Consider the following 115,343-nt stretch of genomic DNA (forward strand, 5'->3'; position numbering starts at 1 on the left):
CTCTGTTCGCAAGAATCCCCCATCTCAGCGCCATTAGCGCAGGTGGTGGGAGTGTTCAAGACTAGGATTAGTTCATGCTCCTTGAGAGCTCGTTTCTCCGTTACCAATGCTTGACGTCAATCGAGCCCAATCCTGCCACAGCCGTTATTTCCGACCCGGAAGATGTCGTGATCCGTTTCGTTCGGGGCAAAACACCCTCATCGTGAGCGACGAATTCGACCGCGGGCAAGAGCAAGTCCACCCCGCCGAACCCGCAATGAACGTGAATACGATTCGGGCCTTCCAGCTCGGTCCATCCCAGCGTAGCGCTTCCTACGTTCAGCCGGATATCCGCCTCCCCCTGCAGTTCGTTCAACGAAACATCTCCCGTGTGCAGCTTGATCCGCATCTTGGAAGAGTGCGTGATCCCGGACACTTCACCGAATGTCCCCCGGATGTCAATGTCGCCTCTGCCTCCGTCCAAGATTACAACACCCGCCGTGAATTTTGCCAGAACCTTCGTTTCCGGGGGCACATGGGCTTCAATGAGAATTTTTTGCTTTTGTCCGTTTTTGAGGTAAGAGACAAAGTTGCTACCCTCATACCGCAGCGCGCCGCCGGAGCAGAATAACCGTTGAGGCAGCAGATGGGATTCGCCGGCAGCCACAACGCTAATCTCATCCTCCGCATCAAAACAAATCAGCAGGTTGCCCAGCGTATGCACGTCGATGCGAAATTCCCGGATCCCTTCGGCGGGAAACCGCTGATTGATTTGGGCATTCCGGATCGCTCCTTTTGGAAAAGTCGACAGGGATTTAGGCGTTCTTAAAGCCATGGTACCTCACTCCTTTGTAGAACGGGATCCACGAAACTACAGGATTCCTTTATATGTCATTTATACCAAAACAAATTGATCGAAACAATGAGCAAACCGCCCCGTAAAGCAGCATGCCTTACGGAACGGCGGTCCAGCTCCCGCTAGCCGAACGAAAGCTCCAATTCCTCGGCAATCGTCTGCTGAAGGTCCAAGATGTTCTTTATATGCTCTTCCGTCGTTAACGGATTGGCCAGTATGACCCGTAATACGACGATGGATTCCGGCAGCCCTTCGATACCGGACAGCGTAGTCCGGGAGACGAAAGACTCCCCTTGTCGTCCCTGCAATTCCTGAAGACGCTCATTGAACCGGTTAATCCGGTTGTGCTCCTCGGGGGTCAGAGTGCCGGTCCGTACCGCTTCACGCAGCGGCGCGGGGATGTAACGATAAGTTAAAATATTGATTTCGGGCTCCCCAATCAGCTCAAAGGCGTGATGATCGGCAAGCAGGCCGGCCAGCCAACGGGTTTTGCGAATGCCTTCATCGAGCAAATAGCCGTAACCTTCCCGGCCCAGTAAATGGAGTCCTGCATGCAGAAACACCGACATCGCCGGACGGGACCCTTCCAGAGATCGACGCCCCAAATCGGAGGAGCCCCCGCGGATGATGTACTGCGCTTTTTTCTCGATCAAGGCCGCGGCTAACGGATCCTTCAACAGAAGCAGACCCGTGCCCATCGGCAAATACATCTGCTTATGCCCGTCGATGGTGACGGTGTCCGCCCATTCGATCCCCCGGAGCTTATGGGCGTGGGCGTCCGACAGCAGCAGCGGACCTCCCCAAGCAGCGTCTATATGAAAATGAATACGTTCCGCACGGGCCATCTCTGCCAATTTTTGCAGCGGATCGATGGCTCCGCTTTCCGTTGTGCCGGCGATGCCTACGATGGCGAGGATCCGGTCCCCCCGTTCGCGGCAAGCGGCCATCTCCTTCGCCAGCTTCGACAGATCGATCCGGCCGCGGGAGTCGCAGCCGATCCGGATCACGCCGTCGCTCCCCAAGCCGAGAATATCCGCGGCTTTGTCGATCGAGTAATGCATCAAGGACGAGCCTATAATGACGCCCCGCCGGTATCCGTTCTTGTGCAGCGCCAGCGCGTACCCGTCCCGCTTCACGTCGTCATCCGGCGAAAGCAGCGCCGCGTTGCGCGCGATCCATAGGGCGGTCAGGTTCGAAACCGTCCCGCCCGAAGTCATCATGCCCAGCGTGCTTTCGGGATTTTGCCCGTGCTCGGCATAAAAGGATTCGGCGCATCCATAAACCTGATGGTGCATGAACGCAAGCGTTTGCCGCTCGAGTGCAGTGAACGACTTGGACGTTTCCACTTTGACCACGTTTTGGTTTAAAGCCGTAAGCAGTCGGCTAAGCGGCCTGAAAAACATCGGCAGCGCCGAGGTCATATGGCCGATAAAGTTCGGGGATGACGTATTGATGGAATGAGGCACGACCTCATGAACCAAGCGGCTCATATACGCTTCGGGGTGTACCGCGCTCCCGGGAACGGCTGCCTCCTGTCGGAGCAGAGACAAACGCTCCAATGCCGTATCCGTCGTGACACGCGGAGCCCCGTACAACCCTTCAATCACTTCCGTAATGTACCGGTCCAGTCTCTCCTCCACGGCCTGCTGATCCGCAGACGGCTCAAACGCCAAGCGAAGATACTCCCTGATTTCGAGAAGCGGCTGGATGTACAATGGTTCCATAGCTTTCCTCACGCTCCCTGATGGTCTGTCTTTCCGCTGCTAGGCTGCGGCAGGAACCCGGTTTGGACAAAATAAGTAAGGTAGGTGCTCATTAAGGACCTATCCAGCTTCGTACAAGTCACACCGCTTCCCTGCAAGCCCTGATGAAGATGGGTGCAATCGTAGACAACCTGGAATTCTGAAATGCCATCCCCCCAGTCGCCGTCGAGGAGCGGCAGAACCGCCTTCGCCGCCTGATCTGCGGACTCGGCCGCCGCCTGTAGAATCCGTTCGTGCCAAATCCCGTAAGGCACCGTCCGAAGAGCATACCCGTAGTCGGCCAGGCTCTCGATCACCTCGCTCCACGTAGTCCGCGTCGGATTTACAAGATGGTACGCGCGACCGTCTGGCGTTTCCGCCCCCGACAGATGCACAATCGCCCGAGCCGCAAAATCCGCCGGCACGATCTCCAGCTCCGCTTCCATAGCGGGAATGAGCCCCAACTGCAGCGAGGCTTTGATGATCAGCCACATAAAATCGCTCGATTGGCAGCGGCCCGTTACGCTGTCTCCCCAGATACGGCCCGGTCGGTAAATAAGCGCGGGCAGCCCGGAGCGAGCCGCTTCCAGCACCATCCGCTCCGCTACCCATTTGCTCTGGGTATAACCAAGCCTCAGGTCCTCGGGATGCTGCGGCAGTTCCTTCTCCATCAAAACGCCATCCTTGATATCGCGTCCCGAGAACACGTGCGTGGTCGAGACGTAGTGAAGCGTTTTGAAACGCCCGGTATTCGCCAGCCGGATCATTTCCCGGGTTCCCAGAACATTCGCCGCCTTGTGCTCGACATAGGGCGCTATAAAATGCACCATGCTGCCGTTGTGATAAAGGGCGTCCATCTGCCCGGCCAGCCGCTCGAAGGCCGCTTCGGACAACCCCAGCCTCTCCTGCCCGAGATCGCCGGGAATGACCCTGACACGCTCCGAGACTGCTTCGTCGCGAATCCCGTATTTGGCAAGGTTGGCTTGCAGCCGCCGCATGGCCTCCTCTTCGGTACGGCCGCGGACAAGGCAGAAAATATCGGCCGTCGTGCTTTGCAGCAGCTCGCGCAGCAGGAAGGCTCCAAGGAAGCCCGTGGCCCCTGTCAGCAAAATGTTTTGCACAGGTCTGCTCGCCTGACCGGCCGTTCCCGGATTGCGGATGGCAAACGGAAGGCTGCTCTCGCTCCATAGATCAAGCCGCGAAGCAACAAGCTCTCCCTGACCGCTCTGGATCGCTTCAACGGCGGCGCTCATCCACTCGATGGTTGGCGTCTCAAACAGCACGCGCAGCGGAATTTCGATGCCGAGTTCGTCGCGCAGCTTGAAAATAAGCTGGGTTGCGAGCAAAGAGTGGCCTCCCAGCTCGAAGAAGCTGTCCATGACGCCGATTTGCGGGATACCCAGCACGCTGCTCCAAAGCTCGGCAAGCCGCCGTTCCAGAGGAGTACGGGGTTCGACATACGGATTTTCCAGCTCCGGACGTTCGCGGCCCGGTGCCGGCAGCGCCGCCCTGTCGATTTTGCCGTTGGAAGTAAGCGGGAACGAACGTACGGTAACGCAGGCGGACGGAATAAAATAATCCGGGAGCCGCTCCTTCAACAGGCTGCGCAGCTCCGGGCTGAGTCCGCCGGGAGACGCAAGCTTCACGGGCCGGTTGGCATATGCGCCCCATTCTTCGCTTCCCTCCGAATTCCCACTTCCCGTCTGGACGATTCGTTTGTCCGGTGACAAGCCCTGACGGGTGCAGATCACATCGAAGCGGTCTTCCCGGCCGGGGCCCGCCCAATGGATCGCGATATCGTAAGGAAGGGAACACTCCAGCTCGACAAAAGCCATAGGATCGACGGCGTCTTCGCCCACCTCTTCCAGAAAGTCCCGCAGCCTGGCGTTGGGGACGCTTCGGATCGCAACGGCTTCCGCGCCCTGTCCGGCCAGATTTTGCAGCGCGCTCTCCGCATCCCGAACGGAGGTCCAGGGAAGCATTAACGGTTCAACCGTCCGCTGTTCCGAGGCGTTCACGCGCAGCAGGACATCGTAGCGAAACCGTGTCAATTCGTTCCAGCGGCTTCCTCGCTTCCACTGAATTTCGGCTTGGGCAATCTGCGGCTTGCTCTCGGCCAGCTTGACAAAAAGCTGCGGATCGAGAAGCAGCTCATGCTCGCGTTCCATTCGTTCCTTCACCCGGGAGCTTCGTTCTTCCGGCGTGAGCGCCCGTCTCGCCTTAAACTGCTCCACCGAACAATAAAAAGCTTCCTGCAGCGGCAAGCTCCGCACATCCCCGATAAACACCGTGCCTCCGGGACGAACGGCTCGCACGGCGGCATCGAGCACCTCCAGGAAATATTCCACGCTTGGGAAATACTGAATGACCGAGTTGAGTATGACCAGATCATAAGAGCCCGGCTCTATGCCCTCCGTATGATGGGCCGGCTGCTGCCGGAGGCTCACTTGCGGCAGCTTCTCCGTCAGCGTCTCCAACCGCCGGATGGCCGTTAACGAAATGTCGGTTCCCATGTAATGCTCGCACGCCGGCGCTACCCGGAAAAGCAGCAGCCCCGTTCCGCAGCCCAGCTCCAGCACACGCTTCGGCCTCGCGTCGAGCAAGTGCTTTACCGTCGCGTCCACCCACTCCCGCATGTCCTCCGCAGGAAGAGGCCGGCCGTCGTACAGGCTGTTCCACCCGGTGATATTGAAATCGGCGGCTTCCGCATCCGCTCCGTTCTCGTAAGTTTGATCAAATACATGCTCCCATTGCTTGGTTATTTCCACATCGTGGTCATCCGCTTCCTTCTCGATGAGATAGGCTACCAGTTGTGGATGGCCCATGGCATCCTGCTTTACGGCCACCACGGCATCGCGGACGGCGGCATGCTGTTTCAGCGCCGCTTCGATTTCTCCCAATTCGATGCGGAAACCGCGGATTTTAACCTGATGATCGTTGCGTCCGAGGAACTCCAGCTCTCCAGACGGCAAGAGCCTTGCTTCATCGCCGGTTTTGTAGAGAGTGGCGCCCGGGATACCGGAGAACGGGTCCGGGACGAACCTCTCGGCCGTCAGCTCCGGACGATTCAGATACCCCCGCGATACGCCCGCTCCTCCCACATACATCTCGCCGGCGATGCCGATCGGCACCGGCTCGCGGTTGCGGTCCAGCAGGTACAAGCTCAGATCGGGGATGGGAATCCCGATGGGGCTGCTTCGCGCATCGAGATCGGCCAGGGTCAGCGGTCTGTAGGTGACATGCACCGTAGTTTCGGTTATGCCGTACATATTGACCAGTTGGGGCCGGGCATCGCCATGCCGGTCAAACCAGCATTTGAGCGTATGCATCTCCAACGCTTCCCCGCCGAATACAACATATCGAAGGGCTTCGAGCATCTTCGGCGGCTGCCTCTCCTCGTGCTGCGCCAGCTGGCGAAAAGCCGAAGGGGTCTGACAAAGGACGGTCACCCCTTCCGAATGCAGAAGCGCATGGAAGCTTTCCGGCGAACGGCTGACCAGATAAGGAACGACGACAAGCTTGCCTCCATAGAACAAAGCGCCCCACAGTTCCCACACCGAAAAATCGAAAGCGTGCGAGTGGAAAAGCGTCCATACGTCGCTCCGGTCAAACCCGAACCAGGCATGCGTCTCATCGAACAAGCGGACGACGTTCCGGTGCTCCACAAGCACGCCTTTCGGCTGGCCGGTCGAACCGGAGGTGTAAATCACATAGGCCAATTGAGCGGGATCGGTCCCGAGCTCAAGCGGGGCTTGGCTCTCCGCATCCGCGTCGAAATCATCCACCGCAACGGTCGGCGCATCGAGATCGGGCAGCGTATCGAGAAGCGAAGCCTGCGTCAGCATCAAGGACAACCCGGCATCGCCGGCGATATAAGCGATCCGCTGCCTTGGATAGGCAGGATCAAGCGGGACGTAGGCGCCGCCCGCTTTGAGCACAGCCAGAATCGCGACGACAAGCTCAAGCGAACGCTCCAGATAGATGCCGACTCGGACTTCCGCCTCGACACCCAGCTGCCTGAGCCGGCGGGCCAGAGCATTGGCCCTTCCATCCAGCTCGGCATAGGTCAATGACCTGCCTTCATACGTAACGACAACAGCCTCCGGGGTAAGAGCGGCCACCTGTTCGAAGCGTTCATGAATGCAGCTTGTGACGGGCTGCAGCGATTGGGCCGCGGCTCCCCACGTCAGCATCCGCCGACGCTCCTCCTCCGGCAATAAGGCCAGGCGCTTCACCGGCAGCTGGACATTGGAAAGAATGCTGTCCGTCAACATCCGAAAGTGGGATGTCATGCGGACAACGGTTTCTGCGTCAAACAGCTCCGTCGAGTACTCGAAGAACCCGATCAGCTTGCCCTCGCTTTCCGTAAGCGAAAGCAGCAGGTCGAAGGGCGCCATCCCGTTGTGCACGGTAATGGGAGCCAGCTCCAGTCCGTTCAGCTGCGTCTTCGGAAACGGCGTGTTCTGAAAGACGAAGCCCGTCTGAAAGAACGGCGACGAAACGCTCAGATCGCGGTCGGGTTGAAGAGCCTCCACCAAACGCTCAAACGGCACATCCTGCCGGGCGTACGCTTCCAGCGCCACACGCTTCACCTGGCGGAGAACCGCCGGAAAATCGTCGTCCTCGCCAAGCTGCGAGCGCATGACGAGCGTATTAACGAAGAAGCCGATCAAGCCTTCAATCTGCGCCTGATTCCGATTGGCAATCGGACAGCCTACCGAAATGTCCGGCGACTGGCTGTACCGATAAAGCAGCACCTTCCACACGGACAGCAGCGCCATATAGAGGGTAGCCCCTTCTTCCTGGGCAACTTGGCGCAAGCCCTCCGTCTGTGCTTCGGACAGCTCGAAGTAATGCCGCTCCCCCCGATAAGTCGGCACCGCCGAACGCGTTCGATCGTACGGCAGAGCCGCATCGGACCGCAGGCCGGCAAGCTGGTGCTTCCAATAAGCCAGCTGCTCCTCGTATTCCCCTGCCTCCATTCGCTTCCGCTGCCACTCCGAGAAATCCCCGTACTGAATCGGCAGTTCCGCCAGCGGTGAAGACTTGCCCTGGGAATAAGCTTCATAGAGCAAAGCGAGCTCCCGCTGGAAAACCCCGAGCGACCAGCCGTCGGAAATAATATGGTGCATGCAGATCACGAGAAGGTGATCGTTCTCCCGCAAACGGATCAGCCGGGCGCGCAGAAGCCACGAACGGGTCAAGTCGAATGGCGTCCTCGCCTCTTCCGAGAGCAGGCGGGCGGCTTCCGCCTCCCGTTCCCCTTCCGGAAGGCGGCTCAAATCCACGACCGGCAGCTCGCAGGCTCCGAACTCTTCGATTTCCTGGTAGGGGATGGCTTCCCAAACCGTAAATCGGGTGCGGAACACCTCATGACGTCGAATGATCTCGCTGAGCGCCAGCTTAAGCGCGTCCGTATTCAATTCGCCGCTTAAACGAACGGCTCCCGGAATGTTATAGACCGGTGTCCCCGGAACCAACTGCTCCAAAAACCATATTCGCCGCTGAGCAAACGACAGCGGAAGCGGCCCCCGCCGCTCGCGCAGGCCCATTTTCCCCGCCGCGGCGTTTCCCTTCTTCCACTTTTCGAGCAGGGCCCGTTTGGCATCGGATAGATTGCCGCCAGACGGCGATGCGCTTTCATTGGACACCTTCTATCACCCTTTCTCTTTCATGATCGGAGCCCTATAAAAGCTCGCTGACTTGTTCCTCCGTCATCGATTCCAGCTTTTCGATCAACAGCGCTTCAATGGCCTCGGCAACCTCGGCGACCGTCGGATACTCGAAAAAGAGCTTCAGCGGAAATTCGATCGGAAAATGGCTATTCACCCACGAAATCACTTGCGTGGCCAGCAGAGAATGGCCGCCAAGATTGAAGAAGTCGTCATGAATGCCGATCGGTTCCATGCCGAGCAGCTCGGACCAAGCGTCCGCAAGCTGCTGCTCCATGTCATGGCGAGGAGTAACCAGCGGTACCGTCAGCGCCGGACGGGGGCGGAGCGCCAGATTGCCCTTACCCGGGCCTGTCTGCTCTGCCTGCCGGTTCTGGCTCTGTAAAGCATAGGCCCGCCGAGCGGCAAAATCCGCCGTGGAGACAAGGCATTGAGAAATCGTATCGCAGGCCATCAGCTTCGTCCATAACCGGACTCCTTCCTCAGGACGAATGGCCAGTCTTGCCAACTCGCTCACTCTTCCTTCCCGATCGGAGGAGACGGGTCCAGAGGTCCAGGCATCCCATTGAATGCAGCGCCAGCGTGAATCCGTCAGCTCGTTGTGCCTGCGCACGAACGCCTCCGTATAAGCTGCCGCGGCGGCATGAAGCGATAAACCCAAGCCTCCGAGCTCGGAAGCAATCGAGGACTGGATGAGGCAAAAATCCGGCCGATGCGGCGCCAAAGCCCGCGCCAGCTCGTCCAAACCCTGCGCCGTCCGGTCAAGCTCGGCTTCGACGGCCTGCCCATCCAATTCGCTCGCGGCTGTAAAAGTCATTTCTTCCGAGGACCAATCAGTGTAAAGGACGCCCGTAACCTCTCCGTACAGAGCTGCCGCTTGGTCGACAGCCTCTGCCAGTGCCCTCTGCTTCGGGAAGGCAATTGGGACAAAATGAACCTCCGCCCCCAGCTCCTCCAGCCGTAGAGCATGAGCCGCAGCCTGCCGAGCCTTATCGCCGGCGGGTATTTCGCCGTTCACAATCGAAGGCCAGACGGCCTTATCCGGCATGACCGGCTGCTCGTTTATGATGACGATCCGCGTAAGCCCCAGATCGGGCGACGGTTGAACCAGATATTGAGCGAAGGCTTGCATTTTTCGATCGAACGGGCCGATGAGAAGATAGGTACCGGCGGCCTGCGCGATTTCATTTTCCTCCTCAGGCCGCTTGGCATGTACAGGCTCGTATTCGAGCATCCACCGCTGATTTCCGCGATAGATACGCGGACTTCCTGCCGGGGCGGACATAAAGTCCTCCAAGATGGCGTCCGCCATGGCTGCTGCCTGAGAACGACGGCTCGGCATGAGCGCATCCGCCAGATGAAACGCGGCCAGCGCATGCTCCTGCATCCAGACTTGGCCCAGCCCGGCGACCGTCATCCGTTCGGGACGAATGTCCGTTTCGCCCGCAATATTGTAAAGCCCTTCCGCAACGATGCATAAATGGGCAGAATTTCCACTTTCGCCGGCATGAGCCTGCAATGCCCTGGACAACTGCAAAAAGCCGCTCACGCCGCCAAAAGGCGAATCCGGTTCCGCCCATGAGCAGAGAACCCGCATCGGCCCTTCACCCGCAGCCAGAGCATCGAAGAGCAGCGCGTACTGTTCAAGCCGGGCCGGGTTCAAACCGTACACCCGCTCGCTCAGCTGTTCGAAGCCCGAAGCCTCCCGGATCCGAACGACAGGCTGGCTGGCATGCTCAAGCCGCTCCGCCAGTACATCCATCCAGCCTCCGCGCTCCTCCTCGAAGACAACCCACAGCCCGCTGCACTCCTTGGGATGCCACGTGGAGATAGCCGTCGTCGGACGGAATACAGGCTCGTAGAGCCATTGCTCCGGCTCCAATCGCTCCAACCCGCGGCCGCGAACCGCAGCGGCTGCCGCAGAGGTTAGGCGCGGCTCGATCCAATACCGCTGACGCTCGAACGGATACGTCGGCAGCTCGACCCGGTTGCGTACCCGGCTGCTGTGCAGTGCTTTCCAGGCGATGCTCTGACCGCCGCTCCACAGCTCCGCTACGCCTTCCAGCCACTGCCGCCGCTCTCCGGCTCCGGTTCCGCCCGGCGGCAGCGTGCGCACGCCGCGGTGCTCCGCTCCCCAGCGGACCGACTGCCGCATCAAGCTCGTCAGCGTCTGGCCCGGGCCGACTTCGATCACCACCGCGTTCGGGTACCGCTCCAGCACGTGCTCCACATTTTCCGCAAACCTCACCGTATGCCGCGCGTGGGAAGCCCAATACGCCGCGCTTCCTGCCTGCTCCGCCGTGATCCAATCCCCCGACTCGTTAGATACGTAAGGAATGCGCGGTGCGCTCAGCTTCATCCGTTTTAGCGCTTCTGCCAGCTCGCCCAGCGCCGGCTCCATCCGCGAGGAATGGAACGCACCGCCTGTCCGCAGCCGCCGGCATTCGATGCCTGCCGACTGCAAACGGGCCATCAGCTCTTCCACCTCTTCGGCCGAACCCGTTACCACGCACATCTTCGGACCGTTGACTGCCGCAATTTCCAGCGTTCCTTTTAATTGCTCCGTCAGCTCCTCCGGATTCGCGCCGACCGCCGCCATCGCTCCCGCCTCGCACCGCTGCATCAGACGGCCGCGGACGCTCACCAACTCCAGCCCTTCCTCCAGGCTGAATACTCCGGCCAAACACGCCGCCGTATACTCGCCCAGACTGTGTCCGATCAGCGCGGCCGGCTTCACGCCTACGCTCATCCACAGCCGTGCCAGCGCATATTCCGCTACGAACAGCGCCGGCTGCGTCAGCCACGTCTCCTCCAGCCGCTCCGTTTCGAAGCCTTCCCGTCCCAGCAGCGCATCCCGCACGTCCATTCCCAGATGCGGCAGGAGCAGCTCGGCGCAGCGGTCCACCGTTTCCCGGTACACAGGCTCCTGCGCGTACAGCTCCGCGCCCATGCCGGCATATTGACTCCCTTGCCCCGGAAAAGCGAAGACGATGGGACGCTCCCCCGCATCCGCCAGACCGGTGCGCACCGCTCTCGCATCTTCACCTCGCAAGGCGCTCAGCGCCTGCTCCGCGCTGCCGCACACGGCGCTCCAGCGGTGAGCGAACGCCTTGCGGCCCTGCTGCAGCGTGAACGCTGCATCGGAGAGCTTCACCGACGGTTCCGCCTCCAGATGCGCCGCTAACCGCTCGCGCATCGCCTGCAGCGCCGATGGCGTCCGGGCCGACAGCACCAGCACTTCCTCGGCCGCCGCAGCGCCCGAGACCCGCTGTGCAGGCGCTTCTTCCACGATGACGTGTGCGTTCGTCCCGCCGATGCCGAAGGAACTGACCCCTGCCCGACGGGGCTGTTCCGGACTGCCGCTGGTCCATGGCCGGGCCCGGTCTACGACGTAAAACGGGCTGTTTGCCCAATCGACCGCCGGGTTGCCTTTCGTATAATGCAGGCTTGCCGGCAGCAGGCCGCTCCGCAGCGACAGCGCGACCTTGATCAGGCTCGCCACCCCGGCTGCCGCATCCAGATGCCCGACGTTCGTTTTGACCGAGCCGATCCCGCACCGGGGCCCGTCCGCAGACAGACCGAACACTTCGGTCAGCGCCGCCAGCTCGATCGGATCGCCCAGGGGCGTCCCTGTCCCGTGAGCCTCGATGTACGAGATGCTCTCCGCTCCGACGCCCGCGGCATCCAGCGCCATCCGGATCACTTCCGCTTGTCCCCCGATGCTTGGGGCCGTATATCCGACCTTGCGCCCTCCGTCGTTGTTGATCGCCGATCCTTTGATCACCGCATGCACCGTATCTCCGTCCCGCAGCGCCTCGTCCAGCCGTTTGAGCACGACGACGCCTGCACCGTTGGCAAAGACCGTGCCATCCGCTTCCGCATCGAACGCTTTGCACGAGCCGTCCGCCGAAACAATGGAGCCTTCCCGGTATATATATCCCGTCGTCTGCGGCACTTTTACCGTAACGCCTCCCGCCAGCGCCATATCGCATTCGCCTGCAAGCAGCGCCTGCGCAGCGGTATGTACGGCGACCAGAGACGTCGAGCACGCCGTCTGCACAGTGACCCCAGGGCCATGAAGATCCAGCTTGTAAGCTACCCGGGTCGCAAGGTAACTCTCCTGGTTCGCCGTGCTCGCCGCAAACATGCCTGCCGGGTCTGCCGGGTCGAGACGCGGAAGAAGCGAACACAACAGATAGGTGCTCTGCGTCGTGCCCGCGTAGACGCCGACTGCCCCTTCGCTGCTGCCGGGAGCATACCCGGCCCGTTCCAGCGCTTCCCATGCGCACTCCAGAAATACCCGGTGCTGGGGATCGAGCATTTCCGCTTCGCCCGGCGTGTATCCGAAAAATGCGGCGTCAAACGACTCGATCCCTTCCACCGTCCCGCCGCAGTTCACAAAATGCCGGTCATCGCGCATCTTGGCGGGTACTCCCGCGTTCTCCAGCTCCTCCTTCGAGAAGCTGCGAATTCCGCACTCGCCCTGGAGCAGATTCGTCCAGAACGTCTCGATCCCGTCTGCGCCGGGAAATCGCCCGGACATGCCGATAATCGCGATATCCGCCGAATCGTTCGGCAGGCCCGAATACCCCACCGAGGCCGAGCTCTGCTTGCGTGCACGGCGGGAGCCGCTATCGGAGTTATGACCCGCCAAATGGCTCGCAAGCTCGGCAACCGTCGGGTATTGAAACAGCTCGACGACGCTCAACTCGCGGGACAGCTCCAAGCTAAGCCGATCCCGCACCTCGATCAGGAGCAGGGAATGGCCGCCGAGATCAAAGAAATTATCGTGAAGGCCCACGCGATCCGTTTGAAGCACCTGCCGCCAGACCAATGTGATGCGCCACTCCATGTCCGTGGCCGGAGGAACGAATCCGGGGGAAGCCGAGGCCGAAGCTTCCGTCCAAGCCGGAAGCGCCCGGCGGTCGATCTTGCCTGTAGCCGTAAGCGGCAAAGCCTCCAGCGGAACGAATAGCGCAGGAACCATATGCTCAGGCACATACTCGCGCAAATATTCGCGCAGCCCGGCCGGGTCCCATCGTTCGTCTTCTTGCACCACATAGGCGACCAGGCGTTCGGCTTTGCCGTTCTTCTCCGCAGCGGCAACCACGGCGTTACGCACGGCCGGGTGGCGGATCAGGACCGACTCGATCTCACTCAACTCAACGCGCATGCCGCGAATTTTAATTTGCTGATCCCGTCTGCCTTCGAAAAGAAGCGTACCGTCCGGAAGCCTCCTGCCAATATCCCCGGTCCGGTACAGGCGTTCACCGGGACCCGCACTGAACGGATCGTCGATAAACCGTTCTGCCGTCCAATCCGAACGATGGAGGTACCCTCTCGCCAAGCCGGTGCCTCCTACGCAAATTTCGCCGGCCACTCCGGGTGGCACGAGCTGAAGCCGCTCATCCACAAGACATATCCGCATGTTGCGCAAGGGCCGTCCAATCGGCACGCCTGCGCCTTGGGGTGGCGATGTCATCGCGTGAAAGGTCGCATCCGCCGCCACTTCCGAGGAGCCGTAAATATTGATTAGCGTTCGTCCCGGCAGCAGCTCGAAAAATCGCTCGCACAAGGCTTGGGGAAGCGCTTCTCCGCTGACGGACCAATAGCGCAGACGCTCCAGGAACTCTTTTCGACGGGCGCAAGCTTCGAGCACGACCCGCAGCAGCGAGGGAACCATGACGATGCGCGAGATGCGGTGCTTGGCCAAGGCATCCACCAGCACCTCCGGATCCTGAAGAGCTGTCTGCGGCAAAATAACGGCCGGCACTCCGCGCAGGAGCGGGCCGAACGTCTCGGCCACCGCATCCACAAACGTAAGCGCCGCCTGGTGGCAGCAAACCTCGTCATCGGCATACGGATACGTTTCCCACCCCCAACGAAGACGGTTCAGAATTCCCCGGTGCAGACCCACGACACCTTTGGGAGCTCCCGTAGACCCCGAGGTAAAAATGACGTAGGCCGCGCTATTCCCATGAACATCGGGGGCTGGAGGATTGTGATCGTATCGTTCCGGAAGCCCCCCTAACGAATCCGCCGTCAAAAGACGGTAATCCGCCACGGGCACCTTCGCCGCGAGAAACGATTGAGTCACCACCAAGGGCGCTCCGGTCTCCTGCAAAATCAGCCGCATCCGCTCGGCGGGATATCCCGGATCGAGCGGTACATAAGCGCCTCCTGCTTTGAGAATGCCCAGCAGCGCGGCGGTCCGCTCGATTCCCCGCTCCATGCATACGCCGACGAAAACCTCGGGAGCGACGCCGGCGGACAATAGCTCCCATGCGATCCGGTTCGCCATCCGGTTTAGCATCCCGTAGGAGACGCGCCGCCCGTCTTCTATTAAGGCTGTGCGGTCTTCGCCGGATTGAACCTGCCGGTCGAACAGCTCCAGAAGGGAGGCTTCCTCATCCTCGGCTGCTGTCAGCGGGCGGTGCCAGTCTTCCAGCGCCTGACGTTCCTCTTCCGATGTCAAGAGCGGCAGAGTTCCGATCGGGCGAAGCGGATCGGACGAAGCGGCAGCCAACAGAACGAGGTAACGCTCCATTAGCCTTTCCACCGTTACCGCGTCAAACAGGTCCTTACCGTATTCCAGCACAACGGATAGCTCCGATTCTGTCTCCTCCACATAGAGGGTCATATCGAATTTGGCGGACGTTCCCTGCACGCCCACCGGGGATAACCGCAGTCCGGGAAGATCCGGGAGCGCCGCCGGGACCGTCTGGACCGCCATAACCTGAAACAGCGGGGACGCATCTAAAGAACGCTGCGGCTGAAGCTCTTCGACGATCCGCTCGAAAGGCACGTCTTGATGAGCCAAAGCTTCGACCATCGTATCCTTCACCTGCGAGAGCAGGCTCTGGAAGCTAAGCTCCCCGGAAACGCGCACTCGCAAGGCAACCGGGTTCACAAAAAGTCCGACGACACCGGCCGTTCCGCTTTCATTGCGGTTGGCCGCCGGACAGCCGAGCACGATATCCTCTTGGCCTGTATATCTGGCAAGCAGAGCGTAAAATCCGGCCAAAGCCGTCATAAAGACGCTCGCTCCCCGGTCTCTGGCCAATCCCTTGAGCTTTTCGCTCACCTCCCGGGGCAGCTTAAGCGTCACCATGGCGCCGCAGGTCGACTGCACGGCCGGCCGCGGACGGTCGGTAGGCAGAGCCAGCAAAGACGGGCTGTTGCGAAGCTTCTCGGTCCAATAAGACAGCTTCCGCTTGAATCCGTCTCCGTCCAGCGCTTCGCGCTGACGCTGAGCATATTCTCCATAGGTAAACGGTAGAGGCGCCAGCTTAGGCGTTTCTCCCCAGACGTAAGCCCGGTAGCACGTCTCGATTTCCCGGATGAGCAGTCCAAGGGTCCAGCCGTCGGAGATCAGATGGTGCAGGGTCAGCAGGAGTACGCCTTCCTCTTGGTCCAGCAGCACCCAATGGGCGCGCACCAGCCGATCCCGGGCGATGTCAAAAGGCTTATCCGTTTCGGCCAGCAGAAGCCGGGATAGCTCCGCTTCCTTTTCTTGCGGGCCCCATGAACTCAAATCCGTTTCGGGCATTGGAAAGGAAACGATGTCGGCAGGCGGGTCCACATGCTGTACCGCTTTTCCGTTCTCGTTCCGAAACCGGGTACGCAAGCTCTCGTGCCGCCGGATGAGATGCCGCATGCACTTTGCGAACGCCTCCCGGTCGAAGGCTCCTTCCATGCGGATGGCCGTTGTGATAAGGTAAGCCGTATTGCCAGGTGCCATCTGTTCCAAAAACCACAGCCGCTGCTGCGGCAGACTAAGGAGGTACTGCCGCGGTTGCGTTTCCCGTTCCTGCAGCAGACGCGCCAACCGAAGACGCTTCTCGTCCATACTGCGTTCCATAGTTCCCACTTCCCATCCATTCGTCTCCCACAAAAATTGAGGCAAGTCACTCCGTGTCGAACACGGCAGTTCCTTTGCCGGGCTCCGCTTCCATCCGGTTGAGCAGCGCATCGATCTCTTCATCGCTCATGCTGTCCATCCGCTCCAGCAAATCCGCAGGGTCTTCCAGCTCCAGAGCATTCACAATCATCTTCTCTTCTGCCGCCGCTTGATGCTCCTCAACCAGAGAAGCCAAATGAGCGACGCACGGATGCTCGAAAAATCGGGGCGATTGGATGTCGACCCCCAGACTTTGCTTTACCTCCGCCGCCATTTGCACGATCAAGAGCGAATGACCGCCCAAATCGAAAAAGTCATCGAACGTTCCAATTTGTTCAACCCCGAGCAGCTTCTGCCATATGCCCGCCAGCCGCTTTTCCAGCGCATTTTCCGGCGGCTTGTACGGTGTCGCCAGTTGAGGACGCGGATACAATTGCTCGACCGCTTCCGCAGCCGGTTCTGTATTTGCCGCCCCCGCCGTCGCCACCTCTTCCGCCGCGCCGTGTAACGCGTGCCGTCCGATTGCAGCTCCCTGTGTCGCTACGGAGAGGCGCGGCTCGATCCAATACCGTTGACGCTCGAACGGATACGTCGGCAGCTCGATCCGGTTGCGTACCCGGCTACCGTGCATCGCTTTCCAGGCGATGCTCTGCCCGCCGCTCCACAGCTCCGCCACGCCCTCCAGCCACTGCCGCCGCTCTCCGGCTCCGGTTCCACCCGGCGGCAGCGTGCGCACGCCGCGGTGCTCCGCTCCCCAGCGGGCCGACTGCCGCATCAAGCTCGTCAGCGTCTGACCCGGGCCGACTTCGATCACCACCGCATTCGGGTACCGCTCCAGCACGCGCTCCGCATTTTCCGCAAACCTCACCGTGCGCCGCGCATGGGATACCCAATATGCCGCGCTTCCTGCCTGCTCCGCCGTGATCCAGTCCCCCGTCTCGTTAGATACGTAAGGAACGCGCGGTGCGCTCAGCTTCATCCGCTTTAGCGCCGCTTCCAGCTCGCCCAACGCCGGCTCCATCCGCGAGGAATGGAACGCCCCGCCTGTCCGCAGCCGTCTGCATTCTACGCCTGCCAATTGCAGACGGGCCGTCAGCTCTTCCACCTCTTCGGCCGAACCCGTTACCACGCACATCTTCGGGCCGTTGACTGCCGCGATTTCCAGCGTTCCCTTCAACTGCTCCGTCAGCTCCGCTGCACTCGCGCCAACCGCCGCCATTGCTCCCGCCTCGCATCGGTGCATCAGACGGCCGCGGACGCTCACCAGCTCCAGCCCTTCCTCCAGGCTGAATATTCCGGCCAAACACGCCGCCGTATACTCGCCCAGACTGTGCCCGATCAGCGCGGCCGGCTTCACGCCTACGCTCATCCACAGCCGGGCCAGCGCATATTCCGCCACGAACAGCACCGGCTGCGTCAGCCACGTCTCCTCCAGCCGCTCCGCTTCGAAGCCTTCCCGTCCCAGCAGCGCATCCCGCACATCCATTCCCAGATGCGGCAGGAGCAGCTCGGCGCAACGATCCACCGTCTCCCGGTACACCGGCTCCTGCGCGTACAGCTCCGCGCCCATGCCTACATATTGGCTCCCCTGCCCCGGAAAAGCGAAGACGACGGGACACTCTCCCGCTTCCGCCAGTCCGATGCGTACCGCTCTCGCGTCTTCGTCCCGCAGGGCGTTCAGCGCCTGCTCCGCGCTGCCGCACACGGCGCTCCAGCGGTGAGCGAACGCCTTGCGGCCCTGCTGCAGCGTGAACGCCGTGTCGGAGAGCTTCACCGACGGTTCCGCCTCCAGATGCGCCGCCAGCCGCTCGCGCATCGCTTGCAGCGACGACGGCGTCCGGGCCGACAGCACCAGCACTTCCTCGGCCGCCGCAGCGTCGGAAGCCCGCTGTGCAGGAGCTTCTTCCACGATGACGTGCGCGTTCGTCCCTCCGATGCCAAAGGAGCTGACCCCTGCCCGGCGGGGCTGTTCCGGACTGCCGCCGGTCCACGGCCGGGCCCGGTCTACGACATAAAACGGACTGCTTTGCCAATCGACTGCCGGATTGCCCTTCGTATAATGCAGGCTTGCCGGGAGTAGGCCGCTCCGCAGCGACAGCGCGACCTTGATCAGGCTCGCCACCCCGGCGGCTGCATCCAGATGCCCGACGTTCGTTTTGACCGAGCCAATCCCGCACCGGGGACCTTCCGTGGACGGGCCGAACACTTCGGTCAGCGCCGCCAGCTCGATCGGATCGCCCAGCGGCGTCCCTGTTCCGTGGGCCTCGACATACGAGATGCTCTTCGCTCCAACACCCGCAGAATCCAACGCCATCCGAATCACTTCCGCTTGTCCCCCGATGCTTGGGGCCGTATACCCGACCTTGCGCCCTCCGTCGTTGTTGATCGCCGATCCTTTGATCACCGCATGCACCGTATCTCCGTCACGCAGCGCCTCGTTCAGCCGTTTGAGCACGACGACGCCCACGCCGCTTCCGGCGACTGTCCCCTTCGCCTGGGCGTCAAACGCCCGGCAGTGTCCGTCCGGGGAGAAAATGCCTCCCTCGCGGTAAACATAACCCTGCTCGTGGGGAACGGTAATCGTCGCGCCGCCTGCAATCGCCATCCCGCATTCATCACGGGACAACGCTTGGCAAGCAAGATGAACCGCCACCAGGGAAGTTGAGCATGCCGTCTGTACCGAGAAGCTCGGTCCCGTTAAATTCAATTTGTAGGCGGTACGCGTTGCAAGGTGATCCTTATCGTTAGCGATGAGCGCCTGATAACCGGTTACCGGATCTGCGGGATCGATATGGGGAAGCAGCCCGAACAGCAAGTACGTGCTAATGCCTGCACCTGCATAAACGCCTACGGGAACGCCTCCTCCGGACGGATCGTACCCCGCCTTTTCCATTGCTTCCCAGGCGCATTCCAGGAACAACCGCTGCTGCGGATCAAGCATCTCCGCTTCCCTCGGACTGTACCCGAAGAAACCGGCGTCAAACCATTCGATGCCATCAACCGTCCCGCGGGCAGGCACATATTCGGGTTGGGCAAAAAGTTCCCGGGGAAGGCCACTCGCTTCCAGCATGTCCGGCGTAAATCGGCGGATCGATTCGACTTCGTTAACCAGATTGTCCCAAAACGACTCGAGATCAGATGCCCCCGGAAGTCTCCCCGACATGCCGATAATGGCGACCTCTTGTCCGCTTGGGTCAACCTCCGCTTTTGGGGCTGTCTGCTCTGCCCGATTTTCCGCTTCCTCCGTATTTTCCTTTGAAGAAGCAGTCAACCGCTGCGCCAACAAACGAACGGTCGGGTACTCGAACAATTCCAACAGTTCAATATCGGCGGACAGCTCGCTTCTTAGCCGGGCATGAACCTGGGTAAGCAGCAAGGAATGGCCTCCGATATCGAAGAAATTATCGTCAAGCCCGACGCTGCCCGCTCCCAGCAAATCCTTCCAGATGGAAGCTACCGAACGCTCGACGGCGGTCCGAGGAAGCTGCTGCGTGGCGGCCCCTTGTGCCCGAACCTCCTCGGGAGCCGGGAGCCGATGGCGGTCAACCTTCCCGTGCGGTGTCAGCGGCAGACGATCCAGCAAGACGACGTGCGATGGAACCATATACCGCGGAAGTCTTTGCTCGGCATATACGCGAACTTCCTGCGCATTCATCGGGGGTAGCGGAGTCATCCAACGTCTCACTGCGGTTTCTTTGGGCTCGCGGGTCGCATAAAGGTAGTAAATGTTCTGCGTCACGTCGAGGGACCAGTCTTTCTCCGCAATCACTTGAAACCCGTGCCGCTTCAGCAGCTCCATGACCCATTCGAGGCGGTCGTCCACGTCATGAAGCTCCAAGACGACCTGCCCGATTTTCGGCCAATCTTCGGCATCGATCCCCTGAAGCACGGCGAGCTCCGCCTTCTCCACGTTGATCTTCAACAGGTCGATTCGCTCCACCCGATGCTCGCGGATCACATCCGACAGCCTGCGGACGGGAACGGTCAGCTGTATGCTTTTCAAACGGTCGTCCAGAATAGCCTCGACGGCTTCGTCCAACTCCTGCGAAGGCTTCTCGTTACGCCGGATGAAGGAGCGGACCAGCTCCTTTTCTTCCTCCGTGTCCGTATGCAGCCCCGATAAGAAAGAGAATTTGGGATAAAAAGTAAACTCCGCCTCTCCTTCCTCCGCAGCGAGGGCGCAATCCATGATCGTGGCCTCCGCCCCATACAAGCGGGCGTTTAGAATCGTCAATTCCCGCACGTACGGATTCGGTTCAAAGGCAAAAATGCGAACGCCCGGCGCTTGCATATGCGCCTGCAGAGTAAACAATCCGATATTAGCGCCTACGTCAAAAATCACGTGACCTTCGTCAACCGAAATGCCGTGACGAAGATAAGCCAGATTTTCAAAAATATCGCGGTACAAAAAATTCGTCTCGTTTTTATTCAGCTGCACCACGGCCAAGCCGTTATTCAGCAGATGGCGCGTATGCCCGGAAGCCGTGGGCGCCCGCTCGGCCGAAGGCACGACATAGGCGGCCAAAGCAGGCTGTCCCGCTTCGTCTTCGCGGACCATGACGCACGCTTGCTCGATATCCGGATGACCGGCAAGCACGGATTCGATTTCCTCAGGCTCGATCCGAAATCCCCGGATTTTGACTTGGAAGTCGGTCCGTCCCAAATAAGCGAACGATCCGTCGGCCCGTCGTTTTCCGATATCTCCGGTCCGATACATCCGGGCGCCTTCCTTAGCGGAAAAGCGGTCCGGCCAAAATTTCTCCGCTGTCAAATCCGGACGGCCCAGGTAGCCTTCGGATACGCCGGAGCCGCCGATCCAGATCTCGCCGGGAACCCCTAGCGGAACCGGCTTTTGACGGGAATCGAGCAAATAAATCGCGACGTTGCGCAGCGGGCGGCCGAGCGACGGAAGCTCGCTGTCCCGCACCCGGCAAACGGTGGCATCTACCGTACATTCCGTCGGTCCGTATAAGTTGTAAAACTCGATGCCTTTGGCTTCCCGCATCGCCTGCCATGTCGATTCCTCGATCGGCTCGCCGCCGATCAGCCCCAGCAGCGGGCGCGTACCCTGATGCTCCAGCAACCCGAACTGCATCAGCAGGCGGCATTGCGAAGGGGTGCAGTCGAAAGCGTCGATCTCTTGTTCCCGAAGGTAATCCACGAAAGCCCCGCCGTCCAACCGAATTTCCTCGGGGATGATATGCAAAGTGCGGCCCCGGAGCAACTGTATGATCTGTTTCACCGACGTATCGAACGATAAGGAGCCGTTCACCACAATTTGCTGTACTCCCGGATGATGGCGGTAAATTGCTTCCTCCAGGGCCTCGCTTAAATGAAACAAGGAACGGTGCGTGACGACAACCCCGCGGGGCTGGCCCGTCGAGCCCGAGGTATAGATCACGTAGACCGGATCTTCCGACTTAGCCAAGCTTTCCGGGTTAACCTCCGGTTCTTCGGCCAGCGCGGCTTCCCCTGCCCCCAAATAAATCCGGACCGCCAAACTGCCGTCAATCTTGCCTACCGAAGCCTCGTCGGTCAGGATCACGCCCGGGGAAGCGTCTTGAAGCATGTAGCGGATGCGGTCCTCCGGGTAAGCAGGATCGATCGGCACATAGGCGCCGCCGGCTTTGACGATTCCAAGCAAGCCTACGATCGCTTCGATCGAACGTCCGATGCACAGGCCTACCCGCACTCCGCGTCCCACGCCATGCTTGCGCAAACGATGAGCCAAGCGATTCGCGCGGCAGTTCAGCTCCCGGAACGTCAGCCGCTCGTTTTTGCAGACGAGTGCCGTTCTGTCGGGGGTTGCTTCAGCCGCCGCTTCAAACAGATCCAGGAACGTACGTTCCCATTTCCAAGCACCTCCGGTCGCATTCCATTCCTCCAGCATCCGGTGCTCGACGGATGTGAGCAGCGGCAGCTCGGAGAGAGGAGCTTGCGGATTGTGCACAATTCCCTCCAACAGCACTTCCAAATGTCCGATCATTCGGCGGATGGTGGACGGATCGAACAAATCCGTCGCATACTCAAGGGCCCCCTCCAATCCGCGCTCCGTGGAAGTCAGCAGCAGCACTATATCGAAGCGGGAAGTGCCGAGCGGAATATGGATGGACGAAGTCCGCAGCCCGGGCAGCCGGATCAAGGAAGACGCCACCGTCTCGAACAAGAAAAGCACCTGGAAAAGGGGCGAATGGCTTCTGCTCCGCTCCGGCTGGACTTCCTCCACCAGCTTGTCGAACGGAAACTCCTGATGGTCGAACGCTTCGACCGCTGTGTCACGCACCCGTTCCAGCAATTCAAGAAAAGTCGGGTCCTCCGATACTTTCGTCCGCATAACCAGCGTGTTCATAAAAGTGCCGATTACTTTTTCCAGACCGTTGATCCCGCGCGTGGACACCGGAGTAGCCAGCACAATTTCATCCTGCGACGTATATCTTGCCAAGAGCACGTTCACGGCTGTTAACACGGTCATGAACGTTGTCACGCCCTGCCGGCGGCTCAAAGCGGTCAGCGCTTCGGCCAGCGAAGCCGGAAATACGAAAGTTTCCATGTCCCCCTTGAAGCTCTGCCGGGCCGGACGCGGATGATCCGTAGGCAGTTCCAGGGGCGGCAGCTGGGCCAGCTTTTGATGCCAGTACGTCCGCTGGGCCTGCAAAGCATCCGTCTCCACCCAGCGCCGCTGCCAATAAGCGAAATCCGCATATTGAACTTCCAGCTCGGGCAGCGATGACGCCTCTCCCGTCGAAAATGCCCCATACAGCTCCGAAAGCTCGCTGCCCAGAATGCCCATCGACCATCCGTCGGTTACAAGATGGTGCAGGTTTAACGCAAGGATGTACGCTTCGTCCTCCAGCCGGATCAGCTTGGAACGAATGAGCGGTCCTGATGCGATGTCAAAAGGGCGGCGCGCCTCTTGTACGGCCAATTCCAGTGCGCGGCGCTCCCGCCGTTCCGCCGGTTCCTTTCTGAGGTCCGTACGCTCCAGTTTCAAAAGCATCGACTCCGCAATATGCTGTACCGGCTTCCCGTTCGAAGACGGAAACGTCGCCCGCAGCGCTTCATGCCGCCGGATGATTTCGTTCAAGCAGCGCTCCAGCATGTCGGCATCCAGCGCCCCTTCAACCCGGACGGTCATCGGCACGTTGTATGAGATATTGGTAGGATCCATCTGCTGCATAAACCACAGCCTTTGTTGAGCGAAGGAAAGAGGCATTTCGCCATGACGGGCTATCGGGGCAAGCGGCAGGCCCGACAGCCCGCCGCCGCCTTTTTCTTCGTGCAGATAGGTCAGCAGCATATCCTTATGAGCCTGAAGCTCGGTGCGCAGCTCCGGTGTTAGCGTCCCTTTGGGCGCGCGAAACCGCAATTTTCCTTCTTCGGCCCACAGCTCGATACCCCGTTCGCGGAACCGGTCTACTATGGCGCGTATATGGCTTGTATTGGTATCGTTCATTCCAGCACGCCTTCCTCCCAATCGTTTTCGTCCCCGTCCTCTTCCGGACGGCCGGTCCGGGCTTCCGGCACACCGCCGAGCAGGGAATGCACCAGCACATGCCGGTCTTTCAATTTGAACATCCCGCGAATGGAAGCAAAATCGATCGTGCCGACCGGATGCAGACCAAGCCCTTCCGCCGCCGCCGCAGACATGAGCAGTTGGCCCATATAACCTGCTTCCAGGGTGCATAGACGCTCGGCCTGATCTCCGTACATCGGTCCGATCGCGTCCAGATCGGCGATCAGGAATACCGAGAAGGACGCCTGCTCGAATACGGGCTGGTAGACGAACGGAACGTGAATGTCTTTGCTGAACCGGGCCTCCGGCGACAGGAGCAGCAGCCTGTTTTTGGAAGGATCGTAATAATACACGCCCTCGTCCAAGCCTTCCACGCGTCCGCCGTGAATATATAAATACGCCTGGACCGCATAAAGCTCACCGAAGGAAGGATGCTGCCGGACGCCTTTACCATGCGAATCATCGTGGCGCAGCGCTTGCAGCAATCGCGCCAATCGTCCGAAAGGCATCGGCTCCTGAGCATAATGGCGGCACGGCTCCAGCGTAACGAATTCGGCCGCTGGTTCTTCGCTATCGCAGGCCGTCAAGTCAATCGCCGGGGCGTACGGTTCCGAACGCAGCCAGTGGCGGCGTTGTTTGAAACGTTCGCGTTCTTCGGGATCCACGATCACTTCGTACGAAGCGGCGAAGGATTCCATTTGGGTCCGCTCGACGGCCGGCCGGGGCATTTTGATTGCGTCCGCTACATGTTTATGCATTCGGGTCACATACGATTGCGTCACATCGCCGACCGTCGGACGACGGTAAAATTCATCGAATTTCATTCGTAAGCCGAACGCTTTCTCCAAAGCATTGGCCATTCGAACGACATCCATAGAGGTAACGCCTATCTCCAGAAGATTGGTGTCCTCCGTCAAATCGTCGATTTGCAAGGACCCTTTGACAATCGTCATAATTCGTTCTCGATCCGTTACGTTCTCCCCGCGCGCTTCCATTCCGGAGGTCTGACCGGACATTTCGGGCGCAGGCAGCGCCTTGACATCCAACTTCCCGTTTGCGGTCATCGGCCACTGCTCCAGGATGAAGACGGCAGCAGGAACCATATAGTCCGGAAGCTTGCCGCTAAGGAATGACCGCAGGCGTTGGCCGTCGATCTTATTCAGTTCGCTGGAGTGAAGCAGCACGTAACCTACAGCCGCGGCATCGCCGGACGGCCCCGGTTTCACCGCTACAAGCGCTTCCTTGACGGCCTCGTGCCCCCGCAGCGCTTGCTCGATCTCGCCAAGCTCGATCCGGTAGCCTCGGATTTTGACCTGGGCATCCTCGCGCCCCAGAAACTCAAGATCGCCGCTTGGCAAATAACGCGCCAGGTCTCCCGTCCGATACAAGCGTTCCCCCGTTGCCGGATGCCGAATGAAGCTGGAAGCCGTTTTGTCCGCATCGCGCCAATATTCGCGGGCTAATCCGACCCCGCCGATGTACAGGTCCCCCGGCACCCAAACGGGACGATGCTCCAGCTTTTCGTCCAGAACATAGAGCCGCTGATTCGCCATCGGACGGCCGTACGGGATGCTTCGCCAAGCCGGATCGACCGTTCCGATAGGATACAGAACCGACCAAATCGAAGCTTCCGTCGCTCCTCCCAAGCTCACGATCTCCACGCCCGGCGCGGCAATTTCACGAATTCTTTCCGGCAAACCAACCGGAATCCAGTCACCGCTCAGCATAATCAATCTCAGACAGTCCGGCAGTCGCCGCGACGTTGCAGCCGCATAATCGACCAGAAGCCCCATCAAGGCCGGTACCGAGTTCCAGACGGTAACCTGACATTCATGCATCCGCTCCAGCCAATCGGCCGGATCTTTCAAGCCTCCGACAGACGGATAGACGACCGTGCCGCCCGCAAGGAGCAGGCCGGCCAGATCGAACACCGATAAGTCGAAGCTTAACGAAGAGAGTGCCAACACCCGGTCTTGCGCCCCGATCCGTAAGCGGGAACGTAAATCCTCCAGCGTATTCCTGGCGCTTCCGTGCGTAATGGCGACGCCTTTAGGCATCCCGGTCGATCCCGACGTGTAAATAATGTAGGCCAAATCATCTTCCGAGGCCGCCGTAATCGCCTCAGGTTTGGAAGCTTCGTCCGCTTGAGGCTTCGGTCCGTCCACACAATAACGTTCTATCCCGTCCGGCCATTGGACAGCGGTATCTACCTTCGATTGCGTGATCGCAAAACGAATTTCGCCGCTCTCCAGCAGCAGACGGATACGCTCCGTCGGCAGCCCCGGATCGATAGGCAAATAAGGGGCATGTGCGCGCAAAATTCCAAGGACGGCCGCCGCTTGCTCCCACCCCTTCTCCATCACCACCGCCACGGGACGATTCGGCCCTGCCCCGCGACCGATAAGCCAGTCAGCCAAGCTGTCCGCAAGTCGCGCCAGCTCGCCATAGGTCAGTGTCATTCCCGGCGCCAGCACGGCCGCGTCTTCCGGGCGTAGGGACGCCTGCTCGAAGAACGGCTCGTGAAGCAGGCCGCGGGGCAGTTCCGTCTCTGTTGCATTAACGCTGCCAATCCGTTCCAATTGATTCGCGGGTGCCAATGGCCCGACAGGCTCGTTCCATGCTTCCACCTCATCCGTCAACCGTCTGAGCAGCGAACAGTAGGCTGTAAACATGTCGTCGATCATTTCCGGCGGGAACATGTCTTCCGCCACGTCCCAATGGAAGCGCAGCATGCCGGCATCTTCGTATACCTGATGATCCAGATAAACTTGCGGGGTTTGGCTGACCCCGTACACCACTTCGCCCAAGCCCCTCATCACGGAGGCATCCAGGCCATCCGTCTTCGTCAAGGTGCTCGTAAAAACAACCGGCATCGCCACGCTGGAGCTGTCGAGATTGGCGCGCGCGTAATCGCGCAGCACTTGAATGCCGCTGTAGGAGCGATGCTCAAGATCCTCCCACAGCTGCTGCTGAATGGTCTTCACCCTCGCCCCGAACGAAGCCTGGCCTGAATAGTTCACCTCAAGCAGCGTTAAAGTCGTAAAATCGCCGACGATTCGGTTCACATCCGGATGGATGGGAAGTCGGTTGAACAGCGTTAAATTAATCGTAAACCTCGGTTTTTTACTCCAGACGGCCAGCACTTCGCTGAAGGCCCCCAGTAAAATCGCCGAAGGCGTAACGGCAAAACGTCCGCCATACCCGCAGAGCCTGCGCCAATCTTCCGGGCTAAGGAAAGCGGCGAGACGGCGAAACCTCGGCGCCTGCAAGGAATCGGCCGAGCGGGCAAGCGGCAGCTCCGGCGCCGGCGACAGCTCGGAGACCCGGGCTGCCCAATAAGCTTTTGAGCGCGTATACGCTTCGGACTCGAGCACCTGCCGTTCGGCCAGCACGTAGTCGCGGAACGTCAGCCCCAGCGGAGGTAGGGTCGCTTGCGGATCGCGCATAAGCTGATTGAGCTCCTGAAGCATAACGTACCAGCTCTGCGCGTCCCCGATTAAAAGATCCACGCTGAAATGCAGACGGAGTCTCTCGTTGGCAAGAAGCGTCGCGCTGATATCAAAAAGCGGGTAGCGATCGGCCGGGGCATGGCGATGCGAAAGCTCGCTCCGGATCTCGAGAAGTTCGCGTTCAGCCTCTTCCGGATGCAAATGGCGCAAATCCCGGCAGTTGACTTCATATGGCGGGACTTCCTGAAGAATCTGCTGCATGCCATCGCTGCGAACAATCGCCCGCATCATCGGATGACGGCCGATCAGCACGTTCAAGGCTTGATTCAAACGTAAAATGGAATGCGCCGAGGCATCGATTTCGATATAAAGGTGCGCTCCTACATTGCCCAGCTCAAAGTCTGCGCTGCGGCCGATCCAATAAGCCTGCTGCACCTCATTGAGCGGGAACGGCTCGTACAAATGCTCCGCATCCGGAACAGCCGGTTGCCAAGCATCTCCCCCGGAAGGCTCGGGCAACCCGGAGCAAGCTCCTGCAGCCGCAGCCGTATCCAAGCAGGCCGACAGCTCGGCAATCGTCGGTGCCGCGATCAACTGGCGCAGCGGGCATTCGACCTTCAAAACCTCCCGAATTTGGGCAACGAGCCGAATGGCCAGCAGAGAGTGTCCGCCCAATTCAAAAAAGCTGTCCTCGATTCCGATCTCCTCGGTTCCGAGCAGTTCGCTCCAGATGCGGACCAACGTCCGTTCCAGCGGTGTCCGCGGAGCTGTCCGAGCCTTGTCTTTGTCCCATTGCGCGGCGTCGGGCGAAGGCAGGGAGCCGCGATCGGTCTTTCCGTTGCTGAGCAGCGGAATGCGCTCCAGCTCGATGAACAAGGAAGGAATCATATACACCGGCAAAGCTTGCCGGATATGTTCGCGCAGGTCGGAGACCGATGCCGTTGCGCCCGGCTCCCGCACCCAATACGCGATAAGTCTGGAGCTGCCCGAGGCATCGGGCTGGGCGATCAGGACGGCGTCGCGCACGCTCTTATGCTGTCCCAATACAGCTTCGATCTCTCCCAGCTCAATTCGGAATCCCCGGACCTTCACCTGATAATCGGTGCGTCCGAGGAACTCTAGCGCACCGTCCGCCCGAAAGCGAGCCAAATCGCCGGTACGATACAACCGGGCTCCCGGTTGGTCCGTATACGGATCGGGCAAAAAGCGTTCCGACGTCAGTTCTTCCCGATTCCAATAGCCACGGGCTACCCCTACTCCGCCAATGTACAGTTCCCCGGTCACCCCAACCGGCACACGATGGCCTTGGGCATCCAGCACGTACATCTGCATATTGGCAATGGGCCGTCCGATCGGCACTTCGGATTCACCCTTCGCACATTCCCACCAACTGGCTTCGACGGCGGCTTCCGTCGGTCCGTAAAGATTGACCAAGCGGACGCCGAGCCTTTCCATACACTCCTGCGCGATGTCCGGAGCGAGCGCTTCGCCTGTGCAATAGACCTGCTTCAGCGAGGCGCAGCGGCTCAAATCCCGTTCTTGCAGGAAAATCCGTAGCATGGATGGCACGAAGTGAGCCACGGTGATCCTATGTTTTGCGATGAAATCAACCAAGTACGCGCTATCGGCGTGTCCGCCCGGCCTGGCGATCATCAGCCGCGCACCCGTAATTAACGGCCAGAACAATTCCCAGATGGAGACGTCAAACGTGTACGGCGTTTTTTGGATGACCCGGTCGTCGGGCTCCAGCCGAAACGTTTCAAGCATCCAGTGCATTCGGTTGCAAATTCCCCGATGTTCGTTCATGACTCCTTTGGGCTTGCCCGTCGAACCGGACGTATAAATGACATAAGCCAAATGCTCCGGCCTCACACCGGCGTCCGGCGGCAGTACGCTTTCCCGCGAAATCTTGTCCTTCCATTCGACATCGAGCGCAACTACGGGCACTCCCGTTTCCGGCAGTCCGGTTAGCAAATGCGATTGCGTAAGAAGGATAGGCACTTGCGAGTCTTCTATCATAAAGCGGATACGATCCGGAGGGTAATCCGGGCCGATCGGCACATATGCTCCGCCCGCCTTAAGCGTGCCTAGTATGCCGATCACAAGCTCGATCGAACGGTCCAAAAGCAGCCCTACCGTCCGTTCCGGTCCGATCCCTCTTCCTCTCAGATGGTGGGCCAACTGATTGCTTCGCTGCTCCAGCTCCAGATAGGTGAGCCGCTTGCCTTCAAATTCAAGGGCGACGGCATCCGGCGTGCGGCGAACCTGGGCCTCGAACAGTTCATGAAGCAGCCAAGGGCCGTCATAATCGGACGATGTGGCGTTCCAGGCGTGAAAATGAAGCAGTTCCTCTTCGCTTAGCAGCGGCAGTTCACTTATATGCAGATCGGCGTTCGATGCAACCGCCGTAAGCAGCGTTTGCCAATGGCCCGACATGCGGGCCACCGTAGATTCGTCGAACAGATCGGTGTTGTATTCGATCTCCAGCTCCATCCCCTCATCGCGGGGCGTGAATTGGAAGGTGAGATCGAATTTGGAGGTCCCGCCGTCCACCGGATTTTGCCGTATGGTCAGGTCAGCCAGCTCCAGCGGGGGCATCGGCACGTTTTGGAAAAAGAAGGCTACTTGAAAAAACGGATTGTGGCTCATATGCCGTTCCGGCTGCAGCTCCTCAACCAATTTTTCAAACGGCACGTCTTGATGCTCAAAAGCTTCCAGCGCCGTCGTGCGAACCTGATTCAGCAATTCGTTGAAGGAAAGCTCGGGCGAAAGTTCGGCACGCATTACCAGCGTATTCATAAATACGCCGATCAGGTCTTCCATTTCCGGGTATTTCCGGTTTGCGACCGGGCAGCCGATCCGGATTGTGCTTTGATTAGAATAGCGGTACAGCAGCGCATGTAGACCGGCCAACAGGATCATAAACAAAGTGGCGTTTTTTCCCCGGGCGGTATCCTCCAGTTTTTGCTGGAGGCTGGCAGGCAGCAGCATGCGGTATTTGGCGCCCCGATACCGTTGGAACGGCGGCCGGCGGCGGTCGGCGGGAAGCGCAATGGAAGCATTGTCGCGACCCAGCTTGTTTTTCCAGTAAGCCAGCTGCCCCTGCAGTTCGCCCGCTTCATACTTGCGCCGCTGCCAATGGGCATAATCCGCATACTGGATGGGCAGCTCGACTAACGGCGATTCGTTCCCCTGTTTCAACGCATCGTAGAGTGAGGCCAATTCCTTCACGAATACGCCGAGCGACCATCCGTCCGAAACCATATGGTGCATAACCACGACAAAGAGATGCTCTTCCGGGGCCATTCGCACGACCAGCCCCCGAAGCAAAGGCGCTTCCCCCAGGTGAAACGGACGGCTGGCTTCCTCCTGCACGATCCTCTCGGCTTCCTTGGATTTATCAGGCTCCGGCAGTGCGCTGAAATCGATAAACGACAGCCGGAAATCCCCTGCTGACACGAGACGCTGAACCGCTCGGCCTTCTTCTTCAATAAAGGCGGTTCGAAGCACTTCATGGCGGCGGACAATCCCGCTCAAGCTGCGCTCCAGCGCTCGAAGGTCCAACGTACCGGTTAAATGCAGCACTCCCGGAACGTTATAGAACGGATTGTCCGGATCAAGCAGCCACATAAACCACAGCCGCTGCTGAGCCAAGGAGAGACCCGTCTCGCCTTCCGTATGGTCACGGCGCGGAATGGTGGTAGTCCCCTTTTTCTTACTGCCGATGCGCTCCAGCACCCGATTCAGCTGCGCTTGCGACAATGACTTCATTTTCTGTGAGGAATCGTTCACGGTTCTCCCCCCTTCTCATGCTTCTTCCGCCAGTGCAATTTCTTCCACAAACTCGCTTCCTAATTCCTGAACCAGCAAGTCCACAACGTGTTCAGACAGCAAAGCAATCGTGGGAGCGGTAAATAGTTCAACCAAACGTACTTCAATCATAAAGGCCGCGCGAACCCGGCCCACGAATTGCGTCGCGAGCAGCGAATTGCCTCCAAGCTCAAAAAAGTTGTCATGCACGCCGACCTGCCCGATCCCCAAAACCTCGCAAGCCATATCAACCAGCATCATTTCGATCGGATTGCGCGGTTCCACGTACGCGGTTTCGATAGCGGGCCGGTCGGTATCCGGCGCAGGAAGGGCCCTGCGGTCGAGCTTCCCGTTCGCGGTAAGCGGCAGCCGGTCCAAGATGACGAAAGCCGACGGCACCATATGAGCAGGCAGCCTCTCCGACGTATAGGAACGCAGCTGCGGCGCAAGCTTTCTGGCCAACGTGCCGAAGGAAGGGTCGTTCGTATAGGAAGCCAGCGGTTTATCCTCCAGTGTCGGTTCGGGAAGAATCGCCCGTCCGCTCTTTCCATCCGTCCCCTGGCGGCGCAAGGCCACTTGAAACGTAGGAAGGCCGTTCGCTGTGCCGCCCCAACCAACGTGAACGGAATAAGGCAGCTCCTTCTCCCAAGCCCAAAGCAGCCCGGGATCGACAGCTTCTTCTGCCCAGAGAAGGTCGTGAGACGCTATTTCCGCTTTAGTCCGCTGCTCCGCTCCTCCCTTCACCTGTTCCCAAATGGCCAGCTCGCCGGTCAATCTTCGGTTCGGTATCCCCTTAACGATCACACGTTCGGGTTTCTCCCGTTCCAGCATGCTCCGAAGCGAAGCGAGGGAAAGGCCGTCATTCCGCCAATCGAGCACAAGCGGATCGGATTCGATCGCCTCTGCGGGACCGGAATCGGACGCATCCGCAATATGCAGCAGCACATCGTAACGGTAACGCGTCAATTCGTTCTCGCAGTGTCCGCGTTTCAGACGAACTTCCACCTGTCCAATTTGCGGTATCCGGCGCTTGAGCGCGTAAAACAGCTCCGGTTCGGCAAGCAGCTCGTTTTCTTCCCGAACGACACGTTGGGCGGCAGCATAAATGCCCGACAGCTCCGTCTCCTCCGACGCCCGGAAAAATTGTACCGAGGTATGAAAAACCTCAAGCAGAGCGGCATTCCTGATATCGCCGATAAACACGGTTCCGCCCGGTTTTACCCGCCTTACGACTTGCTCCAGCATATGGATAAAATACGAGATACTTGGCAAGTACTGCATCATGGAGTTGATGACAACCGCATCATAGAAGCGGTCTTCCAATCCGGACAAGTCGTCTGCCGGCCGGTGGAGCAATTCTATCTTGGCCTCCTCCAACCCTGCGGCTGCCAATTGGCTCCGCACATAGTTCAAGGCCACGTCAGACAGGTCCAACGCCGTATAACGTGTACAATCCGGAGCGAGCCGGAACAAAAGCATCCCGGTTCCGCAGCCGATTTCCAGTATCTCTTTGGCATTCAATTGGGCAATTTGCTCAACGGTATGTTCGACCCAATCGTGCATTTCGCGATCGGGAATCGGTTGACCGGTATAACTGCTGCTCCAACCCGTCGTATTCAGGGTAGGATCACCCTGGTGTTCGCCTTGGCTATAGGTCGTGTCGAACACAGCTTGCCACTGGAACACCTGCTCCGGACCCGCCACGCTTTCGGGCAAATCGGCCTCGACTCGTTCGGGCCTCGCGACGACATACGCCACCAGTCTGCGGTCCTCCGGGGCCGGTTCCCATACTTGCAGCACGCAATCCTGAACAGCCATGTGTTGCCTCAGCACGGCTTCAATTTCGCCGGGCTCGATCCGGAAGCCGCGAATTTTGACCTGTTCGTCCGCTCGCCCGACATATTCAAGCAAGCCTCCCGGCAGCATGCGTCCCCAATCGCCAGACCGGTACAGCCGTTCTCCCTCGCCTGAACGGAACGGATTCGGAACGAACCGGGAAGCCGTCAGCTCAGGACGATTCAGATAGCCTTGGGCTAAACCCGCGCCTCCAATGCAGATTTCCCCAACGGCGCCGGGCGGCACCGGCCGCAGACCGGCATCAAGAATGTAGATCTCCAGATCGGGGATCGGCACTCCGACCGAAGCCGGATGAAGCATCGCCTCCTCGATGGAACGGATTGGGGAATACGTCACATGCACCGTCGTCTCCGTAATGCCGTACATATTCACCAATTGCGGAGCGTCCAATCCGTATCTTTCCACCCAAGGCGCAAGCAGCGCGGGGTCGAGCGCCTCGCCGCCGAAAATCACATACCGTAGCGAAAGAGGAACGGGATCGGAGCATTGACCGTCCGCATAGATCAGCAGCCGGAAGGCCGAAGGCGTCTGGTTCAACACCGTCACCTTCTGGTCACGCAGCAGGTTCAGGAACAATTCGGGAGAACGGCTGACGGAATAAGGAACGACAACCAGCTTTCCGCCATGGAGCAGAGCTCCCCACAGCTCCCATACGGAGAAATCGAAGGCATACGAATGAAATAGGGTCCATACGTCCTTCTCTCCAAACCGATACCAATCGGCCGTTGCCTGAAACAACCGGACCACGTTAAAATGCGTAATCAGCGCTCCCTTGGGCTTTCCTGTAGATCCCGAGGTATAGAGGACATAAGCGGTATCCTGCGGCCGCACCTCGATGTCGAGGGGCTTTCCGTCCTCGTGCCGGGGTTCCGGCTCGGCATTTATGCAGAGAACCTGCACTCCCTCCAACCGGAGCGCGCGCTCCCGCGTCGCCTCCTGCGCGATCACCACCGCAGCGGAAGAATCGCTGAGAATAAAGTTTAGCTGCTCTTCCGGATATACCGGATCTAAAGCGATATATCCCGCCCCTGCCTTCAAAACGCCGAGAATGGCAATGACCATCTCAAGCGAGCGTTCGGTGCAAATGCCGACCAATGCTCCTTGTCCGACGCCCCGAGCGACAAGCCTGCGTGCCGTGTCATTGGCCCTTGCTTCCAACTGCCCGTAAGTCAGCTGCTTGTCTCCGCAAACGACGGCCACGTTGTCCGGACGACATTGTGCCTGTTTCTCGAAGAGGTGATGCAAGCAAGCTTGCGGCGCAAACTCAACGCGCCCCCGGACCGCCTCCGCTACAAGCTCTCGCTCCTCGTCTTCCGTTAGGAGCGGCAAATCCTTCACCGCACACGCCGGATCGTCGACCAATCTGCGCAGCAATGTTCCGAAGCTTTGAATAAAGCGTTCGATGGTCGCAGCGTCGAACAGCTCCGTATCGAACTCGCATTCGATCAACAGCCCCTTGGGGGTCTCCAGCAGATCGAAAATCAAATCCAACTCCGACGTCCCGTTGTCGATCTGTGCCACCGGAGCGATGAAGCCGGCCTCCAGCGAGGACCCGATTTTTAACGAGGACGCCCGCCCGGAGAAGGTATGCATCACGACCGCAATGTCATATAACGGATTGCGGTTGCCATGACGGCTCGGATTGACCGCTTCGACGATTTTTTCAAATGGACATTCGCTATGAGCAAAAGCGTTCATCACCGTGCTTCCGACCGAATGAATGAACGAGAGTGCACTCTCATCGGCTTGAACCTTCGTACGTAAAGGCAGATGATTCGTAAAATCGCCCATCATCTGCTCAAGCTCCTCCGTCGTCCTGCCGGAAACGGTAGTGCCGATAATGAGGTCCTCACGACCGGTCCAGCGGTACAGCAGAGCTTTCATGGCTGCCACCAGCGTCACGAAAGGCGTGACGTTCTGATTGCGGCTCAGCGTATTCACCGCTTTCATCAATTCCGTGGGCAAGTAAGCGTGTATCCGCCGGCCCAAGTGCTTTGTAAAGGCTTGTCTCTGCCGGTCGGCCGGGAAGCAGGGATGAAACGACGCCCCTTCCAATTGCTCCTTCCAATAGTTTTGCTGCGGAGCTAAATAAGAGTCGTTCAATCGCGTCCGCTGCCACTCAGCGTAATCGATATATTGAATGTGCTGCTCGGAAAGCGGAGATGCTTCCCCCTTCTCGAAAGCGGCGTACAATAAATCCAGCTCGCGCATAAAAACACCGACCAAAGACCAGCCGTCCGCCACAATATGGTGGAACAGGAGAAGCAAGATGTGATCCTCGTCGCCAAGCTTAATAAGGAGGGCCCGCATAGGCGGATCTTGGCTCAAGTCCAGCGGCCGTCTGGCCTCCTCCAAGGCAATGCGGTTCGCTTCAAGCTCCCTCGACTCCGGGGCGAGATGGCGGAGATCGACGAGCGGAAGCGGCATAGGCTCGGAGACAAGCACCCGCTGACGCGGTTCCCCTTCGATCGCATCGATACGTATCCGAAGAACCTCGTGTCGGTTCAGAAGCTCCTGAAGGCTTCGATGCAAAACGTCCTGCTTCAGAGGTCCCTTCAAGCGCAATCCGGTGGGCAAATTGTAGGCTGGCGTTGACGGGTCCATTTGCTGAAGCAACCAAAGCTGGCGTTGCGGGATGGACAGCGCATACGATTCTTCTCCCCTGGAGAGCTGCAAAATCGGCGCCTGCTCCCCTGACGAACCCGCGTTCATCGAAGGATCGAGTACCTGCAGGCAAACTGCAGCAATGCTCGCCAAGGTCGCCTCTCCCATGAAAGAAATCATCGGCACAATCACCCGAAGGTCTCTTTGCATTCGGTTCCGCAGCTGTATGGCCATCAGCGAGTCGAACCCCAGCGTCCCTATGGCTTGCTCGCCTTCCAGAGACGATTCGGAGAGCATAAGCATGGAAGACAGCTGCTTCCGAAGATAGGCAGTCACAGCCTCAGCCTGCTCCGGTCCCCCCCTCAAGATTCGTCCGAGCTCGTCGGTGCCTTCTTGCAAAGCATGGTCATCGCGACTTTTATCCGTCATTGGCGGATGGTTTGAAATTCCTGTCTCATCCGGCAAGACTTCCGATCCGGTCTTCATTTCTCCTACGTACCTATTCCTTGCCTGAAAGGCCGTCACCGACGGACTCCAATACCGCTCTTGGTCAAACGCATAGGTCGGAATTGCTATCCTTCTTCCCGTCTCGTGCGATTCTTGCTCGCTCTCGACGGTCCAATTCAAGGAAATTCCATAACAATACAGCTCTCCCATTGTCTCCAAAAGGGTTCTTCTATCGTCTTTCCCTTTCCTCAAGGAGGGAAGACAACCGGCTTGAGGCAAAGACTGGGATGCTAAATACGTGAGCGTTGCTGTCGGACCGATTTCGACGAATACTTCGCAGCCCAGCTCGCCGAGGGCTTGGACACCCGCTGCAAACTGTACCGGCTGCCGAAGATGGTCGCGCCAATACCCGGCATCCGGCTTTTCCCCGGACTGCCAAGCGGTCCCGGTCAAATTCCGGATCAGCGGAAGCTGAGGCGCTCCATAGGCGTACCTTGCCGCAGCAGCCTCGAACGGCCCCAGCACGGCATCCATGTTCGCCGAATGAAAGGCGTGCGACACCCGCAAAAAGCGGCAGTCCACTTCCTCGGCCTTCAGGCTCTCACACAGCCGGTCTAGGGCTTCCGGATCGCCGGCCACCACCGTATTCCCGGAGCCGTTAACGGCTGCTACGGATAGCCGATCCGAATACGGCTCCAGTAGTGCCTCAACCTGCGGTAATGGCAGCATCACGGCTGCCATACGGCCGGGTTCCGTGAGCGACTGCATCAGCTGCCCGCGTTCGGCAACCAACCGCAAGCCGTCCAGCCAGTCCAGCACTCCGGCGGCACAGGCAGCGGCAAATTCTCCCACGCTATGGCCGCACACAGCTGCAGGCCCTATCCCCCAAGCACGATAAAGCTCGGTCAAGGCGTATTGAAACGCAAAGAGAAGCGGTTGGACATAAGAAGTGTCTTCCATCCAATTGTCCGCACCCTCTTCCTGAAGAATCGCCGCCTTAAGCGAGCGTCCTTCAAACGCAGGAAAGGTTTGAAGCGTTCTGTCGCAAGCATCCATCGTCCGCCGAAATACCGGCTCCGTCTCATATAGTTGCCGCCCCATTCCGGGGTAGACCTCCCCCTGCCCGGCAAAAAGGAACGCAAGCTTGGGGCTTTTTAAAGTCCGTCTCAAGGCGGACACTTCATCCGTTCCTTGGCCAATGAGCCGCAGTTGCTCCAACATTTCCTCGGGGGTTCCCCCTACCGTAGCGGTACGGTATGGCAGCTGAGCTCGCGCCGTATTCGCCGTGCAGCAGAAATCGGCAAGCGAGACGGACGGCTTTTCCGCCAAGAACTTCCCGTAACGTTCGGCCAAAGCCCGCAGTGACCGCTCGCTGCCTGCCGACAAAGTCAGCAGTCGCAGCGGGGAAACGGAAGGCTCCGCAACCGGCTTGTCCGCAATCGGCGGCGCTTCTTCCACAATCACATGCACATTGGTTCCGCTAAAGCCGAACGAGCTGACCCCTGCGATCCTTCGAGAAGAAGGTCCGGTCGGCCAGGACGTGCTTTGCGTGGGAATGGCAACGGGAAGCGAGCTCCAATCGATGTAAGGGTTAGGCTGATGAAAATGAAGATGCTTGGGTATGCACCGGTTTTGCAGCGAGAGGACCGTTTTCACCAAACCGGCAATGCCGGCCGCAGCTTCCAAGTGACCTATATTCGTCTTCACGGAGCCGACCAGGAGGGCATGATCCGGGCCGCGTCCTTCGCCTAGCGCATCCGCAAGCGCATGGATTTCTATCGGGTCGCCGAGCACGGTTCCTGTCCCATGCGCTTCCACGTACTGAACCTCCTGCGGCTTCACGCCCGCGCTGCCGATCGCCTCGCGGATGACCGCAGTCTGGGAAGCCTTGTTCGGCGCGGTGAGTCCGTTCGTGCGTCCGTCCTGATTGGCAGCCGACCCGCGAATGACCGCCAGGATAGGGTCTTTTGCCGCCTGGGCGTCGGATAACCGCTTGAGTACGACAACGGCGCAGCCTTCCCCGCGCACATAGCCGTCGGCCGTACCATCGAAGGTATGGCATCGTCCGGTTGGCGACAGCATTCTTGCCTTGGAAAGACCGATGTTCACCTCGGGCGACAGCGTAAGGTTTACACCGCCTGCCAGAGCCATCTCACATTCCCCGTTACGGATGCTTTGACAAGCAAGATGCACGGCCATAAGCGAAGATGAGCAGGCCGTATCTACTGCCATTGCAGGCCCTTGCAGCCCCAAGCAGTAAGAGAGCCGTCCGGCTGCGGTACTGAGCGCTCCGCCGGATGCAGTATAGGGGCCGAGCCGCTTGATATCCATCCACTGCATACGTTGATAGTCGCTGTGGCTAAGGCCCATAAATACTCCCGCGGGCTGGCCAGCCAGCCGGTCGGGAGCATGACCGCTGCGTTCCAGCGCCTCCCAGCTCAGCTCCAGCAGCAACCGCTGCTGCGGGTCCAGCTCCATCGCTTCCGGACGGGAGATATTGAACAGCTTGGCGTCGAAAGCATCGATATCGGCAAGGAAGCCGCCATGCTTGCTGTACGTTTTCCCCGGCACATCGGGCTCCGCATCATAGTAGTCCTCCACCCGCCATCGCTCAGCGGGCACCTCGGTAATGCAATCCTCCCCGCTCTGCAGTACTTGCCAGAAAGCTTCGGGGTCGGACGCTCCCGGAAAACGGCATGCGAGTCCGATAATCGCAATGGGCTCTGCACTATTGCTTCGTTGGATGCGGGACCCCGTATCTGTCCCGGCGTCTGTCAGATGCCTCGCCAAGGCGCGGATGTTCGGCTGCTCGAACAACAAGGTTGGCGGCAGTTTTCGTCCGACATGCAGCTCAATCTCCCCGGTCAGAAGGATGGCTTCCTTCGAACCAAGCCCCAGAGACGAGAAAGGCGTTAGAGGATCAATCTCCGCAGGAGGCAGTCCCAGACGGGAAGCTACCTGTTCACGGACCCAATGCTCCAATGCCTCTTCTTGCCAAGAATTCGCAAACCGCTGCCCCGCCGGAATCCGTGAAGCCTCTTGTTCAGGGGCGGACCCGGCCTTCCAGCTTCCAATCACATCCAACTGGCCGCTTTCATAAGCTTGTTTGCTTGCGTTTCGCTGGATTTTTCCGCTGCTCGTTTTGGGAATGCTGCCGGGACGGATCAGCGTCAAGCATTCGAGTGAAATGCCGTGAACGTCCGAGATCGCCTGGCGAATTTCATGGGCGACGGCTTCTATGTCGAGCTTGGCCTTGCGCGCCGCAAGCTTCACTTCGTAGACAAGACCGACCCCTTCCGTTCCGCGAGTCCTCACGGCAAACGCCGCCCCGGCCCCGTTGCGCAAAATCGGACAGCTTCTCTCCGCCGTAAGCTCAATGTCCTGCGGATAATGATTTTGCCCGTCAACAATGATCAAATCCTTCCGTCGTCCGGCAAAATACAAATCCCCGTCCCGCAGAAACCCCAGATCGCCTGTGCGCAGGAAAGGTCCTTCTTTCGTATCGCTGGTATAGGCGCGGAACGCCGTTTCCGTCTCTTCGGGCCGGTTCCAGTAGCCTGCGCAAACGGACCCGCCGGCTGCCCATATTTCGCCAACCTGATTGTCAGCGCATACTTGCAGCGTTTCCGGGTCTACGATAAGAATTCTCATATCCCATCCCGCTTTTCCGCAAGAAGGAAAGGCCGTGCCGGGTTCTCCGCCGGTACAATCCACGATCCTGTTCAAGGACAGCTCGGCGGAATCTCCCATGATATAAGTAGGCCCGTTTTGCAAAGCGGACGAGACTTGAAGAGTCGTTTCGGCCATGCCGTAGCCGGGCGCCAACGACTGCCGGCGAAACCCGCATGCAGCGAACATGGAAGCAAATTCCTCCAATGTTTCTTGACGGACCGGCTCCGCCGAAACCCCCACCGCCTCCCAACTGCTCAGATCCAGCTGGGAGATCTGCTCCGGGGTCACCTTTCGTATGCATAAATCCAAAGCAAAGTTCGGTCCCCCACCGTGGGTTACCTTCCAGCGTGTGATCGCCTCCAGCCAGCGGACCGGCTGTTGTACGAAAGAGACCGGATCCATTAAAAACCCGCGATGTCCGTTATATACGGGCAGCATGATCCCTTCGATCAAGCCCCAATCGTGAAAAGGCGGCAGCCAAATAAGCGAAACGGAGTCCTCTCGATACCGCAGGGATTCCACCATCAGACGGCATTGCGCCAACAAATTGCCGTGCGTAACCATTACTCCTTTGGGCAATGAAGTGGACCCTGACGTATATTGAAGGTAAGCCACCGCCCCGGGAGCCGGATCGTATGAAGTATACGCCATCGCTTGATCCGAAGAAATCTGATCGACGGCAAGCCAACGCATCGTCGATAGCTCGGGCAGCTGCTCTTTACAGCTCTCAAGCTGATCCAGCAACCCGGATTGCGTCAGGGCAATAACAGGCTCCGCGTCCTGGATCATCGAGCTGATCCGCTGGCTCCCCCCTCCGGACCCCCGTTGGCGAAGGCGGGGTGGATAAGCGGGAACAGCGATGACGCCGGCATACAAACAACCAAATAATGCCGTTATATAGTCGATCCCCGGATAAAATAAAAGAATCGCCCGCTGGCCGGGCGCAATCTCAGTTTGCAGAGCGCTTGCTATCGCTCTCGCCCGAAGATCAAGCTGAGCATAAGTAAGCGAGTCGCCGGGCAGCTCTCCATCCTGCAGGAACGTATGAATCGCTTGATCCGGCATGTCGGCGACACGTCGGCGAAGAATGTCCAGAAACGAAGATTCCTTGAGCACTGTCGTCACCTCGAAGATAAGTATCCTACAGAGAATAAGGTACCGCCACCGCTGAATACAATTCACCGGTGGCAGCATCGGGTTAAATCGCTAAATTGAAATCGAAGCGTTTCGTAATTCGGCTCTTCCATACTTTCATCGCTGACGAATAATCGTTCAAGATGCGGATGCCTTCCTCCGGACCGAAATATTCGATAACAATTTCGGGGGTATGCATCCACAGATCCATGTCGCCGAGCGTCTCCATCGGAATGGTCAGCGACAGCACGTCATCACCACCTACGAAGGTCCGGTAAAACGTCATCCGATGCCCCAGGCCTTTGGCATGGTTATGGTGAGCTACCAAAATTTTGGTGATATTTTCTTCAAATTGCGATGTTTTGCTCGGAATAATATAGAAATCCAAGTGATACAAAAATTGTTCCATGGTGAACAGCTCCTTTATAAGGGATCAAATTGTTGGTCTTGCTTTTTCGATGAGCTACTCGACGAATTCGCAGCCGGAATTGTCGCAGCTGGGCACGAAAGTCATCAAATTCGATTTGTAGTCCTCCACGCCGGACAAAAGCGAGTCGCGAATCGTCTTGGCTTCTTCGCTCCCGAATACGTTCAAGATGTCTCCCAGTCCCTGCCAATGATCCATTGCATTGAATTTTCTCATCGGCACAAACAGATGGACTTTACGGGAATCCGTCCCCTCCTCGGCATAGGCAACCCATTTTAACCCTTGACCGTGCTGATTGTGGGCTTGGATGGCCTTGGAGATCAGCTCTTGATACTCGGCCGTGCCGGCTTTCTCGTTCAGTTGGACGACAGCGTAATAAATATATTCCAATGGCGTTTCTTCTTTCTGGGAAGAAGGATTGCTGGCCGACGGCAAATATTTCAGAAGCTTGCGCTCGTCCGAAATTAACGTAGAGCGGAACGCCTCGATCGTCTGCTTGCCTTCCTCTTCCCCTAATGCCTCACACAAAATTTGCTCGTCAGAAAGGGCCTTTTCGCGTTCGTCGGCTTCATTCATCGGGTACATGAGCCAGACGACGCCTGCGCCGATCCAGCTTCCGTAGCAGGAATAGATGCTCCCCTTTTGGTGTCCCTTGTGAGCGTTGGCGATTTTCACCAGACAATCGTGGAATAGAATGCCCGGCCCCACTTCATGATCCAGGTTGATTTGATACAGATAAGGCGAAGGCTCGGTTCCATTAGGAGACATATACGGGAACCCCCATTTTAACTCTAAACTTGGAATAATTTGCGCCATGACCATGACTCCTCTCATTGGTTTCATAATAGATGGATTAGGTAGACCGGTTATGTAAAAACGAGGTGTACGGATGGAAGGGGCTTTGGATAACAAGCCAATCATGCAATCTATTCAACTTCAACGCTCCTGCATATAGGAAAAAGCCGATGATGTCAACAGGTTTATCAGGTTTGGAGCGTATAAATAATTGGCAGCATATGTCGGTTGAAACAAGGCCTTACGGCCCAGATCGAATTGCGGATGGAAAACACGCAAAGCAGCTGCGGCATAGAAAACCTTGATTGATTTAGGAACACGACGATTTATTTCCAGTGTCGAATAACCGCAGAACTCGGCGATCCGGCCAGCTCAAAGCTCTTGTGGAAGCGCTTCCGATATCGGGTTTGCATGCAGCCAGCCGATTTCTTGCAGCAGCTTCTTTTGGTTGATACCGTCCTTCGTATCTGACGGCTCTCATCCGGCATACCAGATCGGTTCTCCCATGCGCCTGGGCCCAAGCTACTTTAATCGCATAATGACGAACAGTAGCCGTTTTTAGAGAATATCATACATGATTGGAAATTTATAGAGGTTTATTTTGTCGAATATTATAACATAGTTGCTGATTTATGCGAATTATGTCCCGCCGATTCGCGATCATTCATTAGCTTCGATTCCGTGCGAAAACCAAGAGCAAGTCCCTTTTCGGCCGCTGCTTCACTTACATTTTTTACTTTTCTTCACTTCAATTCCATCATACCCCACCCTTTCGAAAAAGCGTATCAACCGAAAGGTGGATGGGCAAGGTTGATTTTTTAGACAACCGTCTGTCGAATGCTGTGGATTGACTCATCCTTTGATAGATTTAACGCCGCTTTCGAATAGGAGTAATGTCCTGATGATTCAAATATGATCTCATTAAACACGGCGGATGTCCTAGTTCTTTTCCTGCTATTGTCGATTCTGAATGTAGGCGCCGATTATCCGAAGAGCAACCTTACATACAGGCAAATATGAGATGCTTTCTTTCGAATCAAAATACAAACGACCCATAAGATGGTCGCTTTTGTCAAAGTGTCCATCTTATGGGTCGCAGATCACCGGCCCCTTTAAAGGACTGGTTCATTGACTGAATATGACTTCAGAAGGTCAAGGATGAATGCCTCGATTGGTAATCCTGAGGCAGATTTGGCTGAATTTATTTTCATGGTAAGTTATGCGATTAGGGCAACCTATCTGATTTTCGCACGATCATTCTCAGCCAAGGCTGTTTATCTTCTCAAGCGGGTGGCTTGATGGCTATGATACGCAATCGGCGGGTGTCGATCATCCATTGACCTCCCCTGTCAAAGTGTGGCTTAACCCTTGCCTCAATGGCGCTGTAGATCGACGCTTTGTCTGCTGGGCTGACGTCCGGGAAGAAATAATCGGCGAACTTGTCCAGCCAGTTCCGGAGCCCTGTCTCTCCTTTGAGCGGACTTGGGCTGTCGAAATGCTGAGCCCACTTGACCCGGAAGCCGGTCTGCTCTAGCAGGCTGGCGTATTCGCCAATGGTGGGAAAATACCACGGATTCCGCCCTGCCCACGTATAACCATGCGTCTCCAGCTCCTGCTCCATGGCGGCGGTCAGCACGGCGACATTGCCGCTGCCGGCGAATTCGGCAACGAATCGGCCGCCATCCCGAAGCGCCAGCCAGATGGAGCTGGCAACGGCGGAAGCATCCTTGATCCAATGCAAAGCTGCATTGGAGAACACAGCGTCAAAGCGGACATCTATCCGGTAATGACAAGCGTTTTCCACCTGAAAATTCAGTTCAGGGTGTTTCTGTCTGGCCTGCCTAACCATCTCCTCCGACAGGTCGATGCCTGTGGGGATCGCTCCAGCGGCTGCGATCTCGGCCGTCAAGTTCCCATTCCCGCAGCCCACGTCCAAGATTCGCTCCCCCGACCGGGGCTGCAGCAAGGTCAAGAGCCCGACTCCCGGCTTGTCGGCAAAAGCTTGTTTATCATCATATACTTTCGAGTTCCAGTGACGGTCGCTTTCGAACTTCATCATCTCCACTCCATTCGTAGACTTAATGTGTCTATGATAACTACAATACCGAGACCTGTCAAGAAGCTTTTCGATGACGCCGCTTGACAACGTTTCGAATATCAATGTGAGGCATCCTGCACGCTTTGTCGGCAATGGGATACGCTTGTTGCCATTCGATCATGACAACAACCGCATCTCATAAAACAAAAAAAAGCCGCGATTTTACGCGGCAATAAATGAGATAAGCACTCTTAAACGTCTATTTTTGTCTCCAAAAATTCAAGATACTTTGGGTCGTCTTCCATAAAAATGGAAATACCTGCACCCATGTAAGCCCGAGTTAGCTCGTCTGTCGCCTTCTCTAGGTTGTCCTGTTCATAATACAACTGCCCTAGCCGAAGATGAATATAGGGATTGCCCAACCCCTTCGGACACTGTACCGCATTAAAAAAGCACTTGAATGCTTTATCGTAATTATTCATTCGAAAATGAACATCCCCAATAGCCACGTATAACCACGTAGCGGCCTCCCATTCTCGATGATTTTCCGGCAATAAGCGGAGAGCCGTAACATACTTATGCTTGCCCGCCTCAAGATCGCCCGCCTTCACCAAATCATCGCCTTGTTTAGACAGAGCAGTAATTTCGGAATAGGTGGAATCTGAAAGTTGCACTGCTATCGCTCCTTTCCTATTTGATTCGATCCATGTTAAAAACTTTGCTCGTTGCCCTTTAACGAATGATCGTTTCTTGACTTTCATCAAAAATGATTGCGTTTGGTATCTCCAATAAATAGTCTATCGCCCAAATGATATGATCCGTGAAATCTCGTCTCTCATCAGACGAGAATACAAAGCGAATGCGCTCTGTGCAATCTTTGATTTCAGGCGGGCAATCTTCGACGACGCTTGCAACATAATTTGCATCTGCTTCTACATTGCGGCCCGTTTCAAAGTGTGCCGTAAAATTCCATCCTGGCCAATTAAGAATCGCATATTTTTGTTTCGTGAACGGATTCGTTGATGTTCCTATTTTCAGACCATTCTTTGTTTCAAAATCAAAATAGGTGCCTAACTCTGAGGCGAGACGTTCATAAGAGTATGGATTTGACGACTTCTTAAGGTAGGCATGGATTACGAACATGTTCCGGTTCTCCTAGACAATACGATCATGTCTTCAACTCCTTTGGATTTATACGATCTTATCAATCGTATCGGATATTCCCGACATACGGACGCCCCGGAATCAGACCTCTTCGGCGCCGGAAAGATCGTCGAATCCAACAATGCGTGCATCGTGGAAATTCACCAGCACACCGTAAGGCTCACAGATATCCAGACTCCCCTCGGCGAACAAGATGGACCAGTCCAAGCCGCCCCAGAACGTGAACTCCGGATTGGCAATCAACGGCGCCTTGCCCTCCCCTTCGGGATCGAGGCCCAGCTCGGAGATCAAGAAGTCCCTCGCCACATCGGTATAGGCCTCCACCCCTGCGATCCTCACGCGAATGAACTCGAAATCGACTTCTTCCAGGCGACCGCGAGCGGGCAACTTGATGGAGAAGAACACTGGATGTCCTGAAACTACATATCGACCCTGGGCGAACACTTCGCCGTCATCGCTCTCGTTGATGCGCAGATCACCGATAGGCGAACTCCAAACCTCTTCCGTCATTTCCCGTAACCCCCACAGTTGAATACCTTGCTGCACGCCGCGTAGTTAACAGAACATGCAGTCGTCACAAGGTTGACTTTATACCGTCCTGATATTCTATGGTTTGTTTCACAATCCATATATCCTACTATAAGTCCTAGACAAACTAAATACGACAATTTACTTATTTTTCCCACAAAAAGATCCTCTAATCCATACTTTAGTATCTATGAGGGCAAGTCATATTGCGGATATAATGCACGTGAATGAGAGCGAAATAGTTCAATTCGGCCAGTATTTTGCAGGCTGTAACCTACGGAGGAGGGAAACATGGATGCGAATCGAAGGTCTGCCGTCATTGTCGGCGTATTATTTTTAATTGCAACGGCTTCGTATATTTCAGGAAATGCAATGATTGAATCTATCATGAGCGCTCCGGATTATCTCAAAGATGTTTATTCAAAGAAGGATCAAGTCATATTGGGAGTCTTGCTTGAGCTCATAAATTCCGTCGCTGTTGTCGGAATCGCAATCGTATTGTTCCCCATCTTAAAGAAGCATAATGAAAAAATCGCCTTAGGCTACATTGGTTTTCGGGTGATTGAGGCTATGCTCCTTATCGTTGGGACAATCGGCCCGCTAGTACTGATCAGAGTAAGTCAAGAATATATCCAGGCCGGAGCCCCTGCTCATTCCTCTTTTCACACCGTAGGAGCGTTAGCAGCAGAAGGGAGCTTTTTGGTCTTTCAGCTTGCCATGATTGTACTTGGCCTGTACAGCCTTTTGTTCTGTACTTTGTTGTATCGGACAAAACTCATTCCGCGATTCCTATCCGTCTTGGGCCTCATTGGATATGCATCGTTGTCAGCCAGCGCCATCGCAGAGCTAATGGGTCATAATGGAATGGTTCTGTATGCTCCCGGAGCCCTTTTCGAGATCATGATGCCGCTGTGGCTGATCGTCAAAGGATTCGACGCATCCAGAATATGAACTTGAATAAAGGTAAAAATTAAAAAATCACCAAATCCACAAAGGAGATTGGTGATTTTTCATCATTCGCTGAGATTTTACAGGTGGGACCCGCCGCTCACATCGAGCAATTGACCGGTCACCCATCGGCTGTCCGACGAAGCGAGAAAAGCGGCAACATCCGCCACATCCTCGGTTTCTCCCCATCGGTTGAAGGTCGAAAGACCCGCCGCATATTGTTGCCCTTCAGGATTCTGCAGCGTCCCGGCATTCATCTCCGTGTTAATGATTCCGGGCTGAATGGCGTTAACCGTAATATTACGGCTTCCAAGCTGTTTGGCCAGAAGGCGAGTAAAGGTGTCGATGGCTCCTTTTGACATGCTGTAGGTGAACACGCTTGGGGAGGCTACGCGCGTCACAAAAGATGAAATATTAATAATGCTTCCTCCGTCTTTCAGACGCGGCAAAGCTTGCTGGGTGACGAAAAGCGGCGCTTTGACATTGATTTTCATCACCTCGTCAAAGGATTGCTCCGTTGTCTCCTCCAGGCTGATAATTTGCCCGATTCCGGCATTGTTAACAAGAATATCGAATTCGCTGCCGCCCGTATGCTTCTTAAGGGCATCATCAAGAGCCGCGAATAAATCATGTACGCCATCGAGCGTGTTCAGGTCCGCGCCAATCGCGCAAGCGCGCCCTCCGCTTTGTTCGATCTGCTGTACGACGGCCTCCGCTTCACTTCGTCTTTTTCCATAGTGCACAGCGACAAAAGCTCCCTCTTGTGCCAGACGCAATGCGATGCTGCGGCCAATTCCCCTGCTCGCCCCGGTTACTAGAGCGACTTTGCCTTCCAACTTATTCATGTCTTCATCTCCTTGTCCGAATTCAAATATAGTTATATCACAACACATCATTTGAAATGTTGCTCTTCAATTCGGTTCCAAGGGGAAGGCTTTTTAGTCTATGACAGCCGGGATAATCCATTCCTTAATCAGTGTCCATCGATCACGGGGATGAATGAGGAATTCCGATGCGATGGCTACGACCAAGTCTTTTTCCGGAATGCAGCAGATGACATTGCCGCCATCGCCTAGCGCTAAGTATGCAGAAGCTCCGTCCTCTTCGCGTAACCACCATAAATAACCGTAGTGATTGGGGTTCATCGCGGTTGATTCGTCAATCCACGCCTCAGAAACAATCGGATGATTGTCCCAATGGCCGCGGTTCAGATATAGAAAACCGAAACGCGCCATATCGCGGGGAGTTAATGTAAGTCCCCATCCTCCTGTGGAATTGCCGTTCGGGTCGTTAACCCACCCTTTCACATTTTTCCCGAATAAATCCTCAAACCCGAATGATTTCATTTCGTAATCCGGGATTTCTTGCATGCCGATCGGTTTAAATAACCGTTCATTGGCAAACGCGCGGGCACTTGTTCCCGTGCTGCGAGTGAGGATGGCTGACAGCAGGTGCGCCCCTGCGGTGGAATATTTAAAAGCTCCAATACTTCCTTGTTGGCCCAGCATATCCAGCGTATACTTTACCCAGTCGGGCTGCATGCACATCTTGTCCAGCGGTTCGTGCCAGTCCTCAAATGGGTAGGGAGCCGTCATCGTGAGAAGATGGCGTATGGTAATTTCGCGCTTTTGCCGATCGGCAGCATCGGGAGCATATTCGGGGAAAAAATCCAGCACCTTCTGGTCTACACTCTTAATATATCCCGCATCGATGGCAATACCTATAAGGGCAGATAGTATACTTTTCGTTACAGACGCCACATGGTGCAGATCGTCTGGGCCACAGCCATTATGGTAGCTTTCATAAGCGATGTATCCATTCCTCACAACAACAATGCCGTTGATATTGCTGTACTCGGACTTTATCATGGGTTCAAGCGCTGAAAGCTTTTCAGAGTCCATACCCAAGGTCGCCGGGTCTGAGACTTGCCATTGTGTCGTTGGCCAGTAGTTTCTTTGCATGATCGGCACCTCTCTATTTTTTCTTTATGGGAAAATATACCTCGGTCACCATATCCTCAGGACCGGCGGCTTGATAGGGGTCGGTTACATAGACTTCATATGGGGATTTCACCAAGGCATACCCTTCGTTTTCCACCCATTCCCTGAGCTTGGCGTACAGCGATGTCAATTCCGGATAGGAACCCTTTAACACAGACTTCGCGCAGAGGCCGCCGGGGAAATCTCTCGTTCCTTTTACAGGCTCCTTGATCGGAATGGCAAACTCGGTATCGTTGCCGGCAGGATTGTATTCTGGGCTGTGATAAATCGTCATTGGCGTACCGAGCAAGGTGAGTTTTTCCGCAGCAATCTTTTCATAGAGTTTGCCAAAATATTTCCCATATCCTGCCGCATAGTCATCGCGACTCAACATCTGACGCGTATAAAGAATATTCATTGGCTCGGTTTCCACAAGCTGTACTTCGATCCTGTCAAGGTATGACATCATGGGGATGCCCTTCTCTAAGTTTAAAAGGTCATTGCTCATTTGGTTTAGGGTGTATTCCATAGCATGCAGCCTTTCCTGAATTTCCCTTCTCTTGCGATGAAGGGCAGAACCAAGCTTCTCCTCGGATTGGTCCTCTTCCAATTCCAGAATGGCTTTGATTTCTTCCAGAGAAAAATGATAAGATTTCAGGCGGTTGATAAAAAGCATCTTTTTTAGCTGCCCGATGGAATAATATCGATAGCCGTTTTCAGGATTAATCTCGTCGGGATGAATTAATCCGATTTCCTCATAGTACCGAAGCGTTTTGGTAGATACTTCGCATATTTTCGAGAATTCTCCAATCGATAGCAAGAGGTCACCTCCATTCTTCCTATTTTGATACGGACTTGATTCCACTTCACTGTACAGCTTACCCTAAGGGCAAAGTCAACCGCAAAAAGCAAGCTTGTGGTAAGCTCCGACACATCGGCAATCCCGAAAATCATGAAAAATAAAACGACCGCTTCCCGGTGGAATACCGATAAACGGTCGTGACATTAATGAGTTCGTTCTTCAAAAGATAAGGACATGTGTCTGACTTCGGGTTTACCCCATCGCTTCCAGACTTTCCGGAATTATCTGCCCGCCATCGACGACGATCGTTTGGCCTGTAATAAAGCCAGCCTCCTTCGAAGCCAAAAAGACAGCGGCGTAAGCGATATCTTCGACACTTCCGAGCCGCTTGAGCGGAATGGACGCCGTCATCGCCTGCAAATATTGGTCTCCGAGCCCTTCCAGCCCTTCCGTCATGATGTTGCCGGGCATAACGGCGTTAATCGTAATGTTGTAACGCGCGAGCTCAAGTGCCGCACTGCGCATGAAACCAAGCTGCGCGGCTTTGCTTGCACCGTAGTGCGACCATCCGGCATAGCCGGTGACCGGCCCCGTAATCGAAGAGGTAACGATGATCCGGCCGTATTCCGCTTTCTTCAGGAAGGGCAAGCAGGCCTGAAGGGAAAACAGCGTCCCGCGTGCATTCGTGTTCATCACTTGATCCCACTGCTCGCCGGTCATCTCCTCAATCGGCGCATTCGGAAAAATCCCCGCATTGGCGCACAGCACGTCAATCCCACCGAACACACTGGCCGTCTCGTCGGCCACGCGCTTCATCGACTCCAAATCGGCGACATTGCCTTCAAAGGCATGAGCAACGCCTCCGCTCTTCCGGATTTCCTCCACCGTTTCCTCCGCTGTCGTCAGGCTGCGTGCGACGACGGCGACCTTCGCTCCCTTTGCGGCGAAGGTTCTGGCAATTCCTTTGCCGATTCCTTTGCTGGCTCCGGTCACGACGACCGTCTTATCCTTCAGTGGTGTCAGCATGCAATAACACTCCTGTTCTCTTGAAGTATGGACTGCTATTTTTTCCATTACTTGGTTCCCATATGATCGTACTACAAATCCAAATGCGGAGGCAATAGATGGAATCACTCTGACTGGACAGTAACTTTATTTCGTAACACAAAAAGACCGCAAATTACGCGGTCTTTGATGAGATCCTGTTCTTACACTGAAAAGAAATGCATACCAAGCTTTTATTCTTCCGGCAGCTCCACATTGTGATAAACCTGCTGAACATCCTCCAGATCCTCGAGAGCATCGACCAATTTCTCGAACTGCACCAGAGCGTCTCCCGAAAGAGTCACATAATTTTGCGCCAGCATCGTCTGTTCTGCCACGATAAATTCCGTAATGCCCGCCTGCTTGAACGCGGATTGGACGGCATGAAACTGATCCGGCTCGGCATAGACGATAACCGAATCCTCTTCCTCTGCAATATCCCGAACGTCTACATCTGCCTCCATCAACAGCTCCAGAACTTCGTCGGATGTCTTCCCCTCGACCCCAAAGACGGCCGTCGGACTGAACATATAAGTTACAGAACCGCTGACTCCCATGCTTCCGCCGCTTTTATTGAAAGCCGAACGCACGTCCGCGGCAGTACGGTTTACGTTATTGGTGAGCGTATCGACGATGACCATGGCGCCGCTCGGACCGAATCCTTCATAGCGAAGTTCCGTATAGCTCTCTTCCGAGTTTCCTTTCGCCTTCTCAATCGCACGGTCGATGATCGCTTTCGGTACGTTGTATGTTTTGGCTCGTTCGAGCACGAATTTTAAAGCTTGATTGGATTCCGGATCAGGTTCACCCTTCTTCGCCGCGACATAAATCTCAACTCCAAACTTCGCATAGACCCGGCTCGTGCTGGCGTCCTTCGATGCTTTTTTCTCTTTAATATTATTCCACTTACGTCCCATACTGGTACCCGCTTTCTCTTTCTTATTTTTTTATCCTCACCCTATTATATTGAATAAAGCGGTATTTGGACAAGTTTAGCGCATCTTGGAATTGAAAAAAAGCCGCAATATGCGACTTTTTTTATAAGATTTAGATCCCTGCCCAGACATCTTTGGCATAGCTGCCATTTGACTGAAGATGCTCCAACCATTTTTCCGCTTCTTGTTGTTCAACCCCATGGACGGCCTGGTAAGCTTTCTGCAGCTCGCTTTCGACATCGGGTGCCATTTTACTGCCATCTCCACACACGTAAAGCCGTCCTCCAGCGTCAAGAATGCGGATTAGCTCCGCTGCATTGTTCGCCATCAAATGCTGTACGTAAGTTTTAGGCACGTCTTCCTTACGGGAAAACGCCGTATGAAGCGTAACCACGCCGTCTCTTTCGTATTGATCAAGCTCTTCGCGGTAAATATAATCCGCTTCGTTCCTGCAGCCGAAATAAAGATGGGCTTCGCCCAGCGATTGTCCTTCCCGCTTTAGCTGCGCTCGAGCCTGCAGGAATCCACGGAATGGCGCTACCCCCGTCCCCGGCCCTACCATAATCACGGGAGTCTGTGGATCTTCCGGGAGCTGGAAGCCGGATTCCGGCGTGCGGACGAACATGACGATGTCGTCTCCCGACTTGCGATCTGCCAAGTAATTCGAAGCGACTCCGACATATTCCCCTTGCCCGCTCCAAGCCGGACTGCGGACGATGCCTACCGTAATGCTGGCCCGGTCTGCGTTCATCCGGGGAGAACTGGATATCGAATAATATCTGGGTTTGAGCGGAGGCAACAGCTCCAAAAGCTTCTCAAACGGAATTTCGCAGGCTTCGTATTTTTCAACAAGATCAAGCATCGTGATCCGTTTCTTCAAGATCTGCTCTTCGTAGGTCCCCTCCTCTAACAAAGCTTCCAATTCGCGCTTATGCGGAGGACAAACTGTAAAAGCGGCGACCTCGCGGATCTGGGCTCGCGTTGCCGCCTCCTGCAGCTCCACATTATGGCTAAGCAGGTCCAAAAGCGATACAGGCCGGTCTAAAGGCAGATGGGAGGCGCTAACTCCGCTTGCCGTCAAAATCACTTGATCTTTCTCACTCAAACCGAACCGTCGCAGAATGCGGCCGACATTCTCTATTCTGTTGCTTGGAAAGACGCCAAGGTGATCGCCCTCTTGATACGTAACTTCCTCCGGCAATTCGATCTCGATATGCCGCGTGCTGCGTCCGCTGTCAGGCTGCTGGAGCTCGCGGTTTTCCACGATTGTCGCGTGAACCGCATCGTACGATTGAGCGAGAGGCGTCTCGGCAAAGCCGCTGACAAACTGAATGTTCAGGGTGCTCCGTTCTTTTTCCGCATTTTCGTTCAGTTTTAAATCGAACGTCTTCATCGCATCGGTCCACATTTGACTTTTCCATGCTTCAAACTGCTTTTCGAAGTCGCCGCTCGCATCAGCCTCTCCGCGAAGGGAGAACCTTGTCGCTCCTTTTTCAGCGAGCTGTTCATCGATGAATCTCGGCACATCCTGATACGTCGAGGCCCAGTTATGGTCCCCGCAGCCAAATACGGAATAGTGCACTCCGTTAAGCTCGCCCGCTTCCACCTGTTCCAGCCATTGAACGAACTGTCGCGCATTGCCCGGCGGTTTGCCGTTATAAGAAGAGGTGACGATGATTAAAGCGCCTTCCTTCGGCAAATGGCCCAACCGATCGTTCAGTGCCGCGGCTTCACTTCGGATGCCGTGCAGACGGGCGAGGTCCGCCAGTTCTTTGGCTATACGTTCTGCTGTTCCCATATTGGAGCCGTAAAGCACAAGCAGCGGTCTGTTGTTCACTCCGATGACGGAAGCTTGCTGCGCTTGTTTTTCAGGGCTTGGAGCCTGAGCAAGGACTTCTCCCGGTTTGTCGGGATATGCAGCGGTTACTTTCTTATCTCGCAATTGAACACGGATCTTGAAATCGTCCGGCTTCAGCGTCAGCGTTTGTTTGACTTTCAACTGGTAGTTCAAAGGATCGAGCAATTGAAATTGCTGAAGGATCATCCCGAGCACCAAAGTCGCTTCGTGAAGCGCAAACTGCATGCCGATACAGGCTCGTTGCCCATTCCCGAACGGTTTATAGGCATGGTTCGGTATTTTGGCAGGGTCTTCAAACCGTTCCGGCCGAAATTGCTCCGCATCGTCCCCCCATACCCCTTTATCCCGGTGAAGCTTGGGCAACACAATGGAAACGGCTTCGCCTTTCTTAATCGGATACTTTCCTCCAATGACGGTGTCTTCCTTGGCGAACAGGCTAAATTGGGGAGCGGTCGGCCATAGACGCAAAGACTCATTTAAAATCATTCGGATATATTTCAGCTTCAGAACTTGTTCGTACGTTGGCGTTGTGCCTGTAAGCACTTCATCCACTTCGGCGTAAGCCTTTTTTAATACTTCCGGATGTTTTAATAAAAAGTAAATCGTAAATGACAGTAGTCCGCTAGTGGTTTCATGACCGGCAATCAGGAACGTGATAATTTGGTATCGAATATTTTGATCGTCCAGTTGTTGACCGGTCTCGGGATCTTTGGCGGTCAGCATTCTAGCGAGCAAATCGGTTTCTCCCTGGTCCCCTTTTGCTTTGCGTTCGGCGATGATTTTATCGACCAAGGAGAACATCGATTGAATATCGCTCTCGTACTGGCGTTTAGTTTTGACCATCATCATGTTTTGAATCGGCAGCCTGTTTCCGTAATGCATCGCTTCATCCAAGGAGCGAACCATACTGACAATAAAAGGATTTGGCGTTTCTCTGTAGTAGCTGTTGAAACGATAGTTAAATCCGCACAAGCCAATGGTATCCAGGGTCAGCCGTGTCATATCGTCCGGAACGTCGATGCTTTCATCCGGATTAAGGCGCGCCCATTTTTGGACAAGCTGCACAGCGATATCCACCATCATATCATGATACCCCTTCATGGCTTGAAGGCTAAAGGAAGGCATCAGAATCGCATGCGCCTTTTTCCAATTCGGCTCTTCCGTCAGACTGGTGAAGAGTCCGTCTCCGGCAAAATCGCGTACTTTCAGCAAGTGCCCTATCGCTTTGTCAAAACGCGATTCATCGCATACATCGGCCACCAAGTCGGGTCCGGATATGATATAAACGGATCTTCCCAATGCCTCGAAGCGGAATATAGGACCGTACTCGTCAGCAAGTTTACAGAACGATAAAGTAGGCGAATCCTTATCTATTAACGGAATATTCCCTAGAACGCCATAGGTTTTGGGCTGGGGGATCGGTATCAGATTTTCCATAAAGAAACCTCCCTCTTTTAGAGTTAACCGGTACGCTGCAATCTCTTACTAACCTAATATTCCCCAACATCGGCAACAAAAATTACCTTAACCTTCGAAAACTTATTCGAAAGTATGGGTTTATTTTAACCGCAGCGATCCATAATATCCAATATATAATTGAACATCAATTGATTACATTGAAATAATGAATGGGGTAAGGCAATGGAACTGCAGCAGCTTCGCTATTTTCAAACCGTAGCTCGTTTGGAGCACATGACACAGGCAGCCGAGGAATTAAACATTACTCAACCGGCGCTGAGCAGAACGATCTCCCGATTGGAAGAGGACATCGGCGTTCCCCTATTTGAAAGAAAAGGACGTCATATTCGGCTTAATCCCTATGGCGAGATTTTTCTTGCCCACTTGGAGCGGTCGTTTCTGGAGCTGGATCAAGCCAAGAAGAAAATCAATGACATGGCCCGGATCGAAAATCTTTCGGTCTCCATCGCTACCACAAACGTTAGTTTATTTCCAAGTCTGGTATCGGCTTTTCTGCGTCAATACCCGGATATCCGAATACGTCAGTATTTGCGAAGCGATATCAATATGTACCAACTTCTGGAAAAAGGCGAGATCGACATGTGCATTACTTCCGAGCCGATAGAAGGCCCTGATATCCAATGGGACCCTTTATTTTCGGAAGAGTTATTATTGCTGGTGCCAAGAGAAGAACGCTTTGTGCAGCGTCAAGAAACACGGCTGATCGAAGTCGCCGGCGAAAGATTTATTAGCAGCAACATGAGCTACGATTCGTCGAATTGGCTTGAAAAGCTTTGTCAGCAAGCCGGTTTTGCTCCCAAAATTTCGTTCGAGGGAAACGATTCCGTTGTCATCGGAGAAATGGTGAGTCTCGGTCTAGGCATCTCGTTTATCCCTAAGCCTCTTTGGGAAAAGTTCTCTGAACTATTAAAGGATCGGCTTCATGTTCTGACCATGACCGAGCCCCACTGCACCATGACTACCGGGATATCGAGAATCATGGGCCGTTATCTGCCCACAGCCGCGCATACCTTCTATAGCTTCGCGATTCAGCGAACTTGGGATGAAAAAAATGGACATCCCGTCTTTTGAAACGGATGTCCATAGAGGATGTGAGATAATCGCTTATCTGCGTCCCCGAAAGGTGCGGCGCAAGTCTTCAACCCACCGGTCCGGAATTTCCCAGGGGATGAAGTGACCGCCGCGGTCGTGAACGGCGATATTGACATGGTTGTACCAGGAGGCGCGGTCGCTGTCCAGAAAGTGCCGAACCCGCTTTTCGGTCGAAATGCCTGGCGGATTCTCATAGCCTACGAAAGTGATGCCGGTAGGCGCTTCTATAACCGGCCATCGGTCATGAGACGGTGTCCACGGGTAACGGTTGGCGTTCGCGTAGACGCGTATGGATGTTTTGATGGCGTTGTTCACCCAGAAAATCGTCGCGCGTGTAAGTAAATCGTCCTTCGAAAAAACATGCTCGACGTTTCCGTCATTGTCGCTCCATTTTGCCCACCGTTCCAGAATCCATGCAAGCATGCCTGCTGGCGAGTCGCTCAGCCCGTAAGCGAGCGTACTCGGATCGAGCACGTGTACGGCGAGATGCGACGCGAATCGACGGTCAAACTTCAGGATCTCGCTACGTATGCTTTTTCGCAGATGAATCTTGCTATTCATGATAATCATCCATACGGCTCATGAAGTGCAAACGTACAATAGGGTAACGTTTAATCCGTTACACACATGTATTCGGAGCCGTCCTCCAACAAGTTCTCGTATCGGAGAGTGATCTGGATGAAAATCGATATTGGCTGCGGCCTGAACAAGCATCCGGGCTTTTGGGGAATCGATAACAGAGTTCTTCCCGGAGTCGATATGGTGTGCGATTTGAATGGCCCCCTTCCCCTCCCCGATAATTGTGTCGAATTCGTCATGGCCAGCCGCTCCCTCCCCTATGTTCATAACTTTGAAGCCCTCATGGCAGAGTTATACCGATTGTGTATTCATAGAGCCATAGTCTGTATTTTGGCTCCTTACGCTCATAGCTTTGCTCATGTATCCAATCCATCGCTCAAGCACAAATTTGACGAGTATACGCCTCGCTATCTTACCGCTTCCTTCTTTCAGCCTTCCCAGGGAGCTGTTTGTCCTGAGCTGTACGCTTATTGGCCGGAAACGCCTCCGCCCTACGACTTTCGTCTGCTGCGCATGGAGCTGTTTTATCAGGTGCCTTTTGTCCCACCGCTCTATGAGTTTGAGGAGTTGGAAGTCTTGAAAACGCTGCAAGCCAATGTCGTGCAGGAGATCATGTACCATTTCGTTGTCATTAAGGAGCCTGTATCGAACGATGAGCTGGAGCAGATGAGCCGTGGAGTCCTTCCCGAGCCGAATCATGCGGCGGATTTGCGCCGTGAGTACCATAATTTTTGAAATTGTTAACGGTACGCCTTCCTCTATGCTTTTCCAAAAACAACAAAACCTCCCGTCACGCTTTCGTCAAGCGGGATGGGAGGTTATTGGCCGTTTCGGCAACGATATACGAAAAATTAGGATTGCTGGAATGAAAAAAACAGCAAACCTGCAGATGTGAGATTGAGTTGGTTTCGCAGGCAGTCGCCTATACCGCCAATTTGATTCTAGGTATCCATCGAAATATGATCCCACGCTTCATCGCGGTGACCTATGATCCAGAACAATCCCCGGCGTCTTTCTAAGACGATGCTTTCATTCATGCCGGCCGGAGCTTCTTCCCCTTTGATTCGGCTGTTGACGCACGCCCAGTGAAGCCGATAAATTTTGTCAGCCTCATCCATAATCTCTTCCTCGCTGCGCATCGCGGTTTTGAGAACGAATTGTTCGAACGTTTCGCAGTTGGAAACGACCTTAATCGCATAGTCACAGTCGCATACTTGATCGGGAAAATCAAGCGTCTCCACAAGACCCAGTGCCCAAATCAACGCCCAGTACGCTTCATATTGCCAGGAAATATTAATCGCCTCTTCCCTAGCCGGCTCATCATCCTGCAATAGCTCTTTTTCGTTCTCCGAGAGATACTTTTCCACGCCAAATTTTTGCAGCATGCCGGTGAAAAAATCTCTCGACCCCTGAATATCTTCGCCCTGCGCCACGTCGCAAGCGTATTGGATGACGATTAATAAGGAGACCGCTCTTCTTGCGATGTCTTCTTTCGTTTTAAACTGGCATTGTTTCAAGCGCGGAAGCTGCGGCAGTCCGTGAATAAACGGAATCCCTCTTTCACTTAAATAGGCGATGGTCTTGCTTTTTCGTTGTTCGCCTTCCTCGGATGTGATTTCAGGACCGAGTACCTTTCTGGTGCAGGCGTGAGGCCTGAAGTTGGACGGGCCCGATGTCCCGTCGGGATACACAATAACCTCTCCCGCTTGATCAAGCAGAATTCCGTTCGGCAAAAAGCCGATTCCTCCGATTCGCGACAGCAGCCCCGTAAATAATTGCAGTTGCCCGTCGGTAATGTCTTTTTCCGTTTCGATGGCAAACATCGTATTTAAGACGGATATTTGCGTCATGACCAATCCTTTGAGGTTCTCGTCTTCAAACGGAATGCGATCGTAGAACCCCATCATCCCGGGAATATTGTTAGCGAAATAATCGGGATTCGTATCCTCGGACGCGACTCTTATCGTTATTTTATGTTTGCTGAATAGCGTTTTGGACTTCAGAAAATAATCATTGTCGTCTCTCTTAATTTCGTAGCCTTTTGCAAATACGTCCGATATCGTAGTTTCGATATCATTGATGTCGTTCCTCGATGCGAATATCGTGAAGTGTTTCAAGGTGTGCTCCTCCTCAGATCCATCTTTTGCCTATGTTTGAATTTACTCTATAAGAGCATCGAGTTCAATAGATAGTAAAGATTATTTTAGTTTAAACACTTGACCTTAGGTCTGACCTAAGGTGTATCGTTAAGTTATTCCAAGCCTCATTCCTAGGAGTGAACTCATGAAAAGTGAAATTACGATAAGTGAATTAGCCAAGCTTATGAACGTGTCTGTTCATCAAATTCGATATTTTGAAGAAAAAGGAGTCCTTCAACCTGCTTACACGGATCATAATCAGTACAGAATGTACAGCATGGATCAAGTTTATCAGCTAGCCCATATTCTGTTGCTTCGCAAGCTGAGAGTGCCTGTTCAGTCCATAAAAGATTGTATGACTTCCTATTCCGCGGATCGATATCGCCAGCTTCTTCAGCATTCCCTGCGGGAAATCGATGCGGAGCTGCAGCGGCTCCAAGAGCTTCAGCAGTTTATCAAAAAAGTTTTGCGTGAACAACAAAGCTCCAGCTCGCAGCCCAATCCATACCAAATCAAGCGGCGAGATGCCACTTATCTAGCGCGTTGGATTGAAATGGATTCGCACACGAAGCTTAATGCCGCACGTTTGGCGGAACAGACGAAGCGCGTTCCGAACTTGTTCGAATCGGACATTCATTATGTATACGACGGTTCGAGCACCGTTGCCTTATACCTGGAAACGCAGGCGCCGGGCGATTTGTCTTTACCCGGTGGCGATTACCTTTCCATACAGAGCCTTGTGAATGAAGATGAAGATCTTGAACCGTTGATTGAACAGTTTTACGACTATGCCGCTGCGCAATCTCATGTCATCACAGGTCCTCTGATTCTCATTGAAAAATCTTATTTATCCCTATTTAGCGAAAACAAGCTGCACTACGAACTGCAGGCCTTAATCGAACCGACTGCAAAATCCGAAAGGAGAGATGGAACATGACGGCAGCACCTATAACGCTTGAACCTATGCAGGCCAAGTATAATCCACAGGTCGGCCGATTGCTTGTTCTCGGGTTTGGCGGAAAATTTCAAAACCTGACGAATATGAATGATGGCGAGCTCGCTCTTTTTTTCGAAAAGCTTCTTGACCATTTTCCCCCCGACCCGGTAAGTCAACGAATGGTCGCCACGCAGGATGGAGAAGTGATCGGAACCATATCCGTCAAATGGAAATCCGAATCTGCGATGAAGCAAAAGCAAAAGCTTCCTTCGTGGAAGAACTTCAATCGGTTTGGAACATGGAATCTGCTTAAAATGCGGTTCGGTTTATATTTCTTCGACCATAAACCAGAAGCAGGAGAATGTTACATTTCGGAAGTTGTTGTCCATCCGGACCATCAAGGCAAAGGAGTTGGAAAGCTGCTATTGCAATGGGGTCAATATTTTGCGGAAACGAAGCAAAGCCTCGATAGGCTGAGTTTGTACGTCTCAGGTAAAAACCCGCGGGCGAAGCATCTATACGAGCAGTTATCCTTCCATACTCATTCACAAACGAAAAGTTTAGTATGGCACCTTTTATTCAAAGAGATGAAATGGGAGTATATGATAATGAGGTTTTCAAAGGAGAAATTATGAAAAAGAAAATAATCATTTCAATGATGATCATCATGCTGCTAGTCGGCGGCACAGGGCTTTTTATTTTCGAACAAAACCGTTTCAACATAGTTGAGCAGGCTATTGAGATCCCTACACCCGAAGGCAAATTGACAGGCACATTCGTACTGCCCAAAAACTACAAGGACAAGCTCGGACTCGTCTTGTTTATTCATGGTGACGGACCCATTGACGCTTCCCATGACGATGGTTATAAGCCGCTGTGGGAGCGGTTAGCTTCCCTTGGCTACGCCTCTTTGTCCCTCAACAAAAGAGGCATTGGGGGCTCCGAAGGCAATTGGTTGGATCAGAGTATCGATGATCGTGTAGAAGAGGCGCGTCAGGCCATGGCATGGGCAAAAAAACAGCCGATGATTGACGAGAAACAGATTGGGGTTTGGGGAGCGAGCCAGGCGGGATGGGTCATTCCCAAGCTTGCCAAGAAGGAGCCGATCGCATTCAGTCTTCTTGTATCGCCTGCGATTAACTGGGTGAGCCAAGGGCAATATAATGTCCGTAAAAGGATGGAAAAAGATGGTCGTACCGAAACGGAGATTCAGGACAAAGCGGCGTATGATCAGCAAGTGCTACAGCTTTTAGAAAAACATGCTTCCTATGAAGAGTATCTAAACATCGCTCGCAAAAATAGTTTAATGTCGAAAGAACGATGGTCCTTTGTCGGCAAAAACTTCTTGTCCGATGCAACCGATGATCTGCGTCACTTTCATTCACCTGTCCTCCTGCTTCTAGGCGAAGAAGATATACATGTCGATGTGAAGGAAACGGAGCGGGTCTATCGCAATACCGTAAAACCGGAGCTGCTGACTGTTGCGGTCTTCCCAGATACCGAACACTCCATGTTAAGCAAGCAAACGGCTGATTCGGAACTTCGGGCAATAGGGATAAGCCTCTTCGCGCCTAGACAAATCACAATACAAGGTTATATGGAACAAATCGAACAATTTTTAAAGAAACTACCTAAACACAAATGATAGCTGGAGCGTTTGCAAAATGAATCGACGTAAAGCGTTAAAGGGAGACGATGTGGTATGAGTCAATCTATGAGTCAAGCCAAAGAGCGGATAACCGCCCTTGATTTTGCAAGAGCCTTGGCGATCTTCGGAATGATTATCGTGAACTATAAGCTTGCCATGCAGGCGGAGAGTGGCGGACCGGCATGGCTGCAATCGATAGCGGGTTTGTTTGAAGGACGAGCATCCGCATTGTTTGTCGTGCTGGCCGGCATCGGGGTGTCATTAATGACCTCGAAAGCGCGAAATTCAATGAACGAGGAGCTCATTCGTCAAAGCCGGAACAGCTTGTACCGGCGAGCCGCTTTCCTGTTTATAGCTGGCGTGCTTTTATTGCTAATGGGCTGGAGCGCCGACATTTTGCATTATTATGCCGTGTTCATGCTTGCCGCTGCGGTCTTGATCACCGTATCCGACAATAAAATACTCGGTCTGTTCTTGATGATTCTGTTCACATCGCAGTTATTTTTAGTCGTATTCGATTACACCCAAGGGTGGGACTCGAGTTTTAAGCAATACACAGGCTTTTGGACGATAGAAGGATTCACTCGCAATCTGTTATTTAACGGATTCCATCCTGTCTTTCCTTGGTTGAGCTTTTTCCTCATCGGCTTGTGGATCGGCAGAAAGCGTTGGCTGAATAAAGAAAACCGCTCGAAGGTACTGCTCTATTCGCTGTCGGGAACGGTTGTTTTTGAAACGATTTCTTTCGTTTTGGTCCAATGGAACACTCCTGCATTTGGTAAAGCGGCCTATTATCTTTTTGGGACTAAACCGATGCCGCCCAACATGCTGTATGTATTATCTGGCATTTGTTCAGCCTTGGCCGTTATTGCGATCAGTGTTTATGTGGTCGAAAAGTTTGAGAATTCCCTTCTGATGCAGGCGGTGATCCATACCGGCCAATTATCGTTATCCCATTATATCGGGCACATTGTAATCGGATTAGGGCTAATTGAGACCGTAGGTTATTTAGAAAATGGCAAACTTTCTATCGCTATGGTATATGGGATCGTTTATTTCATTCTCGCCATCGTTTTTTCGGCGGTGTGGAGAAAATGGATGAAACGAGGTCCGATTGAGCTGATCATGAGAAAATTTTGCTGAGGCGGTCGCAAGGCCAAAAGCGAACGACAACCGAATCTCGTTGCTCGATAATTACCAGATCGTTAGTATGTAATTTCACCGTCGAGACCCTATATCCGTTATCGGAAAGATAGTCTCCAACTTCATGTCCGTGTCTCTGAAATAAGGCCGCAATCGTCCGGGAAGAAACAGGAATTTCCTCAACTCGTTGGAGATTATCCATCTCATAGGATATCTTGGATTCATGTATGCTAAAAGGAATTCGTTCACGGCAAAGATGGGTCACCGGATTAGGCAAAAATTCAAAAATGCATTTCTGGACGATTACTGCTTCTGGCTTTGTTGAATAATGGATTGAAATTCCCTTGAAACTCCCGTCCGGGTTCTCCGGAACGCCTACCCATGGGTTGGAACTTTCTGGATCGAATTTCGATTTTATTTTGAAATAGAGGTGTCTTAATTCAAGGAAGGTTGCACTATCTACAAATAGAGTCGATTCATGCTCTTGATCGGATTCTTGATGGAACCTGACGATCAGAAGATCCAAACTATTGTTCATGAAGAAATCATTTCTTTTGGATTCAATAATTTCTTTAAATCGAAAGAGGTGGCCTCGGATAAGAGTTAAATCATTAGCATAAAGCTCGGCATCTATTTCATCCTTATTTTGAATTCCTAGATAGACAAGCATATGCTTTGGAATGGCAATCTGTCCCTGTGCTGAAACCCGATAAACATCTTGATTGTTGTTTCCGAATAGAAAAGGTTGTTTTGGTCTGAAATTTATCTTAACACGCTTGCCTACACCCGACTCGAACTCCTCATATTCAAGTGTAGTTCCTGGCTTGATACGCATTCTTTCTCTTAAATGAATAGGGATTGTAAATAAAATTGGTGCCATATCCACCATAAAAACACCTTCCGTTCCGGTTTATGGATATAAAAATAGCTGTCGAGACGTTCTCAACAGCTATTTTGAATTAGCGGGCAGTCCAATGCCAAATCAAGGCTTGCTTTTCTACGTTTTTCACAAAATCGTCTTTTCCGTCGCCGTAACGCTCTATGTCATTTGGATATTTTTTGGCTAATTCACTTTTTAATTCGCCATAGTCCTTCGCAATTTCGGGATGATGGCAAAGGTAGTCTCTAAACGATAGATGTCGCTCGATTTCTTGGACATTGTCATACTGAAAAGAGTGAATATGATGTGTTCGGTTGCTTCCCCCTTTACGGAAGTATCTTCTGCCGCAAATACCGAACTCGCCCATCACTTCGTAGCCGAGCTTTTCAAATTGCATGGAATAATTATCCAATTCGTTGATGTCATGAACTACAAGCAGGATATCAATAATGGGTTTCGCTTTCAGACCAGGAACGGAAGTACTGCCAATGTGAAAGCAATTCACTAATTCATCCTGAAGAATTTCTTTAATTTCGCGTTCTTCCTTCAGATACTCTTCTTTCCAATTCGGATTGTGTTCCACAACAGTGATATTCATAGGCTCGCCTCTTTTCGCATTTCGTATATTCACCTTGCAATCCGTTGAGGGCATTACATCAATATACAAAAATTGGGGAACGGTGTCAATTCAAAATCGTATCAATATGCGGAACCAAGGTCGTAAGAACCCATCTGCTTTTTCGGGGATCATTTTGTATGAAACCGCCGAATTCTAACTTATCTTCCGACACGGCCGCAATCGTACCGTTAGGCGCGTTTTCATACATTTCTCGGCCTATGCGCTGCGATGAGGCTCCATTCGGATCAAAATGTCCAGCCTTTTTCCAACGATGGAAAGCGTCCTCTCCCTGCTGCAAATACCCAACAAGATTGTCGGCGACCGTTTTCTTCACCTGGCACTTCTCCCATTTGAGCGTATTCGCCAAATCCGTCAAATCTGACGGATCGGGAGCGTTCTTTGACGTATCGATCCATCTATACTGCTCGTAAGCCTTAAGCTTCAAATCCGAATTGATTTGTTTTTCCTTGTAAAGCTCGAAATGATAAGTCGGATTTCGCTGCTCAAATTCCATCAAGGCGCTTTCCAGGTGTCCACCGCTTACTCCGCTGTTAACAAAGCTTTTCGGATCGGGCGCTTTGACGGAAATCAAGTGCTGAATTAGGTCGGCCGTAATGTCCGTATCCGTTACGCTGCTGTGTTTTTGCTGTATCTTGGGGAAGCCCTTCGGATCGGTAGTATACTTATACAGAAGTGAGGCCGACTCAAGCTCGTCCCGCAGGCGGAGAAGTTTAGATGCCTCCTGCGGCAGCAGACCCGTTACCTTCGTATCCACATAGGTCTTCATCTCGGCAACGTATTTCTCTACATTTGTCGGATCTACGGTCAGCTTCTGCAGTACCGTGCGCAAATCGTATACAGCGTCGTCGAACTCAGTGCCTTTTTCGGTATGCTGTTTGCTCAGATTCGACAGCTTTTTCCCATAGGTCCCAGCCTCTTTCTGGTATTTGCTTACCAGCGCAGGTAGATTTACCGGCTTGTCGTTGCTGAGTTGCAGCTCTGAGCCGAACAGTTGCTTCGCCTCCCCCAGCAAAACCTTCCAATTGGCGGCATTGGTGGAAACAGCCTGATCCAGATCAATCAGGAATTTTTCTTTTTGCTGAGCCTGATCCCTCTTCTTTTCCGTTTCGTTCCAATTCTTATAGGCACCCTCCTTCTGGTTTTGCAGCCCTCTGACACGGTCCGCCATGTCCGCCATATGTTCGAATAATGCCGGGGAAAAGTCGCTGGGGGCCAACAACTTCAGCTGACGGCAGCCAGCCTCCAATTCGATGCAAAAACGACTCACGAAGTCTTCTTTATTGAATATTTGCGCAGCATCAAAGGTAATGCTGATTGATGTATTTGGTGTGACCTGGGTATGATTGGCGGAGGCAATCTCGCAAGTAACCAGATATTTGTTCGTGATTGCGGTATTTTTATTTACTATTTCGAACTCCGCTTTGTTCTTGGTCATTGTTTTCGCCGCTTTTAACTCCCATGGCGTAGCTGCAAGCACGTTATCATTCACAACGGCCTCTTTTGCATACAAAGCTTCAATGGTTTTGGCGGGGCTGGATGGCGTTCTTCCATTTCTACCGACAGGCGCGACAGCAGGTACGTTGTTCAACCGGTGTTTCATGTGCTCGGCTATACTTTCCGCCGCTTCATCCATAGGAGGCAGGTGGGTATCTTCCTTGGGGATGTACGTGGAAATAAACGCCTCCCCCGCTTGATCGACGCGGACAATGGTCACGTGCGAATCAAACGTAAAATGTACGGAATAGCCGTTATTCAACTGATTCCGTTCGATTTTGTCGGCATAGCCTTTCTCAATCGTAAGCCGGGCCCATTTCAAATACGTACCGATGTCCGGATTGGTAAAAGGGTGCTTCTCGGCATGGGACAGCGCGGCTGCCTCGCTCTCGAAGGTTAGCGTACTTGCCGCCGCCTTTAGCTTTTTTTCCGTTTCCCCCTTATCCTCCGGGTCCAGTCCTGGCACGGTCTGTTTGGATTGCGTGTCCTGTAAAGCGCCGGCACGCGATGCATAGTTCTGTTCGACGATACTGTCGGCCAGCTTCCCCTCCGGATTGTTAGCTATGTAGAAGCTGTAATGGTTGGCAAGCAGCCGGGCATCAGTAACATCCGTACGGGCGGCTGCATAATCGAGCGCTTTTATTTTTAAGGTCATCTTTTCTTTGTCGTTAACTATATCGAACAGACGCATCCGGTCCTCCAGCGGGGTGGACGAGCCGGACAGCATGGTGCTAACTTTGGTGCCATTGCTCATTAACGCAAGAAGCTCGTCGACCTCTGTCATCAGATGATGCTGAAACCGCAGTCGCTCTCCGCCGGATTTGACCAGCTCGTGCTGATGGCCGACCTTTGCCCGATCGCCTTCTGCGTCCTTGCTGGAGTCGACAAGCTTTTGCAGCAGCTGCAGGGTGGCATCTTTATGTCCTAACTCCTCAAGCTTCAAATAATGCATGGTTAAGGAGTTGTTCATAACGACCAGATCGTTCTGTGCGGTAAACTGATGATTTCCCGTCGCAAATTTGACGTCCAAGTACGTTTTCCATTCCGAAGCATTATCCGCGCTCATGTTCAGGACAGGATCGGCAAATTTTCGCTGTACGGCAGCACCCGCTGCCGACTTGAACTGACGGACCAGCCGGGTCACGGCCCGGTTCCCCACCTGCTTCTGCATCTGCAGCAGAGCAGCCACTGAAACGGGAACTGCCGGCTGCGAGTGCGTATGCCGTGCCTCCGGACGGGCTGCCCTTGCTGCGCTTGACCCCGCTTGGTTACGTGTAAGCTGCCACATTGTCTTCTCCTCCGGAACGTAGTTATGATCATAATTCGCTGCATTTGAACGAATCCCTTTATTTTCCTAGTAAAGACAAAAAGCAACTATCGCAGGAAATCCTGTGACAGCTGCTTTTTCTTTTTAACTTTCATACGATTGTAAGCTAATTAAGAATAAACGGCTTGAGCATCTATGCTGTGCTTCACGATCTTGGTTACAATCTGCAGAATCGCTTCGGAGTTCTCGTCGATAAACCCGGGTTCGAGCACTTCCTGATGATTTCCAATCGCTTCATATTCCGTATACTTGGTTGCGGTTCCGTGACTCCACATTAATTTATCGCCCGTCGAGGCTTTCCCAGCTTCCGTCCCGCCGGCGGCAAGTCCGTGGATATTCGCTTGCACGACGCCCGTGTTAACAAGCTGATTGCTGTATTTCAGATAAGTAAGCATTTTGTTTCTTATTTTTTCTCTCATCTGCGGTACAGCCAGGAACTGCTTGTACGGATCGGCCGCGTTCTCCAGCAATCCGTTTACCTGTTGTTCCAGGATGTCTGCAGCGAGGTCTGTGCTGTGCGTTCTAAGCGCGGAATCAAGCATGATGATATCTGATACGGCGTAGCCTCTCTTCTCCATAACTTTCGCCACTTCAAAGGCCAGACATCCGCCCACAGAATAGCCGAGGAATACATAGGGCTGCTGTTCTTGAATGCTGACAATTCGATCGGCATACCGCTCCAGCATGTCTTCGTAGGTCGGGCTATTGTCCATAAAATTGATGCCGTACAGCACGCAATGGTTCTCCAGCCGTTTGGCCAGCTCGTAATAGACCATGCCGTATCCCGCCGCCGGAGGAAAACAAAATATGGTGAGGCTGCCGTTGCGGTTCAGTTGGAAGATCCCTTGGCCTTCGTCCTGCTCCAACCGGTAGGTTAACAGCTCGCGCGCCATTTCCTCCAGCACCGGCACTTGAAACACCCGCTGTAGCGGCAGTTCAATCCCCATTTGCGTATACAGATTTTGCACCAATTGCAGCACTTTAATCGAGTGCCCGCCCAATTCGAAAAAGTTATCGTGCGCCCCGATGCGTTCCACTCCGAGCACGTTCTGCCAGATTTGCGCCAACTGAAGTTCGAGCGGGGTTCGAGGCGCGACATATTTCGCATTGAACCGCAAGCTTTCCGTCGGAGCCGGCAGCGCCTTGCGGTCGGTCTTGCCGTTGGCCGTCAGCGGCATCCGCTCAAGCTGGATGAAATACGACGGGATCATGTAGCCCGGCAGCTCTGCCGCTAGCGGTTCCCTCAATTCTCTCGGTGCGAGCTCCGTTTCCGCCGTGAAATAGGCGCAGAGCTGCTTCTGACCGCTTTCGTCCTCCCAGGCGGTCACTACCGCTTCTTTGACGGAGGGCATCTTCATAAGCTGGGCTTCCACTTCTCCCAGCTCGATCCGGTAGCCGCGGATTTTCACCTGATGGTCGATCCGGCCCATATATTCGATCGTGCCGTCCGGCAGCCAGCGGGCCAAGTCGCCTGTCTTGTACATCCGTCCGCCATTCTCGTACGGATTTGGCACGAACTTCTCCGCCGTCAGCTCCGGTCTCCGGTTGTAGCCGCGCGCTACGCCAGCTCCGCTGATGTGCAGCTCGCCCGCTACGCCGATCGGCACAAGCCGCTGCTGGCCGTCGAGAATCCAAATCTTCTGGTTCGGCAGCGGCCGCCCGATCGGCACCGTGTCCGCCAGTTCGACGATACGCTGCGGCTCCACCTCGTAGATCGTCGAGTCGACCGTGCACTCCGTCGGTCCGTACACGTTCGTGAGCTTCACCTGTTCGCCGAACGTCGACCAGAACGACTTCACGACCTTCGTCGTCAGCGCCTCGCCGCCGATTACATAGTGCTTCGCTCCGACCTCACCACCGCCGTTAACGCTGGCTGCCTGCATCAGAATCGCCAAATACGTCGGCGTCGCATCCGTGATGTCGATGGCGTGCTCCCGGAAAAACTTCAGCAGCTTTTCCCCGTCCATCCGCGTCTCTTCCGGCACGATGTGCAGCGACAAGCCCAGCAGCAGCGCCCCATAGATCGGCTTCACCGACATGTCGAACACGTACGGCGCCAGCTGCGCCATGTTCCGGTATTCTGGATGCGCCGCATAGATCGGCTCGAACAAGCTCAGCGTAAAGTTCACCACGCTGCGCTGCTCGATCATGACCCCTTTCGGCTGGCCCGTCGTCCCCGACGTATAGATCAGGTACGCCAGATTATTGGCCGTGGACACCGGCTCCAGGTTCGCGCCGTCCTCCGCCGGGCCCTCATACGACCACGCTTCGTCCAGGCACAGTACCACGCCGTGGAACTCCGCCGCTTTGGCCTGCTGCCAGCTTTGTGTCAGCAGCAGCTTCGCTCCGCTGTCCTCCAGCATGTAGCGGATGCGCTCCTCCGGATACTTCGGATCGATCGGCACGTACGCGCCGCCGGCTTTCAGGATCGCGAGCATACCGACGATCATCTCCAGCGAGCGATCCGTCATGATGCCGACCAGCGTATCGGCCTCAACCCCTTTGGCCCGCAGCGTCCGGGCCAGCCGGTTCGCCCGATCGTTCAACTCGCCGTACGTCAGTCGGCTGCTTTCGAACAGGACCGCCGTCCGGTCCGGCGTCCGCTCCGCCTGTTCCTCGAACAGCGCGTGGATCGTTTTTTCCCGCGGATAGTCCGCCTTCGTATCGTTGAACTGGACTTGAATCTGCGTCTGCTCTTCCTGGGTCAGCAAATTCAGCTCGCTAACGCGAATCTGTGGATCAGCCGCAATCTGTTCCAATACGCGAATCAGATGCCCCCGGATCCGTTCCACCATCGCCTGGTCATATACGCTCGCATTGAATTCGAAACGAAGCAGCATCTCCTCGCCAGGCCCGACAATTAGATTAAAATCGTAATTCGTTTGTTCGTGCCAACTGACATCCGAAATCTCGAAGCCCGACGATTCGCCGCTTCCAGCCTCTTCCATCTTTTGCTCCATAGGATAGTTTTCGAACACCATAAGGTGACCGATCAGCCCTTGCTTCAGCTCGCTTTGCGTTTGAATCTCGTAGAGAGGATACGTATCGTAGGCTTGGGAAGCCAGAGCTTGATCCTGTACCTTTCTCATCGCGGAGGCAAAGCTCTCTTCCGCTTCGCAGCGGATTCGCACCGGGATCGTATTGATAAACAATCCGATCATCGTTTCAATGCCCGGAATTTCTGCCGGTCTCCCCGATACGACGCTGCCAAAAACGACGTCGGTCGTCCGGTTATACTTTTGCAGCAAAACACCCCACGCCGTCTGCATCAAAGTATTCACGGTTACTTGGTGCTGCTTGGCGGTCTGTTGAATCTGGCGCGTTAATTTTTTTCCAATGGCGCAGTCCAGCTTCCTTGGCGCATACTCTCCTGTCTGATGCGGCGTTCTCCCTGCTTGCGGGAGCAGCGCCGGCTGATCGTACCCAGCCAAGTAGCGGTTCCAATAGCCGGAGGCCTCTTCGGCGTCCTGGTCGTCGAGCCATTCCATATAGCGGCTGTATGGCGAAACGGCGGCAAGCTCGGGCTGTTTTCCCGCCAGGGCCGCAAAGTAGGCTTGGAACACTTCCTGGGCGACAAGCGCCAAACACCAGCCGTCCATGACGATATGATGAAAGCTCCACAAAAACCGGTACGATTGCTCCCCGGTGCGAAGAATCGTTACCCGCAGCAGCGCGTCTTGCTCCAGATTAAACCCTCTAAGCTTATCCTTATCTTTCAGAGCGTCCGCATAGTTGCTTTGCTCGGCCTCGCTCATCGTACGGAGGTCTTCATAGTGCTGCTCGCTTGTTTTCCAGCGGGAAACGATTTGCAGAGGCTGGTCCTTCCAGCCGCTGTAAAAGTTCGTCCGCAAAACGGCGTGACGCCGCACTAAAGCATCTAGGCTTTGCCAAAAAGCGTCCATATCCAGACTTCCGTGAAGCGTGAACGACGTTTGTTCGAAGTAGGCTTCCGAGCGCGGGTCCAGCAGGCTGTGAAAGAGCATACCTTTTTGCATCGGCGTGAGCATGTACACATTTTCGAGCTCGCCGATATGAGCCGTTTGTGCCGTTAATTGCTCCAGCTCCCCGATCGTCAGCCCGCGCAGAAGAACGTCGCTCGGCGTTAGCTCGGGCAGCTCCTTTGCGGCGCAGTGGGCGATCACTTCTTGCAGACTCCGCTGAAGCAGCCCGGCCAATCGTTTCATCGTTTCCTTCCGATATTGCCCGCCGCTGTAGCTCAGCGTCAGCTCCAGTTCCCCGCCCGCGATCATGCCGTTGATCTCGAGCACATAGCATCTTAAGGCGTTTTCGCTTATGGACACACCGCTGGAATAGGGCGAGAGGCGCATCGCATTGTTTTGAATATCCTGATCGAACTGACCCAAGTAGTTAAATGAAATTTCCGGCTCACCGCTTAAGGCCAGGCTCTCCGAGCCGGACAAATAACGGAGGATGCCGTACCCGATCCCTTTGTTGGGAATCCGGCGCAGATTTTCTTTCGTCCGTTTGATCCGGCTGGACAGCGTCTCTCTCTCTTCCATCTCCAGGATGATGGGGTACTGGCTCGTAAACCAGCCTACGGTGCGGGTAATATCGTTGTCCTGGACGATAGCTTCCCTTCCGTGCCCTTCCAGATTGACCACTACCCGATCCATTGAGGCCCAGCGGTGGAGCGCCATGCCAAGCGCCGTGAGCAGCAGGTCGTTCATTTCCGTGTTGTAGGCGCGATGGGCCGATTTTTGCAGCAGCTCCGTTTCCTCCCGGGTCCATCGTACCTTGATAGATTCGCTGTCCCGTATCTGTGCGCGGCTCTGCTCTTGATCCAGAGGCAGCCGCCTGCAATCGGCTTGCTCGGCGCGCTCCCAATATTCCCGTTCCTTCTCCATGGCCGGGCTGGCCGCATAGTCTGCCAAATGCTGCGTCCATGTGCGAAACGAATCCGTCTTATATGGAAGGCGGACCGCCCGGCCGTTCACAGCCTGATCGTAGCCTGCCGCGATATCTTCGAACAGGATCCGCCAAGAGACCCCGTCCACCACAAGATGGTGAATGGCGATCAGCAGATGATCCCCGTCCGGGCAGCGGAATAGTCCGAGCTTCATCAACGGGCCGTTCTCCAGATCGATGCTGCCCTGAATCTCTCCCGCTTTGGCTTCGACCGCGGCGGCGCAATCGGTCCGTTCCCTGAAATCGTAAACTTGCAGGCTGTACAATTCGCCTTCGTCCACTCCCCGGTTCCAAGCGCTATACCCGCCATCCGTCCGCCTGAAGACCATGCGGAGTGCGTCATGATGCTCGGCAATTGCCCGCATCGTCCTCCGGAGCGCCGTTTCATCGAAGCCCTCTTCCCGGAACAGCATCACCGCTTGATTATAATGGTGCGGATCGGCCGTCGCCTGCCCCAAAAACCAGTGTTGAATGGGCGTAAGTCCCGAGCTGCCTTCCACTTCGCCCTGATCGGCGGTTCTGCTGACGGGTTGGACATGCAGACTCAATTCGGCCGCGGTCGGGTATTTAAATATATCTTTAATTTCAAGCCTGTAACCGGCCTGGTACATTCTGGAGGAGACTTGGATCGATTTAATGGAGTCGCCGCCAAGGCTGAAAAAATTATCCAGCGTCCCGATCGGTTTCGTGCCCAGCACCGTCTCCCATACAGAGACGAGGGCTTGTTCTATCGAGGTCCGGGGAGGCACATACGCCGCTTCCGACTGACGGCTTCCCTCCGGAGCAGGCAGTGCTTTGCGGTCGATCTTGCCGTTGGGCGATAGCGGCATCCGCTCCAGCTGCACGAAATACGACGGAATCATGTAGCCCGGCAGCTCTGCCGCAAACGCCTCTCTCAGTTCTCTCGGTACGAGTTCCGTGTCTGCCGTGAAGTAGGCGCAGAGCTGCTTCTGTCCGCTCTTGTCCTCCCGCGCGATCACTACCGCTTCTTTGACGGAGGCCGTCTTCATAAGCTGGGCTTCCACTTCTCCCAGCTCGATCCGGTAACCGCGGATTTTCACCTGATGGTCGATCCGGCCCAGGTATTCGATATTCCCGTCCGGCATCCAGCGCGCCAGGTCGCCTGTTCGGTACATCCGCTCTCCGGGTTCGAACGGATTGTCCACGAATTTCTCTGTCGTCAGCTCGGGACGGTTCAAATAGCCTCGGGCCACACCGTCCCCGGCAATGTACATTTCGCCCGGCACGCCTGGCGGCACAGGGTTGCGCTGCTTGTCGAGCAAATAAATGCTCACATTGGCCGCAGGCACACCAATCGGCACCGATTCGCGCGTGTCTCTCACGGGATCGTACAAGTAAATCATGCAGCCGACGACCGTTTCGGTCGGACCGTATTCGTTGAAAATTTGCACTTGCCCGTTAAACTGCTCCATGATGCTTTTCGCCAGATTCGTGCTGAGATTTTCGCCGCCCACAATGAATTTCCGGATTCTTGATCCGCTTGGCAGCTTCATCTCTTTGATTAGGCTGAGATGCGTCGGCGTCAGCTTGAGGATATCCACTTCATTTTCTTCGACGATACGCTGAATGAGCGCCACCTTGTCCTCTCCGTCGTAAATGCGGATCGTATTTCCAATAATTAACGGAGTGAACACCGACGTTACCGTCAAATCGAAGGAAATCGACGAGTACAGCGGGAAGTCGAGCTTTTCGCCGGCGACATACACGTCCTTGGCCCACCAGATATAGTTGACCAAGCCTTGCTGCGTGATCATGGTCCCTTTCGGCAGCCCCGTCGTGCCCGAGGTGTAAATGAGATAGACCAGGTCCTTCGGCTGCACGGGCCATCCCGGATTCGAACCGTCTTCGGCATATGCTTGCGGATCGTTCAGATCGACGAGCTTGCCGGCAAAAGAGACGCGCTCCCGTAAATGGCTTTGCGTGAGCAGCAGCTTCGCGCCCGAATCCTCCAAAATGTACCCGATGCGCTCCTCGGGATACTCCGGATCGATCGGCACATACGCACCGCCCGCTTTTAAAATCCCGAGAATCCCGACGATCATTTCCAAGGAACGCTCGACCATAAGACCGACCAATTGCTCCGGCTGCACCCCTTCGGCACGCAGCATCCGTGCGAGCCGGTTCGCCCGTTCGTTCAATTCCTTGTACGTGAGCCCGCTTTCTCCGCATACCGCCGCGATGCGCTCCGGCGTCCGCTCCGCCTGCTCTTCGAACAGCCCGTGGATCGTTTTTTCCCGTGGATAGTCCGCCTGCGTATCGTTGAATCCGGTGAGCAGCCGCATTGTCTCGGACTCGGATAAAAGGTCGATGTGCCGCACAGGAAGGTCGGGCTGGAGCAACGCTCCGGCCAACATCCGGTTCAAATGGCCAGCGATCTGAACGATGAATTCCCGGGTGTAGCGGCATTCGTTATACACCAGCTTCAAACGGATGGCATCCTGCTCCCTGAAAAATTGAAAGTGGAGATCGGATACGACGCTGTCGGCCGTTTCGTCCCCATGCAATTCCTGGAATGAGATCAACGTATGGACAACCGGCAGCCCCTTGGAATCGTGCTGTAACCGCAGATGCTCGTCCAGGATCTGAAACGGGATGTCCTGATGCAGGATCGCGTCGTTCAAAGACGTTTTGACCTGATTCAACAAAGATTTAAACGTGCTTTCCGCACCGATATGATCTTTTAAAAGCACGATATCGCTAACCGGCTGCCGCGTTTGATTCGCTTTTACGACGACAGGCATTCCGATGACGATCGTTTCCGAATTCGTATATTTGGTAAGCAGACACTCTACCCCGGCCAGCAAAATCATAAATACGGCTCTTGGCAGTCCCTTCGCCATAGAAACGATTTTTTGAGACACTTCGGAGGAAAGAAGACTATCGCAGGAATGCGGATTTTCGGAAAAATGGTTTGACGAGCTGCTGTACGGCAGCACGGTAAGACTATCTGCGGCATCAAATCGTCCTTTCCAAAAAACGGCTTCCTTTTCATATAACACGTTCAATTTCGCCACCCCATTCGGTTGTAATCCGTTCAACGGCATCCTTGCGGGAGCCCGGTACGGATTGCCATACCGCGACTCCCGACAAGGGTTCCATCAGAACACAAATTCAAACACGTCCGCATCCTCATCTGTCGGTTCATTCTCAAGCAGGGCGATATCTCCCAACCGGATTTGAGGCTGCTCGCCAATGCGCGACAGGATCTTCATGAAATCATGGGCTAAATTGTCGATCATCTTCTTCGCAAACAGCTTGGTGCAGTACTCAAATCGGCACCTTATATCCGCTTCCGCCGAAACGACTTCCAGCGTTAAATCGTACTTCGCCATCGTATGAGGCCGGGCATAAGGTAAAATCCGCAAAGCTTCATCCGGAACGCCGCGTTTTTCCGTATTTTGCATGACAAACATCGTATCGAATAAAGGGCTGCGGCTCGGATCGTACGGAACTTGGAGCTTTTCCACCATCTCCTCGAACGGATAGCTCTGGTTCTCAAACGCCATCAAGGTCGTTTCCCTGATTTCTTCCAAATAGTCCCGGAAGGTCTTGCCGCCTGCGGGATAACTACGGATGGGAAGCATGTTTACGAACATTCCGATCAGCGGTTCGAGGTCCGCATGCACTCTTCCCGCAATCGGCGTACCTACAATGATATCCCCCTGCCCCGTGTATTTGTGCAGTAAGACCGTATAAGCCGCCATCAGGACCATATAGAGCGTCGATCCCGTCGTTGACGCAAGCTGCCGCAGACCTTCGCTCGTGTGCCCGTCGATGACAAATTCGAACAGTTCCCCCTCATGACTGCGGACAGCCGGCCTTGCGTATTTCGTCGGCATCGCCAATACGGGCAGGTCTCCGCTCAATGCGTGAAGCCAGTAGGCTTCTTGCTCTTTTCTGCGCCGCATTTGCTCTTCAGATTGCTGCCACACCGCATAGTCCTTGTATTGAATGCGAAGCGGCTGGAGTTCCTCTCCTTTGTACAAACGGAAAAATTCATCCGCCAATACGCCCATCGCGGCTCCGTCGGAGATCATGTGATGCATGTCGAGCAGCAAGATGTGGCGTTCCGGTTCAAGCTCGATCAGTCCTACGCGCAGAAGCGGCGGCTGGGCCAACTCGAACGGCCTTACGAAGCTGCGAACGATCTCATCGGCTTCCTTCTCGCTGGCCTGCCGGTATTCCACGGCGAACGGTACTTCGGAATATACCCGCTGAACCGGTTCGCCGCGTTCCAGGCTGAAGCCGGTACGAAGCGTCTCATGTCGGGCGATCAGCGCTTGAAAGGCTTCTTCCAGACGCTTCAGCTCCAGCGGTCCTTCGAGGCTCATAATTCCCGGCAAATTGAAAATAAGTTCCGTTCCTTCCATTTGCTGAATAAGATACAGCCGCTTTTGTGCAGAAGAAACAGGGTAATACGGTTTCTTCTCCGCTACCGGAATGGCTGCGAACTCCTGCTGCTCCATCGCTTCGATCACCTTCGCCAATCCTTCAATCGTAGGCGATTGGAAAATGTCTCTTAGCGATAGGTTCCAATTCAGCTCTTTGTGAATTTTGGCGGCCAAAGTCGTCGCCCGCAAAGAGTGACCTCCGATTTCAAAGAAGTTGTCATGGATGCCGATGCTTCGAGTGCCGAGCACGTCCTGCCAAATCCGCAGCAGTTGGGCTTCCGCCGCCGTGCGCGGTGCTTCAAGCGATGCTGCGGACTGCCCCCCTGCCTCTGCCGGGGCTGGTAAAGCGTTGCGGTCTACCTTGCCGTTCAAGGTGAGCGGCATTTGCTCCAGCTGGACGAAGTACGACGGAATCATGTAGCCGGGCAGTACCGCAGCCAGCGCGCTTCTCAGCTCGCCCGCGGGCAGAGGGCACTCCGCGGTATAGTAGGCGCACAATAGCTTCTGTCCGGCTTCGTCCTCGCGCACGGTGACTAGCGCAGCTTCAACGGATGGGACCTTCAGAAGGCGGGCCTCCACCTCGCCGAGCTCGATGCGGTAACCGCGGATTTTCACCTGCCCGTCCATCCGGCCTTTGTATTCCAACGTGCCGTCGGCGCGCCAGCGGACCAGATCTCCCGTCCGATAGCAGCGCTCCCCCGCCCGCACCGGGCTGGCGATAAATTTCTCCGCCGTCAGCTCCGGCCGGTTCAAGTACCCCCGCGCCACGCCATCTCCGCCGACGATCAGCTCGCCCCAAGCGCCGATAGGCTGCAGCTTTAATGCGCTGTCTACCACGTAAGCGGTCGAGTTCCGGATCGGACGGCCGATCGGCACCGTATCCGTCTGCTCGCCGATAATCGCGTAGGTCGTAGAGAACGTCGTATTTTCCGTCGGGCCATAGCCGTTCACGATGCAAAGTCCCGGATGATCTCGCAGCACCCGGTTAATATGCGGCACCGACAGCGCGTCCCCGCCAACGAGCAGCGTCTTCAAGCCGCCAAACAGCCCACTGTCCTCCTGGGATAGCTGGTTGAAGAGCGGTGAAGTCAGCCACATGGTCGTAATGCCGTACTGCCGAATCGCCTGCTTCAACTTCGCCGCGTTCAGAATGACGTCCTGGCTCGTGAGATAAAGCTCTCCTCCGTTCAGCAGCGCTCCCCAGATTTCAAACGTGGAGGCATCAAACGCCACCGCGCCCGTCTGCAAAATGCGCGTCTCTTCATTGAGGTCAACGAAATTCGTGTTTTTCACCAGACGAACCACATTGCGGTGCTCGACCATGACCCCCTTCGGCTTGCCCGTCGTCCCGGACGTATACATGATATAAGCCAAATCCGTCGGGCCAGCTGCGGCATCCGGATTCGAGCTGTCGTCGCCGTAGACATCGTCTTGGCTCAAATCGACGATTTTACCCGCAAAATCGGTGCCCATCCGTTCGACGCCCCGGGAGCTTCGGTCCTGCACAAGCAGCAGCTTCGCGCCCGAATCCTCCAGCATATACCGGATACGCTCTTCGGGATATTCCGGATCGATCGGCACATAGGCGCCTCCGGCTTTCAGAATGCCGAGGATGCCGACGATCATTTCCAGAGAACGCTCGGCCATAAGGCCGACGGGCTGATCCGGGCATACGCCTTCGCTCCGCAAAGTCCGCGCCAGCTTGTTCGCCCGTTCGTTCAATTCCCGGTACGTCAGGATGCTTTCCCCGAAGACGACCGCCGTCTTCTCGGGCGTTTTCCGCACCTGCTCTTCGAACAGGAGATGGAGCGTCTTTTCTCTTGGATAATCCGTTTCCGTATCGTTGAACGCGCCGGTAATTTGCAGCTTCTCCTCTTCGGTTAGCACGTCGAGTTCATTTACGCCGATATGCGGATTGTCGGCAATCTGTTCCATGACGCGCAGCAAATGCCCCCGGATTTTTTCCATGCTTGTCCGGTCGTAAGCCAAAGCGTTATAATCCAGCCGGATTCGGAGCTCGTCACCAGGAACGACAATTACGTTCAGGTCATAGCTCGTTTGCTCCTCGGTGCTTACATCCGTGATCTCAAACTCTGCGGCGTCCCCTGTTCCGAGCTGTCTCATCTGCTGGTCTACGGGATAGTTCTCGAATACGAAAATATGATTGATCAAGCCCTGCTTGAGCCCGCTCTGCGCTTGAATGTCATAGAGCGGATACGTGTCGTAGGCTTGGACCGCCAAGGCCTGCTCCTGAACGCGCTGCATCAAGGAAGCGAACGTATCCTCCTCTTGGCAGCGAATTCTCACCGGAATGGTATTGATAAACAGGCCGATCATCGTTTCGATCCCCGGAATCTCCGCCGGCCTTCCCGATACGACGCTTCCGAAGACGACGTCCTGAGAGCCGTTGTAGGTTTTCAGCAGCACACCCCAAGCCGTTTGCACCAAGGTGTTCAGCGTCACCTGATGCCGCTTCGCGGTCTGTTGGATTTGACGTGTCAAATTTTTCGCCAGCACGCAGTCCACTTTCTCCGAGACGTAACCCGGCTTCTTTTCCTCCGTAGCTTGGGCGCCCAACAGCACCGTCTGCTGTTCGTATCCGTCCAAATAGTCGGCCCAAAATGCAGAGGCCGCTTCGCCGTCCTGCCGGTCCAGCCACTCGATATACCGGCTGTACGGCGCCGCCGCGTCAAAATCGGGCTGACGGCGTTTCCGGTAGGCGAAGTACGCTTCGAACACCTCTTTCGCAGCCAGCGACAAGCACCAGCCATCCATCAAGATATGATGGAAGCTCCAGAGAAACCGGTAGATCTCGTCCCCGGTGCGCAGAATCGTTACGCGCATGAGCTCGTCTTTCTCCAGATCGAACCCTGCCGCCTTGTTGTCCCGGATAAAGGCCGCGATATAGTCTTCGCTTTCAGCCTCGGTCATTGCGCGAAGATCCTCATAGCGGAAACCTGCGCGCCGGCCGCGGAAGACCACCTGCACCGGCTCCTGCTTCCACCCGCTGTAAAAGTTCGTCCGCAGCGCTTCATTCCGCTGTACAAACGTATCCAGGCTTTTCCTGAAGGCATCAACATCCAGGTTCCCCCGCAGGGTAAACGACGTTTGCTCGAAATAGGCGTGCGATTCGGAATCCATAAACCGGTGGAACAGCATTCCCTTCTGCATCGGCGTTAAGGCGTACACATTCTCGATTTCGCCCATGTGCCGGATAGACGCCGCCAGCCGGTCCAGCTCGTCTATCGTCATATCCCTGAACAAAATGTCGCTCGGCGTCAGCACGGTTCTTTCTTGCTTGGCGCAGTGGGCGATCACTTCCCGAAGACTCGTCTGTAGCAGCAAAGCCAGCCGCTCCATCGTTTCCCGCTTGTACTGGGTGCCGCTATAGCTGATGCTCATCGTCAATTGCCCGCCGGCGATCAAGCCGTTCACATCCAGCAAATGGAATCTTTCCATGTTTCCGCTGATCGCAGCGCCGCTCGAATAAGGGGACGGACGCAGTCCCGTGTTCTTCAAATCTTGATCGAATTGACCGAGGTAATTGAACCCGATTTCCGGTTCCGAATCCAGCGCAGCGCCCTCCGGGCCGGGGCACATATATTTCAAAATGCCGTAGCCGATGCCTTTATGCGGAATGCGGCGCAGATGTTCCTTGACCCGCTTGATCCGGGAAGCGAGCTCTTGATCCTCGCCCATCTCCAGCAATACGGGATATTGGGTTGTAAACCACCCTACGGTGCGCGTGATGTCGATATCCGCCGAAAGAGGTTCCCTTCCGTGTCCTTCCAGGTCCACTAAAATCCGGTCGATTCCGGCCCAGCGCTGAACCGCCATGCCCAACGCCGTCAGCAGCAGATCGTTCATTTCCGTGTTGTAGGCCCGATGCGTTTTTGTCAGCAGTTGTTCGGTTTCCTCCGGGGTCAACCGGATCTGGACGAACTCGTTATCGTGCATAAAGGCGCGAGACTGCTCCATATCCCTTGGTAGCCGGGTGCCGCCCTCTTGGCAGACTCGTTCCCAATACGCGCGCTCGTTCTCCATGGCCGGGCTGCCGGCATGGCTTGCCAGATGCTCCGCCCAAGCGAGGAACGAATCGGTTTTGTCCGGGAGCCGGATCGCTTGGCCGTTTGCCGCTTGCTCGTAGCCCGACTGCAAATCCTCAACCAAAATTCTCCAGGACACTCCATCCACAACTAGATGATGAATGGCGATCAGCAAATGGTCCCCGTCGGGGCAGTGAAACAGTCCCAGCTTCATGAGCGGGCCCCGGGCGATATCCAGACTCCGTTGGATTTTGTTCGCGCGGGCTTCCACTGCTGTGGCGCAGTCGTCCATTTCTCGGAAGTCGAACACGTCCAGGCGGTACGCTTCGCCTTCCTCCGTTCCCCGATTCCACGATGCCGGTACGTTTTCGGTCTGCCGGAATATCATGCGCAGCGCATCGTGATGCTCCGTAATCTTCTTCACCGCCTGGCGCAGCGCCATCTCGTCGAAGCCCTGCTCGCGGTATACCATCACGGCCTGGTTGAAATGATGCAGCGCATCGGAGCCTTGCTCTTGGCCCGGCTCCGGCCCTTCGCAAGAACGCATAAAGAACCAGCGTTGAATCGGCGTCAACGGCGACTCGCCCTTTACTTCTCCCTGATCCGCGGTTCGGCTTACCGGCTTAAGGTGCGGGCTTAGCTCCGCCGCAGTCTGGTATTTGAACAAATCTTTGACTTCCAGCTTATAGCCTGCCTGGCGAAGCCTCGAAGACACCTGAATCGACTTGATCGAGTCGCCCCCCAGATCAAAGAAATTATCGAGTGCGCCGATTCTCTTCGAACCGAGCACCGTCTGCCAGATCTCGATTAACGTTTGCTCCGCCGGCGTTCGGGGCGCCACATATTCGACTCCGCCCTGCATGTCTTCCTCCGGAGCAGGCAGCGCATGAAGGTCCGGCTTCCCGTTCGGCGTCAGCGGCATCTGCTCTAACCGTACAAAGTAGGATGGGATCATATAACCCGGCAGCTCTTGTGCCAGAGCCCCGCGAAGCTCGCTGGCCGTCAGGTCGCGATCCGCCACAAAATACGCGCATAAAGACGCTTGCCCACTTTCCCCTTCCCGCGCAATCACAATGACCTCGCGAACGGACTCGACTTTCAGGAGTTTAGCTTCCACCTCGCCGAGCTCGATGCGGTGGCCGCGGATTTTGACCTGATGGTCGATTCGTCCCAAGTATTCGATGTTTCCGTCCGGCAGCCAGCGCGCCAGGTCTCCTGTCCGGTACATCCGCTTCTCCGGCGCAAACGGAACCGGCACGAATTTCTCCGCCGTCAGTTCGGGACGATTCAGGTAGCCCCGGGCCAGCCCGATCCCGCTCACGCAAAGCTCTCCCGCCACCCCAATGGGCGCCAGCCTGTTCTGCGCATCGAGAATATACATCTGATGGTTGGCTATCGGACGGCCGATCGGCACCGATGTTTCCATCGCCATGTCCTGCGAATAGACCCAAGTGGTCGAGCAGATAGAATCCTCCGTCGGGCCGTAATTGTTGATATAGCGTACGTGATCCTTCCACTGCCCCACCAGCTCGGCGGAGGAAGCGGAGCCGGCCGTGATCAGCGTTTTCAGGCTCGGAACATGCGCCGGGTTCAAGTACACGGCATAGGTCGGAGGCAAGGTCGCCACCGTTATTCCGTTGTCCCGAACGTACTTCTCGAACAAATGATGATCCAAAATGACCGAAGCGTCCGGCACATACAGCGTTGCCCCGAAAAATAAGCTCATGATGATTTCCGAGCACGACGCGTCGAACGAAAAGCTGGCAAACTGTACGATGCGGTCCTGCTTGCCGATCTGCAAAGTATGCTCGCAGAAAAACTTGAAGTTGCACACGCCCTGGTGCTCGACCATCACGCCTTTCGGATTCCCGGTCGTGCCCGACGTGTAGATGACATACGCAAGCTGCTGCGGATCGACAGCCAGCCCCAGATTCGAGCCGTCGTCGCTATAAGTCTGATCATCGTCCAGCAGGAGCACTTCGCCGTCAAACGCTGCGCGATCCCGCAAATGCGACTGGACGAGCAGCAACCGTGCGCCGGAATCTTCGAGCATGTAGCGGATGCGTTTCTCTGGGTATTCCGGGTCGACCGGCACATATGCGCCGCCCGCCTTCATGACGGCGAGCACGGCGACGATCATTTCGATCGAGCGCTCGCTCATAATCGCAACCAGTTGCTCGGCCTGCACGCCCTTGGCTCGAAGCGTGCGCGCCAGGCGATTCGCCCGTTCGTTCAGCTCGCTATACGTGAGCCGCTGATCCCCGAACACAACCGCTTCCTGCTCCGGCATCCCGGCCGCCACCTGTTCGAACAGCCCGTGGATCGTCATGTCCGCAGGATACGGCCATGCCGTATCGTTGAACTCCTCTACAATTTGCACCCTTTCCTGCTCGGTCAGGATTTCGATGGACGAAAGCGCCCCATTCGAGTCCCGAACGATCCCGTCAAGAAGCTGCGTAAAATGCCGCGCCATCCGCAGGACGGTTTCTTGCTTGAACAGCGCGCTCGCGTACTCGATGCTGCATACGATACGATGCGCCTCCTCAGACGCATGAAAGCTCAAATCGAACTTCGCGGTCGTATGCTTGCGGGGATAAGGCTCAACGGCCAGACCGTCGATACCGGCGTTATGTTCCTCCGCATTTTGCAGAATAAACATCGTGTCGAAGAGCGGATTGCGGCTTGCATCTCTGGCGACATTCAGCTTCTCCACCAATTGCTCGAACGGATAGTCCTGATTTTCGTAGGCGTGCAGCGCGTGCTCTTTTACTTCCCGAACGTAGTCGCGGAATGTTTTTTCCGGGGCCGGGTAGTTGCGAAGCGCCAGCGTACCTGCGAACATGCCGATCAGATGCTCAAGGTCCGCATGCGGTCTCCCGGCAATCGGAGTGCCGACGACGATGTCCGTCTGCCCTGTATATTTATGCAGCAAAACGGTATAAGCGGCCAATAAAACCATGTACAAGGTCGCCCCGGTCTCGGCGGCAAGCTGCTTCAGCCCTTCCAGCCTCGGCTTGTCGATGACAAATTCGAAGGTTTCTCCCAGGTAGCTTCGTTCCGCCGGCCGCGCATAATCCGTCGGAATGTCCAGCACTTGAATTTCTCCGCGGAATACGTTCAGCCAGTACGCTTCCTGCGCTTTCATCCGTTCGCTCTGCAGCTCCGCCTGCTGCCACGCCGCGTAATCCTTATATTGAATGTCAGGCAGTACCGGCTCCTGTTCTTCGTACAGCAGAGCGAACTCCTTCATGAGCACGTTCATGGAGATGCCGTCGGAGACGATATGGTGCATGTCAAAGCATAAAATATGCCGGTCCTCCCGAAGCCCGATCAGTCCTACCCGCAGAAGCGGCGGCTTCTGCAGGTCGAACTCGCGCACGAAGCTGCGAATGATCCCGTCGACCTCTTCTTCGTCCGCCTGTCTGTACTCCAGCGCAAAATCCACTCTCGGGTAAACCCGCTGCACCGGCTCTCCGTCGAAGACCTCAAACCCGGTCCGCAGCGTCTCGTGGCGCTCAATCAAGGCCCGGAACGCATCCTCCAACCGTTTGCGGTCCAACCGCCCGACCAGCATTCTTATGCCGGGCATATTGTAAGTGAGCTGAGCACCCTCGATTTGATTCAAAATATATAAACGTTTCTGTGCGGACGATAGCGGGTAATAATCCCGTTCCCCGACCGGCGGAATCGCCGCATACGCGGTCTGTTCCATCCCTTCGATCGCCTGCGCGACGCCTGCAATCGTGGGGTTGTGGAAAATCGCATGCAGCGGCAGGTTGATCCGCATTTCCTTATAGATGCGCGAAACCAGCGTCATCGCCCGCAGCGAATGCCCGCCGATCTTAAAGAAATCGTCCGTTACCCCGACTTGACGAAGTCCGAGCACTTCCTGCCAAAGCTCCGTCAGCTCGGCTTCCAGCGGCGTGCGGGGAGCGACATAATCCGTGCCGGTCCGCGCCGCGGTTTCGGGAGCCGGGAGCGCTTTGCGGTCAATCTTGCCGTTCGGCGTCAGCGGCAGCTTTTCCAACTGGACGAAAAACGACGGAATCATGTACTCCGGCAATGTTCCGGCAAGCTCATTCCGCAGTTCTCCTGCGGGAATCGAGCGATCCGCCACGACATAGGCGCACAGCAGCTTTTCCCCGGCTTCGTCGTCCCGAGCCATAACGACCGCTTCCTGCACCCCGGCGATGTCCGATAACCGGGCTTCCACTTCGCCCAATTCGATCCGGTAGCCGCGGATTTTCACCTGATGATCGATCCGGCCCAATATTTCGATGTTTCCGTCCGGCAGCCATCTGGCCAAATCCCCTGTCCGGTACAGCGTTTCGCCGTCCGCAAACGGGCTGGAGATGAATTTTTGCCGCTGCAGCTCACGCAGCCCGATATAGCCGCGGCTGATGCCGTCGCCGCCGATGAGAATTTCTCCCGGCACCCCAACCGGCTGCAGCCGGTTTCCTTCGCCCACAATATAAATCTTGGTATTCGGAATCGGCTTTCCGATCGCCGGCCGCACTTGAAACTCCGCAAACTGCGTTTGGTCCAGCAAATAAGTGACGCAAGAAATCGTCGTTTCCGTAGGACCGTAGCTGTTCATAAATTGTACGGACGGGTACCGTTCGAAATAAGCGGCAGCGTCCCTGCAGCGGAACTCTTCTCCACCAAGCACAATGATCCGCACGGATTCAGCGTCGCGGTTGCTGTCGAACGCCGGGCTGTTCACGATCATGCTGAACAGGGACGGCGCCATTTTCAGGAAGGTAATCCGATGCTCGCGAATATAGCGAAGCAGCAGTTCGGGCTCCATGTACTGCTCTTTCCCCAGCAGATGAAGCTCGCCCCCCGACAGCAGCACGGGAAAAATCGACGTCAGCGATAAATCGAAGGAGTAGGAAGAGGTCAGAGCCGACTTGTCGCTGCCGGAAAGCTTCACATCCTGAACGAAGTAAGACACGAAATTGCTTACCCCTTGATGCGTAACCTGAACGCCCTTCGGAAGCCCGGTCGTCCCCGACGTGTAGATGATATAAGCCAGTCCGTCCGGGCCAGTATCCGACTCGGGATTCGAATCGCTGTCGCAATACGCGGCCGCTTCGTCCAAATAGAGGCGCTTTTCCGCGAAAGCCGCCCGTTCCGACAGTCGACGCTGCGTCAGCAGCAGCCGTGCTCCCGAATCCTCCAGCATGTGCCGGATGCGGTCCTGCGGCAGCTCGGGAGCAATCGGCACGTACGCCGCACCGGCTTTCAAGATCCCGAGTATGCCTACGGCCATCTCTAGCGTAGGCTCGGTCATCATCCCGACAACATGGCCCGGCTGAACTCCATTCTCCCGGAGCGTCCAGGCCAGCCGGTTGGCCTTCTCATTCAGCTCCCGATAGGTCAATCGGCTGTCCCCGCATACGGCGGCGGTATGCCCGGGCGTCCGCTGTGCCTGTTCTTCGAACAGCCGGTGGACCGTTTTTTCGCGCGGATAGTCTTGGGCGGTATCGTTGAATTCAACCAACAGCTGCGTCTTTTCGGCCTCGGACAGCAGATCGATGAGATCGATCCGGTGCTCGGGCTGATACAAGACAACGGAATAAACCCGGGTCAAGTGTTCGGCCAAACGCTCGATAAATGCCGGATCGTACAAATGTTCGTTGTACATCAGCTTCACACCGATGCTGTCCTGTTCCGATTCGAAGGCAAACAAGATATCGACCGCTGTGTTTTCCAGGAAGCTCATGGTATGGATTTCATTAAAACAAACCATTGTATGGACGACCGACCTGCCATTCGGATCGTATTGGATATCCAATGGGCCGATCATCGTCTGGAAAGGCACGTTCTGATGGGCGGCGGCTTCGCCGACGGACGAATGAATTTCCCCCAAAAGCGATTTGAAGTCGCTTGTGCCAGTTATGCGATGCTTCAAAAGCAGCAGCTCATTCAGCAAAGGAGCGCCGTCTTTCCCGACTACAGGCATGCCCAGAACAATATGTTCTTCCTGGGTATACTGATGAAGCAGGCATTCTACCCCGGCCAACAAAATGGTAAACAGGAGCATGGACGAACCGTTTCCTATCGCCTTCATTCTTTGGCTCATCCCGTCGGAAAATGTATAAGAATAAGAGCGCAGCGTTCCTTCGGGCGCGCTGAACTGAGGACCTTTAACGGGCAGCAGGTGAATGATGCTGTCGTCGGAATCAAACCTGCCGCTCCAATATGTCCTGTTCTTTTTCATGAATTCACTCTCTCTTTCTTTCCGTCATATATAATCCGGGTTCAAGGGGCGGGCCGCCATTCCGGCTCACACCCTTTGAACGCCGGCCAGTTCGAGACAGATGCGCAGCTTAAAACGCAAACTCTTTATTTTCGAATAATGGATCTGCGGGGTTCAGACCGTCCGCCAGTTCGATTTCTTCCAACGGAATGTGAGGATTGGCCGTAACCGCCTGTAAGATCGCCAGGAAATCTTGCGAAAGCTGCTCCATCGTGTTCTTTTTAAACAATTTGGTCCGGTAAACGATGCTGCAGGCAAGCTCGTCGCCCTGCTCCATGACTGTAAAGCTCAGGTCGAACTTGGAGCTTCCATTCTCCCGAACCTGACGGGTGAAGGTTAACGATTCGATCCCGTGCTCCTGGCGTTCGAGGTTCTGGAGCGTGAACATCGTATCGAACAGCGGATTGCGGCTTACATCCTTGGCTGCGTCAAGCTGCTCGACCAACTTTTCGAACGGATAGTCCTGATGCTCGAAGGCTTGCAGGGCATTTTCTTTTACTTCCTGCAGGTAGCCCAGGAAGGTTTTTCCTTCCGATGGATAATTCCGCAGCGGCAAGGTGCCGACAAACATTCCGATGACGCCCTGTAGTTCCTCCGACAATCTGCCGGCGATCGGAGTGCCCACGATCATATCTTCCTGTCCGCTGTATTGGGACAGCAGGACCGTATAGGCGGCAAGCAGAACCATGAACAGCGTGCTGCCGCTGGCATCGGCCAGCCCCTTCACGGCTTCGGTCAAAGCCCGATCCGCCGCAAAGTCGATCTGCGCCCCCTCGAAGCTAAGCCGCGCAGGCCGCGGGTAGTCGGTCGGCAGATGCAAGACGGGCAAATCCCCGGACAAGGCTTCAAGCCAGTAGCTTTCCAGCTGTCCGTAACGCTCTTCGGACGCTTGCCGAAGCTGCCATGCGGCATAGTCTTTATATTGAATCCGCAACGGCGGAAGCGTCTCGCCCCCATAGAGGCGGACAAACTCTTGGATTAAGATCCCCATAGAGACGCCGTCCGAAATGATGTGATGCATATCAAACAGCAGGGTGTAACGGTCCAGCTTATGCTCGATTAATCCGACGCGCAGCAGCGGCGGCTTCTCCAGAGGGAAGGCGCGTACGAATCCGGCCATGTAGGCTTCGGCTTCCGCTTCTTCAGCCTGGATGTATTCCACGTCAAATTGCGCTTCGCGGTAGATCCTCTGCACCAGTTCGCCGTCAACCATCTCAAAGCCGGTGCGCAGCGATTCGTGACGCACGATCAGCTCGCGGAACGCCGCTTCCAGACGCAGCGGGTCAAGCGGTCCGTCGACGGACATGACGTTCGGCATGTTGTAGCTGAGCTCTCCACCTTCCAGGTGGCTCAAAATATATAGCTGCTTCTGTGCAGAAGTTACCGGGTAGTAATCTCTTTCCTCGACGACCGGAATGGTTTCGTACGCAGTATGACCCATAGATGCGATCACTTTCCCCAATGCTTCGATCGTCGGAGCTTGGAACACTTCTTTCAACGGAACGCGGATGTGAAGTTCCTTATGAATTTTGGCCGCCATCGTCGTCGCTCGTAAAGAGTGCCCGCCGAGGTCGAAGAAATTGTCATTTATCCCGATACGCGGGACGCCAAGCACCTCCTGCCAAATCCGCGCGAGCCGAAGTTCGAGCGGAGTTCGAGGCGCGACATACTTCGCGTTGAGCTGCAGGCTTCCCTCCGGGGCCGGCAGCGCTTTACGGTCGACCTTGCCGTTGGACGTCAGCGGCATCGCATCGAGCTGGATGAAGTACGACGGGAGCATGTAATTCGGCAGTTCGGCGGAAAGAGCCTGTTTGAGCCCGCCAGCCGTCAGCTCGGTGTCCGCTACAAAATAGGCGCACAGCTGCTTTTGTCCCTCTTCGTCCTCGCGTGCGATGACAATCGCCTCTCGCACCGTCTCCACCTTCAACAGCTGCGCTTCGAGCTCGCCCAGTTCAATCCGGTAGCCGCGGATTTTCACCTGATGGTCGATCCGGCCCAAATACTCGATGCTGCCGTCCGGCAGCCAGCGCGCGAGGTCGCCTGCCCGGTACATCCGCTCACCCGCTGCAAACGGATGCTCCACAAAGCGCTCCGCCGTCAGGTCCGCGCGGTTCAAATAGCCTCGTGCCAGCCCGTCCCCAGCCACATACAGCTCTCCGGGAACTCCGACCGGCTGCAATTGCCGCTGCTCGTTCATAATGTACGCGCTCAGCGTCGGGATCGGCTTTCCAATGTTGCTTTTGCCTTCCGCGATTTCACGCTCGGTGATCTCCTTGTACGTCACGTGCACCGTCGTTTCCGTGATACCGTACATATTGATCAGCTGCACGTGCGGATATTTCGCCTTCCAGCTTTTCAGCAGCGCCGGACTTAACGCTTCCCCGCCGAAAATGATCTGTCTTAACTTCAATTCTTTGCTGTCGTGGCTCAGCTCTTCCTGCATCAGCTGGTAGAAATATGTCGGCGTCTGGTTCAGTATCGTGACCTGCTCCACCTTCAGCAGATCGCAGAACTGTTGCGGGCTTCGTGCCGTCATCGCCGGCACTATGATCAACCGGCCTCCGTACAGCAGCGCCCCGTACATCTCCCAAACCGAGAAATCGAAGCAGTACGAATGGAATAGCGTCCACGTATCCGACGGTCCGAAGTCAAACAAATTCCGGTCGTTAAACAGCAGCCGCACGACATTTTTGTGCTCGATTAGCGTTCCTTTCGGCTTGCCCGTGGTTCCGGACGTATAAATCACATACGCCAGATCCTTCGGACCCGTAATAGGCTCCAAATTTCCGCCGTCCGGATCGTAAACTGCCGCATCGTCCAAGCCGACAAGCGTCCCTTCGAAGAAGGCGAGCTTCTCGTTCGACGGATGCTTCATCAAGAGCAGCTTCGCTCCCGAGTCCTCGAGCATGAAGCGGATGCGCTCCTCCGGATACTCCGGATCGATCGGCACATACGCGCCGCCGGCTTTCAGGATCGCGAGGATGCCGACGATCATTTCCAGCGAGCGGTCTACCATGATACCGACCAGCGTATCCGCTTGGACGCCTTCAGCCCTCAGCGTCCGCGCCAGCCGGTTCGCCCGCTCGTTCAGCTCGCCGTATGTCAGTTGGCTCTCCTCGTAGACGACCGCGACCTGCTCCGGCGCGCGCTCCGCCTGTTCCTCGAACAGTGCGTGGATCGTTTTATCCCGCGGATAGTCCGCCTCCGTATCGTTGAACCGGACTTGAATCTGCGTCTGCTCCTCCGGCGTCAGCACATTCAGCTCGCCAACGCGAATCTGCGGATGAGCCGCAATCTGTTCCAATACGCGAACCAGATGTCCGTAAATCCGCTCCACCGCCGCCTGGTCATAGACGCACGCGTTATACTCCATCCGCAATGCGATCTCATCGCCAGGAACCACGATCAGGTTGAAATCGTAATTCGTTTGCTCCGATATATGAACGTCCTTGATCTCAAAGCTGACGGAACGATGGCCTCCGAGCTGCTCCATCTGCTGATCGACAGGATAGTTCTCGAACACCATAATGTGATCGATCAGGCCTGACTTATGCTCGCTTTGCGCCTGAATCTCGTAGAGCGGGTACGTCTCGTACGCCTGGCCCGCCAGCGATTGCTCCTGCACGCTTCTCATGACGGAGGCGAGGGATTGCTCCGGAACATTCTGGATGCGGACCGGGATCGTATTAATAAACAAACCGATCATCGTCTCAATGCCGGGAAGCTCCGCCGGCCTGCCGGATACGACGCTTCCGAATACGACGTCTTCGCTGCCGTTATATTTTTGCAGCAGAACGCCCCATGCCGTCTGAATCAAGGTATTCACGGTTACTCGATGCTGCTTCGCCGTGAGGTCAATATCCCGCGTCAACTTTTCCCCGAACGAGCGGGCCAGCGTCTCCGCGGCATAGACGCCGTCCTTTTTCCCGGACTTCGCCTGAGGCAGAACGGTTCCCTGCTCGTACCCCGCCAAATAGTCGCTCCAATACTGGGAAGCCGCTTCGCGATTCTGAAGCTGCAGCCATTCGATGTACCGGCCGTACGGGAGAGGGGTTCCAAGCTCCGGCCGCTTTTGCTCCAGGATGGCAAAATACGTTTCGAACACCTCTTTGGCCACCAGAGACAAGCACCAGCCGTCCATCACAATATGGTGGAAGCTCCACAGGAAACGATAGGTCTCGTCGCCGGTTCGCAGCACCGATATCCTCATCAGTGAATCCTGCCCGAGATCGAAGCCCTTGGCCTTACCCTCGCCGGCCAAGCGGTGGGCGTACGCCTCGCGCTGCTCCTCGTTCATGCAGCGCAGGTCCTCATACCGGAAGCCGGGACGCTTGTAACGGAATACGACCTGCAGCGGCTCCTCTTTCCAACCGCTATAATAGTTCGCTCTCAATACCTCATGGCGCTGCGCCAACGCGTTCAGGCTTTCTTCAAATACGGCCGCATCGAAGCTTCCCTGGAGCGTAAACGTCGTTTGCTCATAGTAGGCTCCCGAATCCGGATCCATCAAGCTATGGAACAGCATCCCCTTTTGCAGCGGCGTCAAGGTGTACACATTTTCAATCTCGCCAATATGGGCGGTCTGTTCCGCCAGCGCGTCAAGCTCCTCCAGGGTCAATTCCTTGTACAGGACATCGCTTGGCGTCAGCTCAGCGCGCTCCTTCCCAAGGCAATGCTCGACGACTTCCCGAAGGCTTGCCTTCAACAGCTCTCCCACTCGCTCCATCGTTTCTTTCCGGTACTCCTTGCCGCTGTAGCCGATCGTCAGCTTCAGCGTTCCTTCGGAAATCATGCCGTTGATATCCAGGGCGCAGGTCCGCCATGCGTTAGCGCTTATCGATGCCCCAGTCGAATAAGGGGAAAGCTGCAGAGCACTATTTTCCAAGTCTTGGTCAAATTGACCCAGATAGTTAAAGCTGATTTCCGGATGAATGGAGCCGGTGCCACCCTCTTCGGGAGCCGATAGGTACTTCAAAATTCCGTACCCGACCCCTTTGTGCGGAATCCGGCGCAGTCCTTCCTTGATTTTCTTGATTTGATCAGCCAGCCCCGTGTCCGTTCCCATCTCCAAAACGACCGGATACTGACTGGTGAACCAGCCCACCGTACGCGTAATGTCCATGTCCGGAACAATCGGCTCTCTGCCATGACCTTCCACGTTCACGACCACTTGCCCGATGCCGGTCCATGCGCGAATCGCCCGACCCAATGCGGTTAGCAGCAGGTCGTTCATTTCTGTGCCGTAGGCACGATGTGCTTCCTTGAGCAGCCGTTCCGTTTCTTCCCTCGTCCATTGGACCGTGACCGCTTCGCTGTCCCCAATCTGCGGCGCCACCTGCATGTCATCCTTCGGCAGCGGGATTACGCGTACTTGCTCCACTTGCCCCCAATACGAACGTTCGTTCTCTATCGCCGAACTTTTCGCATAGTCCGTCAAACGATCCGCCCATTGCCGGAACGAATCGGTCTTTTGCGGGAGACGAATGTCTGATCCGCTCACGGCTTGCTCATAGCCCGCCGCAAGATCTTCGAGCAATATCCGCCACGATACCCCGTCCACCGCCAAATGGTGAATGACGATCAGCAGGTGGTCACCCTCGTCGCATTGGAACAATCCCAGTTTCACCAAAGGCCCTTCGCTCAAGCTGAAGCTGCCTTGAATTTCGTCGGCCTTCGCTTCAATCGCTTGCGCGCAGTCCGTTTCGCCTTTCAGGTTCACGATTTCCAAGCTGTACGGCTCGCCTTCGTCCAAGCCTCGGTTCCACGCTTCCCAGCCCTGTTCCGTCATGCGGAAAACGAGGCGCAGCGCATCGTGATGCTCGGCGATCTTTTTCATTGTCCGGTGAAGCGCCTCTGCTTCGAAGCCGCGTTCCCGGTATAGCATGACGGCCTGGTTAAAATGATGCGGATCAGGCGACTGCCGCCCGAAGAACCAGCGCTGAATCGGCGTCAGCTCCATCGCTCCGGCAACGGTCCCCTGCTCGGCGGTTCGGTTGGCCGTTTGAACGCGTGTTCCCAGCTCCTTGACAGTCGGATACTTGAACAAATCTTTCATTTCCAGCTTGTATCCGGCCTGAAACAATCTGGAAGAAACTTGGATCGCTTTAATGGAATCGCCGCCAAGGTCGAAGAAGTTATCGTCAATCCCGATCGATCTGACACCCAGCACTCCTTGCCACACGGAAACCAATGTCTGCTCCACGGAAGTCCGGGGAGCCCTGTATTCCGCTCCCGTGTGCGCCGTTCCTTCCGGCGCCGGCAGCGCCTTGCGGTCTACTTTGCCGTTCGGCGTCAACGGCATGCGCTCCAGCTGCATGAAGTGCGCCGGAATCATGTACCCCGGCAGCGCCCCGGCCAATTCGCTTCGGAGCTCTCCGGTGATTAGCGGACGCTCCGCCGTGAAGTACGCGCAGAGCTGCTTCTGCCCGGACTCGTCCTCCCGCGCGATCACAAGCGCCTCTTTCACCGCCTCCGTCTTCATGAGCTGAGCTTCGATTTCTCCCAGTTCGATCCGATAGCCGCGAATTTTGACCTGATGGTCGATCCGTCCCAAGTATTCGGTATTTCCGTCCGGCAGCCAGCGCGCCAGATCTCCGGTCCGGTACATCCGCTTCTCCGGCGCAAACGGAACCGGCACGAATTTCTCCGCTGTCAGTTCGGGACGGTTCAGGTAACCCCTAGCCAGCCCGATCCCACTCACGCAAAGCTCTCCCGCCACCCCAATGGGCGCCAGCCTGTTCTGCGCATCGAGAATATACACCTGATGGTTGGCTATCGGACGGCCGATCGGCACCGATGTTTCCATCGCCATGTCCTGCGAATAGACCCAAGTGGTCGAGCAGATAGAATCCTCCGTCGGGCCGTAATTGTTGATATAGCGTACATGATCCTTCCACTGCCCCACCAGCTCGGCGGAGGAAGCGGAACCGGCCGTGATTAGCGTTTTCAAGCTCGGAACGTGCACCGGGTTCAAGTACACGGCATAGGTCGGAGGCAAGGTCGCCACCGTTATTCCGTTGTCCCGGACGTACTGCTCGAACAAATGATGATCCAAAATAACCGATGCGTCCGGCACATACAGCGTCGCCCCGAAAAATAAGCTCATGATCATTTCCGAGCACGACGCGTCAAAAGAAAAGCTGGCAAACTGCACAATGCGGTCCTGCTTACTGATCTGCAGTGTATGCTCGCAGAAGAACTTGAAGTTGCACACGCCCTGATGCTCGACCATCACGCCTTTCGGATTCCCGGTCGTGCCCGACGTGTAGATGACATACGCCAGCTGCTTCGGATCGACGGCCAGCCCCAGATTTGAGCCATCGTCGCTATAAGTCTGATCATCGTCCAGCAGGAGCAGCTCGCCGTCGAACGCTGCGCGATCCCGCAAATGCGACTGGACAAGCAGCAGCCGTGCGCCGGAATCTTCGAGCATGTAGCGGATGCGTTTCTCCGGATATTCCGGGTCGACCGGCACATACGCGCCGCCCGCCTTCATGACGGCGAGCACGGCGACGATCATTTCGATGGAGCGCTCGCTCATAATCGCAACCGGCTGCTCGGCCTGCACGCCCTTGGCTCGAAGCGTGCGCGCCAGGCGATTCGCCCGTTCGTTCAGCTCGCTATACGTGAGCCGTTGATCCCCGAACACAACCGCTTCCTGCTCCGGCATCCCGGCCGCCACCTGTTCGAACAGCCCGTGGATCGTCATGTCCGCAGGATACGGCCATGCCGTATCGTTGAACTCCTCTACAATTTGCGCCTTCTCCTGTGCGGTCAGAATCTCGATGGACGAAAGCGCCTCATTCGGGTCATGAACCATCTTCTCGACAAGCTGCGTAAAATGCTCCGCCATCCGCCGGATGGTTTCTTGCTTGAACAGCGTGCTCGCGTACTCGATGCTGCAAACAAGCGAGTCTGCTTCCTCCGTCACATTGAAGGTCAAATCAAACTTCGCCATTTGCTGCTGGAACGGATGCGGTGTAAACTGCAAGCCTTCGATGGTCAGTTCGCTCCGCTCTGCGTTTTGCAGAACAAACATCGTTTCGAACAGCGGACTGCGGCTTTGGTCTCTGGCCACATTCAGCTTCTCTACCAGTTCCTCGAACGGATACTCCTGATGCTCGTATGCTTTCAGCGCTTGCTCTTTGATTTCCAGCACATATTCGTTCAGCGTCTTGGTGCCCGCAGGATAGCTGCGGATCGCCAGCGTGTTCACGAACATGCCGATCAGGCCTCTCAGTTCTCCATGGGACCTTCCCGCCACCGGCGTGCCTACCACGATGTCTTCCTGTCCGGTGTATTTGTGCAGCAGAGCCGTATAAGCCGCCAATAAGACCATGTACAGGGTCGAGCCGGTTTGGACGGCGAGCTCCCGCAGCTTCTCCGTGACGGATGAAGAGACGACAAACTCGACCGACTTTCCTTCATAGCTACGCACGGCAGGTCTCGCATAATCGGTCGGCAGATCCAGCACCGGGATTTCCCCTTGGAAAAGGCTGCGCCAGTAGGCTTCCTGCGCGTTCATGCGTTCGCTGCGCAGCTCCCCTTGCTGCCATGCCGCATAGTCTTTATATTGAAGCCGAAGCGGCGCCGGTTCGTCCCCGCCGTACAACCGGACAAATTCTTCGATCAGAATGCCCATGGAAGTGCCGTCGGAGATGATATGGTGCATGTCGAAGCACAAAATATGGCGCTCCGCTTCAAGCTCAATGACTCCAATCCGCAGGAGCGGTGGCTTCCCAAGATCGAAAGCACGGATAAAGCTGCGAATGAATGCTTCGCTATCTTCCGCTTCCGGCCGCACATACTCCACCGCAAATTCGACTTCCGGATAAACGCGCTGCACCGGTTCCCCATCGGCCAGCTCAAAGCCGGTTCGAAGCGTCTCATGTCGCGCAATCAGCTTCCGGAACGCTTCTTCGAGACGACCCTTGTCCAGCGGTCCGCTGACGCTCATGACGCTCGGCATGTTGTAGCTAAGCTCTGCGCCTTCGATCTGATTCAGAATGAACAGCCGCTTCTGTGCGGATGACAACGGATAGAAGGAGCTTTCGCCAGTCAGCGGTATCGCTTCATATGCCTGCTGCTTCATACCCGCAATCTCTTGCGCCAGTTGTTCGATCGTGGGCGCTTGAAATATTTGACGCAGTGCCACATTCACGTTCAATTCTTTGTGGATTTGAGCGACCAGCGTTACCGCACGCAAGGAATGGCCGCCAATTTCAAAGAAGTTGTCCCGCACGCCAATCTCACGAAGTCGCAGGATGCCCTTCCAGATATTAGTCAACTGGACTTCCAGCGATGTCCGGGGGGCCACATATTCCGCTCCCGTGTGCACGTTACCTTCCGGCGCCGGCAGCGCCTTGCGGTCCAGCTTGCCGTTCGGCGTCAACGGCATGCGCTCCAGCTGTATGAAGTAAGACGGAATCATATACCCCGGAAGCATTCCGGCCAATTCGCTTCGGAGCTCCCCGGTGAGCAGCGGACGCTCTGCCGTGAAGTACGCGTAAAGCTGCTTTTGCCCGGACTCGTCCTCCCGCGTGATCACAAGCGCTTCCTTCACCGCCCCGACTTTTCGGAGGCGCGCCTCGATTTCTCCCAGCTCGATCCGGTAGCCCCGGATTTTGACCTGATGATCGATCCGGCCCAAGTATTCGATGTTCCCGTCCGGCAGCCAGCGCGCCAAATCTCCTGTCCGGTACATCAGGCGGTCCGGCATCAATGGATGCTTGACAAATTTCTCCGCCGTCAGCTCCGGCCGATTCAGATAGCCTCTGGCTACTCCGACCCCGGTAATGCACAGCTCGCCCGGCACCCCGATCGGCTGCAGATGGTTTCCGCCGCTCAGAACCCACATCTGCACATTCCCGAGCGGCTTGCCGATCGGCACCGCCACCGCATCGTCCATGCTCGTATCCGCCGAATATTTCGATGCATAAATCGTTGCTTCCGTCGGGCCATAAATATTTTCCAGCTTCGCCTTCAACGGCAAACTGTGGAACTGCTTGACCAGCGCGGAAGGCAGCGCCTCTCCCCCTGAAAAAATATATCTCAAGCCGTTGAGCTTTGCCGTCCCCTTCTCCCTTGCGTAGCTCAGCATAGCGCTGAACATGGAAGGAACAACGTTCATATGGGTAATTCCCTGCTCTTCGATCGCCTGCTCGATGGCCGCCGGGTCCTTCTCCAGTCCCTGCCGCAGGATGACGAGCTTGCCTTTTCCGAAAAACCAGCCGAACAATTCCGGCACGGAGATATCGAAGGTATAGGTCGTCTTCAGAAGAAAAGCGTCGCCCGGGAGCATCGGATACTCGTTCTCCAGCTGGGTCAACATATTTACGACCGACCGATGCTCGACCATAACCCCCTTGGGGGCGCCTGTCGATCCGGAGGTGTACAGGACGTAAGCCAAATGCTGCGGACCTGCCGCCGCTTCCAGGTTAGTTGCGTCCTGATGATAAACCGCTTCATCCCGGAGGTCCAGAAGCTTGCCGTCAAAAGCAACCTCCTCCGGCAGAGGACGCTGCACCAGCAGCAGCTTCGCCCCGGAATCCTCCAGCATGTAGCGGATGCGGTCCTGCGGATACTCCGGGTCAATCGGCACATACGCGCCGCCGGCTTTCAAGACGGCCAAAATGCCGATCACCATCTCCAAGGAGCGCTCCGCCACAATGCATACCCGCTCGTCCGGACGTATGCCTTCGGCTCTTATCGTTCGCGCGAGACGGTTCGCTTTTTCGTTGATCTGGCGGTAGGTCAGACGGCTTGCTTCATAGACGACAGCCACCTCTTCCGGCATCCGTTCCGCCTGTTCTTCAAGCAGCCTGTGGATCGTCATGTCGGAAGGATACGGCCGCGCCGTGTCGTTGAACACATCCGCAATATGCGCTTTCTCCTGCTCGGAAACGATATCTACGGACGAAAGCGTTGCATTCGGATCGTGAATGACCTGCTCGATCAGCTGCGCAAAATGCTGCGCGATCCGCCGAATGGTTTCCGGCTTGAACAGCGAGGCGGCATATTCCAAGCTGCATGCGAGACCGTCCGCTTCCTCAACCACCGACAAGCTCAGATCGAACTTGGCTGTAGTATGTTCGTAAGGACGAGGCGTAAACTGCAGCCCGTCAATAAGCAGCTCCCCCTGCTCTGCGTTCTGCAGAACAAACATCGTGTCAAACAGCGCATTACGGCTCATATCGCGCTTGATTTCCAGGTTTTCCACCAATTGTTCAAATGGGTATTCCTGGTTCTCATAAGCTTTTAACGCAGCTTCCTTGATCTCTTCGACATAGCTCAGGAACGTTTTTTCCCCGGCCGGGTAATTGCGCACAGCCAGCGTGTTCACGAACATCCCGATCAGATGGCCCAAATCCGCATGCCGTCTTCCGGCAACCGGGGTGCCTACAACGATGTCTTCCTGACCTGTGTATTTATGCAGTAGGGCTGTATAGGCGGCGAGCAAGACCATGTACAGCGTCGAACCGGATTGTGCAGCGATCTGCCGCAATCCTTCCATTCCAGAGCGATCGATGGCAAATTGGAGCATCCCGCCCTCATAGCTCTGTACAGCGGGTCTTGCATAATCGGTCGGCATATGGAGCACCGGGAGCTCGCCTTTGAACACGTCCAACCAATACGCTTCCTGCGCCTTCATCCGTTCGCTCTGTTCCTCCGCTTGCTGCCATACGGCATAATCCTTGTACTGAATCCGAAGCGGAAGAAGGTCCTCGCCTTTGTAGAGACGAACGAATTCCTGGATCAAAATGCCCAGGGAGGCGCCGTCGGAAACGATATGGTGCATGTCGATACATAAGTGATGACGTCGGGGCCCGACTTCGATCAGCCCGACCCGCAGAAGCGGGGGCTTCCGTAGATCGAACGGACGGACGAATCTGCGAATGTGCTCGTCCGCCTCATGTTCCGACGCCTGCACGAGCTCCACCGCAAAAGCGGCATCCGGGCAAATCCTTTGCACCGGTTCTCCATCAACCAGTTCAAAGCCGGTCCGCAAAACTTCATGACGCTCGATCAACATCCTGAATGCTTCTTCGAGCCGGAGGCGGTCCAACGGGCCTTCGACCGTCAAGACGGCGGGCATGTTGTAGCTAAGATGCGCGCCTTCGATTTCGCTTAAAATATACAACCGTTTTTGCGCGGAAGAGACCGGGTAAAAGTCGCTTTTCTCCGTTACCCCTATGGCTGAATGCTCGGCTTGCTCCATCCCCGCAATCGCTGCCGCCAAGGCTTCAATTGTCGGCGATTGAAACATCTCCTTGAGCGGCACGTTTCGTCCCATCTCTTGGTGAATTTTGGCCGTCACCGTTGTTGCCCGCAAAGAGTGTCCTCCGATATCGAAGAAGTTATCCTTGACCCCGATTTGCTTCCTTCCGAGCACTTCTTGCCAAATGCGGACCAACTGCCTTTCCTCCTGAGTCCGGGGGGCGACGTATTCAGCTCCGGCCAGCGCTGTCTCCTCCGGGGCAGGCAGCGCTTTGCGGTCGATCTTGCCGTTAGGCGAAAGCGGCATCCGTTCGAGCTGCACAAAATAAGATGGAATCATATACCCTGGCAGCTCGCTGGACAGCATTCCCTTGAGCTCGCTCACCGTCAGCTGCCGGTCCGCCGTGAAATAGGCGCAGAGGAGCTTTTGTCCGTCTTGGCCATCCCGGGCCAACACGACCGCTTCCTGCACCGGCGCCGTTTTGAATAGCTCGGCTTCGATCTCTCCCAGCTCGATCCGGTAACCGCGGATTTTCACCTGATGGTCGATCCGGCCCAGGTATTCGATGTTGCCGTCCGGCATCCAGCGCGCCAGATCGCCTGTCCGGTACATCCGTCCGCCTTCTTCGAACGGATTGTCCACGAATTTCTCCGCCGTCAGCTCAGGGCGGTGCAGATATCCCCGCGCCAGTCCGTCGCCCGCGATGCACAGCTCGCCAGGCACGCCGACCGGCTGCAGCTGCCCGGTGCCCGGCGCCACAATATACAGCCGGATATTCGAGATCGGCTTGCCGATCGGCACCGACGCATACGCCTCCTCCGGCTCGCAGTTGAAGTACGACACATCGACCGTCGCTTCCGTCGGGCCGTACAGGTTGATCAGCCGCGCTCCGTTCACCGGCGCGATGAACCGGTGGAACCGGTCCGTTTGCGAAGTCGTCAATGCTTCCCCACTTGCAAACACCCGCCGAATGGACGCCAGCTTTTTCGCCAGCTCGCCCTCCGGCTGCCCCTCCGCGTATTCCAGGAAGACGTGCAGCATCGCCGGAACAAAATGCAGGATCGTCACACCTTGTTCGTCGATCGTTGTGAGGATCTGCTCGGGGTTCTTCTCCCCGCCGGGCGGCAGCAGGCACACCTTGGCGCCCACGAAGCTCCACCAGAACAGCTCCCACACCGACACGTCGAAGGTAATGGCCGTCTTCTGCAGGATCGTATCCTCGCTGCCGATCGGATACGCCTCTTGCATCCACGTCAGCCGGTTGATCACCGGACGGTGCTCCACCATAACCCCCTTCGGCTTGCCCGTCGAACCCGACGTGTAGATGACGTACGCCATATGGTCCGGTCCGGCTATCGGCTCCAAATTCGAACCGTCCTCGTGGTACACGGACTCGTCCTCCAGCTCGATGACCGTCCCGGCGAAAGCGGTACGTTCCTTCAAGTGACGCTGCGTGACCAGCAGCCCGGCTCCCGAATCGTCCAGCATATAGCGGATGCGCTCCTCGGGGTAGTCCGGTTGAATCGGCACGTAGGCGCCGCCTGCTTTCAGGATCGCATAGATCCCCACCAGCATCTCCGGCGACCGCTCGGCGATGATCCCGACCGGCCGGTCCGGCTGCACACCCTGCGTACGCAAGGTTCTTGCCAGCCGGTTCGCCCGCTCGTTCAGCTCCCGGTACGTCATCCGGCTGCTTCCGCACACGACCGCCGTCTGCTCCGGCGTCCGCTCCGCCTGCTCCTCGAACAGTCCGTGAATCGTCTTATCCTGCGGATACGCCGCCGCCGTATCGTTGAACACGCCGAGAATCGCCGTTTTTTCCTCGGCCGTAATGATGTCCAAAGTCGATAGACTCGCCCCAGGATCCTTCGTCATGGCGTCGATCAATTGGACGAAGTGCTTCGTCATCCGCTCGATGGTCTCCGGCTTGTACAAGGAAGAAGCGTATTCCAGATGGCAGACAAGCTCTTCCGCTTCTTCCACCGCGTGGAAGGTCAAATCGAACTTCGCCGTATCATGGACATCGGGGAGCGAATTGAATTGCAGCCCTTCAATGACCCACCTGCCCTGCTCCCCGTTTTGCAGGACGAACATGGTGTCAAATAACGGGTTACGGCTTAAATCCCGGCTTAGATGAAGCTTTTCGACCAATCTTTCGAACGGGTAATCCTGATTATCGTAGGCTTTCAGCGCCTGCTCCTTCACTTCCTCCAAATAGCTCAGGAACGATTTTTCTCCCGCAGGGAAATTGCGGATAGGCAGCGTTCCCACGAACATGCCGATCAAGTTCTCAAGATCCGTATGCCCTCTTCCGGCAACCGGAGTTCCCACGATGATGTCTTCCTGCCCCGTATATTTATGCAAAAGAGCCGTGTAAGCGGCCAGCAGCACCATATACAAGGTTGCTCCGCTTTGTGCGGCAATCCGCCGCAGCTCTTGCATTCGATTTCGGTCGATGACAAACTCGATTGCATTTCCTTCAAAGCTTTGTACGGCCGGTCTTGCATAGTCGGCCGGCATGTTCAATACCGGGAGCTCTCCGCCGAAGACATCCAGCCAGTAGGCTTCCTGGGCTTTCCTTCGTTCTTCCTGTGCTTCCGTCTGCTGCCAGACGGTGTAATCCTTATATTGGATCGGAAGCGGGTGCAGCTTCTCTCCGCGATACAAACGGCCGAATTCTTCGATCAGGATGCGGACGGAAGCGCCGTCGGATATGATATGGTGCATATCGAACAGCAGGATATGGCGGTTGTGCTCCTGTTCGATAAGTCCCACCCGGAAGAGAGGCGGCTGCTGCAGATCGAACGGCCGTACAAATTGCCGGATACGTTCCTCCGCTTCCGCGTCTCCCCCCTCCATAAACTCCACGGAAAAGTCAACATGGGGGTAGATCCGCTGTACCGGTTCCCCGTTTACCGTCACGAATCCCGTCCGCAGCGACTCATGCCGCTCCATCAGCTTGCGGAACGCTTGCTCCAGACGCTCACGATCGAGCGGGCCTTCGACTACCATAGCCTTCGGCATATTATAGCTGAGCTCGGCGCCCTTCAGCTGGTTCAAAATGTACAGCCGTTTTTGGGCCGAAGATACCGGATAATAGTCTCTCTGCTCAATTGCCGGAATAGGCTCCTGCGCTTGATGATCCATGCGAGCGATCACCTGTGCCATGCCTTCGAGCGTAGGCGTCAAAAACACTTCGCGGACAAGCAGATTCTTCTGCATCTCCTTATGTATTTTGGCCGTCAAAGCCGCCGCCCGCAGCGAATGGCCACCCCTGTCGAAGAAGTTGTCCTTGACTCCGATCTGCGGAAGACCGAGCACTTCCTGCCAAATTTCGGCCAGCTTCGCTTCCACGGGCGTCCGGGGCTCTACGTATTCCACTGCGCCTGTCCTGATTTCTTCCGGAGCCGGGAGCGCTTTGCGGTCGATCTTGCCGTTCGGGGTAAGCGACATCTGCTCCACCTGCATCAAATAAGCGGGAACCATATAGCCCGGCAGTTCCTTGATCAGCTCGGCTTTAAGCTCATCTGGGGAAAGCGGACGATCCGAAGTGTAATACGCCGCCAGTTGCTTTTGTCCGGCCTCGTCTTCACGGGCAATGACAACCGCTGTCTGTACGGACGCAATCTTCGAGAGATAGGCCTCCACCTCGCCGAGCTCGATGCGGTAACCGCGGATTTTCACCTGCCCGTCCATCCGGCCTTTGTATTCCAACGTACCGTCGGCGCGCCAGCGAACCAGGTCTCCCGTCCGATAGCAGCGCTCTCCCTCCCGCACCGGGCTGGCGATAAATTTCTCCGCCGTCAGCTCCGGCCGGTTCAAGTACCCCCGCGCCACGCCGTCTCCGCCGACGATCAGCTCGCCCCAAGCGCCGATAGGCTGCAGCTTTAATGCGCTGTCTACCACGTAAGCGGTCGAGTTCCGGATCGGACGGCCGATCGGCACCGTATCTATCTGCTCGCCGGTAATCGCGTAGGTTGTAGAGAACGTCGTATTTTCCGTCGGGCCATAGCCGTTCACGATGCAAAGTCCCGGATGATCTCGCAGCACCCGGTTAATATGCGGCACCGACAGCGCGTCCCCGCCGACGAGCAGCGTCTTCAAGCCGCCAAACAGCCTACTGTCCTCCTGGGATAGCTGGTTGAAGAGCGGTGAAGTCAGCCACATGGTCGTAATGCCGTACTGCTGAATCGCCTGCTTCAACTTCGCCGCGTTCAGAATGACGTCCTGGCTCGTGAGATAAAGTTCTCCGCCGTTCAGCAGCACTCCCCAGATTTCAAACGTGGAAGCGTCAAACGCCACCGCGCCCGTCTGCAAAATGCGCGTCTCTTCATAGAGGTCAGCGAAGTTCGTGTTTTTCACCAGACGAACCACATTGCGGTGCTCGACCATGACCCCTTTCGGCTTGCCCGTCGTTCCGGACGTATACATGATATAAGCCAAATCCGTCGGGCCGGCTGCGGTATCCGGATTTGAGCTGTCGTCGCTGTAGACATCGTCTTGGCTCAAATCGACGATTTTACCCGCAAAATCGGCGCCCATCCGTTCGCCGTCCTGCACAAGCAGCAGCTTCGCGCCCGAATCCTCCAGCATATACCGGATACGCTCCTCGGGATACTCCGGATCGATCGGCACATAAGCGCCCCCGGCTTTCAGAATACCGAGGATGCCGACGATCATCTCCAGAGAACGCTCGGCCATAAGGCCGACGGGTTGATCCGGGCATACGCCTTCGCTCCGCAAAGTCCGCGCCAGCTTGTTCGCCTGCTCGTTCAATTCCCGGTACGTCAGCCCATGCCCCTCGAAAGCAACGGCAAGCCGCTCCGGCGACCGCTCCGCTTGTTCTTCAAAGATCTGTTGGATTGTTTTGTTCCGGGGATAATCTATCGCCGTATCGTTGAATACCGATACAAGAGTATGCCTCTCCTCCTCACTAACCAAGGATACCCGGGACACGGTTTCGTGCGGATGACAAACGATATAATCGGCAATCTCAAGCAAATGCTCGGTCATCCGCTTCACTTCGGCTTCGTCAAACAATTCCGTGCGATAATCCACAATCAGCTCTATCCGCTGCTCATCGGGCATTTCCTTGACGTGTATGACAAAATCGTTCACTTCGTGGCCGCAGAATTGATTGCGGGTTTGGACGCTGAGATTGTCGAAGTGTACCCATCTCATCGGCTGATATTCCACCGCAACGCTGAACAGCCGGCCCAGGTCCCTATTATTGTGCAGCTCTCTTACGTCTTGGATAAGCTGGTTGTACGGGTATTTTTGATGGCGCATGATCGTGCTCTGCTCCTTCGCCACCGTCCGCAAAAACGACACCAGATTCTCGTCCGGCTCCACGCCGACCCGGACCGCCACGGTGCTTGCAAACATTCCTAACGTCTCTTTTTCTTTTTTCGAGCTCCGATTGCCGTAGATGGCTCCGATCGTTACCTCGCGCTCGTTCGTCATTTTATGCAAATAAATATAGATGGCGCCTAAGAAAAACGTGAATGCGCCTATATTATGTGCTTCCCAAAACGTTTTCAGTTTGGCGTAAAATTCACCGCTGACCGCTGTGTTGTTCCGCTTTGCAACCGTACTTGCCGACAGGTGATTATACGTTTTTAGTCCGGTCGCTTCCGGAAGGGTTTGAAACTTATCGAGCCAGTACGCCCTGTCTTTTTTGAAACGTTCCGATTGCTCGTACTCGATTTCGGTTTGAATATAGTCCAAATACGAATGCGTCGCTTCGCCGGAAGGAGACTCCCCTCGGACCAGCTCCAAATAGGTGTGCATGATCCCATTGCCGATCAGCCCCATGGAAATACCGTCGGAGATGACATGATGCATTTTTAAGTTGCACCGGACTTCATGCTCGTTGACTTTGAGAATCGTAAATTCGTACAAGTCGGAATGAAGCAGCTCCATCGGCTTCCGATTGTTGAGCTCCACCCACTCCTCTACGTCCTGGCCGCCTGCGGAAAAATCCAAGTACCCGATTTCGGCCGGCTGATAAGGCTGAACATACTGCTTCGGCTCACCGTCCTCCGTCAGCAGCCGAATGCGCAAAGCCTCGTTCCGTTCAATAAGCAGTTGGACGGACCGAGCCAGAGCTTCCCGATCGACCTGGCCTTTCATGATAATGGCTCCCGAGAGCATGCAGGCGGCGCTGTTCGGATACAGCAATTCCGTATACCATATTCTTTGCTGCGCCCGGGTTAAAGGAAATAATTGAAGACTCGTCGTACTCACATGAATTCCTCCTCGTTGAAATTACGGATGGCAGCGGACAAGCGGTTTCAAACGCTTATCCGACATAATCTTTGACCCATGAGATCTGAGGTGGTCTAGACACGAATATCCGAAACGTTTTCGGAAATCGATAAAAGAAGTTCTTGTTGACGGAGTCAATGAATTGTCTGGAATAGCATTACAAAATATAAACAAATATGATAATTAATTAAAATTTTACTTATACATTATAACTCCCTATATATTCCATGTATATACATAATATGTGATTATTTTGTAAACAAATACATAATATGACGATTCATTGAAAATTAAGGTTCTCATCCTAATCCGCAAAATAAACCAAATCATGGATATAATTACTCTAAATCCGGAGGTTACTATATGTAAAATTAAGTTAATTTTATAAAATTATATAAATTTTCTATTGACTTCTATGAAAACATAATAATATCCTTAATTTAACAAATTTAGGAGGTGTTTATATGAAAAGGAAATTATTATCCATCGGTTTAACTGCTATCTTAACAATTGTTGGCGCGAGTTCTGCATTAGCTGTTCCAGGTGATTCTACTGCCGTAACAGCCTTGCCCAATGCAAGCGATCAAACGAGAGGTATTGCAGGAGCCGATACGAATGGAAAAATCACGTTGCAATCCCGAGGTTCAAGCTCTGCTTATTTGTGGGAATCATGTCCAGGCAATGGAAAAAGAATGGTTGATCTGTACACATCGTCTATCAAAACCGAAGATTCTAGTGTTGTTTATATGAAAACAGGCTGCACTTATTACGGCTACGTAACATCTAATGGTTCTTCTTCCGCCACTCTCTATCTTCGAAACTACAATTAATCATTGAAAAAACAGCGCTTTCTTTAAATTTAAGAAGGCGCTGTTTTTCGATAAATTTAACGTTGGGAAAAATCCCACCTGCTTCGAGTTGTTGCTATTGATAATACTTTGAGTCACACGCCCGCCTCTATCTGCTGATGGAAGACCTCAAGCGCTTGTCTCACCTCGTCGGCCGTATCCATCGTCAGTACACGCTCTGCCAAGACGGTACACTCGCTTCGATTCACATGGACGATGACCTTTTTCACCTTGGAAAGCGAAGATGCGGACATGTTCCATTCGTGAAGGCCCAAGCCGACCAATAGAGGGGCGGTAAGCGGGTCCCCGGCCATCGTTCCGCACATTCCCGTCCACTTGCCGTGACGGACCGACGCATCGATAACCTGTTTCACCAATTTGATCACGGCCGAACGGAACATCCGGCATCTCATGCACCTTCTCCAGCCATGGGGTGATTTATAAATGATTCCACTGTATTATATCCAAAAAAATTACATTTTATGATACTTTTGTTTGTGTTCATTAAAGTCAGTTCAATGTCGCCATCAGTTGCTTCGCTTCCAAATACAGGACCTGCACGAATTTTTTTGTATTGATTTTATGGTTTACATGAGACTTGCTGTTTTCTTCAAGCTCGATCATTCTTTTCCGAACTTCCATAAAATCGAAAAACTTCACGGCGTAATTTTCAAACTTGGGATTGGTATAATCCGTTATGCCTAACGAGGCGAGATGATTCAGCGCATGAGATATCGCTCTCCGTACACGTTGTTCAGCCGCCTTGATTTCTTTTTGTACGAGCTCGGAGTGAACGGATCGCTCCCCAAGTTTTTTCGACGAGATATGCCAAAAGAGGTCTTTTAAAGCCGGAAATTCATCCTTTACCGTTGGCTCCGATTCACCTTGGACCAAATACTCCAACATATCCAGCAGGTCATGGGTTCCGCTTTCTCCCGTCATCCCAAGCTCCGACAACAAATAATTGCCGCAAGCCAGAATGGTCGCCTCTCCTAGCCGTTGAGTCCTTTTTTCGTTTAGATCAGTCGGAGAAAGAACATCGATCGATTGCCTGATGGTTTGAATCGACGTTTCAAGCAGCATGCTTTCCATCACTTTCTTAACGATCGCTATGAGCTCAATCCGGTTTATAGGCTTAAGGACGTAATATTCGATGCCCAGCGAGTAGGTATGACTGACGATGTCTTTCGAGCCAACCTCGGATAGCATAATGATCTTTCCCAAGAATACGGGGACTAGTGCACGAACGGTCTCGATTCCGTCCCGGTTAGGCATGAGGACGTCAACGAAAAGAATATCCACTTGGTTCATGATGATCGATTGAGCATCAACCTTCGCTCCATCCTCCGCTTCACCCACGACTTGGCCGAGCCCCTCATCTTCAATGATTTGCGCCAGCATGAGACGCACCGCAGGGTCATCGTCTACAATAAAAAACCTCATGACTTTGCCTCTCCAATGGCCATGTCGCTCACGAATGCCCCTCCCGCTGCTGCCATACTTATCAATAACGCTTTCACTCCCTCGGCCGGAAAAGGCATGTATCCAGTAGTTTCCATAAATCAAGCTCACTTTGAACATAACATCTCGACTACTAAAAAATATAAAATTCTACACGACGTTTGAAGCGCTTCTTAGTTTGAAGGTCGGAAGACGCACGATAAATGTCGTGCCGATGCCTTCTTCGGAAGACCCGACGGCAATCTCCCCATCGAGCGAATGGACGATATCCCGCACATGCGACAGTCCGATCCCAGCTGCGGCTACCCCGCTTTCGTTATATTTTGTCGTGAATCCGGGTTGAAAAATAATACCGCGATGCGATTCCCGAATGCCGCATCCCGTATCGGAAACAACGAAGACCGTCTCCGCCGTATCTTCATACACGCGTACCCCGATGGTCCCATGCTCTTGGATGGCTTCCACCGCGTTCGAGACGAGGTTATTCACAATGGTTAGCAAGGGAATAAAATCGGCTGTTCGGTAATCCGCAGAGAGATCGGTCGTGAACTTGATTTTCTTTTGGAACATGCGGCTGTACTTATGATTCGCTTTTACGACAAAGCCGAGCATTTCCGCCAAACTCATATCGACAACGATTTCACTGTCGTATAATTTGGTCAGGCCGGCCAAGATGCGCTGGGAATCCTTCTTGACTTCGTGAATCTGCTGGGCGATGCTTAAGGCTTCTTGGCCGTAACGCTCCAGATTTTCTTCTTTTAATTTGGAATAAAGAAGGTAGCTCTGCTCGGTAATCGCTTCGATCGTGCCCATGGATTTTTGCAAATAGAACGTTTCCCCGTACAGCCCCGTACCCACATGCAGCATCTGCTCCATCCGTTTTTCCTTCTCGGCATGAAGGACGCGCATTTGGCCGATCATGATGCTGCTGTACAGCCCGATGACAAAATAACTGCGTACCACGGTAAGGATCAGTAAAAGAAGCCAGTCGTCCCAATCCATCACATTTACGCCGAGCAGCAGCCATCGCAAGAAAAGTTCGGCCCCATTCGAGATCAGATCGATTCCCGAGACAAGCCCGCCTAGCCTAAGGGGGTTATATTCGTGAATTGTTGTTCGAAGCCTGTCCATGCAGAGAGCAAACACGATATAATATACACCGGCCGCCACATTATTCTGAAGGCTTGCCGTGAAAGAAAGCGGGGTCGAGTGGGTCAGCCATTCAGTCCCCTGAAAGCATACGCTGAATATTCCCGTTATGATCCCGATCTTGAGGTAAGGCAAGTGGCGCATAAACAACAAGAAGAATAAAAACGTACTGGCACCAAGCCCCATACGAAAATAATCTCCATGAAACGGATACACTTTGATTTCAGCCCCAATAGCCGTCGTTAGGGCGATAAGCAGAATTTGCATCGTTTCATTTTTGAGAAACCTCCTCACCTGAGTTCCCCCTATGGCGATATTTTTTAAAATGAGTATAAACGAATGAGGATTCATCCGCCAATAGTTCAAATTCGGGTCTCTGCGAAGCTTGGGAGCTTTTTTTAATAAAATCGGTCAAGGAAGAGGATTATGGCGGATCATGTCGAAATGAAGTGGGAACTTCATTGGAAAATAAGGAGGGGAATACCATGTCCGGACCGTTCGGGATTCGCTGTACCGAAAAGAATAAAATCAGTCTTGCCACCCTGTTAACCGGGCTGGTCTCCCTTTCTGTTGCGCTTACTTTGACGATTCTGCTTCTCGCGTCTTATCATTCCAATAAGGAATCGTTATTCGAAACGACCTTTGCGTTGAACTATTCGGCAGCGACTAAAATGAGCCATTCCATCGATTCCTTATTCCAATCGATGCGGGCCGGTCTGGCCTATACCGGTGCCCGTCTTTCGGCCGGCGATCTATCGGATTCGCAAGAAATGCAGAGGCAGCTTGAAGCGCTGCGCTTAGGCAGCCATTATTTCAACTCGATCGCCGTCGTGGACGAAACAGGTCTTGTCCGCGGTGTGGACCCGCCTTCCGTCGGCACGGCCGGACTGCACATCGCAACGGAAGCGACCAAAGAAGCGCTCGCAGTAAAAAAGTCCTATATATCCAAGCCCTACTATTCGGTTAACGGACGGCTTATCGTTTTTATGAGCGAGCCGCTTTTCGATAAAGACGGCATATACCGCGGTTATATCGGAGGCAGTCTTTATTTGCAGGAAAACAATATATTGAATATGATGTTCGGCATGCATAATCTCAATAGCGACGGTTCGTACTTTTACGTCGTAAGTTCCAACGGTTATTTATTGTTTCATCCGGACAAATCCCGGATTGGCGAAGATGGCAGCGCCAATCTAATCGTCCAGAAGGTGCTTCGGGGTGAAAGCGGATACGATCAGGTGACCAACTCCCAAGGAATCACCTTTCTTGCCGGCTATTCTCCCGTTCTGGAAAACGGCTGGGGAGTCGTCGTTCAGTCCCCCATCAACGTCGTTTACGACGAATTGAACCGCAATATTCACACGCTCCTGCTGTATACTCTGGCACCTTTCGCCGTATTGATGATCACCGCCATCTGGCTTGCCCGGCGCTTGGCCCATCCGTTCGTGTCTCTTGCCAACCTGGCCGGCAGATTGGGCCGAGGCGAAAGAATCGTTCTTCCGGACGTCAAGCATCACTGGAACCGGGAAGCCGACTTGTTGACCCAGACGATTACGCTTGCGTTAAGCGATTTGCAGAAGCAGACCGAGCAGTTGGCTCATGCCGCCATGACCGATTCTTTAACGGGGTTAACGAACCGAAGGACGTTTGAATCCATTATGACGCAATGGACGGAAGAGCAGTACTCCTTCGCCCTTATTGTCATGGATATCGACCGGTTCAAATCCATCAACGATACCTACGGCCATCAGGCGGGCGACGAAGTATTGAAGCACCTGGCCCACGTCGTCACTTCGTCCGTAGGCCCCCATGACCTATGCTGCCGCTACGGCGGAGAGGAATTTGTCGTGCTTCTGCCGCTCGCCACCGTGCCGGAAGCATTGATCACGGCGGAGCGAATTCGTACAGCTTTTGAAACGAGGGAAAATCCTCTCGGAACCCCCGTAACGATCTCGTCAGGCATCGCCCACTTCCCATCCCACGCCGAATCGGCTGACATGCTGTTTCAGCGGGCCGACCACGCTTTGTATCGGGCCAAGGAAGCGGGGAAAAACCGAACCATCGTGGCCGACTAGAAAACGGAGCGTTTCCACATGATTCGAATCGTGGAGGCGCTCCGTTCGTTGTGCCGGTTTATGTTTCTTCATATCGTTTTAACTCGATCCCGTTCGCGGCTTTGGCGATCATCTTCGAAATCATTTGAAACATGGCGTTCATCAAGAACGGCATGCGAAGCATCCAATTTTGCAGGATGATTTTGAAGCTGGAGCTCGCGACCATCCCTTCTGCCGCTGACTGTCCCATTTTCTGGTTTTTCTCCACAAACGTTCGCATCCCTTGCTCGTAGGCTGCAAAAGCCTGTGCATGATCCCCTTGCGCGAGTTTCAACTCACCGGCCAGCACATAAGCACCGACGAGCGCCAGGCTGCTGCCCTGCCCGGAAAGCGGCGATGGGCAATAGGCCGCGTCGCCTACAAGCGCAACACGGCCTCTCGACCATGCAGGCATATGAATTTGGCATATCTCGTCAAAATAAAAATTTTCCGCCTCCTTCATGGCATGAAGCAGCCGCTGGGTTTCCCAACCGCTTTCGCCGCCGAAAGTATCGGCCACAAGCTGCTTCTGGGCTTCCGGATTGTGCCGGTCGAATGGCAATGTCCCCGATTTAAAAATGAACAGACCCCTAGCTTCGGTGTTGTCGCGCGCGCTGTACATCCCTACCGTCTTGCCGGGAACCGCATAGAATTGCAGGCTATGGTTGAGGCCCAGGTAATTGCGGGTCGTAAATATCGAAATATAGCACCCCAGTGAACGTTTAAACTGGCTCTCCTCGCCAAAAGTCAGCCTGCGAACATTGGAATGAAGACCGTCCGCTCCGATCACCAAATCGAAGGTTTTCGGCTTGCCGTTTGCAAATTGCACCTCCGCCCCCTCTTCCGTCTCTCGAATCGCGGTGATCGAATCATTCCATAGGTAATTCACCGTATCTTTGGTGAGATTGTACAAAATGTCAGTCAGATCATCGCGCATAACCTCGATGTCCAAACCTGCCTCGTTGCCGATGCTCGCTTCACTGATCCGGCCTTTGATCTTGCCGCTGCCGTTTACAAAATAAACACCGGTCATTTGCGTATCCGCCGCACGTACTTGATCGAGAATGCCCATCCGTTCCAGGACCAAGAGAGCCGCTCCACGAATATCAACCGCATAACCGCCCCGTCGTATGGCTGGGGCCCGCTCGACGATTGTCACCTCAAAGCCGTGGCGGTGAAGCCAGTAGGCAAGTGCCGGCCCGGCAATACTGGCTCCTGAAATCAGTATGCGTTTCGTTTTTTCAGCCATATAAGAACACGCTCCTATTCTTGAAATTATAAGAATGATATCCGTTCGAATTTACTGTGTATTGCATAAACAGTATATAATATATACAATTAAGGTGCAATGACAATTTTTCAATGCATGGCAGGCTTGGCGGTCATTTAGCGATTCAGGAGGACGTTTGTATGGATAACAACAAATTTGCAGAAGGATTGCCACCCGGTGTGGCGCTCAGCTGGGGGCTGGTCAAACCGACGCAGCGCGGACCGAAACGCGAAATGAGTCTGAAGCAGATCGTGGATTCCGCCATTGCCATAGCCGATAAAGACGGACTCTCCGCTGTTTCGATGAACAAGGTCGCCGCATCCTTGGGATTTACGACCATGGCCCTCTACCGTTACGTTCCGAGCAAAGAAGATCTCATACTTCTTATGCAGGATGCCGTGCTCGATATCCCGATCCCAGAGGAAAATTCCGGCCATTGGCGCGAAGATATGAGCACCTTTGTAATGACGATCATGCAGTGCTTTCAAGATCATCCATGGCTGTGCGATATCCCTGCCTCCGGCATCCCGATCACGCCAAATAATTTGCGTATCGCAGATTGGGCGTTGCGGATGATGTCCAACCTTCCGTTAGATCACCGCGAGAAAATCTCTATCTTGGTCCTGTTAACCAGTCATGCGCGTGTACACAGCTTTTTTCAACGGGATATGGACCGTGCCGTTCAGACAGGCGTTAACTCGGGCCCTGTCCCAGGCGTGAGCTATAAGGCGGCGTTGGAGCATCTCGTCACTTCGGAACGGTTTCCTTATCTATCGCCAGTCGTGCTTGCGGGCGCTTATTCGCCCGAGAACGATGACAAGGACGGACATGCCTACGGTTTCGAATTTGATTTTGGCCTCACCCGAATATTGGATGGGATTGAGCATTATGTGAATTCAAAGCGATAGTCATGAGAAAAGCTCTTGTCATAGATAATGACAGGAGCTTTTTTCATAGAACGAAAAAGCTTTGGACTAATTTCTCCCCTTTCGATAAAAAGTTCTCCCTTCTTTCGGGCACGGGACATCCCATATAATAGTAAGTAATCCTTATTGCGGAAAGGAGGATAGTTAAGGGACTGTACGACTGGAAGGAGGGTATGCCGAAGATCGTCGTTTGCGATGAGGATTATTTTGTAAGCGCTTTATATTTTGTTCGATTAGAACTACCAATCCATTAAAGGAGGCTCAACGATGAACTTCCATAGTTCTCCCTTGTACTCACGCCTGCGCCCTCGTCTGCTATTAGGGCTCGTTACCGCGCTCATCATCTCGCTTTTTTCCGTAATTGCGTCCCCTCTCCCCTCTGCCGCGGCTCCCGCCGGAGGCTATAAAATCGTCGGCTATTGGCACAACTTCGACAATGGCTCAGGCTTTATCCGGCTGCGCGACGTATCTCCGGATTTTGACGTGATTAACGTTTCGTTCGCGGAGCCGACAAGCAGCGGTGGTGGTGTGATCGGCTTCACCCCCTATAATTACACCGATGCCGACTTCAAAGCCGACGTCGCGTATCTGCAGAGCAAAGGCAAGAAGGTCGTCATCTCCATCGGCGGCGCGAACGGTCAAGTGCAGCTCGCGACTACAGCCGCCCGCGACGCGTTCGTCAGCTCGGTGACGGGCATCATCGAGAAATACGGGTTCGACGGACTCGATGTCGACTTCGAGGGGCATTCGCTCTATTTGAACGCCGGCGATTCCGACTTCCGCCATCCGACAACGCCCGTCATCGTTAATCTGATCGACGCGCTCAAGTCGCTGAACAGCCACTTCGGCACGGACAAATTCATTCTGACCATGGCGCCGGAGACGTTCTTCGTCCAGCTCGGGTATTCGTTCTACGGCGGAAGCTGCATTAGCTGCGATTCGCGCGCCGGCGCGTACCTGCCCGTCATCTATGCGACTCGCGACATTTTGGACTGGCTCCAAGTGCAAAATTATAACTCCGGACCGATCACCGGTCTCGATGACCAGTACCATACGATGGGCAGCGCCGATTTTCACGTCGCCATGGCCGATATGCTGTTGACCGGGTTCCCCGTGAACAAGAACGCCAACCTGTTCTTCCCGCCGATGCGTCAGGAGCAGGTGCTGCTTGGCTTGCCAGCGAACGGCAATGCAGGCGGCGGCTTTACACCGGTTGCCGAAGTGCATAAGGCGCTCGACGCGCTCGTGAAGGGCCAGCAGCTTAGCACCTACAAAACGCGGGGCAGCGCAACCGGCTACCCGAACTTTGGCGGTCTGATGACATGGTCGATCAACTGGGATAAGTTCAATCAATTCGAGTTTTCCACGAAGCACCGCGCGTATTTGAACGCTTTGAACCCGTCGGCACCGGATACGCAGCCGCCGACGGCTCCGACGAATTTGGTATCGACCGGCAAAACCGCGACCAGCGTCTCCCTGTCTTGGAACGCTTCGACCGACAATGTCGGCGTGACCGGCTATACCGTCTCCTACGGTTCTTCGCAGGTGAACGTGACGGGCACGAGCACAACGATACAGGGGCTGAAGCCGAACACCAGCTATACGTTCTCGGTGACGGCCAAGGATGCCGCCGGCAATGTCTCGCCCGCCAGCAATGTGGTGACGGTCAAGACGGACGAATCGTCCGGCGACAACCAAGCCCCGACCGCGCCGACCCAACTGAGCGTGGTTTCCAAATCGGCTACGAGCGTAACGTTGAGCTGGGCGGCATCCACCGATAATGTCGGCGTGACCGGATACACGGTCGCCTACGGCTCTTCGCAAGTGAACGTGACAGGAACGAGTGCAGCGATAGAAGGACTGAATCCGAACACCAACTATACATTCTCGGTAACGGCCAGGGATGCCGCGGGCAATGTCTCGCCTGCCGCCGTAATTACGGTGACGACGGACGCACCGTCAGGCGCGCAGCCGTGGGCTCCCGGAACCGCCTATAAAATCGGCGATGAGGTTACATACGCAGGCAAAACCTATGTGTGCCGCCAAAACCACACTTCACTGCAAGGCTGGGAACCGCCGAATGTTGCGGCGCTGTGGCAGCTGAAGTAAGTCGAGCACGGAGCGACGGCTGGCGAAGCCGATGATCGCTCGCGCTGCGAAATGCCGCTTGCCGCCGGATGGCGGCAAGCGCATAAGCTCAAGGTTTGTAGCGGCCGAGATGCGAGATTCACCACTTCCGGAACGCAAGGATGAACGAAGCCAAGGCCGCAAGAGAGGCAATCGTCCGTACATGATTCCAAGCGACCCACTTGGAAAGATAAAGATTCCATAGCTGAGCCCCCTCGGAGCTTCCGGGAGCAACCGCAGCCAAAGCGTCATTCAACGGAACGTTAAAGACGACCGTCACCAGAAAAGAGCCGACGAAGTAAAGTATGCACCCGGCCAGCACATAGGCCGCGCTAGCCGTTCCCCATTTCGTCAAGGAAGCGATCCCCAGAATAACACCCGCCAAGGCCGTTCCCATAAATACCAAGCTAAACAACGGATTAAGCACCGTGACGTTGATCGACTGCATGGCAGCAATGCCTTGTTCCGCCGGGAGACGGGCCAGAGCCGACATCACAAAAGTCGAAAAGGTGAAAAACAATCCGGCAACCAAGCCGGAGCCCAATGCCGAAGCATAAGTCAAACCAAACAACAAGTTCCCCATTCGGCTCACACCTCCCATACACAGACACCTGCGGCTAATTTCGCATCCTGGGCTGTTTTCACATCCTGCTTGTTCATTGATTTTCCTCCTTATTCATTATACGATTGTTTGTACAAGCAAATGTTTATTCAAAATCAAATGAAAACTCATTCGATTTTTTCCAACCGGTCGCTCACCTCATCTAATTGAAGCGACAGTGCGTCACTTTCTTCTCCGAGAATGGCTGCATAGCGGCTCCGGAGATTA

Annotated in this window: 44 protein-coding genes and 2 pseudogenes (1 of these 46 running past the window's edge); 12 read left to right on the forward strand and 34 right to left on the reverse strand. The window is 55.0% G+C overall.

Annotated features, from left to right (window positions below):
* Positions 1 to 100: 100 nt before the first annotated feature.
* The 10 genes and pseudogenes from ET33_RS00885 to ET33_RS00925 form a co-directional block, all read right to left on the reverse strand.
* Complete coding sequence (locus ET33_RS00885) at positions 101 to 814, reverse strand: DUF4097 family beta strand repeat-containing protein (protein WP_051775008.1); 714 nt, start codon at positions 812 to 814, stop codon at positions 101 to 103.
* Positions 815 to 957: 143 nt separating this feature from the next.
* Positions 958 to 2,559, reverse strand: coding sequence for an aminotransferase class V-fold PLP-dependent enzyme (locus ET33_RS00890; RefSeq protein WP_051775009.1), 1,602 nt, complete (start codon positions 2,557 to 2,559; stop codon positions 958 to 960).
* An 8-nt stretch (positions 2,560 to 2,567) separates the two neighbouring features.
* Entirely contained in the window at positions 2,568 to 8,228 is a 5,661-nt protein-coding gene (locus ET33_RS00895; RefSeq protein ID WP_036675276.1) for a non-ribosomal peptide synthetase, read from the reverse strand.
* Between the two features lie 34 nt (positions 8,229 to 8,262).
* Positions 8,263 to 16,110: a hybrid non-ribosomal peptide synthetase/type I polyketide synthase gene (locus ET33_RS00900; protein WP_036675278.1), complete on the reverse strand. Its 7,848-nt coding sequence runs from the start codon at positions 16,108 to 16,110 to the stop codon at positions 8,263 to 8,265.
* A 46-nt stretch (positions 16,111 to 16,156) separates the two neighbouring features.
* Positions 16,157 to 16,636: a phosphopantetheine-binding protein gene (locus ET33_RS40550; RefSeq protein WP_407668068.1), complete on the reverse strand. Its 480-nt coding sequence runs from the start codon at positions 16,634 to 16,636 to the stop codon at positions 16,157 to 16,159.
* A 282-nt stretch (positions 16,637 to 16,918) separates the two neighbouring features.
* A pseudogene (locus ET33_RS36110) lies at positions 16,919 to 23,602 on the reverse strand (amino acid adenylation domain-containing protein); the annotation flags it as partial.
* The gene (locus ET33_RS00910; RefSeq protein ID WP_051775011.1) at positions 23,599 to 30,903 is read right to left on the reverse strand and encodes a non-ribosomal peptide synthetase; all 7,305 of its coding nucleotides are present in this window, start codon (positions 30,901 to 30,903) and stop codon (positions 23,599 to 23,601) included. The gene ET33_RS00910 and the pseudogene ET33_RS36110, both read right to left, overlap by 4 nt.
* Positions 30,904 to 30,918: 15 nt before the next feature.
* The gene (locus tag ET33_RS36115) at positions 30,919 to 40,617 is read right to left on the reverse strand and encodes a hybrid non-ribosomal peptide synthetase/type I polyketide synthase (RefSeq protein ID WP_081890172.1); all 9,699 of its coding nucleotides are present in this window, start codon (positions 40,615 to 40,617) and stop codon (positions 30,919 to 30,921) included.
* A gap of 82 nt (positions 40,618 to 40,699) precedes the next feature.
* Positions 40,700 to 41,044 (reverse strand): hypothetical protein, encoded by a 345-nt coding sequence (locus ET33_RS00920; RefSeq protein WP_036675280.1) that lies wholly within the window; start codon positions 41,042 to 41,044, stop codon positions 40,700 to 40,702.
* A 54-nt stretch (positions 41,045 to 41,098) separates the two neighbouring features.
* Complete coding sequence (locus tag ET33_RS00925) at positions 41,099 to 41,830, reverse strand: hypothetical protein (protein ID WP_235206609.1); 732 nt, start codon at positions 41,828 to 41,830, stop codon at positions 41,099 to 41,101.
* Positions 41,831 to 43,015: 1,185 nt separating this feature from the next.
* Here ET33_RS00925 and ET33_RS38840 point away from each other — a divergent pair.
* The gene (locus tag ET33_RS38840) at positions 43,016 to 43,156 is read left to right on the forward strand and encodes a hypothetical protein (protein ID WP_161783517.1); all 141 of its coding nucleotides are present in this window, start codon (positions 43,016 to 43,018) and stop codon (positions 43,154 to 43,156) included.
* On the opposite strand, the gene ET33_RS00930 is transcribed toward ET33_RS38840, so the two are convergent.
* The 4 genes from ET33_RS00930 to ET33_RS00945 form a co-directional block, all read right to left on the reverse strand.
* Positions 43,140 to 43,916: a methyltransferase domain-containing protein gene (locus tag ET33_RS00930; RefSeq protein WP_036675284.1), complete on the reverse strand. Its 777-nt coding sequence runs from the start codon at positions 43,914 to 43,916 to the stop codon at positions 43,140 to 43,142. The genes ET33_RS38840 and ET33_RS00930 overlap by 17 nt on opposite strands.
* A 230-nt stretch (positions 43,917 to 44,146) precedes the next feature.
* Positions 44,147 to 44,569 carry a tetratricopeptide repeat protein gene (locus ET33_RS00935; protein ID WP_036675286.1) on the reverse strand — a complete coding sequence of 141 codons (423 nt, stop codon included), beginning with the start codon at positions 44,567 to 44,569 and terminating at the stop codon, positions 44,147 to 44,149.
* A gap of 58 nt (positions 44,570 to 44,627) precedes the next feature.
* The gene (locus tag ET33_RS39140; protein WP_036675288.1) at positions 44,628 to 45,038 is read right to left on the reverse strand and encodes a hypothetical protein; all 411 of its coding nucleotides are present in this window, start codon (positions 45,036 to 45,038) and stop codon (positions 44,628 to 44,630) included.
* A 102-nt stretch (positions 45,039 to 45,140) separates the two neighbouring features.
* Positions 45,141 to 45,569 carry a hypothetical protein gene (locus tag ET33_RS00945; RefSeq protein WP_036675290.1) on the reverse strand — a complete coding sequence of 143 codons (429 nt, stop codon included), beginning with the start codon at positions 45,567 to 45,569 and terminating at the stop codon, positions 45,141 to 45,143.
* Positions 45,570 to 45,878: 309 nt separating this feature from the next.
* Here ET33_RS00945 and ET33_RS00950 point away from each other — a divergent pair, with 309 nt between their 5' ends.
* Entirely contained in the window at positions 45,879 to 46,538 is a 660-nt protein-coding gene (locus ET33_RS00950; RefSeq protein WP_036675293.1) for a DUF4386 domain-containing protein, read from the forward strand.
* Positions 46,539 to 46,615: 77 nt separating this feature from the next.
* Here the strand turns inward: ET33_RS00950 and ET33_RS00955 are convergent, their stop codons facing one another.
* From ET33_RS00955 to ET33_RS00980, 6 genes are all read right to left on the reverse strand, one after another.
* Positions 46,616 to 47,380 (reverse strand): SDR family oxidoreductase, encoded by a 765-nt coding sequence (locus tag ET33_RS00955; RefSeq protein ID WP_036675295.1) that lies wholly within the window; start codon positions 47,378 to 47,380, stop codon positions 46,616 to 46,618.
* A 93-nt stretch (positions 47,381 to 47,473) separates the two neighbouring features.
* Positions 47,474 to 48,496 carry a serine hydrolase domain-containing protein gene (locus tag ET33_RS00960; RefSeq protein ID WP_036675298.1) on the reverse strand — a complete coding sequence of 341 codons (1,023 nt, stop codon included), beginning with the start codon at positions 48,494 to 48,496 and terminating at the stop codon, positions 47,474 to 47,476.
* A gap of 13 nt (positions 48,497 to 48,509) precedes the next feature.
* Positions 48,510 to 49,334, reverse strand: coding sequence for a MerR family transcriptional regulator (locus ET33_RS00965; protein ID WP_036675301.1), 825 nt, complete (start codon positions 49,332 to 49,334; stop codon positions 48,510 to 48,512).
* 234 nt (positions 49,335 to 49,568) lie between these two features.
* The gene (gene fabG / locus ET33_RS00970) at positions 49,569 to 50,342 is read right to left on the reverse strand and encodes a 3-oxoacyl-ACP reductase FabG (RefSeq protein WP_036675304.1); all 774 of its coding nucleotides are present in this window, start codon (positions 50,340 to 50,342) and stop codon (positions 49,569 to 49,571) included.
* A gap of 212 nt (positions 50,343 to 50,554) precedes the next feature.
* Positions 50,555 to 51,277 carry a YebC/PmpR family DNA-binding transcriptional regulator gene (locus ET33_RS00975; protein WP_036675306.1) on the reverse strand — a complete coding sequence of 241 codons (723 nt, stop codon included), beginning with the start codon at positions 51,275 to 51,277 and terminating at the stop codon, positions 50,555 to 50,557.
* Positions 51,278 to 51,407: 130 nt separating this feature from the next.
* A complete protein-coding gene (locus ET33_RS00980; protein ID WP_036675308.1) occupies positions 51,408 to 54,590 on the reverse strand; it encodes a bifunctional cytochrome P450/NADPH--P450 reductase in 3,183 nt (1,060 codons plus the stop codon).
* A 204-nt stretch (positions 54,591 to 54,794) separates the two neighbouring features.
* On the opposite strand from ET33_RS00980, the gene ET33_RS00985 reads away from it, so the two are divergent.
* Complete coding sequence (locus ET33_RS00985) at positions 54,795 to 55,703, forward strand: LysR family transcriptional regulator (protein ID WP_051775013.1); 909 nt, start codon at positions 54,795 to 54,797, stop codon at positions 55,701 to 55,703.
* Between the two features lie 33 nt (positions 55,704 to 55,736).
* Here ET33_RS00985 and ET33_RS00990 read toward each other — a convergent pair whose 3' ends face one another.
* Complete coding sequence (locus ET33_RS00990) at positions 55,737 to 56,285, reverse strand: hypothetical protein (RefSeq protein ID WP_235206611.1); 549 nt, start codon at positions 56,283 to 56,285, stop codon at positions 55,737 to 55,739.
* Between the two features lie 117 nt (positions 56,286 to 56,402).
* On the opposite strand from ET33_RS00990, the gene ET33_RS00995 reads away from it, so the two are divergent.
* Positions 56,403 to 57,038, forward strand: a complete 636-nt coding sequence (locus ET33_RS00995; protein WP_036675310.1) for a class I SAM-dependent methyltransferase — start codon at positions 56,403 to 56,405, stop codon at positions 57,036 to 57,038.
* Between the two features lie 206 nt (positions 57,039 to 57,244).
* Here ET33_RS00995 and ET33_RS01000 read toward each other — a convergent pair whose 3' ends face one another.
* Positions 57,245 to 58,420 carry a DUF4272 domain-containing protein gene (locus ET33_RS01000; protein ID WP_036675312.1) on the reverse strand — a complete coding sequence of 392 codons (1,176 nt, stop codon included), beginning with the start codon at positions 58,418 to 58,420 and terminating at the stop codon, positions 57,245 to 57,247.
* 166 nt (positions 58,421 to 58,586) lie between these two features.
* Between ET33_RS01000 and ET33_RS01005 the strand changes: the two genes are divergently transcribed.
* Genes ET33_RS01005 through ET33_RS01020 form a run of 4 tightly spaced genes read left to right on the forward strand, consistent with a single transcriptional unit; the run spans position 58,587 to position 62,169 of the window.
* Positions 58,587 to 59,378 carry a MerR family transcriptional regulator gene (locus tag ET33_RS01005; RefSeq protein ID WP_036675315.1) on the forward strand — a complete coding sequence of 264 codons (792 nt, stop codon included), beginning with the start codon at positions 58,587 to 58,589 and terminating at the stop codon, positions 59,376 to 59,378.
* Positions 59,375 to 60,013 (forward strand): GNAT family N-acetyltransferase, encoded by a 639-nt coding sequence (locus ET33_RS01010; RefSeq protein WP_036675318.1) that lies wholly within the window; start codon positions 59,375 to 59,377, stop codon positions 60,011 to 60,013. The genes ET33_RS01005 and ET33_RS01010 overlap by 4 nt, the downstream gene beginning before the upstream one ends.
* A complete protein-coding gene (locus tag ET33_RS01015) occupies positions 60,010 to 61,023 on the forward strand; it encodes an alpha/beta hydrolase family protein (RefSeq protein WP_036675320.1) in 1,014 nt (337 codons plus the stop codon). Before ET33_RS01010 ends, ET33_RS01015 begins: the two co-directional genes overlap by 4 nt.
* A 57-nt stretch (positions 61,024 to 61,080) precedes the next feature.
* Positions 61,081 to 62,169, forward strand: coding sequence for a DUF418 domain-containing protein (locus ET33_RS01020; protein ID WP_081890147.1), 1,089 nt, complete (start codon positions 61,081 to 61,083; stop codon positions 62,167 to 62,169).
* Here ET33_RS01020 and ET33_RS01025 read toward each other — a convergent pair.
* The 6 genes and pseudogenes from ET33_RS01025 to ET33_RS01050 form a co-directional block, all read right to left on the reverse strand.
* Positions 62,150 to 63,058 (reverse strand): hypothetical protein, encoded by a 909-nt coding sequence (locus ET33_RS01025; RefSeq protein ID WP_036675323.1) that lies wholly within the window; start codon positions 63,056 to 63,058, stop codon positions 62,150 to 62,152. The two genes, ET33_RS01020 and ET33_RS01025, sit on opposite strands and share 20 nt — an antisense overlap.
* Before the next feature lie 70 nt (positions 63,059 to 63,128).
* Positions 63,129 to 63,647 (reverse strand): GrpB family protein, encoded by a 519-nt coding sequence (locus tag ET33_RS01030; RefSeq protein WP_036675326.1) that lies wholly within the window; start codon positions 63,645 to 63,647, stop codon positions 63,129 to 63,131.
* Between the two features lie 85 nt (positions 63,648 to 63,732).
* Positions 63,733 to 66,471, reverse strand: a complete 2,739-nt coding sequence (locus ET33_RS01035; protein ID WP_036675329.1) for a hypothetical protein — start codon at positions 66,469 to 66,471, stop codon at positions 63,733 to 63,735.
* A 149-nt stretch (positions 66,472 to 66,620) separates the two neighbouring features.
* A complete protein-coding gene (locus tag ET33_RS01040) occupies positions 66,621 to 74,495 on the reverse strand; it encodes a non-ribosomal peptide synthetase (protein ID WP_036675332.1) in 7,875 nt (2,624 codons plus the stop codon).
* Positions 74,496 to 74,555: 60 nt separating this feature from the next.
* A pseudogene (locus ET33_RS01045) lies at positions 74,556 to 86,120 on the reverse strand (amino acid adenylation domain-containing protein); the annotation flags it as partial.
* A 106-nt stretch (positions 86,121 to 86,226) separates the two neighbouring features.
* A complete protein-coding gene (locus ET33_RS01050) occupies positions 86,227 to 104,619 on the reverse strand; it encodes a non-ribosomal peptide synthetase (RefSeq protein ID WP_036675334.1) in 18,393 nt (6,130 codons plus the stop codon).
* Positions 104,620 to 105,104: 485 nt separating this feature from the next.
* Between ET33_RS01050 and ET33_RS38295 the strand changes: the two genes are divergently transcribed.
* On the forward strand, positions 105,105 to 105,470 hold the full coding sequence (locus ET33_RS38295; RefSeq protein WP_144028774.1) for a hypothetical protein: 366 nt from the start codon (positions 105,105 to 105,107) through the stop codon (positions 105,468 to 105,470).
* A gap of 113 nt (positions 105,471 to 105,583) precedes the next feature.
* Here the strand turns inward: ET33_RS38295 and ET33_RS01055 are convergent, their stop codons facing one another.
* The 3 genes from ET33_RS01055 to ET33_RS01065 all read right to left on the reverse strand — a co-directional run bounded on the left by ET33_RS01055 (position 105,584) and on the right by ET33_RS01065 (position 108,392).
* On the reverse strand, positions 105,584 to 105,901 hold the full coding sequence (locus ET33_RS01055; protein ID WP_036675337.1) for a putative PEP-binding protein: 318 nt from the start codon (positions 105,899 to 105,901) through the stop codon (positions 105,584 to 105,586).
* A 97-nt stretch (positions 105,902 to 105,998) separates the two neighbouring features.
* Positions 105,999 to 106,931, reverse strand: a complete 933-nt coding sequence (locus ET33_RS01060; protein ID WP_036675339.1) for a response regulator — start codon at positions 106,929 to 106,931, stop codon at positions 105,999 to 106,001.
* A gap of 168 nt (positions 106,932 to 107,099) precedes the next feature.
* Positions 107,100 to 108,392 (reverse strand): sensor histidine kinase, encoded by a 1,293-nt coding sequence (locus ET33_RS01065; RefSeq protein ID WP_051775015.1) that lies wholly within the window; start codon positions 108,390 to 108,392, stop codon positions 107,100 to 107,102.
* 191 nt (positions 108,393 to 108,583) lie between these two features.
* On the opposite strand from ET33_RS01065, the gene ET33_RS01070 reads away from it, so the two are divergent.
* Positions 108,584 to 110,173, forward strand: a complete 1,590-nt coding sequence (locus ET33_RS01070) for a sensor domain-containing diguanylate cyclase (protein WP_036675344.1) — start codon at positions 108,584 to 108,586, stop codon at positions 110,171 to 110,173.
* A 58-nt stretch (positions 110,174 to 110,231) separates the two neighbouring features.
* On the opposite strand, the gene ET33_RS01075 is transcribed toward ET33_RS01070, so the two are convergent.
* A complete protein-coding gene (locus tag ET33_RS01075; protein WP_036675346.1) occupies positions 110,232 to 111,440 on the reverse strand; it encodes an FAD-dependent monooxygenase in 1,209 nt (402 codons plus the stop codon).
* 161 nt (positions 111,441 to 111,601) lie between these two features.
* Between ET33_RS01075 and ET33_RS01080 the strand changes: the two genes are divergently transcribed.
* Both ET33_RS01080 and ET33_RS01085 read left to right on the forward strand, forming a co-directional pair.
* Positions 111,602 to 112,369, forward strand: coding sequence for a TetR/AcrR family transcriptional regulator (locus tag ET33_RS01080; RefSeq protein WP_036675349.1), 768 nt, complete (start codon positions 111,602 to 111,604; stop codon positions 112,367 to 112,369).
* A gap of 285 nt (positions 112,370 to 112,654) precedes the next feature.
* Complete coding sequence (locus tag ET33_RS01085) at positions 112,655 to 114,496, forward strand: fibronectin type III domain-containing protein (protein ID WP_036675352.1); 1,842 nt, start codon at positions 112,655 to 112,657, stop codon at positions 114,494 to 114,496.
* A 118-nt stretch (positions 114,497 to 114,614) separates the two neighbouring features.
* On the opposite strand, the gene ET33_RS01090 is transcribed toward ET33_RS01085, so the two are convergent.
* Positions 114,615 to 115,097, reverse strand: a complete 483-nt coding sequence (locus ET33_RS01090) for an anthrone oxygenase family protein (protein ID WP_036675355.1) — start codon at positions 115,095 to 115,097, stop codon at positions 114,615 to 114,617.
* A gap of 146 nt (positions 115,098 to 115,243) precedes the next feature.
* A protein-coding gene (locus ET33_RS01095) for a MarR family winged helix-turn-helix transcriptional regulator (protein WP_036675358.1) crosses the window boundary here: on the reverse strand, positions 115,244 to 115,343 show its 3' portion. Its footprint extends 326 nt past the window's final position; only the last 100 of its 426 coding nucleotides appear in the window; its start codon lies beyond the right edge, outside the window; it ends in the stop codon at positions 115,244 to 115,246.

Source organism: Paenibacillus tyrphae, assembly GCF_000722545.1.
Taxonomy (GTDB): Bacteria; Bacillota; Bacilli; order Paenibacillales; family NBRC-103111; genus Paenibacillus_G; species Paenibacillus_G tyrfis.

What these genes read in the sequence shown, in the direction of transcription:
- ET33_RS00885 (WP_051775008.1), bottom strand. Translation starts at nt 814, where the DNA reads ATGGCTTTAAGAACGCCTAAATCCCTGTCGACTTTTCCAAAAGGAGCG.
- ET33_RS00890 (WP_051775009.1), bottom strand. Translation starts at nt 2,559, where the DNA reads ATGGAACCATTGTACATCCAGCCGCTTCTCGAAATCAGGGAGTATCTT.
- ET33_RS00900 (WP_036675278.1), bottom strand. Translation starts at nt 16,110, where the DNA reads ATGGAACGCAGTATGGACGAGAAGCGTCTTCGGTTGGCGCGTCTGCTG.
- ET33_RS00920 (WP_036675280.1), bottom strand. Translation starts at nt 41,044, where the DNA reads ATGGAACAATTTTTGTATCACTTGGATTTCTATATTATTCCGAGCAAA.
- ET33_RS00925 (WP_235206609.1), bottom strand. Translation starts at nt 41,830, where the DNA reads ATGTCTCCTAATGGAACCGAGCCTTCGCCTTATCTGTATCAAATCAAC.
- ET33_RS38840 (WP_161783517.1), top strand. Translation starts at nt 43,016, where the DNA reads ATGAATGCCTCGATTGGTAATCCTGAGGCAGATTTGGCTGAATTTATT.
- ET33_RS00930 (WP_036675284.1), bottom strand. Translation starts at nt 43,916, where the DNA reads ATGATGAAGTTCGAAAGCGACCGTCACTGGAACTCGAAAGTATATGAT.
- ET33_RS39140 (WP_036675288.1), bottom strand. Translation starts at nt 45,038, where the DNA reads ATGTTCGTAATCCATGCCTACCTTAAGAAGTCGTCAAATCCATACTCT.
- ET33_RS00945 (WP_036675290.1), bottom strand. Translation starts at nt 45,569, where the DNA reads ATGACGGAAGAGGTTTGGAGTTCGCCTATCGGTGATCTGCGCATCAAC.
- ET33_RS00950 (WP_036675293.1), top strand. Translation starts at nt 45,879, where the DNA reads ATGGATGCGAATCGAAGGTCTGCCGTCATTGTCGGCGTATTATTTTTA.
- ET33_RS00955 (WP_036675295.1), bottom strand. Translation starts at nt 47,380, where the DNA reads ATGAATAAGTTGGAAGGCAAAGTCGCTCTAGTAACCGGGGCGAGCAGG.
- ET33_RS00960 (WP_036675298.1), bottom strand. Translation starts at nt 48,496, where the DNA reads ATGCAAAGAAACTACTGGCCAACGACACAATGGCAAGTCTCAGACCCG.
- fabG (WP_036675304.1), bottom strand. Translation starts at nt 50,342, where the DNA reads ATGCTGACACCACTGAAGGATAAGACGGTCGTCGTGACCGGAGCCAGC.
- ET33_RS00975 (WP_036675306.1), bottom strand. Translation starts at nt 51,277, where the DNA reads ATGGGACGTAAGTGGAATAATATTAAAGAGAAAAAAGCATCGAAGGAC.
- ET33_RS00980 (WP_036675308.1), bottom strand. Translation starts at nt 54,590, where the DNA reads ATGGAAAATCTGATACCGATCCCCCAGCCCAAAACCTATGGCGTTCTA.
- ET33_RS00985 (WP_051775013.1), top strand. Translation starts at nt 54,795, where the DNA reads ATGGAACTGCAGCAGCTTCGCTATTTTCAAACCGTAGCTCGTTTGGAG.
- ET33_RS00990 (WP_235206611.1), bottom strand. Translation starts at nt 56,285, where the DNA reads ATGAATAGCAAGATTCATCTGCGAAAAAGCATACGTAGCGAGATCCTG.
- ET33_RS00995 (WP_036675310.1), top strand. Translation starts at nt 56,403, where the DNA reads ATGAAAATCGATATTGGCTGCGGCCTGAACAAGCATCCGGGCTTTTGG.
- ET33_RS01005 (WP_036675315.1), top strand. Translation starts at nt 58,587, where the DNA reads ATGAAAAGTGAAATTACGATAAGTGAATTAGCCAAGCTTATGAACGTG.
- ET33_RS01010 (WP_036675318.1), top strand. Translation starts at nt 59,375, where the DNA reads ATGACGGCAGCACCTATAACGCTTGAACCTATGCAGGCCAAGTATAAT.
- ET33_RS01015 (WP_036675320.1), top strand. Translation starts at nt 60,010, where the DNA reads ATGAAAAAGAAAATAATCATTTCAATGATGATCATCATGCTGCTAGTC.
- ET33_RS01020 (WP_081890147.1), top strand. Translation starts at nt 61,081, where the DNA reads ATGAGTCAATCTATGAGTCAAGCCAAAGAGCGGATAACCGCCCTTGAT.
- ET33_RS01025 (WP_036675323.1), bottom strand. Translation starts at nt 63,058, where the DNA reads ATGGTGGATATGGCACCAATTTTATTTACAATCCCTATTCATTTAAGA.
- ET33_RS01030 (WP_036675326.1), bottom strand. Translation starts at nt 63,647, where the DNA reads ATGAATATCACTGTTGTGGAACACAATCCGAATTGGAAAGAAGAGTAT.
- ET33_RS01035 (WP_036675329.1), bottom strand. Translation starts at nt 66,471, where the DNA reads ATGTGGCAGCTTACACGTAACCAAGCGGGGTCAAGCGCAGCAAGGGCA.
- ET33_RS38295 (WP_144028774.1), top strand. Translation starts at nt 105,105, where the DNA reads ATGAAAAGGAAATTATTATCCATCGGTTTAACTGCTATCTTAACAATT.
- ET33_RS01055 (WP_036675337.1), bottom strand. Translation starts at nt 105,901, where the DNA reads ATGAGATGCCGGATGTTCCGTTCGGCCGTGATCAAATTGGTGAAACAG.
- ET33_RS01060 (WP_036675339.1), bottom strand. Translation starts at nt 106,931, where the DNA reads ATGAGGTTTTTTATTGTAGACGATGACCCTGCGGTGCGTCTCATGCTG.
- ET33_RS01070 (WP_036675344.1), top strand. Translation starts at nt 108,584, where the DNA reads ATGTCCGGACCGTTCGGGATTCGCTGTACCGAAAAGAATAAAATCAGT.
- ET33_RS01075 (WP_036675346.1), bottom strand. Translation starts at nt 111,440, where the DNA reads ATGGCTGAAAAAACGAAACGCATACTGATTTCAGGAGCCAGTATTGCC.
- ET33_RS01080 (WP_036675349.1), top strand. Translation starts at nt 111,602, where the DNA reads ATGGATAACAACAAATTTGCAGAAGGATTGCCACCCGGTGTGGCGCTC.
- ET33_RS01085 (WP_036675352.1), top strand. Translation starts at nt 112,655, where the DNA reads ATGAACTTCCATAGTTCTCCCTTGTACTCACGCCTGCGCCCTCGTCTG.
- ET33_RS01090 (WP_036675355.1), bottom strand. Translation starts at nt 115,097, where the DNA reads ATGGGGAACTTGTTGTTTGGTTTGACTTATGCTTCGGCATTGGGCTCC.